This window comes from Cupriavidus sp. DL-D2 (genome assembly GCF_039710735.1).
Lineage (GTDB): Bacteria > Pseudomonadota > Gammaproteobacteria > Burkholderiales > Burkholderiaceae > Cupriavidus.
Genome location: NZ_JBDKXK010000015.1, coordinates 1 through 115,343, shown reverse-complemented (window position 1 = coordinate 115,343; position 115,343 = coordinate 1). Strand labels below are relative to the sequence as shown.

92 protein-coding genes and 1 pseudogene (1 of these 93 running past the window's edge) are annotated in these 115,343 nt (G+C 64.8%); 49 read left to right on the top strand and 44 right to left on the bottom strand.

From position 1 onward, the window contains the following. From ABDB81_RS11725 to ABDB81_RS11715, 3 genes are all read left to right on the top strand, one after another. Nucleotides 1-1,286 carry the 3' portion of an FdhF/YdeP family oxidoreductase gene (locus ABDB81_RS11725; RefSeq protein ID WP_160473500.1) on the top strand. Its footprint begins 1,036 nt before the window's first position, so 1,286 of the gene's 2,322 nt are visible here — the last part of the coding sequence; its start codon lies beyond the left edge, outside the window; it ends in the stop codon at nt 1,284-1,286. 386 nt (nt 1,287-1,672) lie between these two features. Further along, nucleotides 1,673-3,802 carry a di-heme oxidoredictase family protein gene (locus tag ABDB81_RS11720; RefSeq protein WP_137924822.1) on the top strand — a complete coding sequence of 710 codons (2,130 nt, stop codon included), beginning with the start codon at nt 1,673-1,675 and terminating at the stop codon, nt 3,800-3,802. Nucleotides 3,803-4,018: 216 nt separating this feature from the next. Beyond that, a complete protein-coding gene (locus ABDB81_RS11715) occupies nt 4,019-4,975 on the top strand; it encodes a glycosyl hydrolase (RefSeq protein WP_137924821.1) in 957 nt (318 codons plus the stop codon). A gap of 55 nt (nt 4,976-5,030) precedes the next feature. On the opposite strand, the gene ABDB81_RS11710 is transcribed toward ABDB81_RS11715, so the two are convergent. Then, nucleotides 5,031-5,630, bottom strand: coding sequence for a hypothetical protein (locus tag ABDB81_RS11710; RefSeq protein ID WP_346811233.1), 600 nt, complete (start codon nt 5,628-5,630; stop codon nt 5,031-5,033). Nucleotides 5,631-5,684: 54 nt separating this feature from the next. Continuing rightward, entirely contained in the window at nt 5,685-6,434 is a 750-nt protein-coding gene (locus tag ABDB81_RS11705; protein WP_346811231.1) for an SDR family oxidoreductase, read from the bottom strand. A 110-nt stretch (nt 6,435-6,544) separates the two neighbouring features. Between ABDB81_RS11705 and ABDB81_RS11700 the strand changes: the two genes are divergently transcribed. Next, nucleotides 6,545-7,429, top strand: coding sequence for a LysR family transcriptional regulator (locus tag ABDB81_RS11700; protein WP_346811230.1), 885 nt, complete (start codon nt 6,545-6,547; stop codon nt 7,427-7,429). On the opposite strand, the gene ABDB81_RS11695 is transcribed toward ABDB81_RS11700, so the two are convergent. After that, nucleotides 7,426-8,307 (bottom strand): LysR family transcriptional regulator, encoded by an 882-nt coding sequence (locus tag ABDB81_RS11695; protein WP_346811229.1) that lies wholly within the window; start codon nt 8,305-8,307, stop codon nt 7,426-7,428. The two genes, ABDB81_RS11700 and ABDB81_RS11695, sit on opposite strands and share 4 nt — an antisense overlap. Before the next feature lie 167 nt (nt 8,308-8,474). On the opposite strand from ABDB81_RS11695, the gene ABDB81_RS11690 reads away from it, so the two are divergent. The 5 genes from ABDB81_RS11690 (at nt 8,475) to ABDB81_RS11670 (ending at nt 15,746) form a co-directional block, all read left to right on the top strand. Next, nucleotides 8,475-9,950 (top strand): amidase family protein, encoded by a 1,476-nt coding sequence (locus tag ABDB81_RS11690; protein ID WP_346811227.1) that lies wholly within the window; start codon nt 8,475-8,477, stop codon nt 9,948-9,950. Between the two features lie 18 nt (nt 9,951-9,968). Next, on the top strand, nt 9,969-11,432 hold the full coding sequence (locus ABDB81_RS11685; protein ID WP_346811225.1) for a TIGR00366 family protein: 1,464 nt from the start codon (nt 9,969-9,971) through the stop codon (nt 11,430-11,432). Between the two features lie 120 nt (nt 11,433-11,552). Beyond that, complete coding sequence (locus tag ABDB81_RS11680) at nt 11,553-12,260, top strand: glutathione S-transferase N-terminal domain-containing protein (RefSeq protein WP_137924815.1); 708 nt, start codon at nt 11,553-11,555, stop codon at nt 12,258-12,260. Nucleotides 12,261-12,393: 133 nt separating this feature from the next. Continuing rightward, nucleotides 12,394-13,380: a tripartite tricarboxylate transporter substrate binding protein gene (locus ABDB81_RS11675; protein WP_346811223.1), complete on the top strand. Its 987-nt coding sequence runs from the start codon at nt 12,394-12,396 to the stop codon at nt 13,378-13,380. 23 nt (nt 13,381-13,403) lie between these two features. After that, entirely contained in the window at nt 13,404-15,746 is a 2,343-nt protein-coding gene (locus ABDB81_RS11670) for a cytochrome P450/oxidoreductase (protein WP_346811221.1), read from the top strand. 77 nt (nt 15,747-15,823) lie between these two features. Here the strand turns inward: ABDB81_RS11670 and ABDB81_RS11665 are convergent, their stop codons facing one another. From ABDB81_RS11665 to ABDB81_RS11655, 3 genes are all read right to left on the bottom strand, one after another. Continuing rightward, a complete protein-coding gene (locus tag ABDB81_RS11665; RefSeq protein ID WP_346811220.1) occupies nt 15,824-19,600 on the bottom strand; it encodes an autotransporter outer membrane beta-barrel domain-containing protein in 3,777 nt (1,258 codons plus the stop codon). A gap of 128 nt (nt 19,601-19,728) precedes the next feature. Further along, nucleotides 19,729-21,033 carry a GGDEF domain-containing protein gene (locus ABDB81_RS11660; protein ID WP_137924811.1) on the bottom strand — a complete coding sequence of 435 codons (1,305 nt, stop codon included), beginning with the start codon at nt 21,031-21,033 and terminating at the stop codon, nt 19,729-19,731. A gap of 253 nt (nt 21,034-21,286) precedes the next feature. Further along, nucleotides 21,287-22,051: an IclR family transcriptional regulator gene (locus ABDB81_RS11655; protein WP_346811218.1), complete on the bottom strand. Its 765-nt coding sequence runs from the start codon at nt 22,049-22,051 to the stop codon at nt 21,287-21,289. A 216-nt stretch (nt 22,052-22,267) separates the two neighbouring features. On the opposite strand from ABDB81_RS11655, the gene ABDB81_RS11650 reads away from it, so the two are divergent. Beyond that, nucleotides 22,268-23,494, top strand: coding sequence for an MFS transporter (locus ABDB81_RS11650; protein WP_346811217.1), 1,227 nt, complete (start codon nt 22,268-22,270; stop codon nt 23,492-23,494). Nucleotides 23,495-23,500: 6 nt separating this feature from the next. Here the strand turns inward: ABDB81_RS11650 and ABDB81_RS11645 are convergent, their stop codons facing one another. From ABDB81_RS11645 to ABDB81_RS11625, 5 genes are all read right to left on the bottom strand, one after another. After that, nucleotides 23,501-24,268, bottom strand: coding sequence for a class I SAM-dependent methyltransferase (locus ABDB81_RS11645; RefSeq protein WP_346811215.1), 768 nt, complete (start codon nt 24,266-24,268; stop codon nt 23,501-23,503). Nucleotides 24,269-24,317: 49 nt separating this feature from the next. Beyond that, on the bottom strand, nt 24,318-25,187 hold the full coding sequence (locus ABDB81_RS11640) for an ABC transporter permease (RefSeq protein ID WP_346811213.1): 870 nt from the start codon (nt 25,185-25,187) through the stop codon (nt 24,318-24,320). A gap of 2 nt (nt 25,188-25,189) precedes the next feature. Continuing rightward, nucleotides 25,190-26,041, bottom strand: coding sequence for an ABC transporter ATP-binding protein (locus ABDB81_RS11635; protein ID WP_346811211.1), 852 nt, complete (start codon nt 26,039-26,041; stop codon nt 25,190-25,192). A 1-nt stretch (nt 26,042) separates the two neighbouring features. Next, nucleotides 26,043-27,068 carry an ABC transporter substrate-binding protein gene (locus ABDB81_RS11630; protein ID WP_346811209.1) on the bottom strand — a complete coding sequence of 342 codons (1,026 nt, stop codon included), beginning with the start codon at nt 27,066-27,068 and terminating at the stop codon, nt 26,043-26,045. Nucleotides 27,069-27,141: 73 nt separating this feature from the next. Beyond that, the gene (locus tag ABDB81_RS11625; protein WP_346811208.1) at nt 27,142-28,017 is read right to left on the bottom strand and encodes a TauD/TfdA family dioxygenase; all 876 of its coding nucleotides are present in this window, start codon (nt 28,015-28,017) and stop codon (nt 27,142-27,144) included. A gap of 201 nt (nt 28,018-28,218) precedes the next feature. On the opposite strand from ABDB81_RS11625, the gene ABDB81_RS11620 reads away from it, so the two are divergent. The 5 genes from ABDB81_RS11620 to ABDB81_RS11600 all read left to right on the top strand — a co-directional run bounded on the left by ABDB81_RS11620 (nt 28,219) and on the right by ABDB81_RS11600 (nt 33,485). Beyond that, nucleotides 28,219-29,196 carry an aliphatic sulfonate ABC transporter substrate-binding protein gene (locus ABDB81_RS11620; protein WP_160473485.1) on the top strand — a complete coding sequence of 326 codons (978 nt, stop codon included), beginning with the start codon at nt 28,219-28,221 and terminating at the stop codon, nt 29,194-29,196. Nucleotides 29,197-29,470: 274 nt separating this feature from the next. Next, nucleotides 29,471-30,568, top strand: coding sequence for a pyruvate dehydrogenase (acetyl-transferring) E1 component subunit alpha (gene pdhA, locus ABDB81_RS11615; protein WP_346811273.1), 1,098 nt, complete (start codon nt 29,471-29,473; stop codon nt 30,566-30,568). Then, the gene (locus ABDB81_RS11610; RefSeq protein WP_160473483.1) at nt 30,561-31,541 is read left to right on the top strand and encodes an alpha-ketoacid dehydrogenase subunit beta; all 981 of its coding nucleotides are present in this window, start codon (nt 30,561-30,563) and stop codon (nt 31,539-31,541) included. Before pdhA ends, ABDB81_RS11610 begins: the two co-directional genes overlap by 8 nt. Nucleotides 31,542-31,567: 26 nt before the next feature. Continuing rightward, a complete protein-coding gene (locus ABDB81_RS11605) occupies nt 31,568-32,692 on the top strand; it encodes a dihydrolipoamide acetyltransferase family protein (protein ID WP_137924802.1) in 1,125 nt (374 codons plus the stop codon). 136 nt (nt 32,693-32,828) lie between these two features. Then, entirely contained in the window at nt 32,829-33,485 is a 657-nt protein-coding gene (locus tag ABDB81_RS11600; RefSeq protein WP_346811206.1) for a peroxiredoxin, read from the top strand. Between the two features lie 279 nt (nt 33,486-33,764). Here the strand turns inward: ABDB81_RS11600 and ABDB81_RS11595 are convergent, their stop codons facing one another. Continuing rightward, a complete protein-coding gene (locus tag ABDB81_RS11595) occupies nt 33,765-34,727 on the bottom strand; it encodes a chemotaxis protein (protein ID WP_137924800.1) in 963 nt (320 codons plus the stop codon). A 481-nt stretch (nt 34,728-35,208) separates the two neighbouring features. On the opposite strand from ABDB81_RS11595, the gene ABDB81_RS11590 reads away from it, so the two are divergent. Together ABDB81_RS11590 and ABDB81_RS11585 are read left to right on the top strand one after the other, a co-directional pair. Then, a complete protein-coding gene (locus ABDB81_RS11590; RefSeq protein WP_137924799.1) occupies nt 35,209-36,600 on the top strand; it encodes an NCS2 family permease in 1,392 nt (463 codons plus the stop codon). A 519-nt stretch (nt 36,601-37,119) separates the two neighbouring features. Then, nucleotides 37,120-37,440, top strand: a complete 321-nt coding sequence (locus ABDB81_RS11585; RefSeq protein ID WP_137924798.1) for an H-NS histone family protein — start codon at nt 37,120-37,122, stop codon at nt 37,438-37,440. 40 nt (nt 37,441-37,480) lie between these two features. Here ABDB81_RS11585 and ABDB81_RS11580 read toward each other — a convergent pair whose 3' ends face one another. After that, the gene (locus ABDB81_RS11580; RefSeq protein WP_346811205.1) at nt 37,481-38,029 is read right to left on the bottom strand and encodes a hypothetical protein; all 549 of its coding nucleotides are present in this window, start codon (nt 38,027-38,029) and stop codon (nt 37,481-37,483) included. A gap of 252 nt (nt 38,030-38,281) precedes the next feature. Beyond that, the gene (locus tag ABDB81_RS11575; protein ID WP_160473478.1) at nt 38,282-39,217 is read right to left on the bottom strand and encodes a LysR family transcriptional regulator; all 936 of its coding nucleotides are present in this window, start codon (nt 39,215-39,217) and stop codon (nt 38,282-38,284) included. A gap of 145 nt (nt 39,218-39,362) precedes the next feature. Between ABDB81_RS11575 and ABDB81_RS11570 the strand changes: the two genes are divergently transcribed. Together ABDB81_RS11570 and ABDB81_RS11565 are read left to right on the top strand one after the other, a co-directional pair. Then, nucleotides 39,363-40,586: an MFS transporter gene (locus ABDB81_RS11570; protein WP_249359284.1), complete on the top strand. Its 1,224-nt coding sequence runs from the start codon at nt 39,363-39,365 to the stop codon at nt 40,584-40,586. A 138-nt stretch (nt 40,587-40,724) separates the two neighbouring features. Beyond that, a complete protein-coding gene (locus ABDB81_RS11565) occupies nt 40,725-41,726 on the top strand; it encodes an Lrp/AsnC family transcriptional regulator (protein WP_137924796.1) in 1,002 nt (333 codons plus the stop codon). On the opposite strand, the gene ABDB81_RS11560 is transcribed toward ABDB81_RS11565, so the two are convergent. The 4 genes from ABDB81_RS11560 to ABDB81_RS11545 all read right to left on the bottom strand — a co-directional run bounded on the left by ABDB81_RS11560 (nt 41,723) and on the right by ABDB81_RS11545 (nt 45,225). Further along, nucleotides 41,723-42,232: an SCP2 sterol-binding domain-containing protein gene (locus ABDB81_RS11560; RefSeq protein WP_346811203.1), complete on the bottom strand. Its 510-nt coding sequence runs from the start codon at nt 42,230-42,232 to the stop codon at nt 41,723-41,725. The two genes, ABDB81_RS11565 and ABDB81_RS11560, sit on opposite strands and share 4 nt — an antisense overlap. Then, nucleotides 42,229-43,161: a U32 family peptidase gene (locus ABDB81_RS11555; RefSeq protein ID WP_160473476.1), complete on the bottom strand. Its 933-nt coding sequence runs from the start codon at nt 43,159-43,161 to the stop codon at nt 42,229-42,231. The genes ABDB81_RS11560 and ABDB81_RS11555 overlap by 4 nt, the downstream gene beginning before the upstream one ends. A gap of 53 nt (nt 43,162-43,214) precedes the next feature. Then, on the bottom strand, nt 43,215-44,168 hold the full coding sequence (locus ABDB81_RS11550; protein ID WP_160474636.1) for a peptidase U32 family protein: 954 nt from the start codon (nt 44,166-44,168) through the stop codon (nt 43,215-43,217). Between the two features lie 259 nt (nt 44,169-44,427). Then, a complete protein-coding gene (locus ABDB81_RS11545) occupies nt 44,428-45,225 on the bottom strand; it encodes an IclR family transcriptional regulator (protein WP_137924793.1) in 798 nt (265 codons plus the stop codon). A 165-nt stretch (nt 45,226-45,390) separates the two neighbouring features. On the opposite strand from ABDB81_RS11545, the gene ABDB81_RS11540 reads away from it, so the two are divergent. The 4 genes from ABDB81_RS11540 (at nt 45,391) to ABDB81_RS11525 (ending at nt 48,630) form a co-directional block, all read left to right on the top strand. Next, nucleotides 45,391-46,839: an NAD-dependent succinate-semialdehyde dehydrogenase gene (locus ABDB81_RS11540; RefSeq protein ID WP_137924792.1), complete on the top strand. Its 1,449-nt coding sequence runs from the start codon at nt 45,391-45,393 to the stop codon at nt 46,837-46,839. A 42-nt stretch (nt 46,840-46,881) separates the two neighbouring features. Beyond that, nucleotides 46,882-48,039 carry an iron-containing alcohol dehydrogenase gene (locus tag ABDB81_RS11535; RefSeq protein WP_137924791.1) on the top strand — a complete coding sequence of 386 codons (1,158 nt, stop codon included), beginning with the start codon at nt 46,882-46,884 and terminating at the stop codon, nt 48,037-48,039. Nucleotides 48,040-48,253: 214 nt separating this feature from the next. Further along, nucleotides 48,254-48,412 (top strand): DUF3309 family protein, encoded by a 159-nt coding sequence (locus ABDB81_RS11530; protein ID WP_137924790.1) that lies wholly within the window; start codon nt 48,254-48,256, stop codon nt 48,410-48,412. Nucleotides 48,413-48,441: 29 nt separating this feature from the next. Next, a complete protein-coding gene (locus tag ABDB81_RS11525) occupies nt 48,442-48,630 on the top strand; it encodes a DUF3008 family protein (protein WP_137924789.1) in 189 nt (62 codons plus the stop codon). Between the two features lie 63 nt (nt 48,631-48,693). On the opposite strand, the gene ABDB81_RS11520 is transcribed toward ABDB81_RS11525, so the two are convergent. The 3 genes from ABDB81_RS11520 to ABDB81_RS11510 are packed head-to-tail and all read right to left on the bottom strand — an operon-like array spanning nt 48,694 to nt 50,684. Next, nucleotides 48,694-49,308 carry a ParB/Srx family N-terminal domain-containing protein gene (locus ABDB81_RS11520; RefSeq protein WP_160473475.1) on the bottom strand — a complete coding sequence of 205 codons (615 nt, stop codon included), beginning with the start codon at nt 49,306-49,308 and terminating at the stop codon, nt 48,694-48,696. A gap of 11 nt (nt 49,309-49,319) precedes the next feature. Beyond that, entirely contained in the window at nt 49,320-49,790 is a 471-nt protein-coding gene (locus tag ABDB81_RS11515; RefSeq protein WP_346811199.1) for a hypothetical protein, read from the bottom strand. A 36-nt stretch (nt 49,791-49,826) separates the two neighbouring features. Beyond that, nucleotides 49,827-50,684 carry an SDR family oxidoreductase gene (locus tag ABDB81_RS11510; protein ID WP_137924786.1) on the bottom strand — a complete coding sequence of 286 codons (858 nt, stop codon included), beginning with the start codon at nt 50,682-50,684 and terminating at the stop codon, nt 49,827-49,829. Nucleotides 50,685-50,893: 209 nt separating this feature from the next. On the opposite strand from ABDB81_RS11510, the gene ABDB81_RS11505 reads away from it, so the two are divergent. Next, nucleotides 50,894-51,601 (top strand): ParB/Srx family N-terminal domain-containing protein, encoded by a 708-nt coding sequence (locus ABDB81_RS11505; protein ID WP_346811197.1) that lies wholly within the window; start codon nt 50,894-50,896, stop codon nt 51,599-51,601. Nucleotides 51,602-51,616: 15 nt separating this feature from the next. Here ABDB81_RS11505 and ABDB81_RS11500 read toward each other — a convergent pair whose 3' ends face one another. The 5 genes from ABDB81_RS11500 to ABDB81_RS11480 form a co-directional block, all read right to left on the bottom strand. Further along, a complete protein-coding gene (locus tag ABDB81_RS11500; RefSeq protein WP_137924784.1) occupies nt 51,617-52,030 on the bottom strand; it encodes a hypothetical protein in 414 nt (137 codons plus the stop codon). Between the two features lie 128 nt (nt 52,031-52,158). After that, nucleotides 52,159-53,280: a DNA topoisomerase IB gene (locus ABDB81_RS11495; RefSeq protein WP_137924783.1), complete on the bottom strand. Its 1,122-nt coding sequence runs from the start codon at nt 53,278-53,280 to the stop codon at nt 52,159-52,161. A 102-nt stretch (nt 53,281-53,382) separates the two neighbouring features. Further along, on the bottom strand, nt 53,383-54,300 hold the full coding sequence (locus ABDB81_RS11490) for an alpha/beta fold hydrolase (RefSeq protein ID WP_137924782.1): 918 nt from the start codon (nt 54,298-54,300) through the stop codon (nt 53,383-53,385). Continuing rightward, a complete protein-coding gene (locus ABDB81_RS11485) occupies nt 54,287-55,492 on the bottom strand; it encodes a DUF3182 family protein (protein ID WP_202126823.1) in 1,206 nt (401 codons plus the stop codon). Before ABDB81_RS11485 ends, ABDB81_RS11490 begins: the two co-directional genes overlap by 14 nt. 101 nt (nt 55,493-55,593) lie before the next feature. Continuing rightward, the gene (locus tag ABDB81_RS11480; RefSeq protein WP_160473471.1) at nt 55,594-56,127 is read right to left on the bottom strand and encodes a low affinity iron permease family protein; all 534 of its coding nucleotides are present in this window, start codon (nt 56,125-56,127) and stop codon (nt 55,594-55,596) included. A gap of 196 nt (nt 56,128-56,323) precedes the next feature. Here ABDB81_RS11480 and ABDB81_RS11475 point away from each other — a divergent pair, with 196 nt between their 5' ends. Further along, the gene (locus ABDB81_RS11475) at nt 56,324-56,677 is read left to right on the top strand and encodes a BON domain-containing protein (protein WP_137924780.1); all 354 of its coding nucleotides are present in this window, start codon (nt 56,324-56,326) and stop codon (nt 56,675-56,677) included. 68 nt (nt 56,678-56,745) lie between these two features. On the opposite strand, the gene ABDB81_RS11470 is transcribed toward ABDB81_RS11475, so the two are convergent. From ABDB81_RS11470 to ABDB81_RS11450, 5 genes are all read right to left on the bottom strand, one after another. Beyond that, nucleotides 56,746-57,222 carry a PRC-barrel domain-containing protein gene (locus ABDB81_RS11470; RefSeq protein WP_137924779.1) on the bottom strand — a complete coding sequence of 159 codons (477 nt, stop codon included), beginning with the start codon at nt 57,220-57,222 and terminating at the stop codon, nt 56,746-56,748. A gap of 52 nt (nt 57,223-57,274) precedes the next feature. Further along, a complete protein-coding gene (locus tag ABDB81_RS11465; RefSeq protein WP_346811194.1) occupies nt 57,275-57,841 on the bottom strand; it encodes a hypothetical protein in 567 nt (188 codons plus the stop codon). A gap of 95 nt (nt 57,842-57,936) precedes the next feature. Beyond that, entirely contained in the window at nt 57,937-58,272 is a 336-nt protein-coding gene (locus ABDB81_RS11460) for a hypothetical protein (RefSeq protein WP_237380438.1), read from the bottom strand. Between the two features lie 149 nt (nt 58,273-58,421). Further along, a complete protein-coding gene (locus ABDB81_RS11455; protein WP_237380437.1) occupies nt 58,422-59,255 on the bottom strand; it encodes a sensor histidine kinase in 834 nt (277 codons plus the stop codon). A gap of 105 nt (nt 59,256-59,360) precedes the next feature. Beyond that, nucleotides 59,361-60,764, bottom strand: coding sequence for a sigma-54 dependent transcriptional regulator (locus ABDB81_RS11450; RefSeq protein WP_137924777.1), 1,404 nt, complete (start codon nt 60,762-60,764; stop codon nt 59,361-59,363). 365 nt (nt 60,765-61,129) lie between these two features. On the opposite strand from ABDB81_RS11450, the gene ABDB81_RS11445 reads away from it, so the two are divergent. The 6 genes from ABDB81_RS11445 to malQ all read left to right on the top strand — a co-directional run bounded on the left by ABDB81_RS11445 (nt 61,130) and on the right by malQ (nt 75,884). Next, nucleotides 61,130-62,110: a sigma-54 dependent transcriptional regulator gene (locus ABDB81_RS11445; RefSeq protein ID WP_237380729.1), complete on the top strand. Its 981-nt coding sequence runs from the start codon at nt 61,130-61,132 to the stop codon at nt 62,108-62,110. Between the two features lie 381 nt (nt 62,111-62,491). Next, nucleotides 62,492-65,809, top strand: a complete 3,318-nt coding sequence (locus tag ABDB81_RS11440; protein ID WP_346811193.1) for an alpha-1,4-glucan--maltose-1-phosphate maltosyltransferase — start codon at nt 62,492-62,494, stop codon at nt 65,807-65,809. Then, nucleotides 65,806-69,198, top strand: coding sequence for a maltose alpha-D-glucosyltransferase (gene treS / locus ABDB81_RS11435; protein WP_160473469.1), 3,393 nt, complete (start codon nt 65,806-65,808; stop codon nt 69,196-69,198). Before ABDB81_RS11440 ends, treS begins: the two co-directional genes overlap by 4 nt. After that, a complete protein-coding gene (gene glgB, locus ABDB81_RS11430; protein ID WP_346811192.1) occupies nt 69,185-71,458 on the top strand; it encodes a 1,4-alpha-glucan branching protein GlgB in 2,274 nt (757 codons plus the stop codon). The genes treS and glgB overlap by 14 nt, the downstream gene beginning before the upstream one ends. A 93-nt stretch (nt 71,459-71,551) precedes the next feature. Continuing rightward, the gene (gene glgX / locus ABDB81_RS11425; protein WP_137924773.1) at nt 71,552-73,699 is read left to right on the top strand and encodes a glycogen debranching protein GlgX; all 2,148 of its coding nucleotides are present in this window, start codon (nt 71,552-71,554) and stop codon (nt 73,697-73,699) included. A 10-nt stretch (nt 73,700-73,709) separates the two neighbouring features. After that, nucleotides 73,710-75,884 (top strand): 4-alpha-glucanotransferase, encoded by a 2,175-nt coding sequence (malQ, locus tag ABDB81_RS11420; protein WP_346811190.1) that lies wholly within the window; start codon nt 73,710-73,712, stop codon nt 75,882-75,884. Between the two features lie 8 nt (nt 75,885-75,892). Here malQ and ABDB81_RS11415 read toward each other — a convergent pair whose 3' ends face one another. Continuing rightward, a complete protein-coding gene (locus tag ABDB81_RS11415; protein WP_346811189.1) occupies nt 75,893-77,851 on the bottom strand; it encodes an ATP-binding protein in 1,959 nt (652 codons plus the stop codon). 174 nt (nt 77,852-78,025) lie between these two features. Further along, nucleotides 78,026-78,196 (bottom strand): hypothetical protein, encoded by a 171-nt coding sequence (locus ABDB81_RS11410; RefSeq protein WP_160473465.1) that lies wholly within the window; start codon nt 78,194-78,196, stop codon nt 78,026-78,028. A gap of 308 nt (nt 78,197-78,504) precedes the next feature. Between ABDB81_RS11410 and ABDB81_RS11405 the strand changes: the two genes are divergently transcribed. The 4 genes from ABDB81_RS11405 to treY all read left to right on the top strand — a co-directional run bounded on the left by ABDB81_RS11405 (nt 78,505) and on the right by treY (nt 87,515). Beyond that, entirely contained in the window at nt 78,505-81,024 is a 2,520-nt protein-coding gene (locus ABDB81_RS11405) for a glycogen/starch/alpha-glucan phosphorylase (RefSeq protein ID WP_346811271.1), read from the top strand. A gap of 255 nt (nt 81,025-81,279) precedes the next feature. Beyond that, nucleotides 81,280-82,890 carry a glycogen synthase GlgA gene (gene glgA / locus ABDB81_RS11400; RefSeq protein WP_346811187.1) on the top strand — a complete coding sequence of 537 codons (1,611 nt, stop codon included), beginning with the start codon at nt 81,280-81,282 and terminating at the stop codon, nt 82,888-82,890. 37 nt (nt 82,891-82,927) lie between these two features. Further along, nucleotides 82,928-84,892 carry a malto-oligosyltrehalose trehalohydrolase gene (gene treZ, locus ABDB81_RS11395; protein WP_346811185.1) on the top strand — a complete coding sequence of 655 codons (1,965 nt, stop codon included), beginning with the start codon at nt 82,928-82,930 and terminating at the stop codon, nt 84,890-84,892. A 7-nt stretch (nt 84,893-84,899) separates the two neighbouring features. Then, the gene (treY, locus tag ABDB81_RS11390) at nt 84,900-87,515 is read left to right on the top strand and encodes a malto-oligosyltrehalose synthase (protein WP_346811183.1); all 2,616 of its coding nucleotides are present in this window, start codon (nt 84,900-84,902) and stop codon (nt 87,513-87,515) included. Here the strand turns inward: treY and ABDB81_RS11385 are convergent. Then, entirely contained in the window at nt 87,512-87,913 is a 402-nt protein-coding gene (locus ABDB81_RS11385) for a hypothetical protein (RefSeq protein ID WP_137924768.1), read from the bottom strand. The genes treY and ABDB81_RS11385 overlap by 4 nt on opposite strands. A 153-nt stretch (nt 87,914-88,066) precedes the next feature. Continuing rightward, nucleotides 88,067-88,591: a metal-dependent hydrolase gene (locus tag ABDB81_RS11380; RefSeq protein WP_346811181.1), complete on the bottom strand. Its 525-nt coding sequence runs from the start codon at nt 88,589-88,591 to the stop codon at nt 88,067-88,069. Between the two features lie 144 nt (nt 88,592-88,735). Between ABDB81_RS11380 and ABDB81_RS11375 the strand changes: the two genes are divergently transcribed. Beyond that, on the top strand, nt 88,736-89,296 hold the full coding sequence (locus tag ABDB81_RS11375; RefSeq protein WP_160473461.1) for a J domain-containing protein: 561 nt from the start codon (nt 88,736-88,738) through the stop codon (nt 89,294-89,296). A gap of 59 nt (nt 89,297-89,355) precedes the next feature. Here ABDB81_RS11375 and ABDB81_RS11370 read toward each other — a convergent pair whose 3' ends face one another. Next, the gene (locus ABDB81_RS11370; RefSeq protein ID WP_346811179.1) at nt 89,356-90,495 is read right to left on the bottom strand and encodes a collagen-like triple helix repeat-containing protein; all 1,140 of its coding nucleotides are present in this window, start codon (nt 90,493-90,495) and stop codon (nt 89,356-89,358) included. A 237-nt stretch (nt 90,496-90,732) separates the two neighbouring features. Beyond that, nucleotides 90,733-91,737 carry a cytochrome-c peroxidase gene (locus ABDB81_RS11365; protein ID WP_346811177.1) on the bottom strand — a complete coding sequence of 335 codons (1,005 nt, stop codon included), beginning with the start codon at nt 91,735-91,737 and terminating at the stop codon, nt 90,733-90,735. Between the two features lie 299 nt (nt 91,738-92,036). Here ABDB81_RS11365 and ABDB81_RS11360 point away from each other — a divergent pair, with 299 nt between their 5' ends. Beyond that, nucleotides 92,037-92,372, top strand: a complete 336-nt coding sequence (locus ABDB81_RS11360) for a 2TM domain-containing protein (protein WP_346811176.1) — start codon at nt 92,037-92,039, stop codon at nt 92,370-92,372. Nucleotides 92,373-92,380: 8 nt separating this feature from the next. Here the strand turns inward: ABDB81_RS11360 and ABDB81_RS11355 are convergent, their stop codons facing one another. The 4 genes from ABDB81_RS11355 to ABDB81_RS11340 all read right to left on the bottom strand — a co-directional run bounded on the left by ABDB81_RS11355 (nt 92,381) and on the right by ABDB81_RS11340 (nt 96,502). Next, nucleotides 92,381-93,154: a LytTR family DNA-binding domain-containing protein gene (locus tag ABDB81_RS11355; RefSeq protein ID WP_346811174.1), complete on the bottom strand. Its 774-nt coding sequence runs from the start codon at nt 93,152-93,154 to the stop codon at nt 92,381-92,383. Beyond that, a complete protein-coding gene (locus ABDB81_RS11350) occupies nt 93,151-94,083 on the bottom strand; it encodes a histidine kinase (RefSeq protein WP_346811172.1) in 933 nt (310 codons plus the stop codon). The genes ABDB81_RS11355 and ABDB81_RS11350 overlap by 4 nt, the downstream gene beginning before the upstream one ends. A 140-nt stretch (nt 94,084-94,223) precedes the next feature. Continuing rightward, entirely contained in the window at nt 94,224-95,495 is a 1,272-nt protein-coding gene (locus tag ABDB81_RS11345; protein WP_346811171.1) for an FAD-dependent oxidoreductase, read from the bottom strand. Then, nucleotides 95,492-96,502, bottom strand: coding sequence for a LysR substrate-binding domain-containing protein (locus ABDB81_RS11340; protein WP_346811169.1), 1,011 nt, complete (start codon nt 96,500-96,502; stop codon nt 95,492-95,494). Before ABDB81_RS11340 ends, ABDB81_RS11345 begins: the two co-directional genes overlap by 4 nt. A 144-nt stretch (nt 96,503-96,646) precedes the next feature. Between ABDB81_RS11340 and ABDB81_RS11335 the strand changes: the two genes are divergently transcribed. The 5 genes from ABDB81_RS11335 to ABDB81_RS11315 all read left to right on the top strand — a co-directional run bounded on the left by ABDB81_RS11335 (nt 96,647) and on the right by ABDB81_RS11315 (nt 103,083). Further along, nucleotides 96,647-97,669, top strand: a complete 1,023-nt coding sequence (locus ABDB81_RS11335) for a tripartite tricarboxylate transporter substrate binding protein (protein WP_137928077.1) — start codon at nt 96,647-96,649, stop codon at nt 97,667-97,669. A gap of 19 nt (nt 97,670-97,688) precedes the next feature. Further along, nucleotides 97,689-99,212: an altronate dehydratase family protein gene (locus tag ABDB81_RS11330; protein ID WP_346811269.1), complete on the top strand. Its 1,524-nt coding sequence runs from the start codon at nt 97,689-97,691 to the stop codon at nt 99,210-99,212. A 110-nt stretch (nt 99,213-99,322) separates the two neighbouring features. Beyond that, nucleotides 99,323-100,774 carry an NAD-dependent succinate-semialdehyde dehydrogenase gene (locus tag ABDB81_RS11325; RefSeq protein WP_346811168.1) on the top strand — a complete coding sequence of 484 codons (1,452 nt, stop codon included), beginning with the start codon at nt 99,323-99,325 and terminating at the stop codon, nt 100,772-100,774. A gap of 53 nt (nt 100,775-100,827) precedes the next feature. Beyond that, nucleotides 100,828-101,631 (top strand): 4-hydroxy-2-oxoheptanedioate aldolase, encoded by an 804-nt coding sequence (hpaI, locus tag ABDB81_RS11320; protein WP_137928075.1) that lies wholly within the window; start codon nt 100,828-100,830, stop codon nt 101,629-101,631. Between the two features lie 12 nt (nt 101,632-101,643). Next, complete coding sequence (locus tag ABDB81_RS11315) at nt 101,644-103,083, top strand: FAD-binding oxidoreductase (protein ID WP_346811166.1); 1,440 nt, start codon at nt 101,644-101,646, stop codon at nt 103,081-103,083. An 87-nt stretch (nt 103,084-103,170) separates the two neighbouring features. On the opposite strand, the gene ABDB81_RS11310 is transcribed toward ABDB81_RS11315, so the two are convergent. Then, nucleotides 103,171-103,350, bottom strand: coding sequence for a CsbD family protein (locus ABDB81_RS11310; RefSeq protein WP_137928258.1), 180 nt, complete (start codon nt 103,348-103,350; stop codon nt 103,171-103,173). 265 nt (nt 103,351-103,615) lie between these two features. Between ABDB81_RS11310 and ABDB81_RS11305 the strand changes: the two genes are divergently transcribed. From ABDB81_RS11305 to ABDB81_RS11275, 7 genes are all read left to right on the top strand, one after another. Continuing rightward, on the top strand, nt 103,616-104,560 hold the full coding sequence (locus ABDB81_RS11305; RefSeq protein ID WP_346811165.1) for a hypothetical protein: 945 nt from the start codon (nt 103,616-103,618) through the stop codon (nt 104,558-104,560). Nucleotides 104,561-104,723: 163 nt separating this feature from the next. Then, on the top strand, nt 104,724-105,920 hold the full coding sequence (locus ABDB81_RS11300; RefSeq protein ID WP_137928256.1) for a GGDEF domain-containing protein: 1,197 nt from the start codon (nt 104,724-104,726) through the stop codon (nt 105,918-105,920). Between the two features lie 202 nt (nt 105,921-106,122). Beyond that, on the top strand, nt 106,123-107,577 hold the full coding sequence (locus tag ABDB81_RS11295; protein ID WP_346811163.1) for an MFS transporter: 1,455 nt from the start codon (nt 106,123-106,125) through the stop codon (nt 107,575-107,577). Nucleotides 107,578-107,582: 5 nt separating this feature from the next. Continuing rightward, nucleotides 107,583-109,103 (top strand): FGGY family carbohydrate kinase, encoded by a 1,521-nt coding sequence (locus ABDB81_RS11290; protein WP_160473444.1) that lies wholly within the window; start codon nt 107,583-107,585, stop codon nt 109,101-109,103. Between the two features lie 27 nt (nt 109,104-109,130). Then, a complete protein-coding gene (locus tag ABDB81_RS11285) occupies nt 109,131-110,810 on the top strand; it encodes a glycerol-3-phosphate dehydrogenase/oxidase (protein ID WP_346811162.1) in 1,680 nt (559 codons plus the stop codon). Continuing rightward, nucleotides 110,807-112,360: an FAD-binding oxidoreductase gene (locus tag ABDB81_RS11280; protein WP_346811160.1), complete on the top strand. Its 1,554-nt coding sequence runs from the start codon at nt 110,807-110,809 to the stop codon at nt 112,358-112,360. Before ABDB81_RS11285 ends, ABDB81_RS11280 begins: the two co-directional genes overlap by 4 nt. A 2-nt stretch (nt 112,361-112,362) precedes the next feature. After that, a complete protein-coding gene (locus ABDB81_RS11275; RefSeq protein WP_346811159.1) occupies nt 112,363-112,950 on the top strand; it encodes a glycerol-3-phosphate responsive antiterminator in 588 nt (195 codons plus the stop codon). A gap of 49 nt (nt 112,951-112,999) precedes the next feature. Here ABDB81_RS11275 and ABDB81_RS11270 read toward each other — a convergent pair whose 3' ends face one another. Both ABDB81_RS11270 and ABDB81_RS11265 read right to left on the bottom strand, forming a co-directional pair. Next, a complete protein-coding gene (locus tag ABDB81_RS11270) occupies nt 113,000-113,599 on the bottom strand; it encodes a hypothetical protein (RefSeq protein ID WP_346811157.1) in 600 nt (199 codons plus the stop codon). Nucleotides 113,600-113,824: 225 nt separating this feature from the next. Continuing rightward, nucleotides 113,825-115,343 (bottom strand): annotated as a pseudogene (locus ABDB81_RS11265) (filamentous hemagglutinin); the annotation flags it as partial.

The following is a 115,343-nucleotide window of genomic DNA, read 5'->3' as shown; positions in this document are numbered from 1 at the left end:
GCGTGCCGCGTGCGGAGATCGAAGGGCTCGCCGCCATCTATGCACGCGGCAAGCGCGTGATCTGCACCTGGGGCATGGGTCTCACCCAGCACAAGCACTCGGTGCAGACCATTCAACTGCTGTCGAACCTGATGATGATGCGCGGCAACATCGGACGTCCTGGCGCGGGCCTGTGCCCGGTACGTGGACACTCCAATGTGCAGGGCAATCGCACGGTTGGCATCGAAGAACAGCCCACGCCCGCGTTTCTGGACAAGCTCGGCGCAGCCTTTCATTTCGATCCGCCGCGCGAGCATGGTCACGACGTGGTGGATACCATCGACGCCATGCTGCGTGGCGAGGTGAACGTGTTCATCGCGCTCGGCGGCAACTTCGCCGCTGCCACGCCGGACACGCCGCGCACGTGGGAAGCCCTGCGTGCCTGCGACCTCACCGTGCATATCGCCACCAAGCTCAACCGCAGCCACCTGATCCATGGCCGCACGGCGCTGATTCTGCCCACGCTGGGCCGCACGGAGATCGATCGCCAGAACGGTGTGCCGCAGGGCGTGACCGTCGAGGATTCGGTGTCGCAGGTGCATCTGTCGTACGGCATGAACACGCCGGCCTCGGAGAACCTGATGTCCGAGACCGCCATCGTGGCCGGGCTGGCGCACGCCGCACTGGGCAGCGCCACCGTGGACTGGCGCTGGTACGCGGCGGACTACGCGCGGATTCGCGACAAGATCGCCGAGGTCATCGACGGCTTTGAAGACTTCAACGCGCGCGTGGCGCATCCGGGTGGCTTCCACCTGCACGTGCCGGCGCGCGAGCGTGAATGGCATACGCACTCAGGCAAGGCCGAGTTCCTCATCAACCCGCTGATTCCCGATACCCCCATCGCCCGCGCCCGCGCGCTGCACGGCGAGCGCATGATGGTGCTGATGACCACGCGCTCGCACGACCAGTACAACACCACGATCTATGCGCTCGACGATCGTTACCGTGGCGTGTTCGGCCAGCGGCGCGTGGTCTTCATGCATCGCGCCGACATCGAAATGCTGGGCTTTGCCGATGGCGACTGGGTGGACATGCACACCGTCTGGCACGACGGCATCGAGCGGCGCGCCGATGGCTTCCGCATCGTGGCCTATGACATTCCGCGCGGCTGCATCGCCGGTTACTACCCCGAGACCAATCCGCTGGTGCCGCTCGATAGCGTGGCCGATCTCTGCAACACGCCCACGTCGAAATCGATCCCCGTGCTGCTGGAGCGCTCCGCGATGCAGCGGCCATTGGACGACTGATCCTTGACGCCGACAAGCATTCACTGAAACGCTTGAAGAGTGACATCTGGACTGCAGTCCAGTCGCAGTGCTGCCGCAGTGTTGCTTTTCCGCGCAGGGTGGCAATCACCCTTTACCCTGTTCCAAGGCCGCTTTTTGCGGCCTTTTTTACGTCTGCACGGCGCGTGCCTGCCGCCAGATGGCGCGCCCTCGCCAAGTGACGCGACCTGTCACCCGGCCCGCAAAATTTGTCACCGCGTGCGCCAAATCATGACAATTGACATCTATAAATCGCCCTGTCGATAATCGCCCCCGGCTGAAGAAGCCGACGACATGCAGGTCATCGCCACGGCGAGAAGTACTCCGAAACCGAATGGTTCGCGAACAGGGAACGAAGGGTCAATAACATGAAGAAACCTCACGCGTATTGCCGTGTGCCGGCGCTATTGCTGGCCACGTTGTTGACAGTCACCGCCTGCGGCGGCGGTGGCGATGGCGGAAGCGGCACGCCCCCGCCTACGTCTTCCACCCCGACCGAGGCATGGACTCCGCTGTTCGCGGCCGACACGCCGATGATGGAGCAGATCCAGTATCGCGAAGCCGATGGCACGCTCGTGACGCTGATGGGATCGCGCCCCACCGAGCGCCACGCCCGCGAGCGCGGCGAGGCATGGACCGCCCCCGATGCGGGGCCCGGCCGCTACCTGACGTTCCCCACGTTCTACTTCCAGAACCGCACGTTCGGGATCGAGATCCGCGACGGCGTGCCAGCGGGCCGCCAGAAGATCGAGATGTACCTGCGCGTGAACCAGGGCATCTTCGACGGCACCACATTCAGCCTGTTCCGCAACGTGCTGGACCCCAACGTGCGCGACTACGGCTGGGCCATGAATACCGGCTTCAACAACGCCAAGGAAGGCGGCCTGCCGATCTGCCGCGAAGGACAGCCGAAGGAAGACTGCATGATCGTCTTCGATTCGAACTGGCGCACCGATCCGCACAGCCCGCTCAAGATCGGCGACCCCATCGAACTGGCACCGGCGCCGCGCCTGAAACGCGATCCGGTGGTGGATGGTGGTGGCAGCCGCTACTACTCGTTCGAACAGCTCTACGTGGTGGGTGTGGGCATGCGCCCGTGGTACGGCATCGCCCCGAACCTGGATTCCGCGCCGCTGCCTGACGACACGCTGCTTGGCGGCACCGCCAGCATCTCGTACAACTACTCCGAGGAGCCGATGCGCGTGTTCCAGCAGATGTCGAACAATATCGGCATCGCCAATACGCAGCGCTTTGTGGAGGGCCGCCGCCTGTTCCACACCTCGTTTGCCGATGGCACGCACTCGGAACACGACAAGGACAATCCGGTCTTCACCGCGCACATCGGCCAGCTTGGCGCACGCTACAACCAGCCGCGCTGTATCGAGTGCCACACCAACAACGGCCGCAGCAAGCCGCTGTCGCTGACGGCCAAGCTCGACACGATGTCGATCCTGACAGCCAACGCCGAAGGCGGCCCCGATGCGACGTACGGCAACAACGTGCAGCAGCACGCGCAAAGTGCCACGGCACCGGCGTATGACGTGACGGCGAACTCGTTTGAAACCACGGTGCGCACGCTGCCCGATGGCGAGAAGGTGGAACTGGTCAAGCCGGTCTTCACGTTCAAGGGCCCCGTGCCCGCACGCTTCTCGGCACGGCAGGCGCCGCAGGTCATCGGCATGGGCCTGCTGGAAGCGCTGCCTGAAGCCACCATCCTGGCGCAAGCCGATCCGAACGATGCGAATGGCGACGGCATCAAGGGCGTGCCCAACCTGATCGTCGATCCGGAGACGGGCAAGACGCACGTGGGCCGCTTCGGCTGGAAGGCATCGAAGGCCAGCATTCGCCAGCAGGTAGCCGACGCGCTGATCAAGGACATGGGGGTCACCTCGCCGATGTTCCCGAGCCCCGGCTGCCAGCGTGGCGCATCGGATTGCCGTGGCTCCACCGTCGCGCCCTCGGTCACCGAGAACGAACTGCAGCGCATGACGCACTACCTCTCGCTGATTGGCGTGCCGGCCCAGCGCAAGCTGCGCAGCGGCTTCCCCGATGGCGTACGCGTCTCGCCCGAGCATGACGTGAACCCCGCGCAGATCGCGCGCGGCAGCGACCTCTTCGCGCAGATCCGCTGCGTGGCCTGCCACACGCCGACCATGAAAACGGGCAACAACCATCCGTTTGCGGAACTGCGCGAGCAGACCATCCATCCGTACAGCGACCTGCTGCTGCACGACATGGGTCCGGGCCTGGCCGACACCCTGGCCGAAAGCCGCGCCTATCCGCAGCAATGGCGTACCGCGCCGCTGTGGGGCATCGGCTCGCTGCGCTTCATCCAGGGTGACGAAACCAGCGTCCGCCTGCTGCACGACGGCCGCGCCCGCAACTACACCGAAGCGGTGCTCTGGCACGGCGGCGAAGCCACGGATGCGCGTACGCGTTATGAGGCACTGCCGAAGGCGGATCGGGATGCTATCGGGGCGTTCTTGAATTCGCTGTAACCAACTCTCTCTCTTCCAGTTTTTGCTCCCCTCTCCCGCACAGCGGGAGAGGGGTTGGGGGAGAGGGCCAGCGGTTCAATTCGCGACACCGTAGCAATTTGATACCCCCACCCTCTCCCCTACCCCTCTCCCGCCCTGCGGGAGAGGGGAAATAAATGGAAGCGGGAGAGGGGAGCAAACCCAGCGGGAAAAGAAAATATCCGGAAGAAACCGACAATGCTCATCCCATCCACTCGCTTCCTCGCCACGTTATGCCTCACCTTCGCCCTCGCCGCCTGCGGTGGCGGTGAAAGCGGTCCCATCTCCGGCGGCTCCGGCAACACGCCCACCGGCAACAATGGCAACAACGGCACCAACACCAACCCCGTAACCACACCGCCCGTCGCCACGCCGGGCGTCACAAAAAGCGCAAAGCGCGGCATTGCCTACGACCTTGCCAGCAAGGCCGATTTCGTGGCGTTGGCGCCGGGTATCTCGTGGTGGTACAACTGGGCATCGCGGCCCAATGCGGCGGCGCCTGCCGATGCCGACACGGCCTACGCCATGGACTTCATGCCCATGCTGTGGAACGACAACTTCGATGCCACGGCCGTGGAGACCTGGCTGCTCGCGCATCCGAAGGTCAAGTACGTGCTGCTGCTCAACGAGCCGAACCTGACCGATCAGGCCAACCTCACGCCTGCTGCCGCCGCCGCCGCATGGCCGCGTTACGAAAGCATCGCCGCGCGTACCGGTGTGAAGCTCGTGGGCCCGACCATCACATGGGGCACGATGCCCGGCTATGCCGACCCCGTAGTGTGGCTCGATGCGTTCTACACCGCGTATCGTGCGGCCAATGCCAATCGCGATCCGCGTATCGACTATCTCGCCTTCCATTGGTACGACTACGGGCTGGGCGGTCAACTGGACCGGCTGGCAAAGTATGGCAAACCGTTCTGGGTGACCGAGTTCGCCAACTGGCACAGCAACAACGATGGTGCGCAGATCGATACCGTGGAGAAGCAGAAGCGCCAGATGCAGGAGATGGTGGCCATCTGCGAGCAGCGTACGGACGTGTTCCGCTATGCATGGTTCACGGGACGCTGGAACAATGACACCCATTACACGAGCCTGCTCGCCGCCGATGGGGAACTGACGGAACTGGGCAAGTACTACCTGACGCTACCGTTCTAAAAAATATGGCCCGCCAGTGCATTGCACGGCGGGCCATTGACTTTGTGTCGCGTCTTTACAGTGCTGCGGGCTGTTTCACAGCAGGCGCGGAAGCAGGCGTCTTGTCGGCGGCCTTCGCTTTCACTGCAGGCGCACTCGCCGCGCCGCCGTTGTACGCAAAGTAGCGCGCCTTGGCGCCCTTCCCCCAATACGCCACGGTGAACTGGCGGCCTTCCTTGGCGTGGAGCATTTCGATGCTGCCGTTGGTGGCCAGCCATTCGGCGTAGCCGTTCTCGGCATTCGCATCGGTCTTGCGTTTGGCCTCGTAGCGCTTATCCAGCTTGTTGCGCGTGTCCTCGAACGCCGTGCGCTCGAAAGTCAGCGTAACCAGCGCCACAGTGTCCTGGGCGTCGCAATTGACGATGACCCGCGTCAGCCCCGGCAGGTTGAACCGGTCCAGGCTGCGGATCTCGATGGCATCGCCACCGGCCCAGGCGGCCTTGCCCGCCCGCACATGGTTCGGACCCTGCGTGATGCGGGCGCAACGCGACTTGCCCAGTTCCAGGCCCAGCGGCGCGGCGATGTTGCCTGTCGCCTGTGCCGCCGTCTCGATGGGCGTTTGCGCGTGTGCCGCCGATGCCAGCAGCAGGGCTGTGGCGAGGACTACTGCCTTCATTCCGTCATTCTCCAGAGATATCCGGAGATTCTACGGCTTTCCAGTCCGGCAACTTTAGGCCAGGCCGATACCGCCATCCACGCGCAGGTTCACCCCCGTGATGAAACTGCCCTCGCCGCCCGCCAGCAGCAACGCCGCATTGGCCACCTCCTCAGCCCTGCCCATGCGGCCAAGCGGGATGGCACCAGCCATCATCGCCTCGAAAGCTGGGCGCTCCGTGGCGGCAACGCCCAGCTTGGCGAGGATCGGCGTATCGACGGGGCCCGGGCTGATCACATTGACGCGAATGCCGCGCGTCTTGAACTCCAGCGCCCAGCTTCGCGCAAACGCCTCGATGGCTGCCTTGCTGCCCGCATAGACCGCATGGCCATCGAGCGCCTTGCCGCTGGCAATCGAGCTGACCAGCAGGATGGCGCCATTGCGCCGCATCAACGGTGAGATTTTCTGCACGCCGAAGAACACCGCACGCGTGTTGGTGGCGAACTGGATGTCGTACTCCTCCACGCCGACCTGATCGGAGGGGGTGATCGTGTTCATGCCCGCATTGGCCACATAGATGTCTGCCCCGCCGAACTCCGCCGCCACGAGCGCTGCCACGCGGTCGTGCGTGCCGAGGTCGGCAATATCGCCCGTCACGCCAATGGCCTGCGCGCCCAACTGCTGCACGGCAGCCTCTACGGCATCGGCACGACGCCCCACGATCACCACGCTGGCCCCTTCCAGCACAAACCGGCTGGCCATGGCAAAACCGATACCGCTATTGCCGCCTGTGACAACGGCTACCTTGCCTTCAAGTTGTTTCATGATCCGTGACTCCAATGTTGATGGTTCCGGCATGGAATCTATGGGCAGCGGACAGTCTCGGGGAGACCTACAATGGACGCTTCACTTGTGCCAATCTGTCATCAATGTCGATGGAACGCCTGCACGGACTCGCCGCCTTCGTACGCGCGGTGGAAGCCGGCTCCTTTACCGCCGCAGCCAAGCTGCTCGGCACCACACCTTCCGCGGTGTCTAAAAGCATCTCGCGGCTCGAAGCCCGTTTCGGGGTTCGGCTCTTCCAGCGATCCACACGTGCCTTCCTGCTCACAGCGGAGGGACGCGCCTACTACGACCGTGTCGCTCCACTCGTACGTGGACTGGAGGAAGCCAGCGAAGTGCTGGCGACATCGAACGCCGCGTCAGGCAGGTTGCGCGTCAGCATGCCCGGCGACCTCGGCCGTGCGCTGCTCGGGGCCATCACGCAGAAGCTGCTGCCGAGGCATCCGCGTCTTTCCCTCGACATCAGTCTCGGAGACCAGCACGTCGATCTCGTACGCGAAGGATTCGACCTGGCGTTGCGCGCCGGCCATGCCGCCGACAGCACGCTTCACGCGAAGCCGCTGGGGCAGATGCCGCTGGTGCTCGTGGCCTCCCCCGGCTATCTCGACCGGCATGGCGAACCGGCATCCATCGCGGACCTCGCGCAACACCACCATGTCCGCTACCGTCTGCGCGGCGACGTGATACCGCTCGATTTCGTCGATGGTCCGTGGCCGCCATCGCAGGGTGTGTTCGACGCGGACAACGGCGACGCGCTCAAGACCGCTGCGCTGCAGGGTCTCGGCATCGCCCAGTTACTGAAAACGACCGTGCAATCGGACCTTGATGCGGGCCAACTGCGCATCGTGCTGCCTCGGGTGGCGTTGCGCCCCGTGCCACTGCAGGTGCTGCATGGCTTTGGGCGTCGCCTGCCTGCGCGGGCAAAGGTATTCGTGGACTTCCTCGCGGCCGAGTTGAAAGACCAGTCCGTGAGTTAGGGCTGCCAGATTTCCCGCAACGCCTCGCGCACGGCCAGGATCACCGGTTCGTTATCGCGCTCCTCCGGGTACACGAACGCGACGTTGGTCTGCGCGCGATGCTCGTCCACGAACACGATCTCTCCTGCGGCCAGCGCATCCTGCGCCAGATCTTCGCGCAGCAGTCCGATGCCGATACCGGCCACCACCAGTTCGCGAATCAGCAGTTCGTGGTCGGCCAGCACGGTTTCCATGGGCACGATGCCCGCCTTGGCGAGTATCTCGGCCATCAGCTCCTGATGGGCACTGCGTGGCGTCATGCGCAACCACGGCAGGCTGGCCAGTTGCGCGGGCGAAGCCGATGCCACCCTATCCGCCCATGCCGCAGGCGCCACGAGCCGGAACGTCAATGACTGCAATACCTGCATACCGCAGCCGCTGGGCGCGGATCGCGCGAGCATGATCGCAGCGTCGATCTCGGAGCCCTGCAACGCCGTCACCAGCCACGGCGTGCGCCCCATCTGCAGGTCGATCCGCAAGGCCGGACATTCCCGCACCAGCACCGCCAGCAGTTGCCCCACGCGCAGCAATGCCGGATCGACCAGCACCACGCCAATGCGCAGGTTGCCTTCGATATGGCCCTGCAGCGCCTTGGCCGCATGCATGAAATCGCCATAGGCTTCGAGCGCCTTCTCGGCGCGCGCCAGCAACTCCTGTCCTGCCTGTGTGAGCGTTACCGAGGATTTCGTGCGGGCGAACAGTTGCAGCCCCAGCGACTCCTCCAACTGGCGCAACTGTCCACTGACGGCTGGCTGGGTCACGTGCAGCGCCTCGGCCGCGCGGGTGACGTTCCCGAACCGTGCAACGGTGACGAAGGTGCGAATCTGGCGGATATCCATACGCTGCGGGGGGCTTAGCAAAGCTTATGGGCGTCATCAGCAGATGTGATTTCCGCCCCGTTGGTGCGGCCATTATTCTGCAAAACGTCCCGGCGCCACAAGTCAGCCCTCTGCAGTGGCAGGTCAGCGCGGCGCCGCAGGGCCACGACAACAGACAGGAGACAGGCATGACCCCCAGCATTGCCATCGATGAAAACCACGACGCCACCATCCTTTCGGACGACAGCCTCTGCAAGCTGAGCGCCACCGAGGCCGTGCGGCTGCTCAGGCGGCGCGAAGTGTCCCCGCTCGATCTCGTGGACGCCGCCATCGCCCGCATCGAAGCCGTGGATCCCGTGGTCAACGCACTGCCGATCCGCAACTTCGAGGCGGCGCGCGCAGCGGCACGGCACTTTCCGAAGGCCGACCCTGCCGTGTCCGAAGCACCCGGATGGCTCGCGGGTCTGCCCATCGCCGTGAAGGACTACAACGACCTGGCCGGCACACCCACCACCTATGGCTCGCCGATCTTCGCCAACAACGTGGCGACCCACTCCGACCTGACCGTCGCCAATCTGGAGCAGCGCGGCGCCATCCCGCTCGCCAAGTCGAACGTGCCCGAGTTCGCCGGTGCCAACACCTTCAACACGGTGTTCGGTGCCACGCGCAACCCGTGGAATACGCAATGCTCCGCAGGCGGTTCGTCGGGCGGATCGGCAGCGGCGCTGGCCGCGGGGATGGTGTGGCTCGCCACCGGCAATGACCTGGGCGGCAGCCTGCGCATTCCCGCCAGCTTCTGCGGCATCGTCGGCATGCGCCCGAGCGTGGGTCGCGTGCCGCGCCCTGCATCGGTGATGCCCTACGACCCGCTCTGGGTGGAAGGACCGATGGCACGCAGCGTGGCCGATGTGGCACTGATGCTCGACGCGCAGGCGCATTTCGATATGCGCGATCCGCTGTCGTGGCCCGCGCCTGCCGTGCCATTCACCCAGGCCATCGCCGCACCACGTGCCCCGGCACGCGTAGCGTTCTCCACCAATCTCGGCATCGGCAAGGTCGAAGCCGAAGTGGCAGCGATTTGCCGCCAGGCCACGCTGCGCTTTGCGGATGTGGGCGCCGAGGTCGAGGCCGCGCATCCCGATTTCAGCGGCGCGTTCGAAGCGTTTCAGACCTTGCGTGCCAACCTCGTAGCCGCCGTGCGCGGCCCGCTGCTCACCGAGCACCGTGCACGCATCTGTGACGAGATCATCTGGAACATTGAAAAGGGCCTGCAGCAGACCGGTGCGGATGTGGCGCGTGCCGACCGCCTGCGCGGGGAATTGTTCCAGCGCGTGACCGCGTTCTTCGGCGAATACGATGTGCTCGCCTGCCCGACGGTGGCCGTCGCACCGTTCCCCGTGGCGCAGCGCTTCCCGACCGAGATCGACGGCGAGCCGCTGACTTCCTACATCGACTGGATGTATCTCACGTTCGTGCTGACGCTGACAGGTTGCCCGACGATCTCGGTGCCGGTGGGCCTCACCTCGGATGGCCGTCCCGTGGGCCTGCAATTGGTCGGTCGTCCGCGCGGCGATTTCGATCTGCTCGCGGCGGCGCATCTGCTGGAACAGATGTGCGGCATGGGCACGCAGGTGCCGCGTGCGCCGCAAGTGAAGCAGGCATAGGCAACGGGAGATGCGGTCATGTCGATACACAATGAAATTGCCGCCGGCACCGCCGTGCGGAGCGTCGCTGCCGACCTCGATGCACCGGCCCTTGAACGCCTGGCACTGCGCGTCACCGCGTGGTGCGAGAGATGGTATCCCGATGCCTATGTCTTCGTCGCGCTGACGGTACTCGCCGTGGCCATCGGGGCGATGGCGATCGGTGCCTCCCCCGGATCGGTGTCGGTGGCCTTCGGCAACGGCTTCTGGAGCCTGATCCCGTTCACGATGCAGATGGCGATGGTGGCGATCACCGGCTACGTGATTGCCAGTTCGCCGCCGATGGCGCGACTGGTGGAGCGTGCCGCGCGCATTCCGCGCAATGGTCGCTCGGCGGTGGCCTACGTGGCGTTCGTCAGCGTTGTGGCTTCGCTGCTGCACTGGGCCATCAGCCTGATCTTTGCCGGGCTGCTGGCCAAGGCACTGGCACGCCGCACCGAATTGCGCATGGACTATCGCGCTGCCGGTGCAGCCGCCTACCTCGGCATCGGCGCCACGTGGGCGATGGGACTCAGTTCGTCCGCCGCGCAGTTGCAGGCCAACCCGGCCAGCCTGCCGGCGAGCCTGCTGAAGATCACCGGCGTCATCCCATTCAGCCAGACCATCTTTCTCTGGCAGAGCCTGGTGGTGACCGCCGTGCTACTCGTGCTGTCCACGCTGATCGCCTACTGGACCGCACCCGCCCCCGCACGCGCCCGCACTGCCGCCGACCTAGGCGTCGATATCGAGCCACCCATTCACGCGGCGCCAGTCTGCGCACGGCCCGGCGAACGGCTCGAACACAGCCCGCTGCTGACGCTGGTGATCGTGGCGCTCGGGGCCGGATGGGTATGGCACGAGTTGTCGGGCAAGCCGTTGCTGGTGGCGATCTCTGGACTCAACACCTACAACCTGATCTTCCTGCTGATCGGCATGTTGCTGCACTGGCGTCCGCGCAGTTTCCTCGATGCGGTGGCGCGCGCGGTGCCGGCGACGACCGGGGTGCTGATCCAGTTCCCGCTCTACGGCGCCATCGCCAGCATGCTGACCATGGCGCAGGGCACGGACGGGGCCTCGCTGTCGCATCACCTGTCCACGCTGTTCGTCAGCATCTCGTCAGGCGAGACCTTCCCGCTGATGATGGGCATCTACTCGGCGGTGCTGGGGTTCTTTGTGCCCTCGGGCGGCGGCAAGTGGATCATCGAGGCGCCCTACGTGATGCAGGCGGCCAATGACCTGCAAGTGCATCTGGGCTGGGCCGTGCAGATCTACAACGCCGCCGAGGCGCTGCCCAACCTGATCAATCCGTTCTGGATGCTGCCGCTGCTGGGCATCCTGGGGTTGAAGGCGCGCGACCTGGTGGGATTTACGTTCGCGCAGTTTCTGACCCATACGCCCGTGGTACTGATCCTGCTCTGGCTGCTGGCGCGGACACTGCCCTACGTGCCACCCGTGCTGCCCTAGCATCGGTGCCCGCCCGGGTCGATCCCGAGGCGGGCACTGCGCAGTGCTGCCAGGCAGGTTCCGCGTAAAGCCATTACCATAGGCGCTTTCGCACTCTTCCTGCATACGGAACCTCACGTCATGGCCGATCTGTCCGCTTTCCCGATCACCCGCAAATGGCCGGCGCAGCATCCCGAGCGCCTGCAGCTGTATTCGCTGAATACACCCAATGGCATCAAGGTCTCGCTGATGCTCGAAGAGACCGGCCTGCCCTACGAGCCGCAACTGGTGCGTTTCGACCGCGACGACCAGAACTCGCCGGAATTCCTGTCGCTGAATCCGAACAACAAGATCCCCGCCATCATCGACCCTGATGGCCCCGGCGGCAAACCGCTGGCGCTATGGGAATCCGGTGCCATCCTCGTGTATCTGGCCGAGAAGACCGGCAAGTTCATTCCCGCCGATCCGGCGCTGCGCTATGAAACGCTGCAGTGGGTCATGTTCCAGATGGGCGGCATCGGGCCGATGTTCGGACAGGTGGGCTTCTTCCACAAGTTCGCCGGCAAGGACTACGAGGACAAGCGTCCGCGCGACCGCTACGTGGCCGAATCGAAGCGTCTGCTCAAGGTGCTGAATGAACGCCTCAAGGGCCGCCAGTGGATCATGGGCGACGACTACACCATTGCCGATATCGCCACGTTCCCGTGGGTGCGCAACCTGCTGGGCTTCTACGAAGCCGGCGACCTCGTCGGCATCCAGGACCTGCCCGAAGTCTCCCGCGTGCTGGACGTATTCAATGCGCGCCCCACCGTGCAGCGCGCAGTCAATATCCCGAAGCGACCCGAGTAAACACGGGGGCTTGTGCCCCCGCTTCCTTGGGGTTCTCCCGCACCGCAGCGAGCGGGGCAATGCGTATATGATCTGCGGATAACAGGCCGCCGCCTTCGAACATCGAGCGGCCATATCCAAGGAGACGACATCCATGCCCCGCCGCCAGCCCTTCGCGCTGCTCGCCGCATCCCTTTTCAACTTCCTCGCCATCGCAGCCGCACCCAGCCAGGCGGCAGACGCGTATCCGTCCAAGCCGGTCCGCTGGATCGTGCCCTACCCCGCCGGCGGCGGATCTGACTTCCTTGCGCGCACCATTGGACAGGGGCTGTCCACGCGCATCAGCCAGCCTGTAGTGGTCGATAACAAGCCGGGCGGCAATACCGCCATTGGCGCTTCGGAAACCGCACGCGCCGCAGCAGACGGTTACACCGTGCTGTCCGCCGATAACGGGACGCTCGTCTTCAATCCTGCGCTCTACAAGACGCTCTCGTACAACCCGACGAAAGATCTGGCGCCCGTAACGCTGCTGGGCCGATTCCCGATGATCCTCGTTGTCGGTCCCGGCACGCAGGCCAAGACCGCCCAGGAGTTCATCGCGCAGGTCAAGGCCACCCCCGGTGGCGTGAACTATGGATCAGCCGGTGCAGGTAGTCCGCATCATCTGGCGATGGAATTGCTCAAGGTGGAAGCGCACCTGAACATGACGCACGCGCCGTATCGCGGTGCCGCGCCCGCACTCTCCGATGTGGCGGCGGGCCAGATCCCGGCCATGATGGTCGATTTCGCAGCGGGCGCAGGCTTCATCAAGGGGGCCAAGGTACGACCGCTGGCCGTGGCCAATGCCACGCGCCTGCCGCAGTTGCCTGACGTTCCCACCTTTGCCGAACTCGGCTACAAGAACGTGGAGGCGGCCGCACTGGTCGGCATGGTGGTGCCCGCTGCGACGCCGCCCGAAGTCATCAACACGCTGAACCGTCAGGTGGTGGCATCGATCAAGGACCCGGCCATCAACAAGAAGCTGGTGGACTTCGGCGTGGAGCCCGTGGGCAACACCCCGGCACAGTTCAGCGAACTGCTGCGCGGTGAAACCGTACGCTGGACGCGCCTGATCCAGGAGCTGAAGATCTCGCTCGATTGATGATGGAAGTTGGAGTACCGCGCATGAACTCGTCCACCAGCCAGTCCACACACTCTGGTTGCCCCATCGACCACACCGCGTTGCGCGCGCCGAATGGCTGCCCCATCAGCCATGACGCGGCAGCCTTCGATCCGTTCACCGATGGCTATCAGCAGGACCCGCCCGACTATGTGCGTTGGTCGCGCGAACAGGAGCCCGTGTTCTACAGCCCGAAGCTGGGCTACTGGGTGGTGACGCGCTACGACGACATCAAGGCGATCTTTCGCGACAACATCACGTTCAGCCCCGCCATCGCGCTGGAGAAGATCACGCCCACCGGCGACGCGGCCAATGCCGTGCTGGCCTCGTACGGGTATGCGATGAACCGCACGCTCGTCAACGAGGACGAGCCCGCGCACATGCCGCGCCGCCGCGCGTTGATGGAGCCGTTCACGCCCGCCGAACTTGCGCATCACGAGCCGATGGTGCGGCAACTCACGCGCGAGTATGTGGACCGCTTCATCGACGATGGCCGCGCCGATCTGGTCGACCAGATGCTGTGGGAAGTACCGTTGACCGTGGCGCTGCATTTTCTCGGCGTACCCGAGGAAGACATGGATCTGCTGCGGCAGTATTCCATTGCGCATACGGTCAATACGTGGGGCCGACCCAAGCCCGAGGAACAGGTAGCCGTGGCACATGCCGTGGGCAACTTCTGGCAACTGGCCGGGCGCATTCTCGACAAGATGCGGCAAGACCCGTCGGGTCCGGGATGGATGCAGTACGGCATCCGGCGCCAGCGCGAACAACCCGACGTGGTCACCGATTCGTATCTGCACTCGATGATGATGGCGGGCATCGTGGCCGCGCACGAGACCACGGCCAATGCATCGGCCAATGCGATCAAGCTGTTGCTGCAGCATCCCGATGTCTGGCGCGAGATCTGCGAAGACCCGGCGCTGATTCCCAATGCCGTGGAGGAATGCCTGCGGCACAACGGCTCGGTGGCTGCATGGCGCCGCGTTGTGACGCGCGATACCGATGTGGGCGGCATCCGGCTTGCAGTGGGTAGCAAGCTGCTGATCGTCACCTCGTCGGCCAATCATGACGAGCGGCACTTCGCCGATGCGGATCTGCTCGACATCCATCGCGACAATGCCAGCGATCAGTTGACCTTCGGTTACGGCGCGCATCAGTGCATGGGCAAGAACCTCGCTCGCATGGAGATGCAGGTCTTCCTGGAGGAACTGACGGCGCGGCTGCCTCATCTGCGGCTGGCCGAGCAGCAGTTCACCTACGTACCCAACACCTCTTTCCGGGGTCCCGAACATCTGTGGGTCGAATGGGACCCGGCGCGGAATCCCGAGCGGACGAATCCTGCGGTGCTTGCACCGCGCGATGCGGTGCGCATTGGTGAGCCCACGGGTGGCAGCGTGGGCCGCACGCTCGTCGTGGAATCGGTCACGCCCGCCGCCATCGACGTGGTGAAGCTGCGCCTGGTCTCGCAGGATGGCAGACCCCTGCCCCGCTGGGCGCCCGGTGCGCATATCGATGTCGAGTGCGGCCACACCGGGATTTCACGGCAGTATTCGCTGTGCGGCGACCCAGCGGACTCCGCAGCATTCGAAGTGGCGGTGCTGCGCGAACCCGAAAGCCGTGGCGGCTCGGCATGGATACATGCGAACCTGCGCGCGGGGGATCGCATCAAGGTGCGCGGGCCGCGCAATCATTTCCGGCTTGATGAAGGATGCCGCAAGGCGATCTTCATTGCCGGCGGTATCGGGGTGACACCTGTCAGTGCGATGGCAAGACGCGCACAGGCGCTCGGCATCGACTATACGTTCCACTACTGCGGACGCTCACGCGCGGCCATGGCGATGCTCGACGAACTGGTGGCGTTGCATGGGGATCGTCTGCAGCTTCATGTCGGCGATGAAAACGGCCGCGCGAATTTCGCGCAGATTCTCGGGCAGCCCGACCATGTGACGCAGATCTACGCATGCGGTCCGGCACGCATGGTCGATGCACTCGAAGGCTATTGCGCAACGTGGCCCGAAGACGCACTGCGCGTGGAGCATTTCAGCTCGACGCTGGGCACGCTCGATCCATCGAAGGAGCAGGCGTTCACGGTGGAACTCAAGGATTCGGGATTGACGCTGGAAGTGCCTGCAGACCAGACGCTGCTGACGGCCTTACGCTGCGCCAACATCGACGTGCAAAGCGACTGCGAGGAAGGACTATGCGGATCGTGCGAGGTGCAGGTGCTGGCCGGTGACATCGATCATCGGGATGTGGTGCTGACAAGGGCCGAGCGCGAGGGGAATCGACGGATGATGTCTTGTTGTTCCAGGGCGGTGGGGGGTGGGAGGATTGTGTTGGGGTTGTGAGGCGCCACGTTCTCGGTTTTCTCCCCTCTCCCGCTCGCGGGAGAGGGGAGAAAACCAAGCGGGATAGTTAAGCAATTTCACTTCCACGCATACCTCACCCCCACCCTCACCGCGTACTGGTAGTAATCCTGCTGCCCCCAGGACCCCGACACATTGGCCCATCCCGTCAGTCGCTTCCCAAGATCCACGTTCGCCCCCAGCTTCACTTCAAACCGGTTATGCGGATACATCGTGTCCACCGGCAGTTGATTGAACGAGATGGTGCTGTCCGTATTGCTGTACCACCAGTTCAGCGTGAGATAGGGCTGCACGCGCTTGCCATCTTCGCGCTCCCAGGTGCGATGCGTACGCACGCCAAGCCGGGTAATCAACCCCGACGAATCGGCGCCCCGGATACGCGTGCCGTTCGGCTCCGTGACATCATCCTCGTCGTAGTGCGCGTAGATCAGTTGCGCCTGTGGTTCCACCACCCAGCCATCGCGCATTGGCACCGCATAGCCAACCTCACCCGATAGCGCCAGGGCCTGCGCGTTGTATTTCACGCTCGGCAGCAAGTCGCCCTGCACGCGGTTCGTGAACCAGCCGTACTGGAACCACGTATCGACATAGGCCCCGAGCTTCTTTTCGTCGTTCTGATACCACGTGCCGTAGGCTCCCACGCTCCAGCCTTCGACCTTGCCCTTGGCGCGGAAGCCGTTGCCCAGGGCTTCGGCATCGGTCGTGGCGGTGCCATAGCTGAGCATCAACCCCGCATGGCCGCGATCGGTGTTCGGGCCTTCGCGCCAGCGGGCAAGTTCCAGGCCGCCGTGCAGCAGGAACGAATCGGTCGATGTCTTGAACACACCATCCTTGCTGCGCGCCCCCTGCCAGTTGCCCACTGCGCGTAGCCAGGCGGCACGCGGCTTATCCTGCGCGGGATCGAAGCCTTGCTGCTCGACGAACTGCAACTCGCCAAGCCTGTCATGCAGGCTGTGGACGAACATCTGGCCCGCCAGCCGCTGGTTGGCCTGATACGCGCCCACCTCGGGACGATAGAGCGGCTGCGGCGGGCTGGGCGGTGTGGGATCGACACTGCGCTCCGAGCGCAGATACCAGACATCGGTGTTGGCACCGTTCTGGTCGCCACGGAACAGCCGGTACTCGTACGCGCCCGCCACCGCACGGCCGTTCAACGCAAACGCATTCGGATCGCTCGCGGCAGGAGACTTGTTCATGATCTCGACCAACGGGATGCCACTGGCCACCGTCAACGCGCCATCGCCGCCGCGATTGGTCACCGATACCCGCGTGGGGCCGCCTGCGCCCGTGGACGTGGCATCCACCACCAGCATGTCCGAGCGGCTCGCGGCGCCGCCTTCGTCAAGCACCGTGTTGAGTTTCAACGCCCCGCCGTTCGACACGAACTGACCGCCCCCATTCGCCCCCGCAGTCTGTCCGCCCGTGATGACCAGCACGTTGCCCACCGCCGTGCCACCGCCTGTCAGGTCGATCGTGCCGGTGTTGTTGAACGTATTCACGCCAAGCAGTTGTCCCTGCACCGCACCGCCCAGCGTGGGAGTGTTCGCTGCCTGCCCAAGCGGCAAGTAGGCGTTGAGCGTGTCGAAGTAGACGATGGCATCCGCCGGGGTGCGTACCGCACCATCTGCCCCCGGTTGCGCCGCGAGCCACAGCGTGCCGTTGTTGTTCACGACGTTGGCACCGCTCGTGCCCAGGTTCGATACCGCCACGCGCCAGATATCGCGTGCGCCCGAGCCGTTCAGGTCCGCGAAGCGGCGCAGATACCATGTGCCCGTATTGTCGATCGTCGAGGCGGACGTGAATGCCGTGACCACGCCGGTCATCTGGCCTGCGTTTACCAGTGACAGGTTGCCCGCCGACCCGGCATCCGCGGCCACTGCGAAATCGCTCAGCGCCCCAAGACTCGCACCGTTGCGGACGCGCTGCGTGGCGCCGCCCACTCTGATGCCCGCACTCGTGCTCCATCCGCCCTGAACGGGCTGCGTGCTCGATACGTCGACGCTGCCGCCCACCGACGTGGCGTCGATACCCGATGAGTCCACGCCGCGCGTGGTGATCGCGCCACCATTTGCCACCGTGATATCGGCAGCGCCGGTGCCCACCGCGTAGATGCCTTGCGAGGACAAGTTGCCGAGCGTCTGGATCGCGCCCGTATTCGTGATGGTCTGCGCACCCGTACGCGAAAAGCTCCAGATGCCGCGTTGCAGGTTGCCACGCGCCGTCAGCGCGCCGGCGTTCTCGATGGTGACCGTGCCTTCGCCGGTGTTGCCCGTGCCAGTGGCACTACCCGCCACGATGGCCGCGCCCGAGCCGTTCACGTCGATGCTCGTCCCCGTGAAGCGCACCGACACCGGGCCGCCGCGCGTGGTGGCCTGCAGGCCGAATGCCCCGGCACCTGAGCCATCGCCCGTACCGGCATCCGAGTGCGTGACGATGACCCCGCTCGCGGCAATGGATGCCAGCGCAGTCGTGGAATCGTTCGTGACGTAGATGCCGTTGGCATTGCTGTGGAACGTTTCAATCCGCGCGCCGGTGTAGTTGACGGTCGCCTCGCCGTTGGTGGAATGCGCGCGGATCGCGGCGGCGCCAAAGCCCGCTACGGAAAACGCGCCGCTATAGTCGATGCCCACATTGCCGTTGACCGCGCTCGCCGTGATGCCGAAACTGCGTGCGGTCGCGGCATTGCCGAGCACCGTGATATCGCCCGTGCCGGTAATCGTGGCGTTGCCCGCGCCCGTGGCAATCACGTAGATGCCGCGCGAACCGTCGAGTGCGGCGGCGCTACCCACCGCGATCTCGCCCGTGTTCTCGATCTGCACATTGCCGGGCGACGGATTGACGTAGATGCCATGGCCATTGATGCCCGTGGTGAACAGCCGTCCGGCGTTGCGGATCGCGATGTCGCCACCCTTGCTGCCCGTGCGGATCGCGGACCCGGCCGTGCCATCGGTGGAAATCGCACCGGTATTGACGATGGTGGTGGCGCCGACGGTTCCCCCTTCGACGAGGATACCCATGCCGTTCTCGGCAATTGCCTGGATCGCAGCGGCGTTGTTGACGGACACCGCGCCGGTGGTGGCCTGGCGCACACGAATGCCTGCGTGATTCGCGGCGCCCGCCTCGGGACCGGGTTCCTCGGCGTTGTCGTTGAGTATCGTGCCGGTGTTGTCGATCACCATCGACACGCCGCTGCCGATCTGCACCGAAGTCTCGCCTGCCCCCGTTGCCTTGATCCACACGCCGTTGCCGCCAGCCGTTGAGATGGTGCCGGTTCCGTTGTGCGTCACCGTGGCATTGCCGCCGCCCGGGGCGTTGATCTCGATGCCGTCGTGCTCGTCGCCAATGACCTCATTGCGAATATCCAGCCGCGTACCCGCCGCCACGTCGATCAGGCTGCTGCCGAGGGTGTTGTTGATGACGGAGACCGCATCGAGCGCTGCGGCCCCCGACACCGTGACCGAGGTGGGTCCGCCCGAGAAGCGGATCGTGGCGTTGCCCAGCCCACCGTTGACCTGCGCGCCAATCGCGTTGGCTGCGATGGCGCTGGCATTGGAAACCGTGCTGCCGGACACCGAAATCGTCGCATCGGCCTGCTGGCCGTACGCACGCAGGCTGGGTCCGGAGGCCGATGAGAAGGATGCGCCATCAAGGGTCTGGAGGGACGCCGCCGTGCGGACGGCCGGTGTACATGCCACCGTGGTGGTGTAGGTGCCGCCCAGCGGAATATTGCACGATCCCTGCGCACGCGTCGGTGCAGGCAGGGCCAGGCCGAGCAAGGCAATGCCGAGATAAGGCGTTGGGGATGGCGAACGTCGGGAACGCTTCGATTCGGACATCGGAATCTCCCTGCGCTGCCGGGATCGGCAGTCCGATGCGAGTTTGCGTCCGAAATCACTGAAACATTATTGAATGTTTCAATTTTGACACTTAAGTGAAATCAGAAAATGACAGGCATCATCCCGCCTCAGGCGGTGGTCAGTGCCGGCGTGTCCGCCGCGTCGGCACTGACAGGCAGCCCTGACGGCACGGCAGTGTCAGACTTTGCAGATTCAGCGGATGAAGTGGCGGGAGCGGCCTCCACCACCATGCTCGACCCCACCACGAACTGGTTGCGGCCGCGCTGCTTGGCCTGATACAGCGCGCGATCCGCTTCCGCGAACAGGCTGCGCCAGAGTCCTTCCCGGCCTGTTGCACCGCCGCGAAGCTGGGCCACGCCGATGCTGACGCTCGCGTGGCCGCAACCAGCCCCTTCGCCTGCGGGCAGCTCGATCAGCCGCACCTTGCGCAGGATGCGGTTGGCCAACGCGGTGGCCTGGTGCTCGTCGGTATGCGGACACAGAATGCAGAATTCCTCGCCGCCATAGCGACCAGCGATATCCGAAGCGCGGCGCGAGTTGTCCAGTGCGATGGCGATTTCGCGCAGCACATGGTCGCCGGCATGGTGGCCGTGCCGATCGTTCACGGCCTTGAAATGGTCCACATCGATGACCAGGCAGGACAGCGCCTCGCCTTCGCGCTGCCAACGTGCCGCCATCGACATGGCCGTCACATCCAGCGCCCCGCGGTTCAGCAGACCGGTTAGCGCATCGAGCCGCGCGCCGCTCTCATTGCGCGCGATGATCTGTTCCATCGCCATCAGGCTGAAGCCGAACAGGCCCAGCAGTACAGCAATCAGCGGCGTCAGCGGCCAGACGGACGCACTGGTCTGCAGGAAGAACGGCGTGACAGCGATGCCCCGGAACGCGGCACCATAGCTGAGGGCCGCCACCTGCGCGCCGAGCAGCACCAGATGCGAAGCCAGCACCAGTGGCCCACCGATGCTCGTACGGCCACGGCGGCTGCGCAGCATCGTGATGATGGTGCTGAAAGACAGCATCGCCAGCATGCCGTACGCCATGCCATGCACGAACAACGGACCGTCGGGCAGGCCACTGGCCAGCGCCAGCAGCACCACGGTTACCGCACCAACGCCGCGCAGCAACAGGCGGTGATCGGGCAGACCGTAGTAGACACGTACGCCGCGATAGATGATGAGCCGGCCCACCACATACGCGCCGGCACCCAGCGCGGCCACCTGCGGCGAACCGTTGCCCAGGCCGACGCTGGCCGCCACGGCAAGACCCGCCGCCGATGCCAGCACATGTCCGGTGGCCCACAGGCGGCCGGCCTCGCTCGCGCGCAGCGCAAGCACCAGCCCCGCGCCCATGACAAGCGTGCTGGAAAAAACCACCATCATGACGACCAGAATGGTCTGCTGAGCCAGGTGCAAGGGAATCGGTGTCCTCTGACGCTACCGGGGGCGACTGCCGTTATTCGCGTTAACCCTGAAACGGGTCCCCGACGCGGATAACGGAGGATAGGTGCGGCGCGAAAACACGCATCATAGCCCGCACGCAAGGCGCGGCGGCACCCCCGACAAGCCGGGTACCACGGCGTTGTAACGCAATGAAATATCGGCGCGAACACGCGCGTGACCGAGTGAAGGAACGTCCCGGCAATCCGGCCAAATGCCGGTCTTTCGATCAGTCGTCGAGCGGCGGCGCTTTGCCCGACGTTGCGGGCTTCACCGCTGGAAACGTACCGCCCAGCGCGGCGGTCAACTGCCGCGCGGCATCGAGTACCTGCTCGCGAAAGCCGTCGGAGAAACGCGGCGTGGGGCAGGTCAGCGTCAGCGCCCCGCGTAGTGCGCCATCGGGGCCGAACACCGGCGCCGACACGCCCGCAATATCGGGGCTGCGATCCCCGATCAGTGCGATCACCCCTTCGTCGCGGATCTTCTGATAGACCTCGCCACGCGCCCCGGCAAAGGCGCGCAGCACGCGCCCACCGGCACCACGGTTGCGCGGCAACAGATCGCCAGCGCGGATGTGGTCGCGCACCGGTTGCGGAGAATCCACGCGATACAGGCACAGCCGATGCTCGCCCTGCTCGACGTGGAACGCGGCCGATTCATTGGTCACGCGCACCAGCTCGCGCAAGGCAGGCATCACCACTTGTTCCAGCGAGAACGACGCGGCGTAGACTGCGTTGAGTCGCGCGACCTCGGGGCCCAGGCCATAGCGCCCATCGGCATGGCGCTGCACCATGCGGGCATGTTCGAGCGAGGCCAGCAATCGCAGCAGCGTGCTCTTGTACAACCCGCTACGCTGCGCGAGTTCGGCCAGACCGAGCGCGCCGTCGCCCTCGCGAAAGACCGAGAGCACGAACAGCGCGCGGTCCACGGCAATAGCGCCACCGTCGGCGGAGTGCTTGTCGGCTTCGGATAACTGGGCGGCTTTGCGTGGCATGGAGGAAGGGTCTGGCGGTCGGAACGGCCGTCCACCGTATAGAACGGCCCCGTTGTTGTCAATCCAGCAACAACCGGGGTTTTGTCTCACCTGGCGTCACCAACCGCTTCCACGCACCCACGACAATCCCGGTATGATGGCGGCTTGCGGGTTTTCCCTAGGTCGTCATACGTGCGATGGAGAATGCCCGTTCCCTCCAGTGCCCCCAAGATCACGATGTCTGCCTCAAGCCCCTTACCGGTCACGCCGCCGCATGCCGAACCCAGTTCCGGCGATGTGACGCGCCGCATTCTTTCGGTTGTCTTTTTCAACTTCATTGCCTATCTCGCCGTCGGCCTGCCGATTGCCGTGGTGCCGGGCTTTGTCCACGGCGACCTGGGTTACAGCGCCGTGCTGGCGGGCCTTGCCATCAGCATCCAGTACCTGGCCACGCTCTTGAGCCGCCCTTGGGCCGGCACGCTGTGCGATACACAAGGCCCGAAGCGTTCGGTACTGACCGGACTCGTACTGGTCACCGGCAGCGGCCTGCTGACATGGATCGCGGCATTGTTCGCCGGCACCGACTGGCTCGGGCTGGCGTGGCTGTTCGCGGCGCGCCTGATGCTGGGTGCGGGTGAAAGTCTTGTCACCACGGGCACGATCGCGTGGGGCATCGGCAGTGCCGGGGCACGTCATACGGCCAAGGTGATTTCGTGGAATGGCATCACCACCTACGGTGCGTTGGCAGTGGGTGCGCCCATGGGCGTGCTACTGGCCGGTCATGGCGGGCTGGCGATCATCGGCATCGTGACCACGTTGATCGCGGGCATCGCGTTGCTGCTGGCACGCCGCCGCGCACCCGTGCCGATCCTCAAGGGCGAGCGCCTGCCCTTCCGTCGCGTGTTCCGTGCGATGACGCCATTCGGCCTGTGCCTCGCCCTGGGTTCGGTGGGATTCGGCGCGATCACCGCGTTCATCACGCTCTACTACGCGGGCCATGGCTGGGATCACGCAGCGCTGGCACTGACAGCGCTCGGCACCTGCTTCGTGCTGGCCCGTCTGCTGATGGCGAACAGCATCACACGCTTCGGCGGCTATCCGGTGGCACTGGTGTCGTTTGCGGTGGAAGCAGCCGGCCTGGCCATTATCTGGATGGCGCACGCACCGTGGCAGGCACTGGTTGGCGCCGCCGTGGTCGGTTTCGGATTCTCGCTGGTGTTCCCGTCGCTCGGCATGGAAGCCGTGAAGCGCGTGCCGGCGACCAATCGCGGATCGGCACTCGGCGCCTACTCGCTGTTTCTCGATTTCGCGCTGGGTCTGACCGGCCCCATTGCCGGTCTCATCGCCAAGCAAGGTGGCTACCCGGCGGTCTATCTGTTTGCGGCGGTGTGTGCCGTGGCCGCGCTGATTCTGAGCCAGGTGCTGGCCGGACGCTATCGCGAACAGATGGCGCCGGCCATCTAGGATGGCTTACTGGCGTTCGCAGCAGTAGGCCTCGGTGCTGTACGGGAACGACACCGTGTCGTGCCCCTGCAGCGCCGGATCGTTGGCGATGACCGCATGCAACTTTGCGCGCACGGCGTCCTGTTCCGTCGCTGGCAACGATGCGATGAAGCTCACCGACATGATGCGGTCGACGATCACCTGTTCCGGATCGCCATCGTGCGTATAGGGGAGTTTCTGCAGCGCCAGCGGCCCGAATCCCTCGGCGGGAAATACTGTCTTCCAGTCGCCCTTGTAGAAGCGCGGCGCATCACCCTCGTAGGGCGTCATGATCGTGGTGAGTTGCGCGACCCAGGGCACCGATTCGTCGCGCACATTCCAGATCAGGCCGAGGCGGCCACCGGGTTTCAGCACGCGGCCGATCTCGCGCATGGCGGCTTCATTGGCGAACCAGTGAAACGCCTGCGCACACACCACGGCATCCACGCTCGCATCGGGTAGCGGCATCGACTCCGCGCTGCCTGCCAGCGCCTGCACATCGGGAAGTTTCGAGGAAAGCTGGGCGCGCATGGCGTCCACGGGTTCCACGGCGATCGCCCTGGCGCCCGTAGGCAGCAGCAATCGCGTGAACTTGCCCGTGCCGGCACCGAGGTCGACCACGACCTTGCCGGGCGCCAGCCCTAGTGTGTCGCGCAGCCAGTCGGCCAGCGCGGCGGGGTAGTCGGGACGCCCTCGGGCGTACGTATCGGCCTGGGTCGAAAAGCCCTGGGCGGCGGCATGATGGATCGCGTTCATGACCCGACACGATACGCTGCCTGCCCGCCTTCGGCAATCATCCAATGGTTCAGTGCTGCTGTCCCCAGCGGCGCACGGTCAGCCGTTCGAGCGTGGTGAAGACGAGCCCTTCCACGGCCAGCCCGATCAGGATCACCGTGGCCAGTCCCGCGAACACGCGGTCGGTATAAAGCTCGTTGCGGTTCTGGAAGATGTACCAGCCCAGCCCGCCCTTGCCCGACGATGCCCCGAACACCAGTTCGGCCGCAATCAGCGTGCGCCATGCAAACGCCCAGCCGATCTTGAGGCCCGACAGGATCGCCGGCAACGCAGCAGGCACGAGGATCCGCACCACGTAGCGCAATCCGCGCAGACCGTAGTTGCGCCCGGCCATGCGCAGTGTCTCGGGCACACCGCGAAATCCCGCGTACGTATTCAGCGCCAACGGCCACAACACGGAATGAATCAGCACGAAAATCAGGCTCTTGCTGCCCAGCCCGAACCACAGCAGCGCGAGCGGTAGCAATGCGATGGCCGGCAGCGGATTGAACATCGCGGTCAGCGTCTCCAGCAGGTCTCGTCCGATACGCGTAGACACGGCTGCGGTGGTCAGCACGAACGCCAGCAGGATGCCCGCCGCGTAACCTTGCAGCAGGATCGACAACGACACGGCAGCCTTGCCCGGCAACTCGCCGCTGGCCACTGCATCGCCAAACGCACGCGCCGTGGCCAGGAAGGTTGGCAGCAGCAGGTCGTTGTCCTGGATACGCGCGGCGATTTCCCAGATCACGGCCAGCACGGCGAGGATCACGGCCTTGCGCAGCCAGCCCTGCTGCCACAGTTGCCGATACCACGGTAGTCCGCGCGACAGCGGCACGGCGGTAAAGGGTTCGAGTACGCGCTCGTATTCGGGGCGGATGGAGGGTTGAATCGTCGTCATGTTCAATGCCCTGCTGCGATCACGCGTTCCTGCGCGCCGTGTGTCTCGGCAGGCGTCTCGAACAGCATGTTGTGGATGCGCTGCGCGGCGTGCTGGAATTCCGCGCTGCCTTGGCTCGCCAATGAGAACTGGTGGCTATTCAGTTCGGCGCGCACGCGGCCCGGATGCGGGGACAGCAACAGGATGCGGCTGCCCACCACGAGTGCTTCTTCGATCGAATGCGTGACGAACAGCAGCGTGAACGCCGCGTCGTCCCATAGCGCGAGCAGTTCTTCCTGCATGCGCCGACGCGTCAGCGCATCGAGCGCCGCGAACGGCTCGTCCATCAGCAACACCTTGGGCCGCATCGCCAGCGCGCGCGCAATGGCCACGCGCTGTTTCATGCCGCCCGACAGCGTGTGCGGATACGCATCGGCAAACGCGGCCAGTCCCACCTTGTTCAGAAAGTGCATGGCCGTATCGGCAGCTTCCGCCTTCGACATCCGGCCTGATTGCCGCAGCGGAAACATTACGTTCTGCTTGACGGTCTTCCACGGCGGCAACTGGTCGAACTCCTGGAACACGACGATGCGGTCCGGTCCCGGCGCGCGCACGCGCTGACCTTCGAGCCGGATCTCGCCTTCGGCGGGCGGCACGAAGCCAGCCACGGCCTTGAGCAATGTCGATTTGCCGCAGCCCGATGGTCCCAACAACACGAAGCGATCCGCCGCGTGCACGTCGAAGCTCACCTGATGCGTGGCACGTACCACGCGCTGCGGCGTGCGGTATTCCAGCGATACGCGATCAACCTGCAGCAACGGCTGCGGTTGCGACACTACGCGCAGGCGCGCGCCGCCATGCAATGCTTCTGCCATATCAGCTCCCCTTGGCCGTGGCTGCGTCCTGGAAGAAATAGTCCTGCCACGACTTCGGCTGGTTCTTGATGGCGCCCACGCGATGCATGAACGCGGCCAGCGCGTACGTGTTTTCCGGCGTGATCTTGAACTGGACCTGCGGGTTCTTCAGGATCTTGACCAGCAGCGCGCGATCGATCTTCGCCTTGTTCACGCGGATGTAGAGATCGGCGGCGGCTTCCGGATTCTTCGTCGCAAACTGCGCGGCTTCGGCCAGTGCATCGACGAAAGCGCGATACGTCTTCGGGTTTTCATTCCGGAATGTCTCGGTGGCGTAGAGCACCGTCGCCGATGCAGGACCGCCGAGCACGTCATACGAATTCAGTACGATGCGCGCGTTCGGATTGCCAGCCAGTTCCTGCTCCTGGAACGGCGGATTGCCGAAGTGGCTGTTGATCTCTGTGCCGCCGGAAATCACTGCCGCAGCGGCGTCCGGATGGGGCACGGCAACCGTCCACTTGTCGAGGCGATTGAATTCCTTGTCGCCCCACTGTTTCGCCGCCGCCAGTTGCAGCACACGCGACTGCACGGACACCGTGACCGCCGGCAATGCAATGCGATCCTTTTCCGTGAAATCGGCAATCGACTTCACCTTCGGATTGTTCGAAACAAGGTAGTACGGGAAGTTGCCTAGCGACGCCACGCCCTTCACGTTCTGCTTGCCGTGCGTGCGGTCCCACAGCGTGAGCAGCGGGCCCACACCTGCACCGGCGATATCGATGGCACCCGACAACAGCGCGTCATTGACGGCCGAGCCACCGGAGAGCTGCGTCCATTCCACCTTCACATCGACGCCCTGCTGCTTGCCGTGCTTTTCGATCAGTTGCTGATCGCGCGCCACGTTCAGCAGCAGATAGACCACGCCGAACTGCTCGGCAATGCGAATCTTGCCTTCCGCATGGGCCGTGCCGGTCACGGCGAGGCCGGCGGTCAGCAAGGCCAGCGTGGCGCGGCGGGTCAAGGTAGTGGCGGACGAAAACAGGGACATGCGGGGACTCCGGGGCTTTTTCGGTAGGGTGATGATTCGATGCGGGATCAGGACGGCCAATCAGAATGACCGATCAGAACGGTGTGTCGCCTTCGATCGTCGTGCGGTACATCACGCGACGCAGATGGTCAGGCGTGCCGGCTGCAAGATGCAGCAACGAGCGGTTGTCCCAGAACACCAGGTCGTGCTCGCGCCATTGGTGGCGATAGACGTGTTCCGGCTTCACGCTGTGCGCGAACAAGGTATCGAGCAGCGCGCGGCTTTCATCCTCGGGCAGGCCGACGATGCGCGTCGTGAAATGCTCGCTGACAAACAGTGCCTTGCGACCCGTCTCCGGATGCGTGCGCACCACGGGCTGGATCACCGGCCTGACCTGCGCGATCTGCTCGGCCGTCAGGTTTGGACGCCACGGACTGCGCTTCTGCAATTCGGCGTAGCGCGCAAGATAGGTGTGTTCGGCTGTGAGTCCTTCCACCTTGCGTTGCAGCTCGGCAGGCAACGAATCCCACGCGGCGTGCATGTTGGCGAACAGCGTGTCTCCGCCTTCCGCTGGCAGTTCGATCGCATGCAGCAGCGAGCCCAGGCTCGGCTTTTCCTTGTACGAGAGATCCGAATGCCAGAAGTGGCCTGCGTCGCCGAGACCGATCGGCTTGCCATCCTTCAGCACGTTGGAGACGATCAGGATTTCGGGATGGTTGGCCAACTGGAACTGATTCAGCACGTGGATCTGCAGCGGCCCAAAGCGGCGGCTGAACGCGATCTGCTGATCGGGCGTGATGCGCTGGTCTCGAAACACCACCACGTGGTGATCGAGATGGGCACGATGGATGCGCCGGAAATCCTCGTCGGACAGCGGCTGGTTCAGGTCGAGTCCAACCACTTCGGCGCCAAGCGCGGCATCGAACGGGCGGATCTCGAAATCCTGGAGGGTATCGACTGCAAAACTCATGACGGGCTCTCTGGGGGAAGGGCACAAGCCTTGCACTGTAGGGAACCGCCATCGCGCAGACAACGAATCAAATCGCGCCGCGTTATACGGCGGGTGCATATGCGAAGGAACGCATAAGCAAACGCGGTTTCCTTCGTTCCGGTGTGACGATGCGGCGTCTTACGCTGCCCCGCTGGGTCAAGAAAACAAAAGGAAACTCGCATGTCACTGTCCAACCCCGCGCGCCGGCGCATCCTGCTGGCCGGTGCGGCTGGCTTCGGCGGTTCGCTCCTGACGGGTATCGCCCATGGCCAAACCGGCGACAAGCCCGAGACGCTGCGCATCGGCTACCAGAAATCCTCCACGCTGATGATCTGGCTGAAATCTCGCCAGACGCTGGAGCAGGCGCTCGCGCCGCGCAAGGTCACCGTGCAGTGGCATGAGTTCACATCCGGCCTGCCGCTGCTGGAATCGCTCAACGTCGGCAACCTCGACCTGACTGCAGATGTAGCGGATGCCGTGCCGCCGTTCGCGCTGGCTGCTGGTGCCAACCTGACGTACTACGCGATCGAAGCACCCTCGCCTACGGCGCAGGCCATCGTGGTGCGCCACGATTCACCGATCCGCTCGGTCGCCCAACTCAAGGGTCAGCGCGTGGCGTTCTCGAAGGGCGCCGGCGCCCACTACCTGCTGCTCGAAGCATTGAACGAAGCGGGATTGTCGATGCGCGATATCGAACCGGCCTACCTCACGCCCGCCGATGCCCGCGCAGCATTCGAGCGCGGCAGCGTGGCGGCCTGGGTCATCTGGGACCCGTTCCTCGCTGCCGTGCAACGGCAGGCGAATGCGAGGATCTTGCGCGACGGCTCGAAGCTGTCGAGCTACCGGAGGTTCTATCTGGCTGCCACGCCCTACGCAAACCGCCGCCCGGACGTGCTGGCCACGGTCTACACCGAACTGAAGCGCGCGGGCGAATGGCTCAAGGCCAATCCGACGGAAGCCGCTGCGTGGCACGCCCCGCTGATCGGGCTGGATGCCGCCACGGTGGAAGCGGCCAATGCACGGCGGACCTACCAGGTGCAGCCCGTGGATGCGCCCGCGCTGGCGGAGCAGCAGCGGATTGCCGATGCGTTCACGGGGCAGTCGATTTTGCCGAAGAAGGTATCGGTGGCGGCATCGCCGGTTTGGAAGCCGGTGTAGATCTCTCGCTCTGTTTTTGCTCCCCTCTCCCATGCAATGGGAGAGGGGCTGGGGGAGAGGGCCGGAGGGTCTGCTTGCCGACCACATCGTAATTTGCACCGCTTGCCCTCTCCCCCGCCCCTCTCCCGCAAAGCGGGAGAGGGGAGTAAACCACGCCCACAGCAATCGAAATCAAACGCGCGCCACCGCACGCCCATTCCTCTTTCCGTCTCCTATAGTCGAAAGCAGCAGCGTTCACGAGATGCTGCGCCGCATCGCACAAGGGGACCACCACATGGGCACTGTTGCGCGCTTTGAGATTGGTTTTACCCGCTATCTTTCCCCCGAGGGTGTTCCCGCACCCGACCTTCCCGACTTTGCCCGCGATCCGGCTGCGTTGCTGCCGCTCTATCGCGCCATGGTGCTGACCCGGCAGTTCGATCTCAAGGCCATTGCGATGCAGCGCACCGGCCAGATCGGTACGTTTGCGTCGGCGCTGGGGCAGGAAGCGGTGGGCGTTGGCGTCGCCACGGCGATGCGAACCGACGATGTCCTCGTGCCGTCCTATCGCGATCACGCTGCGCAATTTGTGCGGGGCGTCACGATGACGGAGAGCCTGCTGTATTGGGGGGGCGACGAACGCGGCAGTGCTTTTGCCGCAGTGCCGCACGACTTTGGCAACTGCGTGCCCATCGGCACCCAGGTGGGCCATGCGGCGGGCATCGCCTTCGCGCTGAAGCAGCGCAAGCCCGGTGCCGTGGCCGTCTGCATCATCGGCGACGGCGGCACGTCGAACGGGGCTTTCTACGAAGGGATGAACATGGCTGGTGCCTGGCAGGTGCCACTAGTCATCGTCATCAACAACAACCAGTGGGCCATCTCGATGCCGCGTGCCAGGCAGACGGCGGCGGCCACGCTGGCGCAGAAGGCCATTGCGGCAGGCATTCCCGGCGAACAGGTCGATGGCAACGACATCATCGCCGTGCGGCAGCGTGTTGACGACGCGATCCAACGTGCGCGCGAGGACCGCGGGCCGGCGCTGATCGAAGCCGTAACCTATCGGCTGGGCGACCACACCACTGCTGACGATGCGTCGCGCTACCGTGACGATGCCACGGTCAAGGAAGCCTGGCGCCACGAACCCATCTCGCGCCTGCGCACCTATCTGGCGAGCCTCGGTGCATGGGATGCCACGCGTGAGGAAGCGCTGATCGGCGAATGCCAGCAGGCCGTGGCCGATGCGGTGCAAGCCTATCTGGCGCTGCCGCATCCCGATGTCTCGGCCATGTTCGACTGCCTCTACGAAACGTTGCCCGATGCCATGGCCGCGCAGCTCGACACCGCGCAACGCTACGCCCAGACGAACGCCAGCACGGAGAGCGATCATGGCTGAACTGCATCTCGTGGAAGCCGTGAACCTGGCCCTCGCCTATGAACTCGCGCACGACGCTGACGTGGTATTGCTTGGCGAAGACATCGGCGTCAACGGCGGCGTCTTCCGTGCAACGGTTGGCCTGCAGGCGCGCTTTGGCGAGACACGCGTCATCGATACCCCGCTGGCCGAAGGCGGCATTGTCGGCGCAGCCATCGGCATGGCGGCGATGGGTCTCAAGCCCGTGCCCGAAATCCAGTTTGCCGGCTTCATCTATCCGGCCATCGACAACATCCTGAATCACGCCGGCCACATGCGGCATCGCACACGCGGTCGGCTCGGTTGTCCGATGGTCGTGCGCGCGCCCAGCGGTGCGGGCATCCATGCGCCCGAGCATCATTCCGAAAGCCCCGAAGCATTGTTCGCCCATATCCCGGGGCTACGCGTGGTGATGCCCTCCTCGCCCGCGCGTGCCTATGGCCTGTTGCTCGCGGCCATACGCGATCCGGATCCCGTGATCTTCTTCGAGCCAACGCGGCTGTATCGCCTGTTCCGGCAAGAAGTGCTCGACGATGGTCAGGCCCTGCCGCTCGACGCCTGCTTCACGCTGCGCGAAGGCACCGACATCACGCTCGTGAGCTGGGGCGCGATGGTGCAGGAGACGCTCGCCGCTGCGGAGCAACTGGCCGACGAAGGCATTTCCGCGGCGGTCATCGATGTGGCCACGCTCAAGCCGCTCGATATGGAAACGATCCTCGAATCGGTGGCGCAGAGTGGTCGCTGCGTGATCGTTCACGAAGCACCGCGCACTGCGGGCGTAGGCGCCGAGATTGCCGCGAACCTGGCCGATGCGGGACTGTATTCGCTGAGCGCACCGGTGCAGCGCGTGACCGGCTACGACACCGTGGTGCCGCTGGCGCGGCTGGAACACAGCTACCTGCCGTCCGTGGCACAGATCGTCGATGCCGCGCGCCGCGCGCTCGACGCCGCCTAGCGTTCAGAAACCAGAGGGAGACAACGATGCGGACCTTCAAGCTGCCCGACCTTGGAGAGGGCCTGCAGGAAGCCGAGATCGTGACGTGGCACGTCAAGCCCGGTGACAGCATTGCCGCAGACCAGCCCCTGCTTTCGGTGGAAACCGCGAAAGCCATCGTCGAGATTCCTTCGCCGTTCAGCGGAAAGGTCGCGCGACTCTTCGCGCAACCGGGCGACATCGTGCACCTGGGCGCACCGCTCGTGGGCTTCGAGGGCGCGGGCGCTTCCGATGATGCGGGCACGGTAGTGGGTGCGGTCAAGGTCGGTACACATGTCGTGCGCGAAGGCGAAACGCGCGTCGGCGCGGCAGGTCTGCAAGGCAGCCACGGCCTGCGCGCCACGCCAGCGGTGCGTGCACTGGCGCGCAAACTGTCAGTCGATCTGGCGATGGTCACCCCATCCGGCCGCGATGGCGTGATCACCGCCACCGATGTGCAACGCGTAGCCACCACGCTGGCCGAGAACGGTCCCGCCGATATCGTGCGTGGCGTACGCCGTGCCATGGCGCAGAACATGGCCCGCGCGCAGAGCGAAGTGGCCGCTGCCACCGTGATGGACGATGCCGACCTTCACGCGTGGCAAGTCACCGCCGCAGGGCGCGACGTCACCATCCGGCTCGTGCGCGCGCTCGTGGCAGGCGTGCGTGCGGAACCTGCACTCAATGCGTGGTACGAAGGCAAGACCGGACGCCGGCATCTGCTCGAACGGATCGATGTGGGTATCGCCGCGGATCTGCCGGAAGGATTGTTCGTGCCCGTGCTGCGCAACGTGGGCCAGCGCGACGCCGCCGACCTGCGCGCCGGGTTGGACCGCATGCGCGCCGATGTACTGGCACGCACCATCGCGCCAGAGGAGATGCGCGGCAACACCATCACGCTGTCGAACTTCGGCATGATCGCGGGACGATACGCGGCGCCTATCGTGGTACCGCCCACCGTCGCCATTCTCGGTGCGGGCCGTATACGCGCCGAGGTGGTGGCCGCCGATGGCGTGCCGGCAGTACACCGGGTGATGCCGCTGTCGCTGACATTCGATCACCGCGTGGTCACGGGCGGCGAGGCCGCGCGGTTCCTGCGTGCCGTGATCGCGGACCTGGAGCGTGCGGACTGAGCGATTCACCACACACCGCCGCGTGTGACGCCCACGATACCGCTACACTCCCCATTTGCCGCGCCAGTTCCTATACTGGATTGCGCATTTCCGTGGTCCCATCCCCCCTGTCCATCTCATCGAAGGAACTTTCATCATGGCTATCCGTATTGGCGAGACCGCGCCCGACTTCACTGCAGAAACCACCGAGGGCAAGATCAACTTCCATGAGTGGATCGGCGACAGCTGGGCCATCCTGTTCTCGCACCCCAAGGATTTCACGCCGGTCTGCACCACCGAACTCGGCTACATGGCCAAGCTGAAACCCGAGTTCGACAAGCGCAACACCAAGGTCATCGGCCTGTCGATCGATCCCGTGACCGATCACTCGCGCTGGGCCAAGGACATCGAGGAAACGCAGGGCACGGCCGTGAACTACCCGATGATCGGGGATGCCGATCTCAGCGTATCCAAGCTCTACGACATGATTCACCCCGAGGCCAGCGGCAGCGGTCCGCGCACCGCCGTGGACAACGCCACCATCCGCTCGGTGTTCTGGATTGGACCGGACAAGAAGGTCAAGGCGATGCTGGTCTATCCGATGAGCGCGGGACGCAATTTCGACGAAGTGCTGCGCCTGCTGGACTCGCTGCAACTCAATGCGAAACACACCGTGGCCACGCCCGTGAACTGGAAGCCGGGCGACGACGTGATCATCCCGACCTCGGTCTCCGACGAGGATGCAAAGAAGAAGTATCCCGATGGATTCAAGACGCTGAAGCCGTATCTGCGCACCGTGGCGCAGCCGAAGTAGCATTCTTTCCGAGAGGCAGAACTATCCACAGCTTGCGTGGATAATTGCCCTCTTGACAGCCCGCCAACCCGCGCCAGCGCTCGAAGGAGCTGGCGTGCCTTTTTTTTGGGCAAAACAGGGTGAAGGGGCAACCGATGATGTTACTCCCCTCTCCCGTGAAACGGGAGAGGGCTGGAGGTTCTGCTTGACGACGTGTCGCAAGTGGAACTGCTGGCCCTCTCCCCCGCCCCTCTCCCGCGAGCGGGAGAGGGGAGTAAACCGACAGGGAAAATACGTCCCTTACGGATGCCGCGCCAGCACGCCGCGAATCGTATCCGCGAGATCCTTCGCCAGGAACTTCGACACATACGCATCGGCGCCAACCTTGCGCACGTGTTCCTCGCTGGCCTCGCCGGAGAGCGACGAGTGGATGACCACGGGCAGCGATTTCAGGCGTGCATCGGCCTTGATCTTGCGCGTCAGCGTGAAGCCGTCCATCTCGGGCATTTCCAGATCGGTCAGCACCAGTGCCACTTCATCGCGGATGGTCTTGCCCTGGCTGGCGGTCAGGTCGGCAATCTGGCCGAGCATTTCCCACGCTTCCTGGCCCGTCTTGGTCATCACCACGGGCACGCCCATGGCCTTGAGGCCATTCTCGATCAGGCCACGCGCCAGTGCAGAATCGTCAGCGCACAGGATCTTGGTGCCGGGGCGAATGGTCAGTTGCGGCCCCACCGTGGCGGGGTCCACATCGGGCTGGCGCGTGGGCAGCACGTCGCGCAGGATCTGCTCCACGTCTAGCACCTGCACCAGGCGCGGGTTGTCGCCACCCACATCGAGCTTGGCGATGCTGGTTACCAGGCCGCCCTTGACGCTGGTCTCCGCGGAGATCACCTGGTTCCAGTCGAGCCGTACGATTTCCTCGACGGCTTCGACGGCAAAGCCTTGCGTCGAACGCGCGTACTCGGTCACCAGCATGATGTTGAGGCCCGACTTCGGCGAGCATTCCAGCAGACGCGGCAGGTCGATCACCGGAATGACCTGGCCGCGGATATCGGCCATGCCGAGGATCGACGGGCCGGCGCCCACCACCGTGGTCACCGATGGCATGACCAGGATTTCCCTGACCTTGAAAACGTTGATGCCGAACAGTTCGGACTGTCCGCTGTGGGTTGCATCGCCCAGTCGGAACAACAGCAACTCGAACTGGTTGTTGTTGGTCAGGTTGGTGCGCTCGTCGATGTCTCTCATCGCGCTGGTCATGCTGTGCTCCGCTGGCTCGGTCTATGAATATGGGTGTTGCCAAAGGGCTATCGGCCACACGTGCGGCCAGCTTTAGTGAAACTGTCGCCATCGATGCGGGAATTCCATGGAATCGCATGCGTTGTGACGCATGACACGCTCCGCAGGACCCACCGAGGGAAATCCCTGAGCCGTCGAAAGCACCGCCAGCCCGTGGTTATTCGGCGCGCGGCATGTTCCGCATCCGCCCCCGGTGATGAACCGCCGCAATGCCTCGCCTACCTTTGAGCCTCGCCGGATCCCGCCCGTCAGAGGCGTCGAACGGCACCCGGCCCCTGGTCGCTCATCACGATTCACCAGAGGCCGGACACCGAGGAACGAGACGCCCGCACCCTTGCCGATGCCGCCGGGACTCCGACCTCGCACCCGGAACCACGTGAGACGAGGCTGACGCCCGATCCGTACGCGGACGTGCGCAGCGCCCCAGCAAGGAGACACAACCATGATCGAACAGCCCTATCCGTCGGTGACGGACGTGCAGGACGTGGCCAGTGCGCCGCCGCAGCCCGGCGGCAAGATCGACCAGTATTTCCAGATCAGCGCGCGCGGCAGCACGCAGCGCCGCGAGGTGGTGGCAGGCATCACCACCTTCATGGCGATGGTCTATGCCGTGTTCGTGGTGCCGGGCATGCTCGGCAAGGCTGGGTTCGACACCAGCGCCGTGTTCGTGGCCGTCTGCCTGACCACGGCCTTCGGATCGCTGCTGATGGGCCTGTGGGCCAAACTCCCCATCGCCATCGGCTGTGCCATCTCGCTGACCGCCTTCATGGCGTTCGGTCTCGTGCTCGGACAGAAGCTGACCCCCGCCGTGGCGCTCGGCGCCGTGTTCCTGATGGGCGTGGTCTTCACGGCCATCTCTGTGACCGGCGTACGCTCCTGGATCCTGCGCAACCTGCCTGCCGGCGTAGCGCACGGTGCGGGCATCGGCATCGGCCTCTTCCTGCTGCTGATCGCTTCGAACGAAGTGGGTCTCGTGGTGAAGAATCCAGGCCCCGGCCTGCCTGTGGCACTGGGCCACATCACCGCCTTCCCCGTGATGATGTCGGTGCTGGGCCTGGCGGCGATCTTCGGCCTGGAACGTCGCCGCGTGCCCGGCGGCATCCTGCTGGTGATCGTCGGTATCTCGGCACTGGGCCTCGCCTTCGATCCGGCCGTGAAGTTCACTGGCATCTTTGCACTGCCCACGTTGTCCGCACCGGGCCAGGCCTCGCTGATCGGCGCGATGGACATTCGCGGCGCGCTGTCTGCAGCCGTGCTGCCCAGCGTGCTGGCATTGGTGATGACCGCCGTGTTCGATGCCACCGGTACGATCCGCGCAGTGGCCGGCCAGGCCAACCAGCTCGACGCCACGGGCCGCATCCATAACGGCGGCCGTGCGCTGACGGCGGATTCGGTCAGCTCGATCTTCTCGGCCTTCTTCGGCGGCGCACCCGCAGCGGCCTATATCGAATCGACCGTGGGCGTGGCCGCTGGCGCGCGCACCGGTCTGGCAGCCGTGACCGTGGGCGCCCTGTTCCTGGCCGTCATGTTCTTCTCGCCGCTGGCGGCGCTGGTGCCATCGTATGCCACGGCGCCCGCGTTGATGTACGTGGGCCTGCTGATGCTGTCGAGCGTGTCGCGCCTGCATATGGACGATCTGGTCGATTCCCTGGCCGGTCTGGTCTGCGCGGTATTCATCGTGCTGACCTGCAATATCGTCACTGGCATCATGCTCGGCTTCTGCACGCTGGTGATCGGCCGGCTGGTGGCGGGTGAATGGCGCAAGCTCAATATCGGTACGGTGGCTATTGCCGTGGCGCTCGCCGCGTTTTATGCGGGCGGATGGGCAATCTAAGCAAAATCCGATACCGACAACGATGTCTCCTCCACCTGGGATGACCGGTGGAATTTCAGCCCCCGGGACCTTTCCGCCCGGGGGTTTTTTATTGTGAATCCGGCTTGTTCATTTAGCCCGTAGCGCCTTCGCCCACACGGCAACATGACAAAAATATCAATGCTGACAGCCAATCTGGCATCTCGGGGCCCCGTCCGGAAGCCAGTGTCACGCGGTTTTTTCGCGGAATTGCTGGTATTGCGCAAAGGAAAATCGGGGCCGAATAGTTTGCCGTGATTTACAGGTCTGATAGGATCTTGTCCGGTGCGTTGGCCTGCGGCGATATTTTTGCAGTGACGTGGTCCTGCAAAGTCCGATAAATCGGAGTTGGCTACAGCCCTGCACCCTTCCGGAGAAGTTTTTTTTACACAATTCGACGTTTGAATCGTGCTTTTTCGGAATTACTTTGTAATATTTTTGGTATGCGGACCAGATTGCGACCACGGTAAACTACCGCCAACTGTAACGGGGATCTATAAAATGCCGACTTACAAGCAACTGCTGGCTGAAAAAGAAGCGCTCGAAGCCAAGCTCAGCGAAGTGCGCGCCAATGAAGTGGCTAACGTGATCGAGCAGATTCGGCAATTGATGTCGGACTACGATCTGACCGCCGACGATATTGCGCCGAAGCGCCGTCGTGGCCGCCCGGCCGGCTCCCATGCCGCTGCGCCCAAGGCAGCGTCCGCACTGCCCCCGAAATATCGTGATCCGAAGTCCGGCAAGACGTGGTCGGGCCGTGGCCGCGCACCGGCCTGGCTGGGCAAGCGTCCGGAGCGTTTCCTGATCGAACAGGCAGGCTGATCCGCTTCGCGCTGCTTCTGCATGACAGAGGCGCGGCCCGTCATTGCGCCGGGCGCGCCTCGCAAAGATATTCCGCACGCAATGCCCGGAACCCCTGTTGCGAGGGTTCCTGCGCCAACGCCGCACTACCATCCGCCCTTGGCTGCAACCGCAGCACCTGCGCACCGCAATGCGTCGCAGCCTCGTCGCGCTGGAACCGGATTTCATACTGACCGCCCGTCTGCGGGACGAACGATACCCCCGCCGCACAGCGCATTTCCTCTGCCGGCGGCGCGGCATAGGACAGCACGGCAATATAGATACGCTTGCCCGGCACCACCTTGCGCTCACGCGTGCGCGATGCCGGCTCGGGCGAACTGCCTGCCATGTCGAGCGTGGAATCGCGCCCCATTGCCGCGAGTTGCTTGCCCGTACCGGCCAGCACGCGCGGATACGGCTTGGGGCACCCGGCCGGGTCCAGCACGTTGAAGGTAGTCCGGTCGTCGGTATTGCTCACCACCCGCACACTGGCGAAAGGCGCGTCCGATGGCACGCGGTAATAGGACACGCAGCCGGCCAGCGAGACAGCCAGCACGGCGGCAATCGGCACGACGACAATCCTGATCCTGCGCATAGCGAGCATGAAGCGGACGGTTGAGCGACATTGGTGCCACAGCATAGCTAAAACCCGACTGCGCCAAGGTGGGATGCCCCACGTTGAGGATATCCACAGTTTCTGTGGATAATCTGTGCCTTTGGCGCGCTGCAGCCCAGTTTTCGCGGGTTCGCACCGGACTGCTCAAGAATTAGGCAATCCGTTGCATGGTTGCCGGCGGGTGGTTGCCAAACAGATGAATGTAGGTCAGGATTCCGGCAAACCCAAGGCCGGGCTCGAACTGCCCGGCGGCGATGTCTGCCAGCGCTCGGCAAGAAAATCGACGAAGGCCCGCACACGCGGCGGTACCAGTCGGCGCTCCGGCATCAACGCGTAAATGCCGGTGACAGCCAGCGGGTAGTCCTGCAACACCTGCACCAGCCGGCCCGTGCGCAGGTCGTCGCAGACATGCCAGGTGGAATGCAGCGCGATGCCGAAGCCGGCCAGCGCGGCATCGGACAACAGTTCGCCAGTGTTCGCCTCCACCCTTCCCCTCACGCGCACGGCAATCTCTCCCCCCTTGCCGTCTTCGAAACGCCAGACATCGGCCCGCCCCTGCGCACCCACCAGCACCAGGCACTGATGCCGCGCCAGGTCTTCCGGCGTTTGCGGCATGCCATGTTCCTCAAGGTATTGCGGACTTGCACAAAGCAGCCGGCGGTTGTCCGCCAGCTTGCGTGCCACCAGCGTCGAATCCTCCAGCGCGCCGATGCGGATGGCAAGGTCGAAGCCGCTGCTGACCAGATCGAGCACGTGGTCGCTCAGGTTGATGCTGAGGTTGACGCCCGGATGCGCGCGCAGGAATTCCGGCAATAGCGGCGAGATGTACTGCCGCCCGAAGGACGCCGACGTGGTTACCCGCAAGGTGCCCGTGATGCCGCTGCCCGCCTGCCGCAGCGATCCGGATAACGCTTCGAGGTCTTCCACCAGCGCGCGGCCCTGTTCGGCCAGGACCGCCCCCTCGGGGGTGGCATGCAGGCGCCGCGTGGTGCGATGCAGCAGCCTGACGCCCAGTTCCCGCTCCAGCCGTTGCAGCCGCTGGCTGGCCACTGCGACGGAGAGGTCCAGGCTGCGGGCGCCAGCGCTGATCGAACCCAGGTCGAGCACGCGCAGGAACAACGAAATGTCACCGATGCGATCCATTATTCTCAATTGATTCTTGAAACTAATTATGGATATTGCCCGTTTTTCATAAGATCGAGAAGCCCCACACTTCGCCCCTGACCACTCTCTCTCTGCGGGCCTCTGCAGGACATCCTCCCGCGCCCGCTTTCTCAGACGAAACCCCATGCCCCCTACCCTTGCTCCCAACACCGGCTCACGCATGCCGGCCGCACTCTATGCGCTGACTGCCGGGTCCTTCGGCATCGGCTGCGCGGAGTTCGTGATCATGGGTCTGCTGTTGCAGGTCTCGGCAGACCTTCACGTGACCATCGCCGCCGCTGGCATGCTGGTGTCCGGCTACGCGCTGGGCGTCTTTGCCGGCGCGCCCATCCTGACGCTGTTGACGCGCCGCATGCCGCGAAAGGCGGTGTTGATGGCGCTCATGGCGATCTACACCATCGGCAACGCCGCCTGCGCGCTGGCGCCGGACTACACCACGCTGATGATTGCGCGCGTGGTCACGTCACTGACGCATGGCACGTTCTTCGGCGTCGGCGCAGTGGTCGCCACCAGCCTGGTGCCACCGAACCGCAAGGCATCGGCTATCTCGATCATGTTCTCGGGCCTGACCCTCGCCACGCTGCTCGGCATGCCGGCTGGTGCCTGGCTCGGCCTGCATATGGGATGGCGCTCGACGTTCTGGGCTATGACGGTGATCGGTGTGATCTCGCTGATCGTGATCGCGCTGCTGGTGAAGTCGAGCCGCGACGACTCCGCGCCGGTTCGCCTGATCGATGAACTGCGCACGGTGGTCCGGCCGCAGGTCCAACTCGGGCTGCTCATGACGGTGCTGCAATCGATGGGCGTCTTCGCGGTGATCACCTATATCCAGCCGCTGCTGACGCGCGTGACAGGGTTCGGCGAAAGCGCTGTATCGCCCATCCTGCTGCTGTTCGGCGGCGGCATGATCGTCGGCAACATCATCGGCGGACGCATGGCGGACCGCCGTCCCACGGGCGCTCTCCTGGGCGCGCTGCTGGCGCTGACCCTGGTGCTTGCCACCATGACGCTGACGCTGCACCACCAGGCGGGCATGACCGTCTTCATCGCCCTGCTTGGCATCGCAGCGTTCGCCACGGTCTCTCCGCTGCAACTGCGCGTGCTGCGCCATGCGCGCGGCGCTGGTGAAAACCTTGCATCGAGCTTCAACATCGCGGCGTTCAACCTGGGTAACGGTCTTGGGGCGTGGCTGGGTGGCGTCGTGGTCGAACGTGCATTGGGGCTCGGCGCATTGCCGTGGATCGCCGCACTCGCCCCGCTGGCCGCACTCGGTATCGCGCTGCTCGCCGTACGGATGGAGCAACGGGCGACGGCGATTGCGTCGGCCTACCATCTGGACACCGCTTGACCCGTATCAACGAGGGGACGGTCCAACTTCCACATGATGCCCGCATGATGCGGGCGTGCTCCGGTTCATAGCAAGACACGGCACCTGCGCATTGACTCCACGCCTTGTTACGCGTCCAGTCCCGGTCGCCCGTCTGCCATGTTCGATGAAAACAAGCTGTACCAGCGCATCCAGCACGACTTCCCGCTCCATGCGCGTCCCTACCTTTCTACTGGCGAGGCGTTCGACCTCGCCGAACACACCGTTCTGAGCCTGCTCGCACGCGATGTGGGCAGCGGCCGCATCAGCCGAATCGGTGCCGTGTTCGCACCGAATACCATCGGGGCCAGCACCGTTGCGGCGCTGAACATTCCCGTTGCCCGACTTGAGCGCGTCGTGGAGCGCATCAACGACGATCCCGCCATCAGCCAGAGCCACGTGCGCGACGGCCATCGTTTCAACCTCTGGTTCGTGGCCGGTGCGCGGGATCAGGTTCTGCTCGATGAGGTGCTGAACCGCATTGGCGCGGATGTGGGCCAGCGCCCCATCGACCTGCCGCTGGAAAGGGAGTACCGGGCCGACCTGGGCCTGCCGCTGGCGCCCGGCCACGGCTGCCACGGACCGGACGCGTTGGACAAACCCTGCAGCCTCAAGCACCCGGTACGGCCAGCGCTCGACGAGGCCGACTGGCGTCTGGCTGCCGCGCTGGAGGTGGGCCTGCCGCTGACGCCGCATCCCTATCACGCGCTCGCGCGGCGTAGCGGATTGTCGTTGCCAGAAACGCTGAGACGGCTTACCGCGTGGCGCCAGTCCGGCGTGATCCGGCGTTTCGGCGCCATCCTGCGCCACCGCCATTTCGGCTATACGCACAATGTCATGTGTGTCTGGAATGTGCCCGACAATCGCGTGGATTCGGTCGGGGTACGGCTGGCCCAGGTGCCGTACGTCACGATGTGTTTCCGCCGTCCGCGTCGCTTGCCCACGTGGCAGTACAACCTCTTCGCCATGGTTCATGCGCGCAGCGAACAGGAACTCGCCACAACGCTCGCACGCTTCCATGCGATGGACGACCTCGCCCACGCGCCAAGTGCCGTGCTGCGTGCCAGCCACTGCTACAAGCAGCGCGGCACGCACTACGGCAGCGTCATGCCCGAGTTCTAGCCAGTGGATGTTGGCGAGGAAGTTGGCGAGGATGCGTGCGCAGTCGTTTGCGCCGGCGTCGCCGCAGGCTCCGGAAACAGCAACGCCAGCCGCCGCGCCAGTGCCCCCAGCCACTCGGGCCGGGGCGCGGCATCGAGCCAGTATTTCACTTCGAGCCCGAGTGCCGTGTCACCGCGTATCGACAGCCGCCGCTGGAAAAACAGCGTATCGGTATCGGCATCCCCGCCGATCAAACGCAGATAGCTGAGCGCATTGGCGTGCAGCGTCAGATCGCTTTCGGCGCCGTCGAACGGTCCAGCCCGGAATTTTCCGTCCCGGCAGCGAAAACGCACTTCCAGCCCCATGTCGTCGACGGTCAGCGAGAAGGTCCGGCCTTCAAGCGCAGCAGGCGGCTCCATCCATCCCGCGCGACGCATCGCTTCCAGTGCAGCCACCAACGGTGCCGCGCGCAGCGGGGCAGGCATACGCCGATGCACCCGCGTCATCATCGTGTTCAGGATCGTCATGCCTCTGCGTGCTCCTGCGCAATCCACTGGATGCCCGGGGCACCCGTCCAATACCCGTTGCTCGGCTGGGCGCCCGCCGGCATCGCGGGACTGGGCGCCGCCATGGAATCGCCCCGCCGGATGGCGTCGAGATGCGCAATGGCTTCGAATGTGCCGGTCGCATGCGGACTCACGCGCACGTAGTCGATACCCCCGGCTGCCATGTTCGAGACTTCGCCACACAGGTCGAGGCACGTTGCGCTTTGTGTCTGGATGCCATTGAGCGTGAAGAATGCCTGGCCCTCGCCCGTGTTGGCCACCAGGCCGTCGGGATACTCCAGGCACCGGAACTCGCAGGCATCCTTGCGCAGCCGATGATGGCGCGCCGTGAAGCAACGCGCCGAGAACGCCAGCGGCATGCGTCCCCACACCATCGCCTCCAGCGTCATGCCGGCCGGGCGGGCCGCGCTCAACGACAACATCGAGCGCCCGTCCATCTCCACCGGCACCGTGCACCCCACGGCGCCCAGTTGGTCCAGCCACGCCAGCGTGTCCGCGTGATAGACATTCAGATGCGGACCGCCGACGAAAGGCCGGCGCTCCATGCAGCGCACCGCGCCGAGGTCATTGGCCTCCACCAGGAAATCGTCCTGCGCACAGACGCGGCGCATGACGGCGATATCCGATTCGGACTCGACCAGCACCGGCGTGGACAGGATCACCTGCTTGCCCGCCTCGCGCAGCATCTGCGCAATCTCAATCCATTGGGCGAAGCGCAATTCATGGCGGCGCGTGCAGACGGTCTCGCCCAGATAGACACGATCCACAGGCAGATCGGCCACAGCGGCATAAAAGGACAGGACCGACCGATGCGGCCAGTAGTAAAGCAGGGGCCCGAGCGCAATGCGAAAGTCATCGCGCTCGGGTGGGAATACGAGGGACGTGGGCATGGTTGTGATGGAAAGTGGGGAACAGAAGCTGCCGGGACGGGGGACGGTAGACGTCAGCGCCAGGGCCTGTCGTACGCCCCCTGGGTCACCTGGTCGCCTTCTGCGTGGCGGCCCAGCGTAGCCTGCCATTCCTGGCGCGGGGAAAAGCGTTTCGGATCGCGGCAGGCGTCGTCGATGGCGGCGCGCAGCACACCGACCACATCGGCCACATAGCGCGGGCTGCGTTGCCGACCCTCGATCTTGATGGCGGCGATGCCCATGTCGATCAGCGCCGGCAACAGCGACACCGCGTTCAGGCTCGTGGGTTCCTCCAGTACATAACCGCGCTCGCCTTCCACCGTGAACCGTCCCTTGCAGAGCGTGGGATAGCCGGCGGGCTCACCCGGCGCGTAGCGGTCGATCAGGATGCCCGAGAGGCGCGCGTCCATCGTGCCGTCGTGTTCGTCCCATCGCACCGCGTGCGCGGGCGAGCAGACGCCCTTGTTGTTCGGCGAATCGCCGGTGGCATACGACGACAGCAGGCAGCGGCCCTCCGCCATCACGCACAGGCTGCCGAAGCCGAACACCTCCAGCTCCATATCGGTCTGCCGCGCCAGCTTCGCGATCTGCGGCACGGACAAGACGCGCGGCAGCACCACGCGGCGAATGCCGAACTGCTGGCGCATCAACGCGATGGCGTCGAGATGGGTAGCGGAACCCTGCACGGAAAGATGGATGCGCAGCGAGGGGTGCCGTCTGGCGGCGTAGGCAATCAGGCCGGCGTCGGCCATGATCACCGCATCGGCGCCCAGTCCAGCCGCCGCATCCACAGCGTGGTGCCAGCGTTCGACCTGGCCCATCTGCGCGAAGGTATTGATCGCGAACAGCACCTCTGCGCCACGCGCATGGGCTTCGGCCACGCCCTTGCGGATATCGTCTTCGCTGAAATTGAGTCCACCGAAATTGCGCGCGTTGGTGGCATCGCGCAGCCCCAGGTAGACGGCATCGGCGCCGTGCTGCAACGCCATGCGCAGTGCGGCGAGGGAACCGGCGGGCGCCACAAGCTGGGGCCGCCGGATGATGCGCTGCTCGGAAGTGGAATACGGCGTCTCGGGAGGAGAATCTGGAAGGCGGCCGGTGGCATCGGCCGTGACTGCAGTCATTGCGGGCATCCGGGAAAGGAACTGTCGGATGCTAGCCATTCAACGAAGCCGTACTATTGATGTCGCGCAAAAGAATCCGTCTACGCGGGAACCCCACAGCACGCCCGTCACAGCCCTCCCCCCATCAGGGGATGGCCGCACCCAACCGTGCCGACAGCCGATTGGCCAGCGCGCGCACCTGCCGCCCGATCGCCTGCCCGGTAGCCGCGTCGATCTCGCTGCTCAGGTAACTCACCGCCACGGCCCCGGCGGCCACCGATCGCGTGGCATCGAACACCGGCGCACCAAAGCACGTCATGCCTTCCCTCATCTGCCCGTTGTCGATCGAATAGCCGTCGCTGCGCACCTGCTCGAGTTCGTCGATCAACTGCGCGGCCGATGCCACGCTCGCGCGCGTGAGCGGCGGCGGCAGGCCATGGGCAAACATGTGGTGGACATCCGCCGTATGCAGCGTGCTCAGGATGGCCTTGCCCGTGGCGGTATAAGGCGCGGGCAGCCGCATGCCGATGCGGAACGTCACACCGAGCGGCCGGTCGCCGTTCTGGCATGCCAGATAGACCACCTCTGTCCCGTCGAGCATCGACAACGTGACCGTGGCATCGTGAAACGCATCGGTCTCGCTCCACATCGCGTGAAACTCCCCGGTGATCTGCGTCTGCGACAGGAAGGCATTGGCCCAGCCCATGACGTGCGGACCCAGCGCCATCGCGCCATTGGGCAGCCGCTTGAGCAGTTGCAGCTGGACGAGCGTGTCGCACATGCCGTGCAGCGAGCTTTTGGGTGCGCCGGTCAGCCGCGTCAGGTCGGCCAGCGTCAGAGGATCGGACGCGGCGGCGATGGCGTCGATCACCTGGACGGCGCGTACCACCGCTGGCGAGGTGGGGCGTGCGGCATCGTCAGGCGAGTAAGTGGACTTGGGCATGAGGCGGCAGTAGCGACGGATTCAAGATTGAGGGAACGGCCACGCCCCACTGGCAGTCTTTCCGGCATGGGCGTATGATTTGACGATCGTTCCACATACCGAATACTAGTTCAACCTATTGAACATAGGCAACCCGAACTTCCACGCAACCCGGAAACCCCCGCCATGCAACTCAAAGACCCCTCGCTGTTCCGCCAACAGGCTTATATCGATGGCAATTGGGTGGCCGCCGACTCCGGCGCCACGTTCGATGTGACCGATCCGGCCACGGGCGAGGTCATCGCCCGCGTCGCGGACCTGGGCGCCGCCGAGACCGAACGTGCCATCGTTGCCGCCGAGGCCGCGCAGAAGGAATGGGCCGCGAAGACCGGCAAGCAGCGCGCCACGATCCTGCGCCGCTGGTTCGACCTGATGATCGCCAACACCGACGACCTCGCCCTGCTGATGACGCGCGAGCAAGGCAAGCCGCTGGCCGAGGCCAGGGGCGAGATCGCCTATGCCGCCAGCTTTATCGAGTGGTTCGCGGAAGAAGCCAAGCGCGTGGATGGCGAAGTGCTGGCCACGCCTGCCGCAGACAAGCGCCTCGTCACGTTGCGCCAGCCGGTAGGCGTCTGCGCCGCCATCACGCCGTGGAATTTCCCGGCTGCGATGATCACGCGCAAGGCCGCGCCCGCACTGGCCGCCGGCTGCGCCATTGTCATCAAGCCCGCCGAGCTGACGCCGCTCTCTGCGTTTGCACTGGCTGAACTTGCGCATCGCGCCGGCGTGCCCGCAGGCGTGCTGCAAGTGGTGACCGGTGATTCGAAGACCATTGGCGCGGTGCTGACCGGCAGCCCCATCGTGCGCAAGCTGTCGTTTACGGGCTCCACGGAAGTGGGCCGCATCCTGATGGCGCAATCGGCGCCCACCATCAAGCGCCTGTCGCTCGAACTCGGCGGCAATGCGCCGTTCATCGTGTTCGACGATGCCGATGTCGATGCTGCCGTGGAAGGTGCCATCGCGGCCAAGTATCGCAACGGCGGACAGACCTGCGTCTGCGCCAATCGCTTCTACATCCAGGACGGCATCTACGATGCGTTCGCTGCAAAGTTTGCCGAACGCACCGGCCAGTTGCGCGTGGGCAATGGGCTGGAAGACGGCGTGGTGATCGGCCCGCTGATCGAAGAGAAGGCCATCAAGAAGGTGGCTTCGCTCGTGGAGGACGCCACAGCCAAGGGCGGCCGCGTGCTGACCGGCGGCGGCACGCACAAGCTGGGCGGCACGTTCTACACGCCGACCGTGATCGCCGATGCCACCGCAGACATGCGCGTGGCGCGCGAAGAAATCTTCGGACCGGTGGCACCGCTGTTCCGTTTCCAGCGCGATGAAGACGCGATTGCCGCCGCCAACGCCACCGAGTTCGGACTCGCCGCCTACCTCTACACGCGCGATATCGCTCGCGCCTGGCGCACCGGTGAAGCACTCGAATACGGCATGGTGGGCCTGAATACGGGCCTGATCTCGAACGAGGTGGCGCCGTTCGGCGGCATCAAGCAGTCAGGTGTTGGCCGCGAGGGTTCGCGTCACGGCATCGAGGAATATCTCGAGATCAAGTATCTTTGCCTGCAGATGTAAGGCGGCCCACTACTCAGAGATCCTAGACATCCGGAGACATCGATGAACCCCTTCCGTTTCCAGACCGCGCCAACCGTGATCGTCGAATTCGGCGCGGCGCGCCGGCTTGGCGCGCTGCTGCGCGAATCCTTTCCGCAGGCGCGTCGCCTCTGCGTGGTCACCGACGGCTTTCTCGCGAAGAGCGGCCTGCTGGCCCCTGCACTCGATGACCTCGGCAAGCATGCGTGGGAAGTCACCGTGATCGACGATGTCATCGCGGACCCGCCCGAACACGTGGTGCTCGAAGCCACCGAGCGCGCGCGCGCTGCCCATGCAGAGGTGGTGCTGGGGCTGGGCGGGGGATCGTCGATGGACGTGGCCAAGCTGATTGCCGTGCTGCTGCCGGCCACGCAATCGCTCAAGGACATGTACGGTGTGAAGAAGGTCACCGGCACGCGGCTGCCGCTCGTGCAGATGCCGACCACTGCCGGGACCGGTTCCGAAGTCACGGCGGTATCGATCGTCACCACGGGCGAGACCACCAAGATGGGCGTGGTCGCGCCGCAGTTGTTTGCCGACCTGGCGATTCTCGATGCGGAACTCACACTGGGTCTGCCGCGCGGCGCCACGGCTGCCACCGGCATCGACGCGATGGTCCACGCGATCGAGGCCTATACCAGCGCCCATCTGAAGAATCCGGTCTCCGACATGCTGGCGGTGCGCGCCCTGCAACTGCTGTCGCAGAACCTGATGCTCGCCTGCGAGAATGGCCACGACCGCAACGCGCGCGAAGCCATGCTGCTGGGCGCGATGTTCGCGGGACAGGCATTTGCCAACTCACCCGTGGCCGCCGTGCATGCCCTGGCCTATCCGATCGGTGGCATCTTCCACGTGGCGCACGGTCTCTCCAATGCGCTGGTACTACCGCACGTGATGAAGTTCAACGCGCCAGCCGCCTGCAAGCGCTATGCCGAACTTTGCGACGTGGTGCTGCCCGGCACCACTGGCAGCGACGAAACCAAGACCGCTGCACTGATCGCGCATATCGAAGGACTGGTCGAGGCTACCGGCATTCCGCGCACGTTGCGCGAAGTGGGCGTAGCGGAAAGTGACCTGCCTCGCATGGCCAGCGACGCCATGCTGCAGACGCGCCTGCTGGTGAACAATCCGCGCGAAGTCACCGAAGCGGACGCCCTGTCGATCTATCGCGCCGCATTCTGACGCCGCTATTTTTACCGCGTCGGCCATATTGCCGCAGCACGCCCGCAAGGTGCGCTGCGGCATTTTCCATGTGGCGTCGTCATATTCCTACACCGATTTCAGCCCCTGCCCGCCTTAATGCGCACCGGCACTGTCCTAACCTGAACATACCGGGACAAAGCGCGCGGACATGCATTCTCCGCCGTGCGCCAGCGCCACAATAAAGGAGCAAAACATGGGCATCGGTACCATTCTTCTGATCATTCTTATTCTTCTGTTGCTGGGTGCCTTGCCGACATGGCCCTACAGCTCCGGATGGGGTTACGGCCCGAGCGGTGGCCTGGGGCTTATCGTCCTGATCGTCGTCATCCTTGTGGTCCTCGGTCGCATATAGGTCTCAAATTTTTCTCGAAGGAGTCAGCGATGCCAGCGAAATCCAAGGCGCAGCAGATGGCCGCAGGCGCGGCGTTGTCCGCCAAGCGCGGCGAGCGCAAGGCCAGTACGCTCAAGGGTGCCTCGAAGTCGATGGCAAAGTCGATGAGCGAGACGGAACTGAAAAAGATGGCGAGTACCAGCCAGAAGGGAAAGCCGCAGCACAAATCCAAAAGCTGATAGGGTGCTGCGCACGACAACACCGCCTCCGCGTCATGCGCGGAGGCGGTGTTTTTTTATCGATCACTCCGGCACGTACTTGCCGATAAAACCCGGCAGCGTCCTGGCCTTGCTGCTGCGGGCCAGCGGAATGGCGATCGTCATTGCCCGCGCAAACCCTGCGATGCTCTGCAAGTCTTCCTCGACATGACGACGGAAGAATGCGGCCCAGCGAAAGTCACCGTATGCATTGCCTGGCTTGCGATACGCGCCGGCATTGCGCGTGAATGCCGCGAGACTGCGATACGGATCATCGCGCATCGCCATCAGCGTGGCAGGCAGTGCATCGATCTCGAGCCGCTTGCCATGCTCGTCATACGGATGCACATGCCCCATCGCACGCATGCGCTTCCAGAACTTGCCGGGCGACAGATTGCTCAGATCCGTTATCACCTCCACGGGCGCGGACTCCCAGCCCAGTTCGAGCCACGCACGCGCCCAATGGTGATGATCGGCGATATAGAGTGCGCCGCCCGGACCCGCGATGGTCTGGATGCGATGACTTTCCATGAAGCGCTTGCGCGCCGCGTCACTGCGCGGCTTGTTGCTGACCTCCGCCTTCTCATGCATCTGGTAGAGGCCTAGCGTGATCTGCGTGGGACGCAGCGTATCGAGTTCCGCCATTTCCTTGCGCGACATATGCCCCCTGACTAGTTATGGCTCGCGACCTGGCGGTCTACGTAGTGCTCCAGTTCGCTGCCGGGGTCTTCGTTACCGGTACTATCTTCCGCCACGGCCTCCCTGGCGACCGGGGCGGCATGGTTCGTATGGGCGGAATCCGCCGTTTCGCGCTTGCCTGGCACAGGCCAGCATTCGCCCTCCGGGGCATCCACCAGCGAGGGGGCGCGCTTTGGATCGAAATCGGTCCAGCGTCCGCCTTCCCAATGACCCTTGGCGCGTTCGCAATCCGCGGCGCCCCCCTCGCGCAACACGGACAGCACTTCTTCCCGGCGCTCGCCGCCGGCCCGCGCGGCGAGCAGCACGCCCGGTGCGCGCGCGCCACCGGGATCGACCGACATGATCGACACATCCCAGACCGAAAAGCCCCTGTCGTACAACTTCTGGGCCGCTTGCTCGGCCTCGGGAATGGACGCGAAACGCCCGGCAAGTATCGATGACATGATCGTTTCCTCCGTGTTGAATTCACACCTTGAACGCTATGCGTTGACCACTTCCCCACCGTTGATGTGCAGGATCTGGCCAGTGATATAGCTGGCCGCATCCGAGGCCAGGAAGACATAGCCCGACGCCACCTCGAAGGGTTGGCCGGGCCGCCCCATCGGGGTCTTGCTGCCGAACTCCGACACTTCCTCCGCCGTGAACGTCGAGGGAATCAGCGGCGTCCAGATCGGACCCGGCGCCACCCCGTTGACGCGTATGCCGCGCTTGACCACCTGCAGTGCCAGCGAGCGCGTGAACGCGACAATGGCGCCCTTCGTCGCCGAGTAGTCGAGCAGATGCGCGCTACCGCGATAGGCGGTTACCGAGGTCGTGTTCAGGATCGATGCGCCCTTGCCCAGATGGGGCATGGCGGCACGCGTGACGTGGAACATCGCAAAGACATTGGTGCGGAACGTGGCTTCCACCTGATCCGGTGTCACGTCTTCAATGTCGTCCTGCGGATGCTGTTCCGCCGCATTGTTGATCAGGATGTCTAGCCGGCCGAAGCGCGCAACGGTATCGGCCACGATCTTGTCTGCCTGGGCCACGTCCGCGATGTCGCCAGGCAAGGCCAGCGCCCCCTGTCCGGCTTCCTCGATCAGGCGCTCGGTCTCCTTCGCATCCTCGTGCTCGTCCAGGTAGGCGAACGCCACATCGGCCCCTTCACGCGCGAAGGCCACGGCGATCGCACGCCCGATGCCACTGTCGCCGCCCGTCACCAGCGCCACCTTTCCTTTCAATCGTCCGCTGCCCACGTAGTCGTCGGCGCCGCTGTCCGGCCGAGGCTCCATGTGTGCCTCCACGCCGGGTTGCCGCGACTGATGCTGGGCCGGCACTTTCTTCGGTGTCGACATGGGCCCTCCTCATAGTTGGCATCGCGCAAACCAGGCGCAAAATCCGTGCCGTCGCCGTCTGGTACAGGCGCAGGGTCGTCACTCCGCGCCATCGCGTAACGGTTACACGCGGGGTTACAAGCGATGGCAAGGATTCCCTTCTCCACGCGAACAATGCAAGGCATGAAGCTTGCAGCGCCCAGTCGTTGCCTCAGCCGCCAAGACTTGCCATGCCGAAAAAAACCACACCCAAATCCACACCGAAAGCCACACCGGACGCGACGTCAAAGAAGGATGAGAAGCCCTCGGGCAAGGGCAAACGCAAGCGCGTCTTGCGCGAGGGCGCGGGGCTGATGGTGCCCGTGGATCATTTGCGGCCCACGCAGATCACCGTCGGCAAGTATCACGTCGAGCAGAAAATCCACGTGACGCGGCGGCTCTCCCATGCGGACCTGCCCGCCTTCCTGGACAAGCATCGCATCCATGTGGTTCTTGGCCCGGAGCAATCGCTCTACGTGGTGGACCATCATCACTGGGTACGCGCGTGGCACGAGATGGGCATCGTGATGGTGCCCGCCATCGTGCGGGCCGATCTCAGTCACCTGTCCACGCGCGAGTTCTGGAAATACATGGTGGATCACCACATGGTTCATCCCTACGACGAGCACGGCAAGCGTTGCCCGATCTCGGCACTGCCGCCCGATATCCACGGCATGCGCGATGATCCGTATCGCACCCTGGAGGCATTCGTGCAACTCTCCGGGGGCTATCGCAAGGTCAAGGCGGCCTATCCCGATTTCCGCTGGGCCGACTTCTTCCGCAAGCACATCGCGCCATCGTTCGATACCCACCACGGCTTTGCCACGGCACTGGCAAACGCCGTGCAACTGGCACTGAGCAAGAAGGCACGCGGACTGCCAGGCTACATCGGCCCGTGACGGGCGCGGCGACAGTCAGCGTGCGATATCTCGCGCGTGCGCCAGCACACAGCACAGCAGCAGGTAGGCGCGCTTGAATTCGGCTGCGGCGTCACGCGATGCGCCGTTGCGTGCGTGGCGGAATCCCGCATCGAGGCGCGCTTCGACATCGCGTTCGATATCGGGTTGCACATACAGCGCGCGTTCGCGGTTCTGCCACAGCGCCCTGGTGGCAAGTTGTCGGCTTTCCATGGTCACCGGACACCACGGCGCCTCGTTGCCACCGAGTTCGATCCGCATCTCGCACAATGCCTGCATCAACACGCGTGTCTGGCGCGCGTCGGACCCACGCACGGCGCGTGGCCGTGCAGTGGGGGCGCGTGGCGCCACGTCAGGGGGGAGAGATTCAGCAGCGGGAAGCGACACATAGGCGGCTTCCGAAGAATGCATTGCCGGGCTGCTGCTGTCAGCCTGCAGGCAACTGATGACTGCGTGTTCCACCTTGGCCTCGATTGCACGTTCTGCTTGTTGTTGATGCGTGAAACCATGCAATAGGCGTGCCGGTCATCGCGCACGGATCATGCGGCGCGACGCGACGCGCGCGGGGGCGCCAGCGTGGCTTCCAGCAACACCAGCAGCCGCGCCTCGTCCATGCGCAGGCGCACGCCTGCACGCGGTGCCGGTAAAGCGTGCAACGTGTCGGTCATGAACGCGGCCAGCACATCGGGATGGACATAGCATTTGCGGCAGACAGCCACCGTATTGCGTAGCCGGCGTGCCACTTCCTTGATGACATCGACCACCGCCTTCTTGCGCGCGGTTTCGCTATCGGCAGCGGTCTTGCGCAGCAGCGCCAGCGCATGCACGCTGCCGGCCCACGTACGAAAATCCTTGGCGGTGAATTCGCCGCCCGTGACTTCCTGCAAGTATGCGTTGACGTCCGCCGATCCGATTTCGCGCACCTGGCCGTCGGGGTCCTTGTACTTGAACAGACTCTGACCCGGCAGTTCGGTGCAATTGCGTACGATGCGTGCAAGCCGCGCGTCGTTGACCGACACATCGTGCGTGACGCCGCTCTTGCCCGTGAACTGGAAGCGCAACCGGCTGCCGCGCACGGCCACATGCTTGCGTCGCAGCGTGGTCAGGCCATACGTGCGATTCTCTTCGGCATAGCGCGGCGTGCCCACGCGTACCAGCGTGGCATCGAGCAGCGTCACCACGGCAGCCAGCACTTTCTCGCGCGGCATGCCGTTGCGCGCAAGATCGCGTGACAGGCGGCCCCGCAGGCGCGGCAGCGCGTGACCGAATGCCATCAGCCGCGCGTACTTGTCAGCGTCGCGCAGCGCGGCCCAGTCCGCGTGATAGAGGTATTGCTTGCGGCCGCGCGCATCGCGACCCGTGGCTTGCAGGTGTCCAGCCGGATCGCAACACACCCAGACTGATTCGTACGCCGGCGGGATCGCCAGCGCGTCGATGCGGGCCTGTGTCGCGGCATCCACGCGCTTGCCTGCGGGCGTCTCATACACGAAGCCCTTGCCGCTGCGGCGACGCGTGATACCGGGTTCGCCGTCGTCGACGTGATGCAGCCCTATCTTGCGCAACGCCACCTCGATGGGCGCACCGGCTGGCGGACGATCCTGTTCTGCGGCGGGAGTGGTGGCGGCTTTCATGTGGCTGCGCAGACGCACAAGGCGTGCCATCGACTGGCTCCCGTGCGCGTCCGGCCATGCCACCAGGCATTGCAGTTATTACCGGCTCAAAACACATCTTCGCTGCAAACTTGCAAGTCCTGCAAACCGTCGCTATTCCGCGGCACGGGCGGGCTGCGCGGCGATGCGCTGGGGATCGTTGTCGTCCTCATCGCCATCGGCCACGGCCATGGCTTGCTTCGCGGCGTCTGCGCCGCTGTTCGGATCGATGCCATCGTCGGCATCCGCCATCGGGGAAGATGCCTTCGCCGGACGCGAGGGAATCGCCGGACCGGTCCGTGCCTCGGTCACCATCTCGCGCAGCCAGCCGAGCAACAGCTTGGTGTAGGCGCGCTGGCTGTCCTCGGTGGTCAGCCCGTGATCGGCACCCTTGAGCACGCGGTACGTGATGGAGCTGGCCTGGATGCAGGCATCCACGTAGCTGAGTACCGCCGTATGCGGCACGATGTTGTCGTGCTGCGACGCCACCACCAGCACGTCACCCTTGAAATTGGCGCAACTGCGTAGCGCGCGATTGGTCTCGGCGGGCACCACCTTGCGGCGATACGCCACGAGGTCCTGATCCACATGCAGTTGCCGCTTCGGAGACTCCCAGCCGCTGTCCATGTACAGCGCGGGCGCACGGAACGCCAGCCATCGCACGGGCCGCAGTTCGCACAGCACCGCCGCGAGGTAGCCACCGTAGCTGCTGCCCACCACGGCGATGGCGTTGCGATCCACTTCAGGATGCCGCACCAGCACATCGTATGCGGCCAGCACATCGGCCAGGTTGCGCATGCGACTGACGGTTTCGTATTGGGAGGAGGTGCCGGCGTGCCCGGTCAGGTCGAACGTCATGCAGACGGCGCCGATACCGGCCACCTCCCGCGCGCGCGCCAGGTATTGCTGCTGGCTGCCGCCCCAGCCGTGCACGAACAGCACGCCGGGCAGCTTGGTGGCCGGTGAAATCACCGTGCCGGCAATCATGCCTCCATCGGTATGGATCTTTATGGATTCTTCATGTGTGGCCATCGGATACGGACTCCAGTCTCGCGTACTTGGTCAGTGCGCCGACGTTGCGGTCTTCGCCCTGGAAGTAAACGTCGGCATCTTCGGGCACCTTTGGGTTGGCGCCATAGATTTCCCGCGTGCAGGCCGTGGCACGCACGCAGGCCGGGTCTGCCTGGAACGCGGCCAGCGCTGCCAGCTCCGCGCCCGTGGCGCCGCCTACGCGCCAGGATTGCTCCAGCACGCCCAGCCGCTGCACGCCACCGGCGGTGCCCATCGCCACGTCATAGTTGCAGCGCGACACCAGCACGCCGGGAAAGCACGCCACTGCCGCCGCGTGATAGGCGATGGCGGCGCGCACAGCCTCGTGCAAGTGGGCTTCGATCGGATGCGCCAGCAGGTTTTCCAGCGTACCGCGCACCACGCGCAGTGTGGACCCGCCATAGACCTGCTGGCCCGAGTTGTTCGGCGTCAGATCCTGCGTGCCGCAATAGCTGGCCTGCAGCCCGCCCACTTCCACCTGCCCGACACTGAACGTGGTCACGGCGTCGAGATTGCGCTCCACCACCAGCCCCTCGTCCGCCACGCGCTCCGCATCGAGGGATTGCAGCGCGGCATCGAGTTCCGCCTCGTCCGCCACCACCTGTTGTCCGAGCCCGCCGATCCCGCAAGGCTCCTTGATGCGCACCGCGCCCTCGTCGAGCATCGCCAGCGCGGCACGGCGCGCGTCGTCGAGCGTGAATGCCGTGAAGCCGGGCAGCACATGCGGCTTCACCTGTGCGGCAAACTCTTCGCTCCAGCCCTCCGGCGCACGCGCATCGGGTGCGATGAGTCCGTGCGAGATCGCCTTCGTGCCGATAAAGGCATGCGGCACCACGCCGCCGAACAGGTCGGCAAGGCTCTGGATGCCAAGCTGGCGCGCGGTGTCTACGCCCACCAGCGTATCTGCGGGAATGAAGTAGAAGCGCCCTGCCGAGGGCACATGCGTGTTGGCATCGTAGCTGCCCGCGAACTGAAAGCCCGCGAGCCGCGCCACCCGCTCCGCAATACCCTTGAGCGTGGTGCCCTGATGGCTGGCCGGGTCGTTGAAATCCGCACGGCCATATAGCACCACGCGGACATCGCGGTGGTCGGTACGCTGTTCTGCGTCAGGCGCAATCGCAGGCTCGCCCGCCCTGCCGTGCGCCACTGCTTCGGGAGTCGCCGTCGTTGCCAAGGTGGGCTCCTGTGCGGACTGTGGCCGCGTTGGACTACATGGGTTGGACTACGCTGAAGTTTCCCTGCACGCGTTGCCAGAAGCGTGCCTGCGGCATTCTTCTATGCGGCATTCTTTTGCGGCGCGCGCCCGGTGCGGCTGCCAGCGGCGATATCCTGCGCATCGCCGCGCCGTGCCCGTTGCGCTTTCATCTTGTCCTGGTGGTTCTGGTGCGCTTCGTCGATGGAGTGGCTGCATTTCACGCCGCCCTCTTCATCGGCCAGCTTGGCCAGCTTGCGGTAGAACTCCACTAACTGGCGCAGTTCTTCCTCGTCGAGATCCTCGATGGCCACCAGATGGTTGCTCGCCTCGCGATGCGACGCCAGCAACTCGTTGAGTTTCAGGTGCACGGCAACCGAATCCTTGTTCTGGCTCTGCTGGATCAGGAACACCATCAGGAACGTCACGATCGTGGTGCCGGTGTTGATCACCAGTTGCCAGGTTTCGGAGTAGCCGAACATCGGCCCTGTGATCGCCCAAACCACGACCACGAACAACGCGAGCACGAAGGCCGCCGGAGACCCGGCTTGCCGCGTTGCAGCACCGGCGAACCGGTCGAAAAGGTGAAGAATCCGGCGATGCACGGGCTTGTCCATGAAGCCCCTCCCTTTCTGTCCAGACTGTCTACATTGTAGGAAGCACTCGATTGACAGATAAGCCGGTGGCGTCCTACACGGCCGTCGTCCCGCGCCGTGACGTGTCGTTATTACAAGCATGGCGACGTACGGCAAGCGTCGTGGCAGGCATGACGATTGCGTCCCATCGCTCAGTCGTACTCACACAAGGATTGCCATGCCCACGGAAAGCCAAGCCCTGAACGAAACCCGTCCGGAAGAAGAGGACGAAATGCTGCGCGAACGCGTCGGCACCTGCGTGGCCGAAATCTGCGGGGGCGATATGCCCGACAACGTCACCGTCCACGTGGTGGATCGACGCGTCACCCTATCGGGACAGGTGGAAGATATCGACCTGTCGCAGCGGATCGAGAAAGCGGCATCGACGCCGCCCGGCATCCTCGGCGTTTCCAATCAGCTCACCACACGCGTGCCACCACCCCCCTTGCCGCCGGGCCAGCCGGAACGCGCCACCGGCATGCGCGCGGACCCTGCCGAGAAGCCGCCCGGACAGGTGAACCACAAGGTATAAGGCCGCAACAGTGGCCACAAGAAAGCCCCGGCAAATGCCGGGGCTTGTCTCGTATGGAGCGCTCAGGCTCAGTTCCACGGATCGTATCGATCCTTCTCCCAGTACGGCGAGATGCCGTAGTACTCGTGAATGGTGGTGGCCCATTGCGAGTTGGCCATGGTGGGCCAATGCTCCTTGTCAAAACCGGGCGCGGCCTTGATGCGTTCCTTTTCCACGCCCAGCACGAAACACTTGCGGCGCGTATCCAGCGTCAATGCCGACCATGGCAGTGCGTGCAGCTTCTCGCCGATGCCCAGGAAGCCGCCCATCGCCAGCACGGCATAGGCAATCCGCCCGCCCAGCACGTCCAGCATGATGTGGTCGATGGTGCCGATTTCCTCGCCCGACGGGTCCACGACCTTGTTGCCTTCGAGCGTGTCGGCGGCCATCACGAATGGTCCGCAGCCAATGCCATTCTTCTGCTCGGCGTCACCGATGATCGATGCGCCCCGGGCCTGAGCGGCCGATGGCGATTGCGGCGGTACTTGCGGGTCCAAGGGCTTCATGTGCGATTCCTCCTAGGTGAACGACATTCACGAGTACGACATCCACGAATCATCAACGACCCACCGGTACGGGCGGCACCAGCGGATCGAAGTCTTCCCAATTTCCATCGCGCCATTGGCCATCGGCGCGCTCCACATCCTGTGCGCCGTTCTGGCGCAGTTCGTTGGCCACTAGTGAAGTATTGTCGGAACTGACGTGCGCGGCCAGCAGTACACCGGCATGCCGCACCCGCACATTGCGTCCACGGGTCTGCGACAACGCGCCCATCAGCGATCCTGCATACGCACCGACTCCCGTGGCACACACCAGTACCAGGATCAGCACCCACGGTTGCGGCGGTGCGGCATACCAGGCGCGTAATGCAGCGGCCAGGCAGATACCGACACCGGCACCGAGTGCGGCACCCATCAACACGCCGCGCCCGGCGCCCCTGCCCGCGTGCTTCGCACCCGGGTCCACGGCTTCATCGCCGCCAATCGGGTAGGTGCCGTGCTGTCCCGGCGGGTTCACATAAAACATGGTCAGATCGTCCTGCCTGACGCCTTTCGCCATCAAACGCGTTGCGGTGGTCTCGGCGTGGGCAAACGTTTCGAAACGTCCTGCGATGATCGTAGACATCCTGTGGCTCCGTTCAAGGCATGTTGCAATGCGGTGGTGGAGTCGCGCGTGCAGCGGCAGCGACGCACCCCAAGGATTGGCGCGTTGTGCGGGCTTCAGTGCTTCTTCCCGCCCTTTGCCGCCTTGGCGCCCTTGTCGCTGGCGCCCGGACGGTCCGCTGCGGCGGTATCTCCCGCTGGCTGGTGCTCGCTGCCTTTCTTGAGCTTCCAGTCCACATCGTCGCGCGCAGTCTGCGTCTGCCGTTCGGCATGCTGGGCAGCACCGGGCGAAATGGGATCGCTGGCGGGGAACGTCATATCGAGCGCATCGTCCACGGCAGACTGATAGGTCTTGGCTTTGTGGGCCTTGTCCTGTGTCTTGTCGGACCTGGTGCTGCCCGATTTATCGGAGGTCCTGGTGGACGGCTTTGCGGAAGGCTTGGCATTTGGCATGGCGTCTCTCCGGATTGGGTTTCCGAGGAGAGACGATGCAAGGGATGGGCCAGCCGTGGAAGGTCGGCTGCAGGGCACAGCGCGGGGCTGGGGAGGCGCAACCGTCGCTGCAGTTTGTGCGCCCTGCGGTAAAAACTACTGCGTCACGATCAGGCTGCTACCGCACCCGACGTGCGCGGGAAACGTACCGCAATGCACACGGAGACGTTGTCGCTGTCGCAGTCCTGGTTCTCTGCGGTCAACACCGCGCCCTGCATTTCCACCATGCGGCGCGTCAACAGCAGCGAGGCGCTTTGCCGGGGCGAGTGACCGCCTTCGGGAGGCGGGCGCCGGTCGAAGAATTCCGACAACGCCGCGAGACGCGATTCGCCGCGGGAACGCTCCAGCGGCGCGCTTTCGGTAATGCGGAATTTCACGTAATCCGCCTCGGCAGTCAGGTGTACGCGTACCGATCCGCCGGCTGGCGCGCGCCAGATGCAGTGCGTCAGCAGGTGCCGCAGCAGCGGCGCGATACGCAGGGAGTCGCCCGGCACCATGAAACTGGCCCCGCCTTCTCCGTCATGGTCCTGGCATTCCAGCGATCCAATCATGACGCCGCGCGCCTCGGCCGCCGGGCGTTTGTCGGCAATGGCTTGCCCAGCCTCCACGCGCAGGTCGGTCTCGGCCCAGGCGGACGCCCGCGCATCGGCCAGCAAGCGCACCCCTTCTTCCATTTCCTCGATCAGGGCCAGTTGCTGGTTCATGCCCGCGCGCATGCCGTCCAGTGCGCGCTGTGCCGGGGCCGCCACCGTACCGATGGAACGGTCCAGCACATAGCTCCAGCTCTGGATGGCGTTCAGCGACGAGCGCAAATCGTGCGATACCTGCTCGATCAGCGCGCAGACTTCATCGATACCGTGTACCGGCGCCGGCGCATCGCAGGCATCGCAGCCTTCGGGGGAAGGGCCGCTGGATGGCGAAGGTGGGGGTGTTGCGTCAGCCATGGTGATCCATAGACATTCGATTCGAACGGAAAACGCCGTTCACTCCCCACGCAAAAACCGTGCGCTGCAGCGTCGCGCCCGCGATGCGGCGTGCGAAATCCCGCTTCACGAGGCTGGAGGCGGGCTGGCCTCACCATTGCGCGATGCGCGCAGCCACTCGGGCAGTTCGCCCTTTGCTGCGTAATCTTCCAGACGGTTGTACAAAGTCTTCAAACTGATACCCAGGATTTCCGCCGCATGTTTCTTCACACCGGAGCACTGCTCCAGCGTGGCAAATATCAACTGGCGATCGGCTTCGGCCAGCGACATGCCCACCGGCACCGATACCACCGCGTTGCCCGCGCTGGGCGCGGCGGCCACCTGCAGCGGAATCTGGACTTCGGTGATCACATCCTGGTCTGCCATGATGTAGGCGCGTTGCACGAAATTGCGAAGCTCGCGCACATTGCCCGGCCAGGAATGCATGCGCAGGCTTTCCAGCACGGTCGCCGAGAACCGGCGCTGCGTGCCCTGCTCCGCATTCAGTTGTTCGAGCATGGTGTTGCCGATCTGCACCACGTCATCGCCGCGCGCACGCAGCGGCGGCAATTCGATCGGGAACACATTGAGCCGGTGATAGAGGTCCGCACGCAGCTTGCCTTCCGCCACCGCTTCCTCGGGGTTGCGATTGGTAGCGGCCAGCACCCGCACATCGGCATGCGTCTCGCGGTTCGTGCCCACCCGCATGAACGAGCCGGTCTCCAGCACGCGCAGCAGCTTGACCTGCAATTCCAGCGGCATCTCGGTAATTTCGTCGAGGAACAGCGTGCCGCCATCGGCGCGTTCGAAATAACCCTTGTGCTGGCGGTCTGCACCCGTGAAGCTGCCGCGTTCGTGGCCGAACATCTCGGTCTCGATCAGCGTGGGCGAGATGGCGCCGCAATTGACTGCGAGGAACGGCTGGCGACGGCGAGCGGACAGTTCGTGAACCGTCTGCGCCGCCAGTTCCTTGCCCGTGCCACTTTCGCCAATCAGCAGCACCGTGGCCTCCGTGGGGCCAACCTTGCCCAGCTGGTCGTACACCACCTGCATCGCTTCGGAACTGCCGAGCAAGCGGCCAAAGCGGCCATACCGGCGCAATTCGCCTCGCAGCGAATGCACTTCGGCGCGCAGTTCGCTGGTGGTGGCAATGCGCTTGAGCACCGTCTGCAGGCGCGTGACGTTGATCGGCTTGACCAGATAGTCGGTGGCGCCCAGGCGCAGCGCCTCCACGGCGGATTCCACGCTGGCATAGCCAGTGGTCAAAATCACCTCGACGCCGCTCGAACCTACTTCGTCGAACAGTTCCATGCCGTTGCCATCCGGCAGGCGAAGGTCGGCCAGGATGGCGTCGGGCATGCGCCAGCCGATCTGGAGGCGCGCTTCGCGAAGGTTTCCGGCCGTACCGGACGAAAAGCCTTCGATCGCCACGATTTCCGCCAGCGCCGCGCAGGCGTTTTCGTCGTCGTCAACGATCAGGATATGTGGCATAGGAGATTCGGATGGCGTCGTCGGACCGGCGTCTGTTTGTCATGGGCCCGGGGGCTGGGTTGATCTGTCATTGTGCACGGCAGCACCCCGCAACAGCCTGTACGGGAATGGCACGCGCACAACGATAGCCTGAAGTGTAGCGATCGAGTCTTCAAGGTTATGCCGGTGTCTGTCTTACACGCCTGTGGGATCATGCCGCGACAGCGCCCCAGGCGGTAGCCACCCGGCGCGCGAGCAGATAGCATGCTAGGCATCATCCACCATTGCAACGAGTCCGTGCATCGCCGGCAGCCATCTGCTGCCGGGAACCGTCGACTCCCCGATCCGTGTCAACCACCGCCACGCTACCTTCCGGACGCTCCGCCCTGCCCGCCCTCCGTACCCCGGGGCGCCGCGCCGTGCCCGCCCAGGTCTCGCTGTTCTGGGAGAGCACCGCGCCGGCGATGCAGCGCCTGATCGGCCAACTCAATCGTGTGGCGGCCACCGACGTGACGATGCTCGCCGTGGGCGAAAGCGGCGCGGGCAAGGAAGTGGTGGCCCGGGCCGTCCATGAACGCAGCACCCGCAAGTCCGGCCCCTTCGTGGCGGTGAATTGCGGCGCCATTGCGCCGACGCTGATCGAATCGGAATTGTTCGGGCACGAGAAGGGCGGCTTCACGGGCGCACTGGAGCAGAAGGCGGGATATTTCGAACAGGCACAGGGCGGCACGCTGTTCCTCGACGAAGTCACCGAGATGCCGCTGGAGATGCAGATCAAGCTGTTGCGCGTGCTGGAAAGCCGGTCGTTCCATCGGGTGGGCGGCGACGCCCCCATGGTCAGCGATGTGCGCATCCTGGCAGCCACCAACCGCGACCCGATGGATGCCGTGCGCGGCGGCCAGCTACGGGAAGACCTGCTGTATCGCCTGGCCGTCTTCCCGCTGCATATTCCCCCGCTGCGCGAGCGCACCGAGGATATCGTGCCGCTGGCGCGCCATTTCCTCGAAGAATTCAATGCGATGGAGCAGACCGAGAAAAGCTTCGCGCCGGGTTCGCTGGAGCGGCTCGCGCGTTATGACTGGCCAGGCAATGTGCGCGAACTGAAGAACACCATCTACCGCGCCTATATCCTGGCAGACCGCCAGATCGAGATCGGCAACCCCGGGCTGGCGGGTCAACCACCGCGCCCGACCACGGTCGATGGCGTGGTCAGCGTCCGCGTGGGCACCACGCTGGCCGATACACAGCGCGAGATCATTCTCGCCACCCTCGCCAAGTTCGATGGCGACAAGCGCCAGGCTGCCAAGGCCCTCGGCATCAGCCTCAAGACGCTCTACAACCGTCTGGACGTCTACCGGGCGGGCTGATCCCGCCCCGCTTTTTCCCGCTTTTTCTTCCTTCCGCCGCTTCCCCCCTTTGCGTGGAAAAGTGCCGCTGTCCTGACCCGAACGGGTGAAGGACCGCGCATGCATTTTTCCGCGCAAACCCAATGCTGACAAGGTTTCCCGCCGGTTGGAAAGGTGGCGGAACCGGGCATTCCTACTACTTGCGACCACTGGCCCATGTATTTCTTACATGCGGCGGTTTTGCCCGCCAAAGCCGGACCTGTCCGAAACCGTTGCTGCACCGCACTTCCCGCCATCTGGCCCCACGTGGGTTCGCGTTGGCATGCCGCTCGCATGCGTGTCCCGAATTGACTCTCCCGCGCCCACCCTGCCCCAGGGCGCTCACGGCCAAGGACGTGTGACGTGCGGATTTGCCAACTCAACCTGATAAATGCCCGGGCAGTCGAGGATGAAGCGCTGGAACGTGCGGCGCGGCTCGGGTTCGACCATATCCTGCTGTCCGGCTGGACTGTGCCGCAGATACCGCCCGAGACGCTGCGCGCCGCGCTGGAACGTTGCCGGCGCCGCGGTCTGGCGCCGCTGCTGGATCTTGCGCTGGATCGCCTGCCGCACGAGGCAGCAGCCCAGCATGACGGCTGGGTGGATCATGCCCGCCCGGCGGGCAGTCCCGAAGCGACGGACAACCACCTGCCCGGCGTGCGCGCCCGCTGGTTCGACGCGGACACTGCCGAACAACTGGTGGCGTGGTGGAGCGCGCAACTGGCCGAAGCGGTGTCGGCTGGCGTGGCCGGCTTCTGCTGCCGCGCGCCGTCGCGGGTGGCCGGGCGCCATTGGCGCGAACTGATCGAGACGCTGCGCCGCAGCGACGCGGCGTCCGTCCCGACCTTCCTCGCCTGGACGCCCGGCACCACGCCGCAGCAACTCGACGATCTGGCCGAGGCACCGTTCGACGGCGCATTTTCGTCGCTGCCGTGGTGGGATTACCGCAGCGCCTGGCTGACGGAGGAGATCGCCCGCCTGCGCCGGTTTGGCCGTGTACTGGCCGCCCCCGCGCTGGCCCCGGACGGGGCCGACGTGCTGGCCGCGCGTCGCGCACTGTGGACGGCGGCCGCAATTGGCGACGGCTGGCTCGTGCCATCGGGATATGAAACCGGCGCGGCGCATGCGCATCGCATCGACACTTCGCCCGTCACGCAATCGGATGGCCATCCCGACAACATCGTCGATGCGCCGTACGACCTGACCCACGAACTCCTGCAAGCCAACAACTGGCTCAAGGCGCGTGACGCGGAGCCCGCTGTCGCGGTACGTCAGCTCAGTGGCCCCGACGCGCCGCTCACTGTCCTGGCCCGCCTGCCCCGTCATCTGGCGAATGGCACAGCGGGTGCACCCGCGCTGACGGTCGTGCTCAATCCGTGCCCCATCGCGCCCGCCTCGTTCGGCGCGGACCGCGTGCTGAGCGCGCTACCGCAGCCCGCCGCCACGCTTTACCCTACCGAAGGCGGCCCCGGCGGCACGCTGGAGGCCGATGCCACGCTCGATCCCAGCAGCACGATTACCTTGCCGCCTGCCGATATCCGGCTGTTCGAGGCACGGCCCGCGGTTCGACCCGCAACGTTGCCCGCGCAGTCCAAGCGCCGCAACGGTGCCAAGGGCACCGACCGCACGCTCGCCGCTGCGATGGACGCCCCGCGCGTCGCCATCGAAAACCTCGCTCCCACGGCAGACCATGGCCGCTTTGCCGTGCGCCGCACCGTGGGCGAGCGCGTGGAAGTCACCGCCGATATCTGGATGGACGGGCACGACAAGCTCGCGGCCGCAGTGTTATGGCGCGCGCCCGGCGAACAGGTGTGGCATGCCTCGCCCATGGCACCCGTCGTCAACGACCGTTGGCGCGGCAGCTTCCCCATCGTCGCGATGGGCCGTCACGAATTCACGGTCGAGGCATGGCGCGATACCTTCGCCAGTTGGCTCGACGAGGTCGGCAAGAAACGCAAGGCCGGCGTGAACATCGCCCTAGAAATCGAGGAGGGGGCGCGGCTCGTTGCCGAAACGCTGAACACACCGGAAGGCAGCACGATTGCAGAGTCCCGCGAGATCCTTGCCGATCTTGCTGGCGCATCGGGTGACGACGCGCTGCGTCTGGAAATCCTGCTCTCGCCGCGCACCGACAGCGCAATGCGCGCGGCCATGCTGACACCGGCCGGTCGTCCGTTCGCGAGCCGCTATCCGACCGCAATGCCCGTGGAAGCGGATCGCCTCGCAGGACGCTTTGCAAGCTGGTATGAACTGTTTCCGCGCTCCGAGAGTGGCGACGTCAATCGGCACGGCACGTTCGACGATGTGATCCGCCGTCTGCCAGCCATTCGTGCGATGGGCTTCGACGTACTGTACTTCCCGCCGATCCACCCCATCGGACAAGCGCATCGCAAGGGCAAGAACAACAGCCTCAAGGCCGAACCTGGCGATGTAGGCAGCCCATACGCCATTGGCAGTGCCGAAGGCGGACACGACGCGTTGCACCCCGAACTCGGCACGCTGGATGATTTCCAGCGGATGCGCCGCGCCGCTGCCGACCTCGGCATCGAACTGGCGCTCGATTTCGCCATCCAGTGCTCGCCCGATCATCCGTGGCTGCGCGAGCATCCCGAATGGTTCTCGCATCGTCCTGACGGTTCGCTGCGCTACGCGGAGAATCCGCCGAAGAAGTACGAGGACATCGTCAACGTCGATTTCTACGCCACGCCGCCCGCAGGCGAGCAACTGTGGGCCGCGCTGCGCGATGTGGTGATGTTCTGGGCCGATCAAGGCGTGCGCATCTTCCGCGTCGACAATCCGCACACCAAGCCGCTGCCGTTCTGGGAGTGGATGATCGCGGACATCCGTGCAAAGTATCCGGACACCCTGTTCCTGGCCGAGGCTTTCACGCGGCCCAAGATGATGGCGCGGCTGGCCAAGCTCGGCTTTGCGCAGTCGTACACGTACTTCACGTGGCGCAATACCAAGGCCGAACTGACCGAGTACATGACCGAGCTGACGCAGACACCGCTGCGCGAGTTCTATCGTCCGCACTTCTTCGTCAACACGCCCGATATCAACCCGTACTTCCTGCACGATGGCGGACGCCCCGCGTTCTTGATCCGTGCCGCCCTTGCTGCGCTGCTGTCAGGGCTCTGGGGCATGTACAACGGCTTCGAGGTTTGCGAGAGCGCGCCGCTGATTCTGAACGGCGTGGAGAAAGAGGAATATCTCGACTCCGAAAAATACGAACTGCGCGTGCGCGACTGGAACGCGCCCGGCAACATCGTGGCCGAAATCTCGCGCCTCAACCAGATCCGCGCCAACCATCCTGCGCTGCAGAGCCACCTGGGCGTGCGCTTCTACTACGCCAGCGACGACGCCGTGCTGTACTTCGCGCGCTTCATGCCCAACGATACCGGCGGTCCGGGCGTGTTTGGCGATGACGTGCTGCTGGCCGCCATCAGCCTGGACCCACGCGCGCCGCGTGAAAGCGATATCGAGATTCCGCTCTGGGAATGGGGCCTGCCCGACCACGCGACGGTCGATGTCGAAGACCAGATGTTCGGCAAGCGCTTTACGTGGCAGGGCAAGCGCCAGCGTATTCGCCTGGACCCGCACACGCTGCCGTTCGCCCTCTGGCACGTCACGCCGCAAGCCTCGCAGGAAACGCCGCAACAGAACCCGGGAGACCCGGCATGAAGCGACTATCGGAACGCACCAACGCCGCACTGCTCAACGCCGACCCGCTCTGGTACAAGGACGCGGTCATCTATCAACTGCACATCAAGTCGTTCTACGACGCGAACGGCGATGGCGTAGGCGATTTCGCGGGCCTGCTCGCCAAGCTCGATTACCTGGTCAACCTCGGTGTCGATACGGTGTGGCTGCTGCCCTTCTATCCCTCGCCGCGCCGCGACGATGGCTATGACATTGCGGACTACCGCAACGTCCACCCCGACTACGGCACGCTCGCGGAAGTGAAGCGCTTTGTCTCGGCGGCGCATGCGCGCGGCCTGCGCGTGATTACCGAGCTCGTCATCAACCACACGTCGGACCAGCATCCGTGGTTCCAGCGCGCCCGCAAGGCCAAGCCCGGTTCGGCGGCGCGCAACTACTACGTGTGGTCCGACAACGACCAGAAGTACGCCGGCACGCGCATCATCTTCTGCGATACCGAAAAATCCAACTGGAGCTGGGATGCCGAGGCCGGCGCGTATTTCTGGCACCGCTTCTACTCGCACCAGCCCGACCTGAACTTCGACAATCCGCAGGTGCTCAACGAAGTGCTGTCGGTGATGCGGTTCTGGCTCGACATCGGCATCGATGGCCTGCGGCTCGATGCCGTGCCCTACCTCGTCGAGCGCGAAGGCACCAGCAACGAGAATCTGCCCGAGACGCACGAGGTCATCCGCAAGATCCGCAAACACCTCGACGAACACTATGAAGGGCGCATGTTGCTGGCCGAGGCCAATATGTGGCCCGAGGACGCGCAGCAGTATTTCGGCGGCAGCAGTGGCGGCGGCACCGCCGACACCACGGGCGCGGCCAGCCCCGATGGCGGCATCGAGGGCGACGAGTGCCAGATGTCGTTCCACTTTCCGCTGATGCCGCGCATGTACATGGCCATTGCGCGCGAAGATCGCTTTCCGATCACGGACATCATGCGGCAGACGCCGGAAGTGCCGCCCAACTGCCAGTGGGCCATCTTCCTGCGCAACCACGACGAACTCACGCTGGAGATGGTCACCAGCAGCGAGCGCGACTATCTCTGGCAGGTCTATGCCTCCGACCGCCGCGCGCGCATCAACCTCGGCATCCGCCGCCGCCTGGCACCGCTGATGGAGCGTGACCGCCGACGCATCGAGCTGATGAACAGCCTGCTGTTCTCGATGCCCGGCACGCCCGTGATCTATTACGGCGACGAGATCGGCATGGGCGACAACATCCATCTGGGTGATCGCGATGGCGTACGCACGCCGATGCAGTGGTCCCCCGACCGCAACGGCGGCTTCTCGCACGCCGACCCCGAACGGCTGGTGCTGCCGCCGCTACAGGGTCCGCTCTACGGCTACGAAGCCGTCAATGTGGAGGCCCAGAACCGCGATCCGCATTCGCTGCTGAACTGGATGCGCCGCATGCTGGCGCTGCGCCGCCAGCATCGCGCATTCGGGCGCGGCACGCTGCGCTTCCTTTTCCCCGGCAATCGCAAGGTGCTGTCGTACCTGCGCGAATACGACGGCGAACACATCCTGTGCGTGGCCAACCTGTCGCGCGCCCCGCAGGCCGTGGAACTCGATCTTTCGCAATTCGCGGGCCGCGTGCCCGTGGAAATGCTTGGCGCCACCCCGTTCCCGGCCATCGGCCAGCTCACATATCTGCTGACGCTGCCGCCCTACGGCTTCTACTGGTTCGTGCTCAGCGAGGATGCGCAGCCGCCTTCCTGGCACGTGGATGCACCGGAACAGATGATGGATCAAGTCACGCTTGTCGTGCAGAACAACGCTGGCCGCTCGGAACTGACCGAGTCCGCGCGCCGGGCGTTGACCACCGAGGTACTGCCGCCCTATCTGGCGCGGCGCCGCTGGTTCGCCTCGAAGGGGGAACGGATCGAGCGCGTGAACGTGGCCTATGCATGGCCCATTGCGCGTGTGGGCACTACCGAGGAAGTGTGGCACTGCGAGGTCGAGGTGATGTTGCCCGGCCGCACCGAGTGCTATCAGTTGCCCGTCGCGCTGTTGTGGGATCGTGAATCCACCGAAGGCATGTCGCAACTCGTACATGGCCTGTCGATGGCGCGCGTGCGACGCGGGGCGCGCGTGGGTGTGGCCACCGATGGCTTTGTCGTCGAACCGTATGCGCGTGCGGTGATCAAGGCCATGCGTGACAGCGTACAGGCCGAGACCACGCACGGCATCATCCGCTTCCTTCCCGAACCGGGCCTGGCCGACGCGCCGCTCGAATCCGAACCAGTGCAGTGGATGTCCGCCGAACAGTCGAACAGTTCGCTGGCCTATGGCAACACCGGTGTGCTGAAACTTGTGCGACGCGTGGCAGGCGGCATCCATCCCGAAGCCGAGATGACGCGTTACCTGACCACGCATGGCTACACGCATTCCGCGGCGTTGCTCGGTGAGGTCGTACGCACGGGCACGGACGGCACGCCGCACACGTTGATGCTGTTGCAGCGCTATATCCTGAATCAGGGCGATGGCTGGGACTGGACGCTCGACTACCTGGGCCGCGCCATCGACGACGCACTGCCCGCCACCGAAAGCGACGAAGATTTCGACGAGGCGTTGAAGGGCTACGCCACGATGGTCGGCACACTGGGCCAGCGGCTTGCGCAACTGCACGCCGTGCTGGCGCGTGCCACCGACGAACCTGCTTTCGCACCGGAAACCGCCGGCGACGATCAGGCCGATGCGTGGGCCGAAGAAGCGCTGAACTCGCTGAATGAAGCACTGGATCTGCTCGACGCGCGCCGCAGCGAAGCCAAGGGCGCATTCGCGCAGGACATCGACACCCTGCTGGCTGCGCGCAACCGGTTGCCGCATCTTGTGGCGCGACTCGCCACTGCCGCGTCGGGCAGCCTGCAAACCCGCATCCATGGCGACTTCCACCTCGGCCAGGTGCTGATCGCGCAGAACGATACCTATCTGGTGGACTTCGAAGGCGAGCCGCGTCAGCCGCTGGCATTCCGGCGCCGCAAGACCTCGCCGCTGCGCGATGTGGCGGGGCTGCTGCGTTCGCTCGACTATGCCGCGGCCATGGTGGGCACCGACCGTCAGGAACGCACGCATTCGCAACTGCCGCCCGCGCAGGCGGATCGCCGCGCGGCGTTGCTGGATCGATTCCGCGAGACGGCCAATGCCGCGTTTCTGCATGGCTACGAGGACACCATGAACAACGCCGGCCAGCCGTGGGCCACCGCCGCGCAGTTCGCGCCGTTGCTGAACCTGTTCCTGCTGGAACGCGCCGCGTATGAAGTGGGTTACGAAGCGGCCAACCGCGTGGCATGGATCGACCTGCCTGCCAGCGGACTGGCGCGGCTGGTGCGCAAGCTGGGAGACGACGATGGCCAGAAATGATGCTGCCACGCTCGACCTGCCTGCCCCCACGCTGCCCACGCCGGTCATCGATGCCCTGCGCGAAGGCCGTCTGGCCGACCCATTCGGCGTGCTCGGCCCGCATCGCGACGAACACGGCATCGTGGTGCGCGCCATCGTGCCCGGCGCCGAAGCATTGCAGTTGACGGATGCGCGCGGCGAAGCCGTGGGGGATATGTTGCGGCTGCATGCGGATGGCGTCTTCGCCGGCCGTCTGCCCGGCTTTGCGCAGGGGCATCCCGTGGCGCAGGACTACCGGCTGCGCATACGCTGGCCCGATGGCGGCGAGCAGATCAGTACCGATCCCTACGCCTATCACGTGCTGCTTGGCGAGCTTGATCTGCATCTCTTCAACGAAGGACGCCACCTTGAACTCGGCAGTTGCCTCGGCGCGCAGTGCGTCACGCTCGACAACGAGGCCGGTGTGCGCTTTGCCGTGTGGGCACCCAATGCGCAACGCGTGTCCGTGATTGGCGACTTCAACGGCTGGAATCCCGCGCGCCACCCCATGCGGCTGCGGCACGGCTCAGGTATCTGGGAGTTGTTCGTTCCCAGCGCGATGGGTGCGCAGGGTGGCAGCCGCTACAAGTACGACCTGACCGGACCGAACGGGCAACCCGTCCCCGACAAGGCCGATCCGTTGGCGCAGGCCACCGAGATTCCTCCGGCCACGGCATCGGTTGTGGCGTGTGCGGGTCATGATGCGCCGCCGTTCCAGTGGAACGACGAGGCGTGGATGACACAACGCGCGCAGACCGATCCGTATGCCACGCCGATGTCCGTTTACGAACTGCACGTCCTGTCGTGGCAACGCGTGGTCAACGATACCGAGCGCGGCTGGGACATCCTGGCCGATCGGCTCGTGCCCTATATCCGCGACCTTGGCTTCACGCATATCGAACTGTTGCCAATCACCGAGCATCCGTTCGGCGGATCGTGGGGCTACCAGCCGCTGTCGCTGTTCGCGCCCACCTCGCGGCTCGGCTCGCCTGCGCGCTTCGCCGCGTTTATCGATCGCTGCCATCAGGCCGGCATCGGCGTGATTCTCGACTGGGTGCCCGCGCACTTTCCGACCGATCCGCACGGACTGGCCGAATTCGACGGCACCGCGCTCTACGAGCATCAGGACCCGCGCGAAGGCTTTCATCAGGACTGGAACACGCTGATCTACAACCTCGGCCGCAACGAGGTGCGTGGTTTCCTGCTGGCCGGTGCGGTGCACTGGCTGGAACACTTCCACGCCGATGGTTTGCGCGTGGATGCGGTGGCCTCGATGCTCTATCGCGACTACAGCCGGGAAGCCGGGCAATGGGTGCCGAACCGCTTCGGTGGCCGCGAGAATCTCGAAGCCGTGGCCTTCCTGCGCGAACTCAATAGCCTGGTGCGTGAGCGCTGCCCCGGTGCGCTGACCATTGCGGAAGAATCCACCGCATGGCCCGGCGTCACGGCCAGCGTGGAGTCGGGCGGACTCGGCTTCCATTTCAAGTGGAACATGGGCTGGATGCACGACACGCTGCGCTACCTGTCGCACGAACCCATCCATCGGCCCTGGCATCACGGCGACATGACGTTCGGCATGGTCTACGCATGGTCCGAAGCGTTCGTGCTGCCCATATCGCATGACGAGGTGGTGCATGGCAAAGGGTCGATGATCGGCAAGACCCCCGGCGACGACTGGCAGAAGTTTGCCAACCTGCGCGCCTACTACGGCTTCATGTGGACGCATCCCGGCAAGAAGCTGCTGTTCATGGGCGGCGAGTTCGCGCAGTGGCGCGAGTGGAATCACGACACCGAACTGGACTGGCCGCTGCTCGACCAGCCCGCGCATCGTGGCGTGCATTCGCTGGTGCGCGATCTCAACCGGCTGTATCGCGACCTGCCCGCGCTCCATGCGATGGATCATCGGTCCGAAGGCTTCCAGTGGATCGTGGGTGACGATCACCAGAACAGTGTCTTTGCCTATCTGCGCCGCGCCGCGCCGCACAGCAACGATGTGGTGCTCGTGGTGGTCAACATGACGCCGGTGCCGCGCGAGGGCTATCGACTCGGCGTGCCGTGTGCGGGTGTGTGGGAAGAGAGCCTGAACACCGACGCCGCCATCTACGGCGGCAGCAACGTGGGCAATGGTGGCCGTGTCTCCACCGATGCCTCGCCGTCGCACGGCCAGGCCCACTCGCTCGCATTGACGCTGCCGCCACTGGCAACGCTGATCCTGCGCCCCGCGCCCGACTCACCGGGGTAAGCCTCGCACCGCCTTACGACTCCACGAAACCACGGCAGTACGACAACAAGACTGACAGAACAACCACAACAAAGATAACAAGGAGGATCGCGCATGGCGAGCAATACGGTGGATCGGCTGCTGCCCGGCAAGCCTTATCCGCTCGGCGCCCACTGGGATGGGCTGGGCGTCAACTTTGCGGTGTTCTCGGCCAACGCCAGCCGTATCGACCTGTGCCTGTTTTCCGGCAACGGGCGCAAGGAAATCCAGCGGTTGCCGCTGCCCGAATGCACCGGCGAAATCTGGCACGGCTATCTGCCGCACGCGCAGCCGGGCCTGCAATATGGCTTTCGCGCGTTTGGTCCCTATGAGCCCACACGTGGCCATCGGTTCAATCCACACAAGCTGCTGCTCGACCCTTATGCCCGCGCCCTGAGCGGCCCGGTGCGCTGGTCTGACGCGCTGTTCGGCTACCGCCTCAACAGCCCGCGCGCGGACCTCACACCCGACCGCCGCGATAGTGCGCCGACCATGCCCAAGGGCATCGTCGTCGACCAGAGTTTCAACTGGGGCGACGACCGCCCGCCGCAACACCCGTGGCCGCAAACCTCGATCTATGAAGTGCACGTGCGTGGCGCATCGATGTTGCGCGAGGACCTGCTGCCGCAGTATCGCGGCACCTTTGCCGCGCTGGCCGATCCGCGCTTCATCGACCACCTGCATCGCATCGGCGTCACGTCCATCGAGCTATTGCCGATCCACGCGTTCCTGCAGGACCGCTTCCTGATCGAGCGGGGCCTGCGCAACTACTGGGGCTACAACACGCTCTCGTTCTTCGCGCCGGAACCGCTCTACCTGTCCGGCCGCCAGCACCACGAGGTCAAGATCGCCATCCGCCGGCTGCATGCGGCAGGCATCGAGGTATTGCTCGACGTGGTCTACAACCATACCTGCGAAGGCAATGAGCTGGGGCCGACGATGTCATGGCGCGGCCTGGACAACGCCAGCTACTACCGGCTGGTGCCCGGCGACGAGCGCCACTACATCAACGACACCGGCTGCGGCAACACGCTGAATCTCTCGCATCCGCGCGTGCTGCAGATGGTCATGGATTCCCTGCGCTACTGGGTGGAGAACTTCCACGTGGACGGCTTCCGCTTCGACCTTGGCAGCACGCTGGGGCGCGAGCCGCATGGCTTCGATCCCAACTCGGGGTTCTTCGACGCCATCCTGCAAGACCCGGTCCTGTCGCGCACCAAGCTGATTTCCGAACCTTGGGATCTTGGACCCGGCGGTTATCAGGTGGGCAACCATCCGCCCGGCTTTGCCGAATGGAACGACAAGTTCCGCGACAACGTACGCCGCTTCTGGCGCAGCGACGCGGGCCAGCGCGGCGAACTGGCCGCGCGCATCACGGGTTCGGCAGATCTGTTCGATCATCGCCATCGCAAGCCATGGGCAAGCCTGAACTTCATCACCGCGCATGACGGCTTCACGCTGGCCGACGTGGTCAGCTATGCGCACAAGCACAACGAGGAGAACCGCGAGGACAACCGGGACGGCAACGACGACAACGCCAGCGCCAACTGGAGCGCAGACGGCAGCGTGGAAGGCCCGACGGACGACGAAGGCATCCTGGAGACACGCAGCCGCGTAGCACGCGCGATGATGGCCACGCTGCTGCTCTCGCAGGGCACGCCGATGATCACCGCCGGCGACGAATGGGGACGCACCCAGCGCGGCAACAACAATGCGTATTGCCAGGACAACGAACTGTCGTGGCTGAACTGGGACGATGCCGCCAGTCCGGCCAATGCGCCCATGATGCGCGTGGTCAGCCGCCTGCTGGCGCTGCGCCGGCAACTGCCCGTGCTTACCGAGAACCGCTTCGTGCATGGCCGCTCGCAACCGGCACCGGGCCTGCCCGACATCGCCTGGTTCGGTCCCGATGGCAACGAACTCAGCAGCGATCAGTGGGCAAATGCCGAAGACCGCACGCTCGCACTGCGTCGCGCCACGCATAGCCGCGAGGAAGAAGTCGAGGTCATCCTGCTGTGCCTCAATGCGAGCCATGAGGACGTGTTCTTCCGCATGCCCACGCCGGGCGAGGATTGGCGCCTGCTATTCGACAGTGCCGCGCCCGATCTCGAAGACGAACCCGTGGCGCTCGATGCGGAAGGCCGCCCTGCCTACAAGGTGGCGGCACATGGCCTGGCGTTGTTGTCGGCCGCCGTGCCGCGCGAAGAGGACCCTTCATCGTGAGCCGCCATTCATGAGTACCAACGGACCACTTCGCGATCTGGCCGAACGTGCCGGGCTGCAATTGCAGTGGCGCGACGCCTGGAACCGTCCACAGACGCTGTCCGACGACGCGCTGCACACGGTGCTGACCGCGCTCGAATTGCCATGCAGCACACCGGGTGAATGCGAGGCATCGCGCGCCTGGCTGGCTGCCGACGATGCCGCGCATCCGCTGCCGCCGTTGATCACCGCAGATCTGGGACAGCCCGTCAGCGTGCCGTGGATTCACACCATGCCCCAGCGTCCGTATCGCCTGACGCTGGAAGATGGCAGCATTGTCGAAGGCATCGCGCATCGCAAGGCCAATGGCGAGATGGAAATCGCGCCAGTTTCGCAATGGGGCTACCACCATCTGCGGCTGGGCGATGTGGAGACCACGCTCGCCATTGCACCGCCGCGCTGCTTTGGCGTAGCCGATGCACTGGCCGATTCGCCGCGCCGCGTGATCGCCACCAGGCCATGGGGCCTTTCCGTGCAACTCTATGGCCTGCGTCATGGCGCGTCGCGCGGCCTTGGCGACCTCACCACGCTCGCGCAGTGCGCCGAAGCTGCCGCACAGGCCGGCGCCGATGCCGTGGCGATCAATCCGCTGCATGCGGGCTTCTCCGCGCTGCCTGGACGCTACAGCCCTTACGCGCCATCGAGCCGCATCCTTTTCAACCCGCTCTACGCCGACCCCGCACACGTGTTCGGTGACGATGCCGTGGCGCAGGCTATTGCGGCACTCGCCCTCGGCTCGCCATTCGCGGACGCCGAAGCGCGCACCGAGATCGACTGGACGGCCGTCTCCGCACTGCGCCTGGCGGTGCTGCGCTGGCTATGGGATCGGCACGACGCGCTGCTCACGCCATCGCAGCAGCAAGCGTTCTCCGCATTCCGCGCACGCGGCGGCAAGGCGCTGTTGGCGCATGCATGCTTCGAGGCCATCCAGGCGGATCGCATGCGCGAGACGCCTGACACGGCAGCCGACTGGCGCCAGTGGCCCGAAACATTACGGAGTCCCGATGCGGCCGCCGTCACCGCATTCGCCGCCACGCATGCCGATGCCATCGGCTTCCACACCTTTCTGCAATGGCTGACGTCCGAAGGGCTCGAATCCGCGCAGCAATGCGCGCGGCGGTCGGGCATGGCGATCGGTGTGATTGCGGATCTGGCAGTGGGCACCGATCCCGGTGGCAGCCACGCATGGACCCGGCAATCGGAGATCCTGAACGGCTTTCACGCGGGCGCGCCGCCCGACCTCTACAACCCGCTGGGGCAGGACTGGGGCGTGGCAGTGTTTTCGCCGCGTGGACTGCGGCGCCATGGTTATGCCGCATTGATCGAAATGCTGCGCGCCAACCTCGCCCATGCAGGCGGGTTGCGCATCGACCACGTGCTCGGACTGGCGCGCATGTGGCTGGTGCCTGCGGGCGCGCCAGCCAGCCAGGGTGCCTATCTCACCTATCCGCTCGACGACATGCTGCGGCTCGTCGCCATCGAATCGTGGCGGCATCGCGCCATCATCATCGGAGAAAACCTGGGGACCGTGCCGGAGACCCTGAACGCCGCACTGTCGGCGCGCGGCGTGCTGGGCATCGACGTGCTGTGGTTCGAACGCAAGGCCAGCGAAGAGGACGAAGCGGAGGGTGAAACTCCCGCTGCAACGGAGGCACCCACGGCGGCCGAACCGGTGATCGCGCCATTCCTGCCACCCGATCAATGGCCGACGCAGGCCATCGCCACGACAACCACGCACGACTTGCCCACGATCGTGGGTTGGTGGTCGGGCAACGACATCCGGTGGCGAGCGCGGTTGCATCAATTGGGCGAGCACGACACCGAGGCCGACCTGCTCGATGCGCGTGCACAGGAGCGCGGCGCGTTGTGGCGAGCGATGTGCGAAGCCAATGCGGTGCGTGGCGCGCAACCCGGCCCTGACGCCGCCCCGGTGGAAGCCATCCTTGCCTGGCTGGGCCGTGCCGCCACGCCGTTGCGGCTGGTGCCCGTGGAAGACCTGCTTGCGCTGCGCGAACAACCCAACCTGCCCGGCACCATCGACGCGCATCCCAACTGGCAACGCCGCCTGGACCCCACCGTGCGTGACACGTTCTCGCGCAACGATGTGCGCGGCCGCATTGCCGCGCTACGGGGCGAGGCGATATGACGACGATGTCAATGCGCCCCGGCGTCGTTCCCTTCGGCACCCGAGGATTGCAGCGCGCGGCACAGGGCGTCGACGGTCAGCGGCTTGACCAGATGCGCGTCGAATCCCGCAGCTTCCGTGCGGCGGCGATCCTCGACCGTCCCGCGTCCGGTCAGCGCAAAGACACGCATGCCCGTGTGGGCGGCGCGCAGCAGCGGCAACACTTCGAAGCCGCTCATGTCGGGCATTTCCAGGTCGAGCAGCACCACATCGGGTGCGAATTCACGCACCAGCTCCACCGCCCGCATGCCCGTGTAGACGGGGCGCGCTTCATGGCCCAGCACGGTCAGCAGCTCTGCCATGCTGTCGGCGGAATCCATGCTGTCGTCGACGATCAGGATGCGCTTGCCCGCGCATTCGCCCATGGTGGCGCGCGGGACATTGGCACCGTCCATCTCTACCTGGGGCAGGATCACCGTGAACGTACTGCCATGACCCTCGCCCGCACTGGTGGCCTGTATCACGCCGCCGTGCGCTTCGACAATTGCGCGCGCCAGCGCCAGTCCGATGCCGAGTCCGGTGCGCGCGGTGTCATCGCCCTCCTGCGCAAACAGGCTGAAGATGCGGTCCAGCGCAGCCGGCGCAATGCCGCGTCCGTTGTCAGCGATCGACGTGATCACGTTGGCGTCCGCGACCCGGACCGTCACCGCAAGGGCACCGCCCCGCGCCGTGTATTTGGAGGCATTGCTGAGCAGGTTCGACATGACCTGTTCCAGGCGCTCTGCGTCGCCGTTGACGAACACCGGTCCGGACGGCAGCGCCACGGCAAGTTGCTGGGCCGCATTCTCGATGGCTGGACGCATGGCCTCCACGGCAGCGGACACCACCTCGTTGTAGAGAATGGGCACAGGCTGCACCTTGAGCTTGCCACTGGTGACACGACCCACATCCATGAGATCGGACACCAGCCGCGTGAGCAGGTGGAGTTGCCGGCCGATGATTTCCGAGCAATGCCGGATGCGCGGATCGCTGACGGGAATCAGCCGGATCACGTCCACCGCATTGCGGATGGGCGCCAGCGGATTGCGCAACTCATGGGCCAGGATCGCCAGGAACGCCTGCACACGATGCCCCGCATGTTCGAGTTCGGCCAGCCGCGCGGTATCCGACATATCGCGCGCCGTCCACAGGATGCCGCTGACGCTGCCGTGGCTATCGCGCTGCAACACCTGGCGGACTTCGCAACGCAGCATGGCGCCGTCGTGGTGCTGCAAGCGTTCTTCGCCCACCCACTCGCCCTTGCCACGCACCGCCTCCAGCGAAGCCGCCTCGCCCGGCTGCCCATCCGGTCGCCGTGGATAGAGCACACCCACCGCACTGCCAGCGACTTCTGCGGCGGTATAGCCAAAGAGCGACTGCGCACCCGCACTCCAGCTCCGGATTTCGCCTTCGACACTGAGTTCGCACACCGCGCACGCCACGAATTTATCCAGCACGTCGAGCAATTGCCCAGACCGGGCCTCGGCGTTGGCGGCCTGTTCTCCGGCTGCGTATTCCACCGTGATGTCGCGGCAGACCACGACATAGCCATCGGGTTGCGCAGTCAACGTGGTTTCCGCCACGAAGATGCTGCCATCGCGTCGGGCCTGCCAGCCTTTGAACCGGGCGCGGCCATCGGCCCGTGCGTTGGCGAACGCCTGGAACATGGCCTCCGTGGTGTCCGTCGTGTCCTTCCCTGGAGGTTGGAATCGCGAGAGGTGCCAACCCAGCACTTCGTCCGCGTCATACAGGAAGACCTTGCGCGCGGCCTCGCTCCAGTTGCGCACTGCGCCGCTGGCAGTGGTCTCGAAGACTGCAGTGTCGTCCAGCGCGTCGATCCAGGTCTGCCACGGCGTGGTTTCCATCGTACTGTCTGCGCTATGCAGCGCGGGCGGCACGTGACGCGATGCGGCAACCGGCGTCAGGCGAGCCGTCTCCCGTTTAGACATGGGGGGTCCCTCTCTTATGGCGTGGGCGCTGCTTTTCTCGGAAGCGGGGCGAACGGTCGTGTGCGGGCGTCATGGCCGGCGCATCACCCTCTCATCATAGGCGGTAGCGCAACACCGATGTGCTCGCAGCGCGCACGGCTTGCAAGTTTTACAGCCACCGGTACGGTCAACCAGTCAGCCGCTCGCACGTTCTGCACGGGTACGCGCCACCGCGGAAGGCGGCGGCGGATGCTTGTCCGGCAAGTTGCGCGCCGGCTGGTCACCCTTTTCCTTGTTGTGGTCGGGGCTCTGGTCTGGCCGGCGGTCGGGCCGGCGCACCGGATCGTGCGGAATATGGGTCGCCATGGCGCGCCTCGCAATAGTTCGGGAAACGATTGGCGTGATCGTTCACGCCGACGGAAAGCGCTTTCGGGAAGGTCTTCCTCAGAGCATTTTCCATACCAGCCCGGTGCGGCTGGGTCCTCCACACCTTTCACTGGCTTGAATCTGTTAACCGTAGTACCAATCCACCTGACACCTGCCGAGGAGTTCCGCAAATGACCGATGCATCCCGGCTGCGGCCGGACCCTGCAGATGCAATCCGCGAAATGCAGTCCCCTGTCACCCATTCGGGTGCGCCGCACGGCGAACATGGTGACGACACGCGCACCGCGATGTCGAGTGCCACGATCCGGCGCGCGTTCCTCGATCACGTGTTCTACACGCAGGGCAAGCTGCCCGGGCACGCCAGCGGCAACGATCTCTACCAGGCACTGGCGCACACTGTGCGCGACCGTCTGGTGCAACGCTGGATCAGCACGGCCGAGGCATACCAGATGCAGCCATCGCGCACGGTGGCTTACCTGTCCGCCGAATTCCTGATGGGTCCGCATCTGGGCAACAACCTCGTCAACCTCGGCATCGTCGAGGAGGTGCGCGCGGCCATGGCCACGCTTGACCTCGACCTCGACGACATCCTCTCGCACGAGGACGAACCCGGTCTTGGCAACGGCGGCCTGGGCCGTCTGGCTGCCTGTTTCATGGACTCCCTGGCCACGCTGGAAATTCCCGCGCTCGGCTACGGCATCCGTTACGAATATGGCATCTTCCACCAGAGCCTGATCGACGGCCAACAGGTGGAAACCACCGACACGTGGCTGCGCCATGGCAATCCGTGGGAAATCCAGCGGTCCGAATGGGCTGTGCAGGTGCGGCTGGGCGGGCATACCGAGCGGTACACCGATGACCGGGGCCGCTACCGCGTGCGCTGGGTGCCGGAGAAGACCGTGGTGGGCGTGCCGTTCGATTCCCCGATCCTCGGCTACCGCGTCAATACGGTCAACACGCTGCGGCTCTGGCGTGCGGAAGCCACCGAGGCGTTCGACTTCCACACCTTCAACCGGGGCGATTACCTGGGCGCGGTGAACAAGAAAGTCACGTCCGAGAACCTTACCAAGGTGCTGTACCCCAACGACGAAACGGTGCAGGGCAAGGAACTGCGGCTGGAGCAGCAATACTTCTTCGTGGCGTGCTCGCTGCAGGACATGCTGCGGCTGCTGGCCACGCACGGCATTCCGGTCACGCGCTTTCACGAGAAGTTCGCCGTGCAGTTGAACGATACCCACCCCGCCGTGGGTATTGCGGAACTGATGCGGCTGCTGGTGGACGACCACGACCTTGCCTGGGACGATGCCTGGCACATCACGCGGCACGCGTTTGCCTATACCAATCACACGCTGCTGCCCGAGGCGCTGGAGCAATGGCCGCTCGACCTGTTCCAGCGCATCCTGCCGCGCCATCTCGAAATCATCTACGAGATCAACGCGCGATTCCTCGACGAGGTGCGCATCCGCTTCTATGGCGACGAGACGCGGCTGGCACGGCTTTCCCTGATCAACGAGCAGGGCGGGCGCTACGTGCGCATGGCGGGCCTCGCCTGCGTGGGCAGCCACGCGGTCAACGGCGTGGCCGAACTGCATTCGCGGCTCATGCGCGAGGACGTGCTGCAGGATTTCCACGCGATGTGGCCCGACAAGTTCACCAGCATCACCAATGGCGTCACGCCCCGCCGCTGGCTCGCACTCTCGAATCCACGACTGACGCGCCTGATCAACGAGGCCATCGGTGACGGCTGGATCAAGGACCTCGACCGCTTGCAGGCCCTTGAACCGTTTGCCGACGACGCCAGCTTCCGCGAGCAGTGGCAGGCCGTGCGCCACGCCAACAAGCAGGACCTGGCGCACGTCATCCGCGAAACCACGGGCGTGATCGTCGATCCTTCGTCGATGTTCGACGTGATGGTCAAGCGCATTCATGAGTACAAGCGCCAGCATCTGGCCGTGCTGCACATCATCGCGCTCTATCACCAGATCAAGTCAGACCCGCACGCCGAGGTGGTGCCGCGCACGTTCCTGTTCGCCGGCAAGGCCGCGCCGGGCTACCACTACGCCAAGCTGATGATCCGCTTTGTGACGTCGGTGGCCGAGGTGGTCAATCGCGACCCGCAGGTACGCGACCGGCTCAAGGTAGTGTTCCTGCCCAATTTCAACGTCACGTACGGGCAGAAGATCTACCCCGCCGCCGATGTCTCCGAGCAGATTTCGCTGGCAGGCAAGGAAGCGTCGGGTACCGGCAACATGAAGTTCGCCATGAATGGCGCCATCACCATCGGCACGATGGACGGCGCCAACATCGAATTGCGCGATGCCATCGGCGCCGACAACTTCTTCCCCTTCGGACTCAACGCTACCGAGGTCTATGCGCTGCGCGCAGCCGGCTACCACCCGTCCAGCTACTATGAAAGCAGCCCGGAACTGCGCGCGGTGGTAGACCTCGTGCAGCACGGCTTCTTCTCGAAGGGCGACGCAGCCGTGTTCCGTCCCCTGTTCGACGGCCTGCTGCAGCATGACCCCTACATGCTGATGGCGGACTTCGCGTCGTACCTGCAATGCCAGCGCGAGGTCTCCACGGCCTATCTCGACACCGAGCGCTGGCAGCGCATGTCCGTGCTGTCGTCTGCACGCTCGGGCCGCTTTTCCTCGGATCGCGCCATTCGCGAATATTGCGAGCGCGTCTGGCACGTGGATCCAGTGCCGGTCTGCCTGCTGCGGCGGTCCAGCGGCCATGTCCAGGGACCGCGCCGAATCGCGGACAGCATGGAAGGCGTCGATAGCTTCAGCGAGCGCTGCAAATAGGAAAGCCCGCGCCGGCAGACGCTGCCCGCTGCGGCACTTTCTACAACCGCGCGGGCAGCTTATACATCGAGGTTGCACGGATGTTGCGGCGCGGCGGGCGTCTCCGCCCGCCGCCGCCCGATTTGAAGCGGCCATCGCGCAGTGCAGCAAGCTGGCACAAAGTTCGCATTGTTGTTCGCTCGCGTCGTCTCCGGACGGCCGGGCATCAAGCCAAAGCAGTGGCCAGGCATAACAACAATCGAGCGGAGTCTCACCTTGAACGCGAACATCTTGTTTGTGGCGGCGGAAGCCCATCCCCTGGCCAAGACCGGCGGGCTGGCGGATGTAGTAGGTGGATTGGCGATCGCGCTACAGCAGCGTGGCGCCAGCGTCACCATCCTGATGCCTGGTTATCCGCGCGCAATGGCCGAGGCGCGCGATCTTCGCAGTCTCGGCGCGATCCGGCTGCCGATGGCACTGCCGCCGGGCCATAGTCCCGCACGGCTCATGCACGGTCTGCTGCCCGATTCGGGCGTGTACGTGGTCTTCCTCGATTGCCCGTCGCTTTACGACCGGCCCGGGTCGCTCTATGTTGACGCCACCGGCCGCGATTTCTGCGACAACGCCCAGCGCTTTGCGGCACTGGCGCACGCCGCCACGGCCATCGCCGCTGGCGAGACACCCTTGCCCGTACCGGCCCTCGTCCACGCACACGACTGGCATGCGGGGCTGACACCACTGCTGATGCACGCGCGCGGCATCGACATCCCCTCGGCCTGCACGATCCATAACCTGGCCTTTCAGGGCGTGTTTCCGATGGAGATGGCCCCCACGCTGGGCATTCCTGCCAGCTACCTCACGCCGGACGGCATCGAGTTCTGGGGCAAGCTCAATTTCCTGAAGGCCGGCATCCGCTACGCCAACCGCGTGACCACCGTAAGCCACACCTATGCACGCGAGGTGCTCACGCCGCACTTTGGACACGGCCTCGATGGTTTGCTCAATCACCGCGCCGATGTCCTGGGCGCGATCCCGAATGGTGTGGATACCTCGGCATGGTCGCCCAGGACAGATCGCTTGCTGCCACAGCGCTACGATGCACGTTCGCTCGCCGGCAAGCGCGCATGCAAGGCTGCACTGCAGGCCCGTCATGGTTTGTCGCAAGACCCAGACCGCCCCATCGTCGCGATGGGTAGCCGGCTGACGCATCAGAAGATGGCCGATGTGGCGCTTCATGCCATCGAGGCCGCGCTGCATACGCACGCAGACGTGCAATTCGCGGTACTCGGCTGCGGAGACCCCAGGCTGGAAGCCGCATTCGTGGCGCTTGCACAGAAGTATCCGCAACGCGTGGGCGTCTCCATTGGTTATCGCGAGGAAGATGCGCACCTGTTGCACGCGGGGGCCGATATGCTGCTGCATGGCAGCCGCTTCGAGCCGTTCGGGCTCACACCGGTCTACGCGATGCGCTATGGCACCGTGCCCATCGTCTCGCGCGTGGGTGGCCTGGCCGACACCGTGCGCGACGTGGGCGACGAAGCCGCGCCCGCCGCTCGCGCCAATGGCATCGTCTTCGATGGCGAAAGTGTCGAAGCCATGCGCTCGGCCATCGCGCGTGCACTAGGATGGTATGGCCGCACGCGGCACTGGCGCAGCCTGCAGCGCACCGGCATGCAAACCGATTTCGGCTGGGAGAATCCCGCGCGCCAGTATCTGGCAATGTATGGCGCGCTCAATCCCGCACTCGCCACGCTGCCTGTGGTGGACCCTGTGTCGGAACCCGTCGCACCGGTGGTGGACACCGTGCGCAAGGGCCGTCCCGTGGCGATGCCCGAGGCGCCCGTGCTGTCTCCCGCCCAGTCCGGTACGGCGCCCTCGCCGGCCTGACCGGGTCGCCCTGACTCTTGCTTTGAGGTAGCGCATCATGATGACCGCTGCACCGATGGCTACGCGTCCGGGCACGCCGCCCGGACCCAACTGGCAAACCCTGGGCGCCGATGCGCGCCTGATTCCTTGCGGCGAAGACGGCGAGGAAGCCTATCGCTTCGGTCCCGTCAGGCTGGCCGATGGCCGGGTCCTGTTCCGGCTCTGGGCACCGGATGCCGCGGCACAGGGCCAGGCGCTGCGCGTGGAAGTGGCCGGACTGCCGCCCACGCCCATGGTGGCACGCGACGATGGCTGGTACGAAGGTGCCGCGCCGTGCTGCCACGGCGCGCGCTACTGGTTCCGGCTCGACGACGGCACCATCGTCCCCGATCCCGCATCTCGCCAGCAGGCCGAAGATGTCCATGGCGCCAGCGTGGTGTGCCTGCCGGCCACCGAGACGGATTCGTTCGCGTGGCGTCACACAGAATGGCGCGGACGCCCATGGCACGAAGCCGTCGTCTACGAAATGCACGTGGGATTGAGCGGTGGTTACGCCGGCGCCACTGCGCAACTGCACCGGCTGGCTTCGCTCGGCTTCACCGCCATCGAACTGATGCCGCTCGCGGAATTTCCGGGGGCGCGCAACTGGGGGTACGACGGCGTACTGCCGTTCGCCCCCGAGCACAGCTATGGCACGCCTGACGAACTGCGCACGCTGGTGGATACCGCGCATGGACTGGGGATGATGGTCTTGCTCGATGTGGTCTACAACCACTTCGGACCGGAAGGCAACTACCTGCATCGCTACGCGAGCGCGTTCTTCCGCGACGATCGCCAGACACCATGGGGCCCGGCCATCGACTTCCGCCGCGCCGAGGTGCGCCGCTTCTTTGGCGAGAACGCGCGCTACTGGCTGGAATCATTCCGCTTCGACGGACTGCGGCTCGATGCCGTACATGCTATCGAAGACGAAGGATGGCTGCCGCAACTCGCCAGGCAACTGCGCGCATGCCTGCCGGGCCGATATCTGCATTTGGTTCTGGAGAACGACCACAACGACGCCGCGCTGCTCAATGCCGGCTATGACGCGCAGTGGAACGACGATGCCCACCATGCGCTGCACGTGCTGCTGACCGGCGAGCACGACGGCTACTACCGCGAGTATCAGCAGGCCCTGCCCGGCGCCACGCCGCCCGCTTCTCTCGGCACGCCCGCCCTGCATCACCTCGCACGCATTCTTGCCGAGGGTTTTGCATGGCAAGGCGAGGTATCGCCGCATCGCAGCGGCATGGGTGGCGACGACGGCGATGGTCCCCTGCAAGGCCGCGAAGTCCGGCGTGGCCAGCCCAGCGCATCGCTCTCTCCCACATCGTTCGTGATGTTCCTGCAGAACCACGACCAGACTGGCAACCGCGCCTTTGGCGAACGGCTCGCGGCACTGGCCGAAGCCGAGGCACTGCGCGCGGCGGTGGCGCTTCAATTGCTGTGCCCGCAGATTCCGCTCGTCTTCATGGGCGAGGAACATGGCGCGCGCACGCCGTTCCTGTACTTCACCGACCATCCGCCCGAGCTGGCGCAGGCCGTACGCGACGGACGGCGGCGTGAATTTGGTGCATCCGCTGCGTTCCGCAATGAGGCCGACGCCGCGCGCATTCCCGATCCCAATGCCGCGGAAACCTTCGAGCAGTCGCGGCCGGTTTGCGATGACACCGACGGCTATTGCCGCGCGTGGAATCACTACTACGGCGAGTTGCTGTCGATCCGTCGAAACGAGATCATGCCGCGCCTGCAAGGCAGCCGTTCGCTCGGCGTGACGCTGCTCGCGGACAAGGCACTGGTGGCACGCTGGCAACTGGGCGACGGTAGCCGCTTGTCGATCTGGCTTAACCTTGGCGAGGAACCTGTGGTCGTCAATTGCGATGGAGGTCGCATGCTGCATGCGAGCCAGTCCGGCGCCGTTGCCCAACTCAGCGCTGGCACCTTGCCGGAACACTGCTGCATTACCTGTCTGCATCCCGCCTGATGGTGCCATGAACGAAGCTGCCGATCTGACTCACGCCGGGGTGCCCCGCGCCACGGCGCGGCTCCAGTTGCACGCCGCGTTCACGTTTGCCGATGCCGAGTCGCTGGTGCCTTACTACGCGGGGCTCGGTATCAGCCACCTCTATCTCTCCCCGATCACTGCGGCGCGGCCCGGTTCCACGCACGGGTACGACGTGATCGACTTCACTCGCATCAATCCGGAGCTCGGCGGCGAAGAAGGTTTTCTTTCGCTGGCCCGGCGCGCCCGTGACGCGGGACTGGGCATCGTGATCGACATCGTGCCGAACCACATGGCCGCCGATGCCACGCACAACGCGTGGTGGCGCGATGTCCTCGCCCATGGCACGCAAAGCGAGTACGCGCACTATTTCGACATCGACTGGCAATCACCCGACCCCGATTTGCGCGGCAAGGTGCTGCTGCCGATCCTTGGCGATCCGTACTGGGACGCGCTGAACGCGGGCCGTTTCACCACGCGCTGGAACGATGCTGGCGAATCGATGCTGCAATACGGTGATCTCGTATTGCCGCTGACCTTGCCACCCGGTGTGGATACGCTTCCCGAAGACACTGCCGCGCTGCATCGTCTGCTGGAGCGCCAGCACTACCGGCTCGCGTGGTGGCGCACGGGCGCGGCCACGCTGAACCGGCGACGGTTCTTTGAAATCACCGAACTGGCTGGCGTGCGCGAAGAAGCCGACGATGTGTTCGAGGCCGTCCATGCACTGGTCTTCCGCCTGTATCGCGAAGGCTGGATCGACGGACTGCGCATCGACCACGTAGACGGTCTGGCCGACCCGGCCCGCTATTGCCAGCGCGTGCGCGAGCGGCTCGATACCCTGCGCCCGGGCCGGCCCGGCGACCTCGCGCGCATGCATCCATGGCTCGTAATCGAAAAAATCCTCGGCGAGCACGAGCCACTGCCGCCCAACTGGCAGGTGGATGGCACCACGGGTTATGACTTCATGGACGAGGTGAGCGCCGTGCTGCACGACACCCATGGCGAAGCGCCGCTGAACATGCTGTGGATGCAGATCAGCGGCGAAGCGCGTCCGTTCTCGGCCTATGTGCATGCAGGACGACACCGGGTGCTGGCGCGACATCTCGTGGCAGAATTCGATGGCGTCTGCCACCGGCTGCACACCGTGGCGCGCGCCAATCCCGGCACGCGCGATCTCACACTGCATGCACTGCGCCATGCATTGACCGCGTTCCTCTGCGAGATCCCGGTGTATCGCAGCTACTACGCATCGACACCGGCCGATCATCCTCGCGATACCACGTTCGACGCCGAGATGATCGGCACCGCGGCCAACCATGCCCGTCTGCATCTGGCACCCGATGAAACGGCCGCACTCGATTTCATTCTCGGCTTTCTGCGCGACGAGGGAGATGACGAACCCGCCATCGCCATCCGCACGAAGCTGCAGCAACTCATGCCCGCGTTGGCCGCGAAATCCACCGAGGACACCGCGTTCTATCGCTATGGCCGGCTGCTGTCGCGCAATGAGGTAGGCAGTGATCCGGGCACGATCGCCATGGCGCCCGAGCGATTTCACGCTCGCATGCAGACACGACGCGAACACTGGCCGCACGGCATGCTGGCCGTGGCCACGCACGATCACAAGCGTGGCGAGGATGCCCGCATGCGGCTGGCGGTATTGAGCGAACTCGCGGAGGAATGGGCCGAAGCCGTGGCCGGCTGGGAAGCGCGACTCGCCCCGCTGCTGCTGGCCTCGCCACACGGCCCCGATGGCGTGGACCGGCTGATGCTCTATCAAACGCTGATCGGCGCGTGGCCCGCCGATTCTCAATCGCTCTCAACGGAAAACGCGCAAAAGGATTTCATCGACCGCATCCTGGCGTGGCAGCAGAAATCCATTCGCGAGGCCAAGCGGCATGGCAGCTGGACGCATCCCGACCTGGCCTACGAGTCGGCGAGCGAGGCATTCCTGCCTGCGCTGGCGATGGGCGACGCGCAAAGCGTGCTGGAAGACATCGGCCGCTTTGCCGAACGCATCGGCCCGTGTGCCGCACTCAATGGCCTCGCACAGTCGCTGTTGCAACTGACCGCGCCTGGCGTGCCGGATCGCTACCAGGGCAACGAAGGCTGGGATTTCAGCTTGGTCGATCCCGACAATCGGCGCGCGCCCGACTATGCAAGGCTTCGCAACCAACTCGAATGCCGCGCCGGCTGGGCGCAATGGCTGACGCGCTGGCGCGACGGCCGCATCAAGCAGCAATTGATCCGCTCGGCGTTATCCGTGCGGCGCGAACATCCATCCCTGTTCGCCCAAGGCAGCTACGAACCGCTACAGGCCAGCGGCGAACTGGCGCAAAGCGTGCTGGCCTTCCGGCGCCGTCAGGGCAACGCGCAGGCCGTGGTTGCGGTCACACGACTGGCCGCTCGCCATGTAGACCCGTCGCTGCCCCGTATCCCGCCGCACTGCTGGCGCGATACGGGCATTCACATCGGCGATGGGGATGGCGACGTGCAATGGCTGGATGCGCTGACCGGCAATGCCGTCAGCGCACAAGCGGGATGGCTGCGCGCTCGGGATGTGTTCGCGATGCTGCCAGTCGCGTTGCTGATCCGGACTTAGTGATGCAGCCGATGCGCATCGGCATCGAGCAGCTTCTCCGCGGCGTCACCGCGCAGGCCACGGTAGTAGACATGCACGCCGATGGCCAGCGAGTCATGGCGGATTTCATTGAGTGCGCGCCATGCCTGCGGCGCGTTGCGGAATGCGAGGTAATGCGCTTCGGACGCCACCAGCGCGGCCACATCGTGCAGGCCGTGGTTCTGCAACGCGCTGACAAGCATGTCGAGGCTGCGATGCGTGCGCGCATCGGTGCGCGGGTAAAGCATGTGGAGCAATGCCACCGGGCCGCCGGGCTGCGCCGTGAAAGCGGCCACGATGTCCTGGTGCTGGAGCGCGGTGACCGGCTCATCGGCCTGGGTACGAACGGGCGGTTGTTGGGCAAACACGGTGTGGTTCATGGCTTTACCTCCAAACAAATCTGAGCGACTGTGGAGGAAAGAATAAGGCAGCTTTGCGGCGGCGCAATATGCATTTGCAACAACAATGCGTTTCATCCTTGCCGATGAACATATTGTTCGCGCCGCTGTCTGAAAGCCATTCGATGAAAGGCTTTAGAAAGAAATCGATCCCAAGCCGAGGTGATGGAGCAGCGCGAGACTGTGGCGCCCCTGAAACCAGAGGTCATCGGACACCACCAGCGCGATCATCCATGAGGCGGCAACGACGATCAGGTCGCAGCGTCCGCTATTCCACAACTTCAACGAGTGACGCCCCGCGATCCAGGGCACACCAAGCGGGTTGGGCCAGTCCGCCAGCAGGTGCATGACGCCCCCGCAGGCAAAGCCGAATGCGGGCGCCGCAATGGCATGCGTGCCCAACGCCGTGTATGACCACGCCAGCAGACCGAGCCACGCCACGCCCCAATGCGTCCAGGTCCGATGCGTGATCCACAGGCGGCGCGACTTCGACCACCACGCCACTTCCATCCAGTCGGGCGCCGTGCTGCCCAGCACCGCTGCCACGAACACCGCCGCGCTCATCCAGTGCCACCCGCCGATGCCGTGCTTGCAGGCCACGGCGACGGCGATGACGGCCGCCGCCCAGCCTGTGGCGTGATGTGCTTTTCGTGAGGCCATGATGCAACTGCGGTGATTTGCCGGGTCTGTAAGGGGGCGCAATGTTGGCAGATCTGCCCATGAAACGCCAGCGTCATTCCACGCGTCCGACCCCATGCTAGGATGAACGCCCACCCGCCGTCCCCTCGCAGCAGCCTCCGGCCCATGACCACCCTCTACGCCACGCTCGGCGTCCAATCCGACGCCACACAGGACGAGATCCGACGCGCATACCGTCGTGCCGCGATGAAATGGCATCCCGACCGGAACCTCGGCCGCGAAGCCGAGGCCCACGACGCCTTCCAGGAAGTACGCAACGCTTACGCCATCCTCTCCGATGCCGTGCAGCGCCAGGTCTACGACGAGGTCTTCGAACGCGAGATGCAGCGCTGGCAGGCCGAGCACGCTGCCGAGGAAGAACAGGAACGCGCGGCCCAGCGTGAAGCCCAGCGCATCGCGCAGGAACACTACGAGCGCATGGTGACTATCGCCATGCGCTTTGCCGACCTCGGACACAATCGCGACGTCATCTTTGGCGCCCTGCTCGGTCGCGATTGCGAAGCCGGCCTGGCGGCGCGCGTCGCGGACAGCGTCTGGGCGCTCCAGCAATCGCGCAACGCACCGCCACAGGCGGCGGCATCCGCCAGCGAGGAAGAGCGACACCCACGACAGGACACCGGCACCTTCGATTCGTTCTGGCGTGGATTGTTCGGCGTGCGGTCGTAGCGGGAATCGGATGGCGGGTGTCCGAGACATACCCGGGCACCCAGCCATCGCACCAACCGCTACCGCTGCGGTGCGAGCGTACCGAGCAGGCCGCCGACGATCGGCAGGTTGCCAACCGGGCTGACCGGGCTGGCCGTACCGCCACCGCCGGTTGCACCCTTCAGTGCATCGGTGACCGGCTTCAGGACCGGCGCAAGCGGGCCGCCGCCCGTCGCGTTCGTGACGGCGCCCACGGTCGATGTCACCAGATGGCTCACCGGCGCCAGCACGGCGGGCGCACCTGGCAGGGTCCCGCCCGGCGACGTTATGCCGCCGAGGCTGCCCAGCAGGCTGGTGACGGGTGCCAGCGGATTCGCGGGCGAGGTGCCGCCCGGCGTCACGACCGCTCCGCCCAGTGCCGACACCGCCGTGCCCACGGTTGCCACGATGCCGCCGACCTCACCCACAACCGGCACGTGGGTCTGGGCAATCGTCGTACCGGTCTGATTCACGACGCCCCCTACAGCCGTCAGCAAATTATCGAGCGAGCCGCCAAGACCGGTCGTGGCGCCGATGGTCTGCGTGGCGTTGCCCAGGACCGAGGTCAACGGCACGATAGCCGTGTTGGTGGTAGTCAGCAGTTGATTGACCGGATCGGCCAGCACCGTTGGCGAGAGGCCACCCACCAGGCTGCCGGTCTGCTTGACGGCCGATCCGACTGGCGCCGTCACTGCCGCCAGCGGACCCGTGCCGAGCGTGCCGACGGTATCGCCAACACTGCTGACCACCGCACCGACTTCGGCCAGCGGTGTCGGACCGGTTGGCCCTGTCGCGCCGGTAGGTCCTGTCGCGCCGGTAGGTCCTGTCGGGCCAGTGGCTCCGGTAGGACCCGTCGCTCCTGTAGAGCCAGTCGCTCCAGTAGCACCCGTAGCGCCCGTAGCGCCTGTAGCGCCTGCGGCGCCGGTCGCCCCCGTGGCACCCGTAGCACCGGCAGTACCCGCCGCACCCTGCGATCCTTGCGCACCCGTTGCACCCGTTGCACCCGTTGCCCCCGTGGAACCCGTCGCACCCGTCGCACCAGCGGCCCCGGCATCTCCCGGTACGCCCTGCACGCCAGCCGATCCGGTCGCACCGGGCTTGCCATCATGCCCGTTGGCACATCCACCCAGCAACGCCGCCACGCTGACCACCACGCCAATCCAGTATTGTTCCTTCTGCACGATGCCCCTCTCTCGTTCTGTGTTGGGATGGACACCGAGAAGGCAACCGCCGTGCCATTGAAGCGTGCGCTGCAAACACACGGGCCAGGCTCGCACCGCATGGCCCGCAAACCCGCGCCCGCCATGCGTTTCGCACCTCGGAATACAAACGGGCCGCGCGTTTGATACGGGCGGCCCATCGTGTTGGCGCCGTTACGTGTTACGTAACGTGCCGGAGGTTGCGGCACATCGGCGCAGTCATTCGAACGGCTTGGGCTTGGGTGTGTTGTCCCGCGACGGCGGCAGGATCGGCATCGTGAGACGAGGCTGATCGCCAGTCAGCGTATGCAGGAAAGCCACGATGTCCGCGTTCTCCTGCGGCGTGAACGTGCGGCCCAGTTGCAGGCGACCCATCACATCCACCGCCTCGGTCAGTGTGGCCGCCTCGCCATCGTGGAAGTACGGATAGGTCAGCGCCACGTTGCGCAGCGTAGGCACCTTGAAGCTGAATCGATCGGCATCCTTGCCGGTCACGGCCGCGCGTCCTTCCGATGGGTTGCCTGTCTTGTACGGCGCCACCAGGCCCATCTTCTGGAACGACGAGCCGCCCAGGTTGGTGCCGCTGTGGCACGCCACGCAACCTGCGGACTTGAACAGTTGATAACCGCGCAGTTCCTGCGCATCGATTGCCGCGCGATTGCCCTTGAGCCATTTGTCGAAGCGCGCATTGGGTGTGACCAATGTTTCCTCGAACGCGGCCACGGCCCGCGTGATTTCGTCGATGGTCAGGCGATCCGTCTTGAAGACCTTCTTGAACTCGCTCACATATTCGGGAATCGATTTCAGCGTATCCACGGCCAGCGCATGCGTGAAGGCCATTTCCACCGGATTCGCAATCGGCCCCTCCGCCTGCTGCCTGAGATCCTTTGCGCGGCCATCCCAGAACTGCACGAAGTTAAGACTCGAATTCAGCACCGTGGGCGAGTTGATCGAACCTTGCTGCCACTTGTCGCCAATCGACACCTTGAGGTTGTCCGAGCCCCCCATGCTGAGGTTGTGGCACGAGTTGCACGAAATAAATCCCGAGCGCGACAGCCGCGGCTCGAACCAGAGCTTCTTGCCGAGTTCGACGCGCGCGGGATCGATCACCTTGTGCGCCACGATGGGCTGGATCGGCTCCTGCGCGGCAGCCGCGCCAGCGCCGGCAGTCAGTGCGAACGCAGCCAGCAGGGAGATGAGGGGGAGAGTTGTATGGAAGGTCATGGGAGCAGTCCGTTTGCCTGCCCCACCACATGCCGGAGCAGCGCAATCGATTAAGCGCCCACACCGCATTGACAGCCTTGACAGCCATCAAGCCACATCGGCCATCGCCGCAATCTCCCTCCGTTTGCGGCGGGTCTACGCGCCATTTGTTGTGCCCGGCGCGAAAACAGACAAGTCATTCACACCACTTTCCTGTCAGTCGCGTCGTGTTCCTGTCGATTCGGCCCACGCCTCTGGCATGTGCGCGCGGCGTGGCATATACCTGTCACATCCCAACCGATTGATGACGAGGTTTTCCGATGCGACACGAATCCAGGTTTCCCCCCTCCCGCGACGCTGGCGATGAAGCGTGGGCCTACTGGCGCGCGCGCCGCATGGTACGGGCGCTGCGTGGCTGGTATATCCACCTGATGGTCTACGTGGTGGTCAACAGTTGGCTGTGGTTGCGCTTCTTCTATTTCCCCAGCCCGTCGTGGTCACACTATGCGGAGCACGGCTGGCCCTGGCCGCTGACCACCACGCTGGCGTGGGGGCTTGGCCTTGCGATACACGGGGTACTGGTCTATACCCGACTCTCGCGCCGAGGGCGCGACTGGGAAAGCCGCAAGATCCAGGAGTTCATGGATCGCCAGTAGTGCGGTGGCTACATCTGCCTGAAACGATGCACGTAGGCGCGCGACACCGCGAGTTCGGTGTCGCCCTCGCGCATCCGCACGAACAGTCTTCCCGAATCGTCGCGACGCGTGCCCGCCACGTGTTCCATGTTGACGATGGTCGAGCGATGCACCTGCCAGAAGACCTCGGGATCGAGTCCGTCGATCAGTTCCTGCAGCGGCGTACGGATCAGGTGCTCGCCCTCGCGCGTATGCACCACCACGTATTTGTCGTCGCTCTGGAAATACAGCACCTCCTGGATCGGCACATGGCTGGTCACATTGCCACGGCTCACTCTCACCCACCGCAGCGGACCCGCGCCACTCTCGTTGCGGGCCTGTCCGCGCGTGAGTTGCCCCAGCAGTTGCGCGAGTTCCGGCAGCGGCGCAGCGTCCTGTAGTGCCTTGCGCAGTCGTTCGATGGTGCGGCCGAGTCGTTCGTCGGTGACTGGCTTGACGAGATAATCCACAGCCGCGCGATCGAACGCATCGAGCGCGAATTCATCGTACGCCGTGACGAACACGAGACGCGTATCGGTCTCGATGCCTTGCGCCACTTCCAACCCGGACAGCCCCGGCATCTTGATATCGAGGAAGGCCACGGCGGGTGCATGCCGGGCGATGGCTTCAGCGGCCTCGATGCCGTTGGCCGCTTCGGCAACGATATCGAGTTCGGGCCACAGCCGCGCGAGCTTGCCACGCAGATGCGCACGCAGATGTTCCTCGTCATCAGCGATCAACGCCGTGGGCACAGTGGGGTTCATGCAGCGTCTCCGGTTCGGAATTCGCGGGGCAAGGGAATCTCGATCAGCACGGCAGTGCCTGGCGCGCGGTCTTCGATGCGTACATGCGCGTCGCCGTCATAGAGCACGGCCAGCCGCTCGCGCAGGTTGGCGAGACCCACACCGGAACCGCCAGAGGGCTTGAAGCCCATGCCATCGTCCTCGATGGTCGCCAGCATGCGCGGGCCGCGCCGCTCCAGCTTCACCAGCAGATGGCCGCCTTCGATCTTCGGCTCCAGCCCATGCTTGATCGCGTTCTCCACCACGGGCTGCAACAGCATCGGCGCCAGCGGCGCACCATCGAGCGAGGCATCCATATCGACCGTGTATTGCAACCGGTCGCCCATGCGGATCTTGATCAGCGCGAGATAGTCGCGCAGCAGCCGTGCTTCCTGCGCGACGGTGCCCTGCGTGGCGCGGCTGGCCGCCAGCGACGCGCGCAGATAGGCGATGAAGTGTTCGAGCATCAGCGTGGCCTTCTGCGGCGCCGGCTCGATCAGACTGACCACGTTGGCCAGCGTGTTGAACAGGAAATGCGGTTCGATTTGCGCTTGCAGCAGCCGCATCTGTGCTTCCACAAGCTGCTTTTCCGTGGACAGCGTGCGCACCTGATCGCGCGCCATGTACTCGGCAATCTTGCGATCTTCCCAGCTTCGTCCCAGCATGCCTACACGGCTCCACGTCACGATGCCGTGTGCAGCCAGCCCAATGCCCCAGCCCATCAGCGGCGCACCGCCCCATGGACGATGCGTCGATGACAGCAGCCCCGCGATGATCAGCGCCGCATTGACGCTGATATACATCACCAGGTGGAGATAGAAGAAGCGCAGGCCGCGCACGCGTCGCCGTGCTTCCTCATAGGCTTGCTGGTCGGCGGGTGTCCGCCAGAGATCGGGATCGACGTGACGCACGGCAGTCCGGGTGGCAGGGAATGGCGCGAGATTACCACCGCGCCGCGTGCGCCAACATCCGGGTTGGCGCGGATCGACGGAAATCCGGCGTCAATGACCGCAATACGGCGCGATCCGTTGCGGAAGCGTCAGTTGCCGACTCAGTTACCAAACCGCCGTGGATCGTAAGGCGTGGGGTCCACGTAAGTTGGCTCGCGATCGAACAACTCGGCCAGCAGCCGCGCAGTGGCCGGCCCCAGCGTCAGCCCCTGGTGTCCATGTCCGAAATGGAACCAGAGACCGGCATGACGCGGTGCACGCCCCACCACGGGTCGCATGTCTGCAATACAGGGCCGCGCGCCCATCCATGGTCTGGCTTCGACGGGCTTGCCCAGCGACACCAGGTCGGCTGCCAACATCTCCGCGCGCTCGGACTGCACAGGCGTGGGCGCAGCGTGATGATGTGCAAATTCCGCGCCCGTGGTCAGTCGCAGCCCCTGGCGCATCGGCGCGAGCAGGATGCCGTTTTCGGTATCGAGCAAAGGACGCTCCGGCATGGCAGCCACCTCATAGTGCCGGTGATAGCCGCGCTTCACGAACAGCGGCAGCCGATAACCGAGCGTTCGCGTCAAGCCTGCCGCCCACGGTCCGAGCGCGATCACTGCGTGTTCGGCGCGCACATTGCCATCGGCGGTGCGCACCGTCCAGCCACTGCCCTGTTGCCGCAGCGTCTCTGCATCGCCGCGCACGAACACGCCACCTTCGCGCTCGAACAACGCGGCATAACGCGCCACCAGTTCGCCGGGATCGTTGACCGTCCACGGGTCCTGCCAATGCACCGCGCCAGCCAGCGGCCGCCGCAACGCTGGCTCCTGTGCGGCCAGTGCAGCGCTATCCAGCACGGCATGGCGAAGTTCGTGCGCAGCCGCAACTTCCGCCGCTTCCTTGGCAGCAATCTCGAAGGCCGCGGGCGTGCGATACGCTTCCAGCCAGCCCGATTTGCGAATCAAGTCCTGCGCACCCGACCGCTCGATCAACGGCGCGTGTTCGTCGATGCAATGGCGAATCAGCGCCGCATAAGCCGTGACGATCGGACCATAGCGCTGCGGTGCGGAGGCATGCCAGTACCGAGCAAGCGCAGGCACCAGCGACGGCAGCGCACGCAGGTGATAGTGAACGTCATTGCCGCGTCGGGCCGCCACGCGCAGGATGGCCTGCCACGCGCGTGGAAATGCGTAAGGCTGCACGGCTTCGCGCTGGATGATGCCCGCGTTGCCATAGGACGTCTCGCGACCCGGTGCATTGCGGTCCACGAGGCAGACAGCATGGCCGCGCTGCTGCAAAGCGAGTGCCGTCGATACGCCGACGATACCGGCACCGAGCACGATCACATCGGTCTGGCGCGTACGAGAAAGTTTGGAAGCGTCTGTCATGAGGTTCTGACTGCGGTCTTGCGGGATGTTGAGGTCTTGCGGCGACGCGTGGGAACGTTCTTCGCGCTGCTCTGCACGATATCTTGCGCCGTCTCGCGCAGGCATGCGGCAAGTTCGGTCACGCTCGGCGGCAGGCGACGTTCGCGCAACGTAATGAGTCCGACGGGCGGCAACTCCACTTCCACGTCCATCGCCAATACATGGAAACGTCCCTCCGCCTGCATCTGCCGGCCCACCGACCGCGCCACGAAACCGGCGGCCTGCCGCTGCGCCACGAAGGTGGTCACCGCGAGGTAAGAAGACGATTCCATGATATCGGCCGGCGGCTGCTGCCCGTGCCGGAAAAATGCCTGTTCGATCTTGACGCGCAGCGATGCCCACGGCGGCGGCAGCACGAGCGGATATGCAGCGAGGTCGGCCCAGCCAACCTTTTTCTTTCTGGCCAGCGGATGCGCAGGCGCGACGATGGCAACCATCGGCTCCTCGTACAACGCCTCGGTCACAAGGTCCGGCGCGGCGTATGCCGGTTCGAGCCGCCCGACGATCAGGTCGAGTTCCGACAATCGCAGGCGCGGCAGCAGGTGCGTGAGATCGCCTTCTTCGATCAGCACAGTCGCGCGCGGCGAGCGATCCTTGAGCCGCGCCACCGCCTGGGCCACCAGCACCGGCAAGGTCGCGCCCATCGATCCCACGCGCACGCGCCCTGCTGCGCCGCTGGCCACCGCTTCGATCTCATCACGCGTCACATCGTATTGGGCGAGCACCGAGCGCGCAAAGCGCACCAGCGATTCGCCGGCTGCCGTAGGTTCGGTGCCGCGCGTGGAGCGCGTGAACAGCGTCATGCCGAGCATCTTTTCCACCTCGGCCAGCACTTTCGACACCGCCGGCTGGCTGACCGACAGGAATTCTGCCGTGCGGCCCAGATGCCGGAATTCGTCCAGCGCCACCAGCAATTGCAGGTGGCGCAGCTTGATATTGGAGCGGAAGGCGCGGTCGATATGTGCCATGCCGTGGAGTCTACATAACCCAAAGCCTATGAAGCAATGCCAATTTTTGATTGGATGGTTATGACCAGCATGTCCACAATGCAGGCATGGCGATGGGCGAAGACCCGTTGCGACACACAACGATCCTGACCGGAGACAACCCCCATGAAACCTGGCCATCCCGCCAGCCCGATGCGCCGCCGCCTGTTGCTAGGCAGTGCCGCCGCCACCGCTGCTGCTGCCACCAGTACCACCAGCCTGCTGATGCCGCGCGTGGCGCACGCCGCGACGTATCCTGACCGCCCCATCACGTTCATCTGCCCTTGGCCCGTTGGTGGCACGGCAGACCAGTCGATGCGCGCGCTGTGCCAGGTGGCGTCGGGCATCCTCAAGCAATCCATCGTCGTGGAAAACCGCGCGGGCGCGTCCGGCATGATCGGCACCAAGGCACTGGCGCGCGCCAACCCGGATGGGTACACCATCGGCCAGATTCCGATTTCGGTGACGCGGTTCTCGCAGCTCGGCATGCTCCAGCTCGACCCGCGCAATGAACTGACGTATCTCGCACGCACCTCGGGGCAGACGTTCGGCATTGCCGTGCCGGCCGGCTCGCGCTTCAAGACCCTGGCGGATGTGATCGCCGAAGCCAAGGCCAATCCGGGCCGCATCACGTATGCCCACGCCGGTATCGGCGGCGCCACGCATGTGGGCATGGAGCAGTTTGCGCTGGCCGCAGGCGTGAAATTCAACGCCATCGCCTACAAGGGTGGCTCGCAGGCGCTGCAGGACGTGCTGGCGAATCAGGTAGACCTGCTCGCGGATTCCAGTTCGTGGGCGCCGCATGTGGAAGCTGGCAAGCTGCGGCTGCTGTGCACGTGGGGCGAGCAGCGCACGCCGCGCTTCAAGGACACGCCCACGCTCAAGGAGCTGGGCTACAACCTCGTGGTGGAAGCGCCCAACGGCATCGGCGCGCCGAAGGGCCTGCCCGCCGACATCGAGAAGAAACTGCGCGATGCGTTCCGCGATGCCGTGGCCAGCACCGAGTTCAAGTCCGTCGCTGCCAAGCTCGACGCCCCGATCATGTATCTCGATGGCCCCGACTACAAGAAGTACGTGGCCGAGGTGTATACGCAGGAAACGCAGTTGATCCAGCGCCTGAAACTCAAGGACATGCTCGCCCAGAGCTGACCTGCATCCCTTGCCAACTGTGACCCCAAACCCCGTCATTCGCCTGCACGCCAACGACAATGTGCTGATCGCACGCACCGACCTGACGCTGGGCCAGCATCTGGAAGAACTGGGCATGCGTGCGCGCGCCCAGGTGCCCGCCGGCCACAAGATCGCCGCACGCGCCATCGCCAAGGGCGAACAGATCCGCAAGTACGACACCGTGATCGGCGTGGCCGACCGTGACATCGCACCGGGCGATCACGTGCACAGCCACAACCTGCGGCTCGTGGATTTCTATCGCGATCCCGAGTTCTGCCGCGATGTGCGTCCCGTGGACTACGTGCCCGAATCGGAGCGCGCGACGTTCATGGGATTCGTGCGCCCCGATGGCCGCGTGGGCACGCGCAACTTCGTCGGCATCCTGTCGTCGGTGAACTGCTCGGCCACGGCGATCAAGCACATTGCCTCGCATTTCACCAAGGAACGGCTTGCCGCGTTTCCCAATGTCGATGGCGTGGTGGCATTCGCGCAGAGCAGCGGCTGCGGCATGTCATCGCCGAGCGAACATTTCGATTTGCTGCGCCGCACGCTGGCGGGCTATGCGCAACATGCAAACCTGGCTGGCGTGCTGATCGTCGGCCTGGGCTGCGAGCGCAACCAGGTGGCGTCACTGGTGGAATCGCAGGGACTGGTGCCGGGCGAGAACCTGCACACGCTTGTCATGCAGGACACGGGCGGTACGCGCGCGACGATTGAAGCAGGTATCCGCGCGGTGGAATCGATGCTGCCAGCCGCCAACGCGTTCACGCGTCAGCCGGTCAGCGCGAGCCATCTCAAGATCGGTCTCGAATGCGGAGGCTCCGATGGCTTCTCGGGCATCACGGCCAACCCGGCGCTCGGTGCGGCGATGGATATCCTTGTGCGGCATGGCGGCACGGCGATACTTTCCGAGACACCGGAGATTCATGGCGTGGAATACATGCTCACGCGGCGCGCGGTGACACCCGAGGTGGGTCAGAAGCTGCTGGATCGGCTGGCGTGGTGGGAACGCTATACCGCCGGGCATAACGCGCAATTCAATGGCGTGGTGGGACACGGCAATCAGCAAGGCGGGCTCGCCAACATCTTCGAGAAATCGCTTGGTTCCGCGATGAAGGGCGGCACCACGCCATTACAGGCCGTGTACGAATACGCCGAGCGCATCGACAAGGCCGGCTTCGTGTTCATGGACTCGCCGGGATATGACCCCGTAGCCGCCACCGGCCAGATCGCCAGCGGCGCCAACCTGATCTGCTTCACCACGGGCCGTGGTTCGATGTTCGGCTCCAAGCCTGCACCGACCATCAAGCTCGCGTCGAACTCGCCGATGTATCACCGGCTGGAAGACGACATGGACATCAACTGCGGCCTCGTGCTCGACGGCGAACTGAGCGTGGCGCAGATGGGCGAACGGATCTTCGCGCATATCCTGCGGGCCGCGTCGGGGGAACCGACCAAGAGCGAACTGCTGGGGCTGGGTGACCATGAGTTCGTGCCCTGGCATGTGGGGATTGTGAGCTAACCAACGACCCCCGCTCTCCCCTCGGTTTGCTCCCCTCTCCCGCTCAGCGGGAGAGGGGCCGGGGGTGAGGGCCAGCCTTTCAACCACCGACTACGCTTCAACCTTCGCGCATGCTCCCCCTCCTCCACACCCAAAACCACATCGCGGGCGAATGGTGCGACAGCCGCGCCCGCTTCGACGTCACCGACCCCGCCACCGGCAACATCATCGCCAGCGTCCCCGACAGCGATGCCGATGACGCAAAACGCGCCACCGACGCCGCCGCAGCAGCATTCCCTGCCTGGAGCCACCGCACGGCGCGTGAGCGCGCGCAGATCATCAAGCGCTGGCATGCCCTGATCCTCGCCAACGAGCAGGACCTCGCACGCATCATCTCCGCCGAACAAGGCAAGCCGATGCATGAGAGCGTGGGCGAGGTACGCTATGGCGCCTCGTACGTGGAATGGTTTGCCGAGGAAGCCACGCGCATCTGCGGCGACGTCATCGCGGAAGCCGTGCCGGGCCGCAAGATGCTCGTACTGAAAGAACCGGTCGGCGTAGTCGCCGCCATCACACCGTGGAACTTCCCGCTGGCGATGATCGCGCGAAAGATCGCGCCAGCACTTGCTGCGGGATGCACGGTCGTGGCCAAGCCCGCCGAAGACACGCCACTCACCGCGCTCGCACTGGTTCACCTGGCAGAACAGGCAGGATTACCAGCCGGCGTGCTCAACATCGTCACCGCCTCGCGCGAACACACGCCAGCCGTCGTCGAGGCCTGGCTGGCAGCCCCCCGCGTGCGCAAGATCACGTTCACGGGTTCCACGCCGGTCGGCAAGCACCTCGCACGCGAGTCGGCGGGCACGCTCAAGAAGGTGTCGCTCGAACTGGGTGGCAACGCACCGTTCATCGTGTTCGACGATGCCGATCTCGACGCCGCCGTCGATGGCCTGATGGCCGCCAAGTTCCGCAACGGCGGCCAGACCTGTGTCTGCCCGAACCGCGTCTACGTGCAGGCGGGCGTACACGATGCCTTCGTGGAGAAGCTGGCCGCACGCGTCGGCGCCCTGCATGTTGGCCCCGCCACCGATCCCGCCTCGCAAATCGGTCCGATGATCAATGCGCGCGCCGTGGAGAAGATCGATCGCCATGTGCGCGATGCCGTGAGCCACGGCGCGCGCGTGGTGGTCGGCGGTGAACGCGTTCGCACCGGCGACGGCCCTCACTACTACGCGCCCACGGTGCTCGTCGGTGCCACGCCCGATATGGCACTGGCGCACGAGGAAACCTTCGGCCCGGTGGCCCCCGTGTTCCGCTTCACGCATGAGGACGAGGTGGTGCGCGACGCCAACGACACGCCTTTCGGCCTGGCCGCGTACTTCTATTCCAACGATGTCCGGCGCATCTGGCGCGTGGCGCAGGCGCTGGAAGCGGGTATCGTCGGCATCAACGAAGGCGCCATCGCCTCGGAAGCCGCACCGTTCGGCGGCGTGAAGGAATCCGGCTATGGCCGCGAAGGATCGCGCCATGGACTTGACGATTACATGCATACCAAGTATCTCTGCCAGGGCCAGCTTGGCTGATCCGCAGGATCTTCGACAGCCAGCCCCAGACATTTCAAGGAGACGCCCCTTCCATGCCCGCCCATAACCCGTTCAAGGCCGCACTGGCCGCACGCCAGCCGCAAATCGGCCTCTGGATGTCCGGCGCCGAGCCCTACATGGCCGAGATCACCGCCACGGCTGGCTTCGACTGGTTACTCGTCGATGGCGAGCACGCGCCCAACGATGTGCGCTCGATCCTGCGCACGCTGCAAGTGCTGGCCCCGTACCGCTCGCAGGCGGTGGTGCGTGCCGTATCGGGCGAGACCGCGCTGATCAAGCAGTTGCTCGATATCGGCGCGCGCACGCTGCTGGTGCCGATGGTCGACACCGCCGAGCAGGCCGCCGCGCTGGTGCGCGCCACGCGCTATCCGCCATTTGGCGTGCGCGGCGTGGGCAGCGCCGTGGCGCGTGTTTCGCAATGGAGTGCCCGCAAGGACTATCTCGACGTGGCCGATGACGAGGTCTGCCTGCTGGTGCAGGCTGAAACCGTTACTGCCATGCAGAACCTGGAAGCAATCTGCGCCGTGGATGGCGTCGATGGCGTGTTCATCGGCCCCGCCGACCTGGCCGCGTCGATGGGCCATCGCGGCAAGCCCGGCCACCCCGAAGTGCAGGCGCAGATCGAACAGGCGATGCGTACCATCGTTGCCAGCGGCAAGGCTGCCGGCACGCTGACTTCTGACAACACGCTGGCACGCCGCTATCTCGACCTGGGCTGCACGTTTGTGGCCACGGGCGTGGATGTGCTGGTCTATGCTAACGCCGCACGCAAGCTCGCCGCCGAATTCCTGCCCGACCGGGCCAACGCGATCGCCGCTCCGGGCGCCGCCTACTGACCGATACCGAAGATGACCGCCCTGCCCTCCTCCGATGTGCTGCTGCAAGCCATGCAGGCCATCGTCGGCCCCAACGGCTGCCTGAGCGCCGAGGCCGACACTCAACCGTTCGTGACCGACTATCGCCGCATTTATCACGGCAAGTCACCGCTCGTCGTGCTGCCTTCCTCCACGGAACAGGTCAGCCAGGTGATGGCGTGGTGCTATGCACACGACGTGCCCGTGGTGCCGCAGGGCGGCAACACCTCGCTGATGGGCGGCGCGGTGCCCGATGACAGCGGCACGGCCATCGTCATCAGCCTCAAGAAGATGAACCGCGTGCTGGCCATCGACACGGTCAATGACACCATGACGCTCGAAGCCGGCGTCACGCTCTCCGCCGCACGCGCCGCCGCCGATGACAGCCGCCGCCTGTTCCCGCTGCGTATCGGCTCAGAAGGGTCGTGCCAGATCGGCGGCAACCTGTCGACCAACGCCGGTGGCACCGCCGTGCTGCGCTACGGCAATATGCGCGACCTTGTACTCGGCATTGAAGTGGTGCTGCCCGATGGCCGCATCTTCTCGTCGCTCAAGGGCCTGCGCAAGGACAACACGGGCTACGACCTGAAGCACCTGTTCGTCGGCGCCGAAGGCACGCTCGGCATCATCACGGGCGCCGTGCTGAAACTGATGCCACAACCGCGCGCCACCGCCGTGGCGTTCGTCGCCGTGCAAAGCCCGGACGCCGCCGTGAAACTGCTGGGCGAAGCGCGCTCGCTCTCCGGCCAGGCCGTCACCGCCTTCGAACTGATCTCGTCTCCCGCACTCGACCTCGTGCTTGGCTATCTCGGTGATGTCCCCTCGCCACTGGAGAACCGCCACGACTGGATGGTGCTGATCGAACTGACCTCGGGCACCGACGAGGAAAGCCTGAATGGCACGCTGATGGAGATCCTCGAAGCCGGACTCGAAAAGGGACTGGTCGTGGACGCCGCCGTGGCATCGAGCCTGGCCGATGTGCAGCAGTTCTGGCGCATCCGCGAGGAAATCTCGGACGCCCAGACCCGCACCGGCGGCAGCATCAAGTGCGATGTCTCCGTGCCGCTGTCGCGCGTGGCACCATTTATCGAAGCCGCCTCGGCCGCCGTGCTCGCGCTGGAACCCGCCACGCGCATGGTGATCTACGGCCACATGGGCGACGGCAACGTCCATTTCAACCCCCTGCGCCCCGCAGACCGCGACGCCAAGGAATTCCTGGCCCAGTGGTACCAGCCCATCTCCGACCTGGTAGACGGCCTGGCCTACGCCGAGAACGGCTCCATCTCAGCCGAACACGGTATCGGCGTCGCCAAGCGCGACGACCTCATCAAGTACAAGTCTGCGGTGGAGCTGGAACTGATGTGGCAGGTCAAGCGGGCGCTGGACCCAAAGAACCTCCTCAATCCGGGAAGGGTGTTGCCGAGGATGGATTGAGACGAGCGTTTTTGACAGGAACGAGAAAGGCGGGGTGCAAACCCCGCCTTTCTCGTTTACTGAAGATGGCGCGACGCCTTACTTCGCTTACTTCGGATTCTTCTTCATCTTTTCCTTCGTATCGCCATACGAAGACTGGGTGCGACCGGCTACCTGTTCGGCCTTGCCCTTCATTTCGGTCGAGGTCTTGCCGGTCATCTTGCCGGCCAGTTCCTTGGCCTTGCCCTTGGCCTCGTTCATGCGGCCCTTCACTTGATCCTTGTTCATGATCGCGCTCCTTGTGATCGGTTCAATCGGTTCAGGAAGGCCCGGTCCCGTCCGCAGCCAGCCTGGCAGGCCGGATGGCGTCGGAAGCAGGGCTCAGGGACAGTTTAGGAAACCATTGGAAAATCCCCTGTAGGACTTCGCCGTAATGGGTTGTGGGAGAGACACCGGATTTCCTAAACTCGCATCGTGAGAAAACTGAATTCCGCCGGCGGCGAATCCTTGCGACCATGGGAGCGCCAACCCCATCCATGTACGGCAACCCCGCATGCGCCTGAAACACCTCGCCCTTGCCGCCACCTGCCTGTGCGCCGCCGCCCCGGCTGATGCGCAGTTCCGCATTACCGGCGCAAATGTGCAGAAACAGGCGAACGGGGTGATGTCTCTGATGGCGTATTCGGTGGTGCCGGACCTGGCCTCCAGTTCCTTGTCGATCAATAACGCCACCAGCGGAGACCCGGGCATCATGATGTCCCAGCTTGGCGGCGGCTTCACCCTCAGCAAATCCTTCCCCCTGTATCTGGAAGGGGCGATCGCTTACAGCCGCTACGATCCGACCTTTGTGGCCACAGACGGCTCTGATTCCCGCCAGATTCCCACCCGCTGGAACACCTTCTCGGGCACCGTGGGGATCGGCTGGGATTTCCCCCTCACGGAAAACAAGGAACTGGTGTTCCGCCCGATCTTTAATGCTTCGATCGGCAATGTCTCCAGCGACCTCGCCGTGGCCAAGGTCGTGGTCGAGCGCGCGGTGGACGAGCAGATCAATTTTCTGGACAAGGGCTCGCTCAACGCCTACGGGCTAGGGGGTTCGGTGATGCTGGATTGGGAGCACTACCGGCCCGAGCACGATATCGATGTCGAACTCCGGTACACAAATATCTATCTGCAGACCTTCGGCGGTACATCCTCAGGGGTCAAGGGCTCGGCCACGGCGCAGACCGCCAATCTGTATGCCCGCTGGCGCGCACCCCTGTTTAACTTGCGAGCGCTGGACCGGCCCGTGCGCTACGTGCTGGAGCTATCGCATTCCCAATACCTCGGCAGCCAGGCCGATGTGCTCGGCTTCAACCGGCTGACCACGCTCGGCACCGGGCTGGAACTCGATACCAGTGCGCACGAGGTCTTTGTTACCCGGATTCGCGCCGTGGTCCGCTATGTGTTTGGCAACAACGTTTCCGGCTTTTCGCTGGGGCTGGCGGCGAGCTTCTAGCCACGATCTCGCCACATCGGGCGAGTGATGTCTCTCCGGATCAAGCGCGGGATGTAAGCGAACGTAAATCCCGCCCGGGCGCACCGATATTCCCGGCAGGCCCGTACACCAGCGTCCCGGCGCGGGATAAAATCTCGCCCTTCCTGTCGGCGCGCCCCCGCCAATGTTCCTGAACGACCCCGTAATCCTTCTTGCCGTCATCACGCCCTTTGGTCTGATGACGACGCTGCTGTTATGCCTCTCCTATCTGGGACTGGGCAAGCACAATACTTCCCTGCACTGGTGGCTGGCCGGCGACCTGCTGATGGCGGCCTATCACGTGGCGGCGCTGCTGCAGCCCGGCGTGCCTTCCGGATCGCTCGCCTGGCTGCCCGTTTTCACACCGGCCGGCGCGCATGCGGTGGGCACCACGCTGCTCATGACCGCAGTGGGCGCCCATACTCTGGCGCTCTATCACCTGCTGGAACGCGGCCATTCGCGCGCGTGGCATCTGCGCATGCTGCTGGGCGTGCCCATGTTGTATCTCGCTGGTGCCTTGCTTGCGTTGCACAGCCCCTACACCCTGCCGTGGTTCTGCCTCTGCATGTTCGCTTCGATTGCGATCCAGGCCCGCGTGACATGGCGCATGGCGCGCAGCTATCGCGGCGCATGGGGGTTGCTGGCGGGACAAGCCGTCCTGCTCGCCTTTCAGGGTTCCGGCGCGATCATGCTGACCTTGCATCCGCTGCCGCCGCTGCCCTTTCACGCGCCGTTCTTCCCGACCATCGACGCGCTGCTGATGGATGCACTGGTGTCGTTCCTGCTCACGCTGAGTTACGCACTGGCGCTGCAGGAGCAACTGCGCCAGCGCATCCTGAACCTCAGCCGTACCGATTCGCTGACCGGGGCATTGAACCGTCGCGGTGCCGGTGACATCGTGGCAGCAGAATGGCAGCGCGCACGCACCGATCCGCATCCGCTGGCGATTGCCATGATCGATCTCGACCGCTTCAAGTCGATCAACGACCAGTACGGCCATGCGATTGGCGATGCCGCGTTGCAGGCGTTCTCCAACACGGTGATGCGCCTGAAGCGGCAGCGCGATGTGCTGGTGCGCTGGGGCGGCGAGGAGTTCCTGATCCTGCTGCCGTACACCGACGTGACGCAGGCCCACGGCTTTCTCAAGCGCCTGCGCGACGCGCTGCACAACGGGCCTGTCACGCCCTGGCTGCCCTTCGCGCTCGAATTCAGCGCCGGTGTGGCGGACACCGATACGCTTGCCAGCATCCCCGATTTCGAGGCCCTGCTGCGCGAAGTCGATCAGGCGCTCTATCGCGCCAAGCGCGAGCGAAACAGCATCGAACTCGTGAATCCCGCCTGACGGAACGCTGATCACTCACCCGCTCTTCACCGTGCCCGTTGTGGCCCAATAAACGGACAAGGGGCGGGTTTCCCCGGTTGACACTGCCTCGGCAAACCCCTACATTGCCCGGGCAGATCTAGATAAGAGACCATCTGTAAGATGGTCTCTTAGCGCGTGCAATTTGCGCGGCCTCTTACAGAACAACGATAAGGAGACCGCCGTGCAAACCTCTGCCATCAAGCTTCGTGGCATCGACGATGTCATCGCCTTCATAGATTGCTGTCCTGGCATTCGCGGCCGCGCCGGCGTCATCTGGTGGCTGGCACTCGGCGGACTGTTCCTCGACGCCTTCTCCAATTCCGCTTTGAGCGCCGGCCTCGGGCCGATGACGCGCAACCTCCAGCTCGAACCCGGGCAGGTCGCATTGCTGACCTCGTTCGCATCGTGGGTCGCCATCGCATTCAACCCCATCGGCGGATGGATGGCCGACCGCTGGGGCCGCGTCAAGCCGCTGATCCTCGCGAAAATCTTTGCCGTCGCGGGCGCCGTACTCGTAGTGCTGGCGCCCGATTTCGGGCAGATCCTGGTGGGCCGTTTCTTCGTGGGCGCGGCCTATGGCATCGATTTCGCCATCGCCATGGCCGTGCTGGCCGAGTTCACGCCGGTCAAGCTCAAGAGCCGCCTCAATACGTGGCAGGGCATGTGGTACACGGCCGTGTGCCTGAACCTGGTGCTGGCGCTGCTCTTCTATTCGTGGAATGTTGGCGACACGATCTGGCGCTACTCGGTGGCCGCCACCGCAGTCTTCGGCGTGGGCATCCTGATCCTGCAAGCGCTGTTCCTCGTGGAAAGCCCCACGTGGCTGGCGCGCAAGGAGCGTCTCGAAGCCGCTGCCGTGGCGATGACCCGCATCTACGGCCGCCCGTTCGTGGCCGCGCCTGCTGCCGAACGCATTCCCGTCACCAACCTCGCGCGTCGGGGCCTGGCCAACGTGTTGCTGATCTTCCGTGGCATCTACCTGCCGCGTACCGTGCTGGCCGCCACCGTGCAGATCGGCCAGTCGATCCAGTATTTCGGTATTGGCTGGTATCTGCCGCTGATCAGCGCGGCGCTGTTCGGCAAGGACTTTGTCTACGCGACGATTGGCGCGCTGGTCTTCAATGTCTGCGGCATCTTCGGCGGCTTCCTCTCGCCGCTGATCGGCCGCAAGCTCGGTCTGCGCCGCGCCTCGGCATTTGGCTTCGCAGCGGTCTTCGTGATGCTGCTGACACTGGGCCTGTTCAACGGCAAGATGCCGACGTGGGTGGCCGTGGTCGTGCCCTCGCTCTTCATCCTCTTCCACTCGGGCGGCCCGGGTGCCAATGGCAAGAGTCTGTCGTCGCTGTCGTTCCGCAGCGAACTGCGTGCCGGTGCCAATGGTGTGATCGGCGCACTGGGCGCCATCGGCGCGGCGCTGGGCCTGCTGGTGTTCCCGCTGTTCCGTGCGCGGTACGGGCTGGAAACCACCTTCCTGATTCTCTCCGTCGTGCCATTCATCGCCAGCATCATCTGCTTCGTGATCCGCTGGGACCCCACGCGCACGGCGATCCACCCTGATAACGAAACCGACGCGCCGCAGTTCCGCAGCGATGCACGCGACAGCGCCGGATACATGCAACCTGCCACCGAGAAATAATCCGAATGCCACACAGGAAAGTCATCCTCGCGATCGACGAGGGGACGTCCGGCACGCGGGCAGCGGTCGTCGGCGCCGACGGCCATGTCTCGTGCCTGCAATACACGCCCCTGCAGGTCGATTCCCCACGCCCCGGCGTGGTCGAACAAGATGCCAACGTACTGCTCGACAAGACGCTCGACGTCTGCCGCGCCACGCTGGCCGAAGCCGCACGCGGGAAACTCGAAGTCGTGGCGCTGGCCGTGGCAACGCAACGCGCCACTGCCGTGCTCTGGGATACGCGTACCGGCCGCGCGCTGGTGCCTGCCATGGTCTGGCAGGACACGCGCTACGCCGCCGAACTGGATCGGCTCGCGCCCGATTGGGACCCACGCCTGCGCAGCATGGTGGGCCGACCGGCCGGCGTGCGCTCGCCCTATCTCTGGGCAGCGCGGCACCTGCGCGAGACACCGGCCGTGGCCGATGCCTTGCGCGAGCGGCGGCTCGCCTTCGGCACCGTCGACACGTGGCTGCTCTGGCATCTGTCCACAGAGCGCGCGTGCGTGACCACGCCGACCAATGCCACCTCGTGCAGCGCCTACGTGCTCGGCGAGAACCGCTATCTGGACGAATGGATCGACGCGCTCGGCTTTCCGCATGAACTGCTGCCAGCCCTGCGCCAGGACGCTGACGATTTCGGGCGCACGCGCGCCGATCTGCTCGGCATCGACGTACCGATCCTCGCCTGCGCGGGCGATCAGCTTGCTGGCGCCGTGGGACTGGGTTGCCTCGACGCCGGCCAGTCGATGTGCCTGCACGGCACAGGCAGCTTTGTCGATCTTGTGATCGGTCCCGACCTGCCCATACACACCGGCCAGTCCGACAGCACGCTGACGATGACCGCACGGCGCTGCCAGGGGGTTTCGCACTTCTCGGTGGAAACCTTCGTGGCCACCACTGGTTCGGCCCTGAACTGGGTCTGCGACAAGCTGCACTGGTTCGAGAACGCGAAGCAGATCAGCGCGCTGGCCGCCACGGTGCCGTCATCGCGCGGCGTGACATTCATTCCCGCCCTGACCGGCCTGCGGGTGCCGCAGATGCAGCCCGAGGCCCGCGCCGCGCTCAATGGTGTGTCAATGGCGACCACGCAGGCCGAGATCGCGTACGCCATCCTCTCCGGCATCGCGCATTCGGTGACCTCCTGCATCGATGCCAACCGTGAGATCGCGGGCGTCGATGTATCGAGCCTCGTGGTCGGCGGCGGGCTGTCCGGCAGCGATGCCCTGCTGCAGATGCAGGCCGATCTCACCGGCCTGCCCATCCATCGCATGAAGGAAACCGATCGCGCCAGCCTGCGCGGCATTGCGTGGCTGGCCGGCGCGCAGGGCCTGCTCTGGGATTCTCTGGAGCAGGCGCGTACCACCACGGAGCCGGATGCGGTGTTCATGCCGCGCATCGGCAACGACGAACGGGCCGAACGACGTGCACTCTGGCACGCGCGCGTGGCCTCCGAACTGAACCACGTGCAGGCATTTGCCGCGCACTGAACGATACGATCTGGAGACCTCAGCAACATGATGGTTCTGCCATCCCGCGGCGCCAATCGGGAACGCGCCGCCATGACCAGCACCGAGCCCTTGCGGCTGGTGCGCACCGAACAGCTCGACCGGCTTGCCAGCGAGACGTTCGATATCCTCATCGTCGGCGGTGGCGTCACTGGCGCCTATGCCGCACTCGACGCCAGCTTGCGCGGATACCGCGTGGCACTCGTCGAGAAATGCGACTTCGCCTCGGGCACCTCGTCGAAATCCTCGAAGATGGTCCACGGCGGCCTGCGTTACATCGAACAGGGCAACCTGGGGCTCGTGCGCCATTCACTGCTGGAGCGCCAACGCCTGCGCCGCAACGCGCGGCATCTGGTGCAGCGCCTGCCCTTCCTGTTCCCCGTCATGGAACGCGACGGCGTGTTCGACAAGCGCCTTGCCAAAGCCTTCGAGGGATTGCTATGGACCTACGACCTGGCCGGTGGCTGGCGCGAAGGCATCCTGCACCAGAAGCTGACCAAGGCCGAAGTGCTGTCGCACTGCCCCACGTTCAACGAAGCCAATCTGAAAGGCGGCTTCCTGTACTTCGATGCGCGCGTGGACGATGCGCGGCTGACGCTCGACATCGCACGCACCGCAGCATTTCACGGTGCCGCAGTGACCAATCACGCGCAGGTGATGGAGATCACGCGCAACGCGCATGACAAGGTCGATGGCGCGATCGTCCACGCCGATGGCCGCGAAATCCGCGTGCGCGCCGGTGCCGTGATCATGGCGACGGGCGTGTGGCTGCGCGACTGGACCGGCCGACGCAAGGGCGAGGCCAAGACGCTGCACATCCGTCCGGCCAAGGGCGTACACGTTGCCATCCCATGGCTCAAGATCCGCAACGATTGCACGGTGACGATTCCTGTGCCGGGCCGCAGCCGCCGCGCCACCATCACACGTTGGGGCGATGTGTCCTACCTCGGCACCACCGACGAAGACTACGACGGCGATCTCGACAACGTCATGTGCACGCGGCAGGAACTCGATTTCCTGCTCGAAGGTGCGCGCTCGGCGCTCAAGACCGACCTGCAGCCCGAGGATGTGGTCGGCAGCATTGCCGGTTGCCGGCCGCTGGTAGCACCGCCCGGCGGCAAGACGCTGGAGATTCGTCGCGACCACGAGATCCATGTGGCCAACGACGGGCTGGTAACGATTGTCGGCGGCAAGCTGACCACCTCGCGTCATATGGCCGAGCAGACCATCGATGCCGTGCAGAAAGTCATCGGCAAGCGCGGCAAATGCCGCACGAAATCGGCCTATCTGCTGGGCGCGGCGGGCTACGACCCGCAGGCCATCGTCGCGTCGGGCGGCATGTCCGCGCACCTGGGCGAACGCTACGGCACCGAGGCCCGCTTTGTCAGCGACATCCTGCAGGCCGACCCATCGCTCGCGAAGCCCATTGTCGAAGGGCTGCCGCATACCGAAGCCGAGATCGTCTACGCAGTGCGCCATGAACTGGCTGGCACCGTCGATGACGTGCTCTCGCGACGCATCCGCGCACGCCTGATGGCGCGCGATGCATCCGCCGTCGCCGCGCCGCGCGTGGCGCAGATCCTCCAGGCCGAGCTCGGATTGTCCGGGCAGGCCGTGGCACGGCAGGTCAGTGATTACCTGGCCGCCGTTGCCCTCGAAAAATCCGTCCTTATGGGAGAGACAGCATGATCAGCAAGGAAGCCATCAAGCGCGGTTACAACCGCGGCAACTACGTCGTCGGCAAGCACACGCCCCCGCACTTCGCGGCCAGCATCACGCAGACGCCGGACGCGCCGGGGCTGCAGCGCGATGCCGTGACCATCGACACCGCCACGCTCGATGCCCTGCGCGGCGCCGCCGACGAAGTGCTGACCGGCACCGGCGACGTGGTGAACTGGACGCGCGACTGGTGGGCCGGTTCGATGATGACCGAGACCGGCGGCAAGCCGGCCACGCCGCGCGGCGCCATCGTGCGCGTATCAACGGTGGAGCAGATCCAGGCCGTGATGCGCATCGCCCATGCCGGCGCGATTCCCGTCACCGTATCGGCGGGCCGCAGCAACGTGACCGGCGCCGCACTGCCGGTGCGCGGCGGCATCGTGCTCGACGTCTGCGAACTGAACCGCCTGCTGGGCTTTGACCGCGAAAGCCAGATCGTCGAAGTGGAATCGGGCATGTTCGGCGATATCTTCGAGCAGACCATCCAGCACGAATACGGCATGACGATGGGCCACTGGCCGTCGTCGTACGCCATCAGCACCGTAGGCGGCTGGGTGGCGTGCCGTGGCGCCGGACAACTGTCCACGCGCTACGGCAAGATCGAGGACATGGTCGTCGGCATGGACGTGGTGCTGGCCGATGGCAGCCTGGTCACCGTGGGCGGCTATCCGCGTGCGGCGCTCGGTCCTGACCTGATGCAGATGTTCGTCGGCTCCGAAGGCACGCTTGGCGTGATCGTGCGCGTGCGGCTGAAGCTCCATCGCCTGCCGGACTATGGCCGCGCCATCGCCTACGGCTTCAGCAGCTTCGCCGTAGGGCTGGAAGCGTGCCGCCAGATCATGCAGCAAGGCGCCAACCCTGCGGCGCTGCGTCTCTATGACGAACTGGAGAGCGGCGTGCAGTTCGGTTTGCCCGAGACCAACGTGCTGCTCGTGGCCGACGAAGGCGCACAGGAAATGGTCGATGCCGTGATGGCGATCAGCACGCGCGTCTGCGCCGGACTCGGCGACAAGCTCGACGGCGATGCCATCTTCGAACGCTGGCTCGATACGCGCTACCTCACCGGCAAGAGCGCCGAAGGCTTCAAGCGCAGTCCCGGCTTCGTGGCCGATACGCTGGAAATGGCCGGCCCGTGGAGCGATCTCGCCGCGATCTACACCGACGTGGTGGCCGCGATCAATGCCGTGCCGGGCACGCTGGCCGGCTCCGCGCATCAGTCGCATGCCTATGTGGATGGCGCCTGCCTGTACTTCTCGTTGCGCGGGGACGTGGCGGTGGAAAATCGCCAACAGTGGTATCGCGCCGCATGGGATGCCGCCAACGCGGTGCTGATCCAATACAATGCCGCGCTGAGCCACCACCATGGCATTGGCCTGCTGCGCGCGCCGTACATGGCAGATTCGCTCGACACGGCATTCCCGGTACTGGAAGCCGTCAAGCGCGCGCTCGATCCGCAGAACATCCTCAATCCGGGCAAGCTCGGCCTCTCCGACGTGCTGGCCCACGAAAGCAAGAAGTAAACATGGACAGGTCTCTCGGCGCCCGCCTCACACGCCACCCCGTTATCGCCACGCTCTACGGCGTGGAACAGGTCGAAGCCATCCTCGGCAGCGAAGCCGAAGTGGCCATCGTGGCTAACGTGGAACTGCGCAAGCTCCAGCCCGTGATCGCCACGCTGACAAAGGCCGGCAAATACGTGATCGTCAATATCGATAGCTGCGAAGGGCTGTCGCAAGACAAGGGCGGCGTCGAGTACCTGGCCGACATCGGGGTCACAAGCCTGGTGTCGACCCGCGTGGCGACCATCCAGCGCGCCAACCGCGCCGGCATGGTGACCATGCAGAAAGTCTTCGTCACGGATCGCTCTACATGGCCACGCAGCGTCAAGGCGCTGGAACAGAGCGACCCCAACCTCGTGCAGTTGATGCCCGCGCCAATGCTGTCGCATCTGCCAGAAGCCGACCGCAAGGCACTGCCACCCATCGTGACGTCGGGCTTCGTGTGTAATCAGGACGATATCCGCACTGCACTGGCTCATGGGGCTGTGGCGATTTCCACGAGTGATCGGAAGTTGTGGGATTTGGAGGCTGGGGCGGTGAAGGGGAAGTAGGGGATATCTTTTGGCGGGACGAGGAAACCCACCGGCATCGGCGGGGGCGTCATGGGATGGGGGCGCCATTTCGGTATGCAGGTGGATAGTCTTCACGAAGATTTTGTCCGCATTGGCACTTGGTTGCACCCAGATCGACGGCTTTCGAGTGCTTGTTCCGTGGAATTTTCCCGCAACGCGGACACCTGAACGCATGCTCGCATGCGCGCTCCAGCAATAGATGAATGATCCAGCGCTTGGGAATAAGGTAGATGGCATATACGAAACCGAACAATGCCCCGATCGACGCGCCTTTGCTGACGTACAGCCAATTATCCGGGGCCGCTGGCCCGCTTTTTCCCTGATTAATCCACTCCCATCTAAAAATGTTCTTTAAAATAACGTAGGCTATGAATCCGAATAGCATAGAAAAGCATAGCCAAAAAATAATTTTTTGGCGCTTTGTTTTTGGATTGCCATGAATAGAAACCCCCATATATTCACTATTTAATTTTCTCTGGCGGTCACGGCTGACTGCGGTGTCCCGCAGGCTGGCGAGGTTGACATCGCCACCGACATCGGCCCATACCTTGCCGTCGCTTAACACCCGGACCGCGGGTCTAAACATTATCTCGATTATTCGGCGACTCGAATGAGTCAGGCGGGTCACTGAGCAATCCGGCTTTTCGTAGTGGCTCCGGTAATTTTTTTGTTAAAATTGGGAAAAATATAATAAATAATGGTGCGCCGATATAAACCAATGATTCATTATCTCCAATATCAAAGACGATATTGAGCAGACCTGAGATTAGGAATGACCAGCAGCCAGCTCCAAAAGCCGAGGTTAAATAAACAGTAAACGTTATCTGAAGTCTCGCGTACGTAGACCGCCAATTCATTTTTCCTCTCCAGTTTTATTGATATCATTGACGACAGTTACGGTCTTCGAGCCAGCTCCAAATAGAAGAATGCTTTGAGTGGTCCCATAAGGAGCAGGGCGATTGATAAATGGGATGAGCGTTTGGTTTCTGATATTTGGTACCGAAACGCCGAACATGCTCTTCGGTCGATTCATACCCTCGAGATTGCCGATTTTGAGGGGAACGGAGACTCTCAAGGCGGCGACGGAAGCCATGAGATTTAATCCGTCATACGCCGTATCACCCCATGAAGGGTTTATTTGGTTGATGCCATATCGTAAGGGGTTGATTCCAGATCGATTCTTGCCTTCATAGCGCGCAAAGAGGCCATCAGCGCCCTCGTATGCGTCGCTCAAACCGAACGCCACCATGAATCCACCTGGTACACACCCAACCGCGTTAGCGCAAAGCGCTGCGCCAGTCTTGGCAGTCACACCTCCTAACACAATTTTGGATGCGTCTTTTGCGACTCCCCATGGGTCGCTCTTCGCGGCATCGCCTACTTTTTGCCTAGGCGTGTAAGCAAAGAACCCCGCTTCTTTCTGACGCTGGACCCATTCAATCTCCTGCGTCAATTCTCCCGCTGACACCGTGCTTACATAATTCTGGTTGTAGGCGTCGCTGCCGACCGGATATTCCGCCCAGCATTTGACTTCATAGCAGGCGGCCTTAGTGAGTCGGGCTTCCTTCTCGGCATCACCATTGGCTTGGGCTCGAATCTTCTCTTTTTCATCCGAATGCAACTGCCGATTAAACCGATCCACATTCGCCCCAGTAGCCGCACCTGCACCACCACCTACAGCCGCCCCAATTCCCCCAGCCACGATATTCGCCGCAAGATTCCCAATCGCTTCATCGAGATTGGCATTCCCGGTGCCAACGCTTCCTGACACGGCACTACCCAGTTCCGCCAACTTCCCAGCCGCCAGCGATGACGCCCCGGCACCGACCGCGCCAGCAATCGCATTCCCACCACCCAGCCCGGCGATCATTGCGCCGCCCGCAGCGTGCAGACCGGCGCGGTAGTCGCCGCCTTCCTTCCAGCCCTTGACATCGGCGGTGGCCTTTTCCAGGTTGGCGCGGTTGTCGTCGCTGGGGTCGGCCTCGAATGCTTTCTGCGCCTTGTCCTGGGCTATCGCTGCATCCTTGAGCTTGCTGCTGGCAATATCCCCCACCGACTTCGCCACAGCCTCGCCAGCCGCCTGCGCCGCAGCCATCGTGTCCGCTTGCTTGTTCAGCAAGTTGTTGAGGTCGGGGCCTTTGCGAACGGTCGAATTGGTATCAGTCGTATCGCGATTCAGGGTGGCTACGTCCTGCTTCTGGTTGGCGTCGTCAGTGATGTGGATCGTGCCCTCCGCAATGCCGGACTGCGCCGTGCCGCGTTGGCGGCCGCTTTCGTGCTGGGGAATCATGGGGCTGATGCCACCGGTGTTCTTGCCCGAGGTCTGGCCGGTCTTCTCGTCCTTGACCTTGGGGCCGAAGGTGAAGCCACCG

Excerpts from the sequence above, each read along its gene's own strand:
- ABDB81_RS11535 (WP_137924791.1), top strand. The coding sequence starts at position 46,882 with ATGAACCCCTTCCGTTTCCAGACCGCGCCAACCGTGATCGTCGAATTC.
- ABDB81_RS11710 (WP_346811233.1), bottom strand. The coding sequence starts at position 5,630 with ATGAAGGCAGTAGTCCTCGCCACAGCCCTGCTGCTGGCATCGGCGGCA.
- ABDB81_RS11510 (WP_137924786.1), bottom strand. The coding sequence starts at position 50,684 with ATGTCGACACCGAAGAAAGTGCCGGCCCAGCATCAGTCGCGGCAACCC.
- ABDB81_RS11680 (WP_137924815.1), top strand. The coding sequence starts at position 11,553 with ATGGCCGATCTGTCCGCTTTCCCGATCACCCGCAAATGGCCGGCGCAG.
- treY (WP_346811183.1), top strand. The coding sequence starts at position 84,900 with ATGAACGAAGCTGCCGATCTGACTCACGCCGGGGTGCCCCGCGCCACG.
- ABDB81_RS11340 (WP_346811169.1), bottom strand. The coding sequence starts at position 96,502 with ATGGCACATATCGACCGCGCCTTCCGCTCCAATATCAAGCTGCGCCAC.
- ABDB81_RS11645 (WP_346811215.1), bottom strand. The coding sequence starts at position 24,268 with ATGAACGCGATCCATCATGCCGCCGCCCAGGGCTTTTCGACCCAGGCC.
- ABDB81_RS11620 (WP_160473485.1), top strand. The coding sequence starts at position 28,219 with ATGTCACTGTCCAACCCCGCGCGCCGGCGCATCCTGCTGGCCGGTGCG.
- ABDB81_RS11705 (WP_346811231.1), bottom strand. The coding sequence starts at position 6,434 with ATGAAACAACTTGAAGGCAAGGTAGCCGTTGTCACAGGCGGCAATAGC.
- ABDB81_RS11455 (WP_237380437.1), bottom strand. The coding sequence starts at position 59,255 with ATGGCTGACGCAACACCCCCACCTTCGCCATCCAGCGGCCCTTCCCCC.
- pdhA (WP_346811273.1), top strand. The coding sequence starts at position 29,471 with ATGGGCACTGTTGCGCGCTTTGAGATTGGTTTTACCCGCTATCTTTCC.
- ABDB81_RS11720 (WP_137924822.1), top strand. The coding sequence starts at position 1,673 with ATGAAGAAACCTCACGCGTATTGCCGTGTGCCGGCGCTATTGCTGGCC.
- ABDB81_RS11380 (WP_346811181.1), bottom strand. The coding sequence starts at position 88,591 with ATGGCCTCACGAAAAGCACATCACGCCACAGGCTGGGCGGCGGCCGTC.
- ABDB81_RS11495 (WP_137924783.1), bottom strand. The coding sequence starts at position 53,280 with ATGGCACGCCTTGTGCGTCTGCGCAGCCACATGAAAGCCGCCACCACT.
- ABDB81_RS11520 (WP_160473475.1), bottom strand. The coding sequence starts at position 49,308 with ATGTCGCGCAAGGAAATGGCGGAACTCGATACGCTGCGTCCCACGCAG.
- ABDB81_RS11290 (WP_160473444.1), top strand. The coding sequence starts at position 107,583 with ATGCCACACAGGAAAGTCATCCTCGCGATCGACGAGGGGACGTCCGGC.
- ABDB81_RS11375 (WP_160473461.1), top strand. The coding sequence starts at position 88,736 with ATGACCACCCTCTACGCCACGCTCGGCGTCCAATCCGACGCCACACAG.
- ABDB81_RS11695 (WP_346811229.1), bottom strand. The coding sequence starts at position 8,307 with ATGGATATCCGCCAGATTCGCACCTTCGTCACCGTTGCACGGTTCGGG.
- ABDB81_RS11505 (WP_346811197.1), top strand. The coding sequence starts at position 50,894 with ATGCCGAAAAAAACCACACCCAAATCCACACCGAAAGCCACACCGGAC.
- ABDB81_RS11555 (WP_160473476.1), bottom strand. The coding sequence starts at position 43,161 with ATGCCCACGTCCCTCGTATTCCCACCCGAGCGCGATGACTTTCGCATT.
- ABDB81_RS11415 (WP_346811189.1), bottom strand. The coding sequence starts at position 77,851 with ATGTCTAAACGGGAGACGGCTCGCCTGACGCCGGTTGCCGCATCGCGT.
- ABDB81_RS11305 (WP_346811165.1), top strand. The coding sequence starts at position 103,616 with ATGCGCCTGAAACACCTCGCCCTTGCCGCCACCTGCCTGTGCGCCGCC.
- ABDB81_RS11465 (WP_346811194.1), bottom strand. The coding sequence starts at position 57,841 with ATGTCTACGATCATCGCAGGACGTTTCGAAACGTTTGCCCACGCCGAG.
- ABDB81_RS11570 (WP_249359284.1), top strand. The coding sequence starts at position 39,363 with ATGCCCCCTACCCTTGCTCCCAACACCGGCTCACGCATGCCGGCCGCA.
- ABDB81_RS11525 (WP_137924789.1), top strand. The coding sequence starts at position 48,442 with ATGCCAGCGAAATCCAAGGCGCAGCAGATGGCCGCAGGCGCGGCGTTG.
- ABDB81_RS11285 (WP_346811162.1), top strand. The coding sequence starts at position 109,131 with ATGATGGTTCTGCCATCCCGCGGCGCCAATCGGGAACGCGCCGCCATG.
- treS (WP_160473469.1), top strand. The coding sequence starts at position 65,806 with ATGAAGCGACTATCGGAACGCACCAACGCCGCACTGCTCAACGCCGAC.
- ABDB81_RS11665 (WP_346811220.1), bottom strand. The coding sequence starts at position 19,600 with ATGTCCGAATCGAAGCGTTCCCGACGTTCGCCATCCCCAACGCCTTAT.
- ABDB81_RS11610 (WP_160473483.1), top strand. The coding sequence starts at position 30,561 with ATGGCTGAACTGCATCTCGTGGAAGCCGTGAACCTGGCCCTCGCCTAT.
- ABDB81_RS11515 (WP_346811199.1), bottom strand. The coding sequence starts at position 49,790 with ATGTCATCGATACTTGCCGGGCGTTTCGCGTCCATTCCCGAGGCCGAG.
- ABDB81_RS11595 (WP_137924800.1), bottom strand. The coding sequence starts at position 34,727 with ATGACCAGCGCGATGAGAGACATCGACGAGCGCACCAACCTGACCAAC.
- ABDB81_RS11670 (WP_346811221.1), top strand. The coding sequence starts at position 13,404 with ATGAACTCGTCCACCAGCCAGTCCACACACTCTGGTTGCCCCATCGAC.
- ABDB81_RS11335 (WP_137928077.1), top strand. The coding sequence starts at position 96,647 with ATGAAACCTGGCCATCCCGCCAGCCCGATGCGCCGCCGCCTGTTGCTA.
- ABDB81_RS11700 (WP_346811230.1), top strand. The coding sequence starts at position 6,545 with ATGGAACGCCTGCACGGACTCGCCGCCTTCGTACGCGCGGTGGAAGCC.
- treZ (WP_346811185.1), top strand. The coding sequence starts at position 82,928 with ATGATGACCGCTGCACCGATGGCTACGCGTCCGGGCACGCCGCCCGGA.
- ABDB81_RS11405 (WP_346811271.1), top strand. The coding sequence starts at position 78,505 with ATGTCGAGTGCCACGATCCGGCGCGCGTTCCTCGATCACGTGTTCTAC.
- ABDB81_RS11540 (WP_137924792.1), top strand. The coding sequence starts at position 45,391 with ATGCAACTCAAAGACCCCTCGCTGTTCCGCCAACAGGCTTATATCGAT.
- ABDB81_RS11560 (WP_346811203.1), bottom strand. The coding sequence starts at position 42,232 with ATGACGATCCTGAACACGATGATGACGCGGGTGCATCGGCGTATGCCT.
- ABDB81_RS11360 (WP_346811176.1), top strand. The coding sequence starts at position 92,037 with ATGCGACACGAATCCAGGTTTCCCCCCTCCCGCGACGCTGGCGATGAA.
- ABDB81_RS11365 (WP_346811177.1), bottom strand. The coding sequence starts at position 91,737 with ATGACCTTCCATACAACTCTCCCCCTCATCTCCCTGCTGGCTGCGTTC.
- ABDB81_RS11300 (WP_137928256.1), top strand. The coding sequence starts at position 104,724 with ATGTTCCTGAACGACCCCGTAATCCTTCTTGCCGTCATCACGCCCTTT.
- ABDB81_RS11590 (WP_137924799.1), top strand. The coding sequence starts at position 35,209 with ATGATCGAACAGCCCTATCCGTCGGTGACGGACGTGCAGGACGTGGCC.
- ABDB81_RS11675 (WP_346811223.1), top strand. The coding sequence starts at position 12,394 with ATGCCCCGCCGCCAGCCCTTCGCGCTGCTCGCCGCATCCCTTTTCAAC.
- ABDB81_RS11280 (WP_346811160.1), top strand. The coding sequence starts at position 110,807 with ATGATCAGCAAGGAAGCCATCAAGCGCGGTTACAACCGCGGCAACTAC.
- ABDB81_RS11585 (WP_137924798.1), top strand. The coding sequence starts at position 37,120 with ATGCCGACTTACAAGCAACTGCTGGCTGAAAAAGAAGCGCTCGAAGCC.
- ABDB81_RS11490 (WP_137924782.1), bottom strand. The coding sequence starts at position 54,300 with ATGGCCACACATGAAGAATCCATAAAGATCCATACCGATGGAGGCATG.
- ABDB81_RS11685 (WP_346811225.1), top strand. The coding sequence starts at position 9,969 with ATGTCGATACACAATGAAATTGCCGCCGGCACCGCCGTGCGGAGCGTC.
- ABDB81_RS11550 (WP_160474636.1), bottom strand. The coding sequence starts at position 44,168 with ATGGCGTTGCAGCACGGCGCCGATGCCGTCTACCTGGGGCTGCGCGAT.
- ABDB81_RS11575 (WP_160473478.1), bottom strand. The coding sequence starts at position 39,217 with ATGGATCGCATCGGTGACATTTCGTTGTTCCTGCGCGTGCTCGACCTG.
- malQ (WP_346811190.1), top strand. The coding sequence starts at position 73,710 with ATGAGTACCAACGGACCACTTCGCGATCTGGCCGAACGTGCCGGGCTG.
- ABDB81_RS11530 (WP_137924790.1), top strand. The coding sequence starts at position 48,254 with ATGGGCATCGGTACCATTCTTCTGATCATTCTTATTCTTCTGTTGCTG.
- ABDB81_RS11310 (WP_137928258.1), bottom strand. The coding sequence starts at position 103,350 with ATGAACAAGGATCAAGTGAAGGGCCGCATGAACGAGGCCAAGGGCAAG.
- ABDB81_RS11605 (WP_137924802.1), top strand. The coding sequence starts at position 31,568 with ATGCGGACCTTCAAGCTGCCCGACCTTGGAGAGGGCCTGCAGGAAGCC.
- ABDB81_RS11715 (WP_137924821.1), top strand. The coding sequence starts at position 4,019 with ATGCTCATCCCATCCACTCGCTTCCTCGCCACGTTATGCCTCACCTTC.
- ABDB81_RS11500 (WP_137924784.1), bottom strand. The coding sequence starts at position 52,030 with ATGCATTCTTCGGAAGCCGCCTATGTGTCGCTTCCCGCTGCTGAATCT.
- ABDB81_RS11345 (WP_346811171.1), bottom strand. The coding sequence starts at position 95,495 with ATGACAGACGCTTCCAAACTTTCTCGTACGCGCCAGACCGATGTGATC.
- ABDB81_RS11690 (WP_346811227.1), top strand. The coding sequence starts at position 8,475 with ATGACCCCCAGCATTGCCATCGATGAAAACCACGACGCCACCATCCTT.
- ABDB81_RS11325 (WP_346811168.1), top strand. The coding sequence starts at position 99,323 with ATGCTCCCCCTCCTCCACACCCAAAACCACATCGCGGGCGAATGGTGC.
- ABDB81_RS11410 (WP_160473465.1), bottom strand. The coding sequence starts at position 78,196 with ATGGCGACCCATATTCCGCACGATCCGGTGCGCCGGCCCGACCGCCGG.
- glgX (WP_137924773.1), top strand. The coding sequence starts at position 71,552 with ATGGCGAGCAATACGGTGGATCGGCTGCTGCCCGGCAAGCCTTATCCG.
- ABDB81_RS11275 (WP_346811159.1), top strand. The coding sequence starts at position 112,363 with ATGGACAGGTCTCTCGGCGCCCGCCTCACACGCCACCCCGTTATCGCC.
- ABDB81_RS11475 (WP_137924780.1), top strand. The coding sequence starts at position 56,324 with ATGCCCACGGAAAGCCAAGCCCTGAACGAAACCCGTCCGGAAGAAGAG.
- ABDB81_RS11565 (WP_137924796.1), top strand. The coding sequence starts at position 40,725 with ATGTTCGATGAAAACAAGCTGTACCAGCGCATCCAGCACGACTTCCCG.
- ABDB81_RS11460 (WP_237380438.1), bottom strand. The coding sequence starts at position 58,272 with ATGCCAAATGCCAAGCCTTCCGCAAAGCCGTCCACCAGGACCTCCGAT.
- ABDB81_RS11480 (WP_160473471.1), bottom strand. The coding sequence starts at position 56,127 with ATGGACAAGCCCGTGCATCGCCGGATTCTTCACCTTTTCGACCGGTTC.
- ABDB81_RS11450 (WP_137924777.1), bottom strand. The coding sequence starts at position 60,764 with ATGCCACATATCCTGATCGTTGACGACGACGAAAACGCCTGCGCGGCG.
- ABDB81_RS11355 (WP_346811174.1), bottom strand. The coding sequence starts at position 93,154 with ATGAACCCCACTGTGCCCACGGCGTTGATCGCTGATGACGAGGAACAT.
- ABDB81_RS11315 (WP_346811166.1), top strand. The coding sequence starts at position 101,644 with ATGACCGCCCTGCCCTCCTCCGATGTGCTGCTGCAAGCCATGCAGGCC.
- ABDB81_RS11625 (WP_346811208.1), bottom strand. The coding sequence starts at position 28,017 with ATGAGTTTTGCAGTCGATACCCTCCAGGATTTCGAGATCCGCCCGTTC.
- ABDB81_RS11600 (WP_346811206.1), top strand. The coding sequence starts at position 32,829 with ATGGCTATCCGTATTGGCGAGACCGCGCCCGACTTCACTGCAGAAACC.
- ABDB81_RS11635 (WP_346811211.1), bottom strand. The coding sequence starts at position 26,041 with ATGGCAGAAGCATTGCATGGCGGCGCGCGCCTGCGCGTAGTGTCGCAA.
- glgB (WP_346811192.1), top strand. The coding sequence starts at position 69,185 with ATGGCCAGAAATGATGCTGCCACGCTCGACCTGCCTGCCCCCACGCTG.
- hpaI (WP_137928075.1), top strand. The coding sequence starts at position 100,828 with ATGCCCGCCCATAACCCGTTCAAGGCCGCACTGGCCGCACGCCAGCCG.
- ABDB81_RS11385 (WP_137924768.1), bottom strand. The coding sequence starts at position 87,913 with ATGAACCACACCGTGTTTGCCCAACAACCGCCCGTTCGTACCCAGGCC.
- ABDB81_RS11640 (WP_346811213.1), bottom strand. The coding sequence starts at position 25,187 with ATGACGACGATTCAACCCTCCATCCGCCCCGAATACGAGCGCGTACTC.
- ABDB81_RS11655 (WP_346811218.1), bottom strand. The coding sequence starts at position 22,051 with ATGCCACGCAAAGCCGCCCAGTTATCCGAAGCCGACAAGCACTCCGCC.
- ABDB81_RS11470 (WP_137924779.1), bottom strand. The coding sequence starts at position 57,222 with ATGAAGCCCTTGGACCCGCAAGTACCGCCGCAATCGCCATCGGCCGCT.
- ABDB81_RS11630 (WP_346811209.1), bottom strand. The coding sequence starts at position 27,068 with ATGTCCCTGTTTTCGTCCGCCACTACCTTGACCCGCCGCGCCACGCTG.
- ABDB81_RS11545 (WP_137924793.1), bottom strand. The coding sequence starts at position 45,225 with ATGCCCAAGTCCACTTACTCGCCTGACGATGCCGCACGCCCCACCTCG.
- ABDB81_RS11650 (WP_346811217.1), top strand. The coding sequence starts at position 22,268 with ATGTCTGCCTCAAGCCCCTTACCGGTCACGCCGCCGCATGCCGAACCC.